Source organism: Mucilaginibacter sp. P5_A6 (assembly GCF_056400585.1).
Map to the genome: position 1 here is coordinate 1 of NZ_JBFUKZ010000018.1, position 115,343 is coordinate 115,343.

Sequence of the window (115,343 nt, forward strand, 5' to 3'; positions counted from 1 at the left end):
AAGTAAAATAGTTATCTTTTTAGCTTTAAGGTACTTTATGGCACTGCTAAATTTTAAAATAATTTCTTTTATAGATATTCCTTCAAACTCTTTATTATTATCCATTGTATCTTACCTAATTATATTTCAACTTCAGGATATAAATTACTTATTCAAACTCAATATTCCCAAAATAATAGCCCCTAACGAAGCCAACCCTGTGGTATATCCTAAAATCAACTGACCTGTATTGTTTTTGCTTTCTGCCTTTTTAGGAACATATATTTCGCTTCCGGGCTTTACTGAAGGATGGATATTGAAAAACAAAAACTTCCGTGTGCCTTTTACGGTTCCATTGGCGTATACAACATAAGCTCCCCTTCTTAATGCGTCGGGCCCATATCCACCAGCATTGGATACAAAGCCATTAAACGATTTTGATCCATCGTACACCACCGCACTTGGATAAAGCACCTGGCCGTTTACACGAACGATTTGCTGTTGCTTAGGAATCCTTAAAACGTCACCATCCTCCAACAACAGATCTATTTTTGACCCGGGAGACTTTAATATCCTGGTAAGATCGATACCTACATGATTATTTCGCTGCTGGGTATCTGCTGCAGTGTTGGTAGAATCCTTATAGGCTCTTTTAAGCCTGCTAAACTGAGCGGTGCGTTCAAGAGCAAGTGCTGTAGTATCTGCTTTATYTTTATCAACACCCAATATGGCAATGTTTTCTCTTTTTAACGATCCGCCCTCAACATCTGCTGAGGCAGTAAGGCCGCCGGCACGGGCAACCAGGTCTGATATTTTCTCGTTTTTGTTTTTTATCGTATACGAACCCGGATATAAAACTTCGCCTTCAACTTTTACTGTCTTTTGTTTTTCAAAGCCTGGTAAACTGTATACAGAAACTATATCGAATGGATTGAGCACAAAATTAGCATCATTGGGCTTTAACGGGCCGTCAATGTTAACACTAAAAACCTGGGCAACGGCACTGCTTTTGGAAGAAGGATCTGCATCAGTTTTCCTCCGGGCCACTTCGATGCGCTTTGTACTTGCCCCCTCTGCAAACCCACCGGCCTTTAAAATCAGGTCCTCTACTTTCATGTTTTCAGAAAAAGCAAATTTCCCCGGCTTTCTTATACTACCATTAATGGCAACTGTATATTTATCGCGCAGATCAAATATCGAAGAAATATTTACAATGTCTTCACGTTGCAGCGGTATAGTTACTGCTTTATTAATAACATCCTTTACACTAAACCCTATTATCTCGGTACTGTTATCGGGCTTTAGCCGGGTAATTGTTCCCCTATCTGTAAAGGCATCTTCTTTTAAGCCGGCAGCCTTTTCTATTAGTTGATATAATGTTAAACCGCGTTGTAATTCATAATCTCCGGGTTTAAATACAGCTCCGTTAATGGCAACCCTGTTTTCAAACCTGTTAATAATAGATTCAATTGTGTATTTATCGCCCCTTAAAGGAATGTAATTTTTGTAGTCGGCTTCCAAAACATCCGTTATTTTTCTCTGCTGATCGCTTATTTGTGAAACTTTTATGCGTGCCGTATAGGCACTATCTGTAAAGCCCCCCGCGTAGGTTAATATGTTATCAAGGGTTTCGCCTGGTAAAACCTCAAATAGTGCCGGAATTTTAACCTGCCCGGCAAGCTCAACCCTTGTTCTGAAAGTGGGAACCCGAACTATATCCTGATCCTGAAGTGATATATTGTTCTTTTGATCGCCTTTCACCAGGAAATCGTAAACATCAAGATGCCTTATGATACGGTTGTTCCGGATGACCTCTATTTGCCTTAAGCTTCCGTTTTCGGTTGGGCCGCCTGCGGTATACAACGCATTAAAAACCGTAGCCAGCGATGGCAGCGTGTAGGTGCCCGGTTTTGTAACCTGGCCGATAATAATTACATGGATACTACGAATATTGCCAAGTGTTACCTGAACATTTGTACCGCGGCCTATAGCATAATTATTAGCTGCGAGCTTACTTTTTATTAATGATGTAGCTTGTTCAATTGTTTTGCCGCCTACGTTTAAAATACCTATCCCCGGGATATTGATATTTCCCTCGGGCGAAACATCAAGTTTCCAATTTACCAGTGAATTACCATAAACGCTAACGTTTAGCTGATCATTAGGGCCAACAATATAATTTAACGGTGTGGCAAGTTTAAGGTTGGGCTCGAATGAGCTGTTTTTATTTTTAAAAATATCGGCGCCAAATACTTTTGGCTTTAATCCCTCAAATATATCTTTTCGGGAAAAGGATGTGTCAACACTGTCGGGTTTGTAATTAAGTTGCCTCCCTTGCGTAGCAACACTATCAGCCGCATTTGCCGATGAGCCTGCCGATTTATTGCGCAGTTTTTTTATCCGTAACTGCAATTTCTGCGCCTGGCTGGCCGACATTCCCCGGCTTTGAGCCTGCTGTATTAAATCGGCATCACTTAATCCCGCACTTTGCGCCTGTTGCATCAGTTGTGCTATTTGCTGATCGGAAAGATCATCTACATTAACAGAAGAAATATTTTGAAAATTATTTTGGGCCGAAGATTTTTTAACTGCCCCGCACAAAATAATCAGGGCAATTAAAAGTATACGAAAGTTAAATTTGCTCATATGTTAAATGCTATCAGAGGATAAAATAACGCTCCGATAAATGATATTATTTTTTTGCAAAAGTAAATCAAATAATTATTTATTAACACCAATACAGGTGCTTTTAATTTGTAGGATAAACAATCGTTATTTTAAGATAGTGACAGAGAGGCACAAAAAGTACAGACGTTAGTTAAAATAATAAGTAAGATTAAGCCTTGCATGTAAGTTAAAACTTTCTCCGTTTTTGTATTGGTAGTTTAACGAGTAAACAGGGGTAACTTCGGCTGATAGCAGGTATCTTTTCAACTTTATGTTACTATAAAAAGTGCCCGAAACATCCACCCAATGCAAATTATATGTACCTGTACCAGCAAAGGCACTGTAGTATAGATCATTATTATGCAGTTGTCTTTCAAGTGCAATACCAAATGCATCCAGGTTTTTTAAATAACTAATATCAAATATAAAGCTATTACTTCCCGGCCCGATACCCGCGCCTACATATCTGCCATTATTTGTATAACCATCCCTCGGACTCGAAAGGTGTTCATACCACGTAGGCTCATCCCGTAACAAAAAGGTCGGTGGTCGTTGCAATTGGGTAATTTCGGCTTTTACCTGTATAAATGCTCCTTTGCTCAGGTCAAATAATTTACGCCCCCCAAATGTATACGCAGTTGAATGTTCCGGCTCTTGTAAAAGATCATTAAGATTTCCATACCTGTCATTCCTGGCCCATTCAAAATAAATTTCTGCTTTGTATAATGGTAATAGCTGCCTTATATTAAATGCATATGCAAAATCCTGCCCATCGCCCCCTGTACCGTTTGAAGCATCATTTGCCTTTACAGACGAGCCCGTAATTACCGGGAATATTTTTCGAATGATGTTTTTTTGATGATAGATCGAATCTTTATCAAGATAATCGTAGCTTGTAATGCCTAAATACAAGCCTTTTAACCATTTGGGCTGCCAGTTAACAGTATAGGCCGAAATATAGCGGGTAACCTGGGATTTGGGGCTATACAGATTTTTACCATAAACTAATTTATTTATATCATCAGGCATAAAACCCGATTGCTTTAAGTTACCGCCGATTATTTGCCATTCAAATGAACCAATTATTGTTTTAACAGGTTTTACAGAATTAAATGTCCAGTGCAAAAAGCCAGGTGCAGAGTTACTCATCATGATGGAGTTTTTTATGCCCGGTCCCCACCATAGGTTTTCTGTAGAAACCCCGGCTTCAATACTTTGATAGTTTATAGTGATTTTGGATTGCCCGGGGTACAGGTGCTGTAATGAATTATTTCCAAACCTTTCGGGCGCATCAATACCGTTTATAGTGCCAAAATAGGCGTTCATAAGCGCGGGGGAATTATTATTGGCCTGCACATCAGCAAACGTATCAAATCTTTTATTTTGCGCATACACCAATTCTGGTTTAACCTGTATCCTGAGTATACCTGCCTTTACTAAGAAACCGCCGCTCAGCATACTCTGATAACCTGCGTTTGGATACAATGATGCATTGTTGTAACCAAATGGCCTGTTAAAATTATATTCGTTTAGCCAGCTAAACGGCAGCAACTGTATTCCCGACGGCATACCCATGAAGCTGAATTTTGAGTATACTTTACTTGCAACAAGCTTTTGCAACACCGAGTCGGCACCTTTACTGTCCAATTGAATGTTTAAAGGGCGAATAATAAAGGAAGATGGATTATCGCTTTTGCCAGAAACCTGGTTTCTTCTCGCAATATCTTCGGAATAACTGCCAACAGATATGCTTTGAGAATAACCCTTTATAATAGTAAAAAGAAGTAAGGAAATTATTAAATATGTTTTTTTCACGAATAAGGTTTGGGTATTGAAATCATTACAAATTAAAAATAGTTAAAGTCATTTTTTTCAATCAAAATAACCCGTAAAATATTTTAATTATTCAAAAAAACTAATCAAGTTATTGTTTCTTTAAAATCATATTAGCGCTTTATATCTAAAAGCCATTTGAGTGAATATTTTTTTACTCTAACTAACGGAAAAATAGACAATTTCTTATCATTAAAAAAAAGACAGGTCAATTATTAGATATATAATATTTATTTCATGTAATTTTTACACTAAGGCAACAATAGCTATACGAATGKGCTGTTGATTTCGCTACATTTTTTTTCAAATGGTGCATAATTAGTGCAACTATTGTTCATTTGCCTATCGAAAGAAACGATGCCTTGATATATGTGATCCTGGGAAACTTACTTCAAAGCATTATGTCAACTTAATAATCGGCATTTCAGGAATTATCCTTGATTTCATTCGCCGGCTGCTTCATCAAGATCTAATGTAATAGCATTTAACTGCGGACTTATTCTTAATACCGATCCGTTATTTGGCCTTGTAAAAGCCCCTTTGCCGGCTTTAACCGAATAGTTCATACCCTCAAACCGGCAATCTATGCTTTTATTTTTCACGCCGGTAAATGGTAACTTAATCCCATTTGCAGTAGTCAGATCAAAAAACCAGGTAACAGCTTTAGCGGTTATCAACTTCATTTTAATTTGTTTCTCATTCAAATTCACTTCAAACGTTCCATCAATTGATGTTAAGGGCCAGGTAATGAGCATTGTTGACGGTCCGGTTTTGATGAACTTCGGACCTTTTCCCTGGAGTAATATTTCTTTTCCGTTAACTATTGCTTTTAGTCTTAAACCGGCAATCTGGTCTTTTGTGCTCCATATATATCCGTCTACAACAGGTAATGTAAAAAACGTACATTCATTTGATGTGGCTGCCTGTGTTTCATAAACAGATGGAAATTTCTCATTAAATAAGTGAATGTCACGTATCCTCAGCGCACCTTGCTCCCATAGCATGTTAACCCTGTAAAAACGACTGTTGAACCATACAGTTTTAAGGTCGCTGCCATCAATATCTTTACTAACCGAAAAGGATGTTGAAGGTGTAACCTTGTACTTGTTTTTAAACCACCGGCCCGATGCCTCCAATGTTTCTACCCTTACCTTATGCTCGTCTCTAAGCTTAGCAATTAATGGCATCTGTAGTTCAAAACCCTTCGCCATAGCATCCCAGGTAAAAGAATTTTCCTGGCCGGCCTGGGTATAACCGAACCCCAATGCATCATCGTCGGTAAATGTTTTGAAGAACCAGTTGACCCAGGTCGAATCGCCTCCCCCAAATTTATAAACAGGTTCCAGGGTTATTACGCCCTGCCGTGGGGTGCCTAATCCTGTATCATACTGCCTTACCGGATCGCTGCCAAGCATGCGGAAAATAGGTACCGGGATTTGGTTCTGCTCATGCTGTGCCGGCATATAGGAATTGAGCTTACTTGGGTAATAAGCCTGGTTCCAATAACCGCCCCATAGGGTATAGCCATCGGTTCCATATTGGTCTTTACAATTTGCCGAAGCTACAATATGATATTTTTCATACATGTAATTGAGGCTATGGGCATCTATGAACCATGACGCAACTGACTTAGGATAATATCCGAAGATCTTCTTAAAATCAGTCATATAAACATCAATCAGTTTCTCCCGTTCCCGGGGGGTATAACCTGTAGAAAAGCCAATATTTGCCCTCCAATCCCATGGGTAGCGCCCTCGCCATTTCAGACCGGCTTTTTCAACCAGCGGCTGAGGAATTTCCCACCAGGCACCAATTTCGAAAGTTTTTTTTGGAAGTGCCGACAATAATTTTTGATAACGGGGCTCAAGCAGTGCGTCATACTGCAACAGAAATGTACCCCCAAGCTTGTATTTTTTCATGAGCTCTACCTGTTTAACTACCGTTTGGTATAATACATCCTCGGTAATTTTCGGGTCGCGGGGTTCAAGTAGCCGAATAAAATTGACAATATTAACTATCCTGGGAGATTTATTCCCGGTTTTTAATACTGGTTGTTTATCCAGGTAAAAAGAGCACAAAGTGCTGAAAACACCGAGGGAGCAAAGGATAACTAACCCTGATGTCCGGAATGTACTAATCTTCATAGGTTTAATATTGCATTTATTGTAAGGTATTAACAGTTTCCGGTAAGATCCGAAAAAATTAATATTTGAATTAATACTTTTCTGCTTTTAATTGCACCTCAAGTTCCTGTTTGTAATTACGTCCAATCGGAATTACTGTTCCTCCTGCTAACGTCACCTTAGCTGTATCCATGCTTTGAATCTTGTCTTTGGCAACGATATAGGACTTATGAATACGGATAAACCGCCCCGCCGGAAGCCGTGAGCCAACTGCCTTTAAAGAACCTTTGACCACAATTTTAGCGGCCTTGGTAAAAATCACCGAATAATCTTTTAAGCCTTCTATATGAGTGATCTCCGCAAGGTTGGTTCTGATGTTTTGCGTACCCGATTTTAAAAAAATAATTTCCTCTTCCGCTACAGCAGTCAATCCGTTTTCAATTTGGAATTGCAGATGAGTAATACGCTTGCGCTGCTCATACCAATCCAAACTCAGCTTAAAGGCCGTTGTAAGCAGCAGGTACCAACTGGTGGTAAGCAAAGTAAAAGGGAAAGCATACCAGAAACTACGATAATGTTTGGCCCCGATGACAAAGCCGTATAAATAAATGTCATATAAATTTTGAAGGCTAACATATATGCATGATACTACAATCAACGCAGAAAAGTACATAAAGTAGCGTTTGCTTTTAAAAAGCCTTGGAATAAGTATATACAGATTGAGGTAAGCCAAGGAAATGATGAGGCCAAGTCTCACTACTACACACGCCGTAAAATGGCCAAGGCCAATTTTTCGCAGGAGGTATTGCCGGTCATATAAAAATATAAGCGTTATGATGACCCAAAAAAGAAGGTGTAGTAGTTTTTTTGTGTCGCGCCATTTCATAATGCAATTTCGGTATAAATAGATAAAGCGCGAAACGGGCAGAAGAATAAGTATGTACCTTAAAAAATTAAAATATTAGTTTGATTGGAGGGCATTTGCCTGGTACTGCGCTTACTATTTGAGTTTTAAATATTCCATAAAACCCATCATTCCTGAAGGGTAGACCCCTAACCAAATAATCAATAAACTAAGAACCGATAAGGTTATAATACTCACCATGTAAAAAACCGGGTTTGCTTTTTCTTCTTTGGGTTGAATACTTTTTTGCCCGGCAAACATCGTAGTTATAATCCGGAGATAATAGTACAAACCAATCACACTGCTGATAACCAGGATTAAAGCAGTTATCCAAAACCCTCCCTGGAGCCCTGCTGCCAGTATATAAAATTTCCCAACAAAGCCAACCGTAAGCGGTATTCCTGCTAACGAAAGTAAAGCCGAGCTAAATACACAGGCCAGGACAGGATTTTGCCAAAATAATGCTCTATAGCTTTCTATATTTTCGGCATCCGTTTCTTTATTTGATAAAATGGTCACGATGCCAAAAGCGGTTAGCGTGGTAATAAAATAGGCCATCAAATAAAAGCTAACAGCTTTTATACTCATCACACTGCCAGGGATAAAAGCAACTAATAAATAACCAAGGTGTGCAATAGAGGAATAAGCCAGGATACGTTTCACATTTTTTTGGTGCACTGCAAGCAGGTTGCCCATAATCATAGATGCAATGGCAATACAAATTAGAATAAGCATAACTACCTTGAACCTGAAGCCATCAATCATTATAAAAAAACGGAACAGCACTGCAAACACTCCGCCTTTGGAAGCGGTTGCAATAAAGGCGGTAACAGGTGCAGGTGCTCCCTCATATACATCGGCAGTCCACATATGAAACGGAACCACTGCCAGTTTAAAACCCACTCCTACTAACATCATTCCTAAACCGGTAAGAAATAATGGCGATAATGATGGGGATGAAGCCAGGCTGCGTGCTATCATTGAAAACTCCATGCTTCCGGTCTGAAGGTAAATTAAGGCCATCCCGAAAAGGAGAAAAGCCGAAGAGAATGCCGCCAGCACAAGGTATTTAATTCCCGCTTCTATATTATGATGCCTTACCCGCAAATAGGCAATCAGGGCGTACAAGCCAACAGTGAGAATTTCAAGACCCAGGAATAAAGAAACAAAATGTTTACTGACTGCCAATACACACGCCCCAAGGGTACACAGAAAGAGCAATACATAATATTCTTTCGGACTTTCCTCCTTTTCTTCAAAATAAATATAAGAAAGGATATTGACCACCAAACCCGAAAAAATGATCAGCCCCATAATGAACACCGAAAACCCATCTATAACCAGCAATGGTTCGATATGATACGGAAGCGATTTTTGAATATAAAAAAGAGAAAAAAAGGCGATGGCAAACAAAAGCAGGCTACTTAGCTGAATTACACGGTGACTCAACTTTATTGCGATCAAAAGCATAATCAGCACGGAAGAACCGGCAAGTAATACTAATGGTGTAAGAGCGAAAAAATCGTTACCTGACATAGCGTTCTTCTTATTTTTTGACCAGATATTTATGTGTATTTGATGGCGTTGCCTGAAGGTTTGCCTTTTCCGCACTTTTATTTTCGGTTGGAAAAATATGCTCTAATTTGTCAATCATTGGCTTAACGGTATCCACAACCGGTTGTGGATACAAACCCAGCCATATAATTGATAATGTAAGCGCTGCCATTACCATTATTTCTCTGAATGAAAAATCGCGAACCTGATCCGGTCTTTCAGATGGTCCTAAAAATACTTTCTGTACAATACGCAGGGAATAAATGGCAGAAAAAACGAGGCCGATTGTTGCAATAACAGTAAGCATTACATTGGCTTTAAAAGCGCCTAATAATATCAGGAACTCCGCAATAAAATTCCCTAATCCGGGCAAGCCTAAAGAGGCCATAGCGAACAACATTCCTATAGCCCCCATCTGCGGCATTTGGGTCCAAAGTCCGCCCATATGGTTAATGTCGCGGGTATGCAGGCGCTCTTTCAACATCCCTGCCATAATAAACAATGCCCCTGTACTTATTGCATGTGTAACAAGTTGCATTACTACTCCCTGTAAGGCCAGTTCATTAAAAGCAAAAATACCCAGTATTACAAAGCCCATGTGGCTAACGCTTGTATAAGCCACCAGGCGTTTAAGATCGGTTTGTGCATAAGCCAGGATAGCTCCATAAATAATCCCTATCACACCGAAGAGCATCGCCCATGGTGCTAACTCCCGCGCAGCTTCCGGAAACAAAGGAAGAACAAACCTTAATATGCCGTAAGCTCCTGTTTTCAATAGTAACCCTGCCAGTATTAAGCTTCCGGCTGTAGGGGCCTCGCTGTGCGCATCGGGCAACCAGGTATGGAAGGGTACTACGGGTAATTTCACCACAAAAGCAATCATAAAACCAAGCATCAACCAAAAAGCAATACCAGGCGACATAACGGTTCCCAGTAATTCAAAGTAGTTGAAGGTATAAATGCCCGTATTATTGCCATGAATAAAATATAAGCCAATTATGGCCAGCAACATCAACAAACCGCTGGCCTGGGTGAAAATAAAAAACTTGTAGGCAGCATAAACCCGGTTTTCGCTTCCCCATATGCCAATCAGGAAATACATAGGAATAAGCATCACTTCCCAGAAAAAGTAAAACAGGAACATATCCATCGCCGTGAATACCCCCGAAATTCCTGCCAGGATCCAAAGTAAATTGAAGTAATAAAAACCCAGGCGTTCTTTTACGTCGTTCCAGGAACATAGCACCGCCAAAATTCCTAGAAAAAAAGTCAGCACCAGCATCAACAGACTTAACCCGTCAATGGCCAGGTGAAAGCTTATACCCAACGACGGGATCCAGCTATGCCGGTAGTCAATCATCCAGGTATTGGAAAAATTGGCATTAGCAGTTCGGTAATGATTAATCCAAAAAGATACCAAAACAATAAAACCGGTTAACAATGTACAAAGCGCAACCCAGCGGGGTAGGTTTTTGTTCCATTGCCCCAACAGGAGCGCCAGTAAACCACCTCCCATTAATATGCCGATTACATAAATAAGTATCATAACATTATTTGTATGCTTAATATGATTATTGCACCTGCAACCAACCCCATGATATACCACCTTAATGACCCCGACTGGGTAAATGATAAAAATTGATAAAGGCGGATAGTGACAAACGCGATACCCTGGTAAAGTTTATCAACCACATCATTTTTGTTGATATTGGCAATGAAAACAACAGGTCTCACAAGTAATACATTATATAACTTATCAAAGCCCCAGCCCGAAAACCAGAAAAGGTAAAGATTCATAACAAATCCCGATTGCTTTAACCTTTCAATTCGTTGCGGTTGTTTATAATAAAAAACATATGCCAGGTAAATCCCGCTTAAAGTTGCCAGAAGTGCCAGAACCTGAAATTGCAATTCTGTATTTATACCCGCTTTTAAAACCGTTTCGGGCAATACATGGTGAAGCAGGTTTGAAAAAAGTATAAAATGACCAAAATTATGCGGCAGTTCTATAAAGCCTGCAAAGAGCGAGAAAAAGGCAAGGATGATCAACGGTACTGTCATGAGCTTGCCGGGATGATGACCAACCGCTGTTTTAGCTTCGCCCCAAAAAACAAGAATCATCATCCGGGTGGTATATACGGCGGTAATGAAGGCCCCAAGCAACGCAATAAACCATAGCAAAGGGCTTCCCCCTTCGCTGGCCCAGGCATACCATAGTATCTGATCTTTACTGTAAAATCCGGCGCTTATTAATGGTAATGCTGCCAATGAGGCCGAACCTGCCATGAAGGTCCAGAAAATAACCGGAAGCTTATTTTTAAGTCCGCCCATTTTAAACATATTGTGCTCGTGATGCAAAGCTTCTATTACAGCGCCCGCTGCCAGGAATAAAAGGGCTTTAAAAAAAGCATGGATCATGAAATGGAAAATGGCAGCTGTCCATGCCCCTACACCTAATGCCAGGAACATATACCCTATCTGGCTGATGGTAGAATAAGCCAGTACCCGTTTTATATCATATTGCGTGAGCGCGCTGAAACCAGCGATAAATAAGGTTGCGGCTCCAATCACGGCAACTACCATTTGCGCAATTGGCGACAATTGAAAAATAACATGCATCCTGGCGATAAGATAAACACCTGCTGTCACCATAGTAGCGGCATGGATCAGCGCGCTTACAGGCGATGGCCCTGCCATTGCATCTGGCAGCCAGGTTTGTAATGGCAACTGTGCCGATTTTCCTACACCGCCGGCAAGTAACAACAGGGCCGTGAGGGTGGCTATTGATGCTCCCTGCTGCCATAAAACCGGGGCTTTAGCCAAAACATCGGGAATAGCCAATGTGCCAAACTGGTAAAAAATCACAAAAAGCCCAATGGCCATGGCCGTATCGCCAATCCGGGTGATGATAAAAGCTTTGCGGGCCGCATATCCGTTCACCTCGTTTTCATACCAAAAACCAATCAGTAAGTAACTGCACAAGCCCACGCCCTCCCAACCCAAATACAGCAGTAATAAATTATCGGCCAGCACTAACAGGAGCATGGAGAACACAAACAAGTTCATACAGGCAAAAAAGCGTGAATAATCTTTGTCGCCAGCCATAAAACCTGCTGAATAGATATGTATCAGGGTGCCGATAAACGTGATCACAAAAACAAAAACGAGTGAGAGTGCATCCAAAAAAAGCGTAATCTTAGGATTAAAACCCGCTACCTGCATCCACGTCCATAAGGTTTGAGAATAGTTACCGGTTGCAGGGGGATGGGATAAAAAACTGATGCCGATTATTAGTACTATGATAGCCGAAATGCTTACGCTTCCTGCACCAATTATTGCAACCCAAACACGGGATACATGTTTGCCTGCCAATGCCAGTATCAAAAAACCGGCAAGGGGCAAAACAGGTACAAGCCATAACAGGTTATTCATATTATTTTTTATTTATAAGTGTTTTTCTACGTCCAAACCATTTCCATTTTTTAAATTATCCTTTCATTTCTTTCAATTTGTCAATATCCAGCGATTTATGCTGATGATAGATCTGCAGGATGAGCGCCAACCCAATTGAAACCTCTGCTGCTGCCATAGCCAGTATAAAGATGAACATCACCTGCCCATCCGGCTGTGCCCAGCGTGAGCCTGCAGCTACAAAGGCTAAACCAGCGGCATTAAGCATTACTTCTACCGATAGCAGCATAAAAATGATATTCTTTCGGATAATGACACCGGCAATACCCAACACGAAAAGTAAACCGGCCAGCAACATCACCATTTCTGTAGATACAGTTGATTTCATGATGGATCCTCCTCTTTTAAAAACCGGTGCAAAATCATTTTTTTATGCTGCCCAATATGTGCCGCCCCCACCACGCCTGCCATTAATAACATGGCCGCCAGCTCCACACCAATGAGGTATGGCCTGAATAATGAAACAGCAACAACTTTTGGATCAACAGTTTGCAGATTGTATGGCGCAGCATGGGCTGTCGTAATCAGGTAAAATAATTCAACAAAAAGAATGGCAGATAAAATTGCCGGACCAATCCAAACCCGGGGTTTAAGCCATTCTTTTTCCTGTTTCGCTGTATCCTTGCCCAAGTTTAAAAGCATGATCACAAAAATAAACAGCACCATAATTGCCCCGGCATAAATGATAATTTCAAGCAATGCAGCAAACGGCGCACCCAACAAAAAAAAGATTACCGACATAGATAACAACGAAATGATAAGGTACAGCAGCGCATGTACCGGGTTATGCCTGGTAATGACCATGATTGTAGAAACCACAGTAACAAAAGCAGTTATGTAAAAAACGATGTCCATTTTTAAGGTAATAAACTGTGTATATCAACAGGTGGGTCCTCATTGTCACCTTCACCCTTTCCTTTTATGCCGGCAGACAGTCCGGCTACTTTGTAATAATTATAACCCGGGTATTTCCCTTGGCTATCTATCAATAAATCCTCTTTCTCATAAACCAGGTTTTGCCGGTTGTATTCGGCCATCTCAAAATCAGGAATCAGCTGTATAGCGTATGTGGGGCAAGCCTCTTCACAATAGCCGCAAAAAATACATCTTGAAAAATTGATACGAAAAAACTCCGGATATCTTCTGCCATTCTCATCTTCGGTAGCCTGTAATGAAATGCAATCCACCGGGCAGGCGGCAGCACATAAATAACAGCCCACGCAACGCTCACCCATGTCTGGGTCGCGGGTTAATACAATTCGTCCCCGCCAGCGCGGGTGCAGTACCACCTTTTCTTCAGGATACTGTATGGTTTCTCTTTTTCTGAACATGTGCAGAAAGGTGAGCCCTATAGTTCTTAATATACTGATCATCGTTTCTATTTTTTACATTATCACTGATAAAAGGGTGAGTTTTAATCCGTCGCGTTCCGCCCTTAGTTAATCGCGATACACATTATCATTATGGCATAATCAATCATTTATTCATCATTAATACAATCCCTCCTGTTATTAATAAGTTTAATAAAGCGATGGGTAATAATATCTTCCAACCGTATTCCATCAGCTGATCGTACCTCGGTCTTGGAAGTGAAGCCCTTAGTAAGATAAAAAACAGGATAAAAACAAAGGTTTTAAGTGCAAACCAAACCAAAGGAGGCAAAAATGACGGCCCTAACCATCCGCCAAAAAACAGTGTTACCACCATGGCCGAAATGAGTGTAATACCCAGGTATTCGCCGATAAAGAACATCCCGAATTTCATTCCCGAATATTCTGAGTGAAAACCGGCCACAAGCTCGCTTTCTGCCTCGGGGATATCAAATGGCAGCCGGTGAGTTTCGGCAATACCTGCAATCATGAAAATAACAAATGCCACTGGTTGAGTAACAATATACCAGCATCCTTTTTGGGCAAGTACAATATCTGTAAGCCTGAACGAGCCTGAAAGCATTACCACGCCCATGAGTGAGAGCCCCATAAACACTTCATAACTGATCATTTGCGAGGCTCCGCGTAATGCCCCGAGCAGCGAATACTTGTTGTTGGAGGCCCAGCCTCCCAATACTATGCTGTAAACGCCGAGGGATGACATGGCCAGGAAGAAAAGCAAGCCAATATTCAGGTCGGCAATGAGCATGCCCGGCGCAAAAGGAATGATCACAAAACTAAAGAGTACGGTAGCACCAATAATAGTTGGCGCAATTACAAAAATTGTTTTATCGGCAAACGGAGGGATCCAGTCTTCTTTAAAAAACAGTTTAATGGTATCGGCAACTACGATGAGCAAACCAAACGGACCAGCGCGATTTGGGCCATACCGATCCTGCCAAAGGGCCAGCATTCGCCTTTCCAGCCAAATCAGCCAGGCAGCAATTGTGGTTAACGTGAATAACACAATTACAATCATCAGGGTATATTGAATTATTGTACTCATATCACAGTTTTCGTTAAAATTGCTTTAGTCTGCCATGCAATTCCGCTCAGCCCGGGAATATTGAAAGGCAAGCCTGCCAGGCCATCAGGTAGTACTTCTATTATTTTTGCGGGCAACTCATAATGCTCGTCTTTGATCTGTACCTGTATGATATCACTTTCGCTGATATTTAAATTTGCTGCATCGTGTTTGTTTATGGCGATATAAGGCCGGGGAGAGCGTTCTGCAATACCCGCAGTATAAATACTGAGTTCTTCGGAGCCAAAGATGTGCGACAGGGGTACCAGCAGCCATTCCCCGGGCGAAGGTTTAAAAGCCGGTGGGATATTATTCAGAAATGCATTTTCGGCAACAGGATTTTCAGGGAACAACCTTTTGCCGGGGTCTCCACCCTGCAAAGGCCCTCCAACCTCCGCCTGGTATTTGTTAATGGATTGTACCGAATTCCAGCCTGGTGCCCAGTAAAATGGAATTAAAGGAGCTGGTGGAATTCCTTTAAAGCCCTCCATCGTAAACGATAAGGCCGAATCGGGATCTTCGGGCGGTTTGGGTTCACTTACGTTTATGTTGGCCAGTATAGCAGTACGACCACTGTAACGATGCGGTTCGCGAGGGATTTTCTGCCCGGAAATGCGGAAGTCGGCGGGCGGAGCTACCGTTTCTGCCCCTTTAAATTGAGGCATTAAGCCAACCATTTCGGCCATCAAATCACCTGGTTCGGTTAAATCTTTTAGTCCCACCCCATTTTTAAATTGTCTGAACTCGTCCAGCCACCTCCAGCTTTCGCGGAAATTTTCATTTTTGGGCATAAATACCTGGAAGAAGCATTGCGCCCTTCCTTCGTTATTAACCATGGTCCCATCGGCTTCGGCAAAGGTGCCAACCGGTATCAATACATTAGCCCGGTTAGTTGTATCATTATGCAAATGATCGAGCACAATAACTTGTTTGCAATGGTCAAAAAGATTATCAATATCCTTTTTCGCGCCTCTTCGATACAAATCATTTTCTACAACAATTACGGTATCAACCCCCCCTTTTTCCAAAACTTCGGCGGCCTGTGTTAATGATGGCGCCTGCATCATAGCCAGGCCCATTGAGTTACATTCTGGAACCACAAAGCACAAGCTGGCTTTTTCATCTTTAGTGCCCAGGGCATATGCTATGTTAGCAGCGGCCTTAATAATAGCTTCATTACCCAGGCCTGTTCCGCAAATTATCAATGGCTTTTTGGCTTTTTTCAGGGTATCTGCAATGTGCCGGGCGAGTTTTAACGTATCATCATCCATATTCCCCAGTGCGGGCGCCGTACTATCCAGGCAATTCGCAATGGCATAACCCAAACGGGCAATATCATCGGGCGATATATGCAGGCTATCGGATGCAATGTCGTCCAGCCTGGTCGGAGTAGGATATGCTATAAAAAGCGCCCCTTTGTCTTGCTGGGCAAACTCGCGTAATGCGGCATCGTGCCAGGAAGGTATGTTTATTTGCTGCGCATTTTCAAAAGGTTTTTTACTTATAGCCTGTCGCAATGCAAGTGCCAATAGCGGTGCAGCATTAGTCAAATCTTCTCCTAATATCAAAGTAGCATCGGCAGCTTCAGTTTCTTTTAAAGTGGGCGTATGGATATATCCTGAGTTTACCGTATGGAGGATTGTGCGCATCAGCTGAGCTTCGGTTTCAGAAATACCCTGGTAAAAATTTTCTTTTCCTACCAGTTGCATCAGGGCGAAATTTGTTTCCAATGATGCCCGTGGGGAACCAATACCTATTACCTTGTTGTTTGATAAAACTTCTGTTAAATGGCTGTATAAAGTTTGTTTATCTACGGCGTCTGGAATTTTTCCGCGTATTATAGGTTGCTGAACGCGGTTAATGCTGTTTACAAATTCATACCCAAACCGCCCCCGGTCACAAATAAAATAACCGTTCACCTCACCATTAAAGCGGTTTGTTATTTGCCGCAATTCGCCGTATCGCTCCCCGGCAATAATATTACAGCCCAGGCTGCAATGCTGGCAAATAGAGGGAGCCATGGTCATATCCCATTTCCGGGTATAATGTTCTTTAAGGGTCTTGTCGGTAAAAACACCGGTAGGGCAAACTTCTGCCAGGTTGCCGCTAAACTCGTTTTCGAGGATTCCATCCTGCGCTCTTCCAAAATAAACATGATCATGAGCTGCAAATACATCCAGGTCTTTTCCGCCTGCGTAATCTTTATAAAACCGAACGCAACGGTAACACTGTATGCAGCGGTTCATTTCGTGATTGATAAAGGGGCCTAGGTACTGATTTGTATAAGTACGCTTTTTGTATTGAAACCTACGGTAAGTGTGACCCGTCATTACGGTCATGTCCTGTAAATGGCATGAACCTCCTTCGTCACAAACAGCACAATCATGCGGATGATTGGTCATGAGCCATTCTATAACCTGTGAGCGAAAAGCTTTGGCCGCGGGATCGTTAACAGACAAATACATATTGTCTTTCACCGCTTCCATACATGACATTACTAAGCGGCCATTGGTGTCCTGCTCGTCCTTAAAAAGCTTAACGGCGCACTGGCGGCAGGCTCCTACCGACCCCATGGCGGGATGCCAGCAAAAATAAGGCAGATTAAAACCAAGCGTAAGACAGGTTTCAAGCAAATTTTTGCCAGATTTTACATCATAAACTTTACCATCTATATAAATTGCTGCCATTGTGTTTTACCTCCACGGACATCTTTTTTCGTTTATATGCTTTTCAAAATCTTCGCTGAAATATTTCAAAGCGCTTTGCAGCGGTTCCATTGCTCCGGGTGCCAGGGCACAAAATGTGTTGCCCGGCCCTAAGTATTTGGTATGCATCTTTAATAGTTCCAAATCTTCCAGTCGCCCTTCTCCATTTTCAATGGAAAGCAAAATCTTTTCGGTCCAGGGCAATCCTTCCCTGCAAGGGGTACACCAACCGCAGGATTCCTGTGCAAAAAAATGCTCCAGGTTATGCACAAAACCAACCGGACATGTATGATCGTCCAGAATAATCATTGTGCCTGTCCCCAAACGGCTGCCGGCTGCTGCTACCGATTTGTAATCCATTTTAATATCAAGATGCTCTGCCACCAGGAAATCGGTTGAAGCCCCGCCCGGAAGCGCTCCCCTAAACTTGAAGCCGTTTTGCATTCCACCTGCATGGTCTTCAATAAGCTGTCGCATGGTAGTTCCCATTGGCAATTCCCATAATCCCGGCTTATTTACTTTACCGCTAACGCCATATAATTTGGTTCCGGCATCGGCTCCGGGACTCAGGCTTTTAAACCAATCGGCCCCATTATTTACAATATGCGGAATATTGCAAAGGGTTTCTACATTATTAACAATGGTGGGCTTGCCAAACAAACCGCTTACCTGCGGAAAAGGTGGCTTGGTACGGGGAGTGGCCCGCTTCCCTTCCAGGGCATTCAACAGGGCGGTTTCTTCTCCGCACATGTATCTGCCAACACCGGTATGCAAATGCATTTCGAGATTAAAACCTGTGCCTAAAATATTTTTTCCAAGGTATCCGGCTGCATAAGCTTCGTCGATAGCCTGCCTGATAAGCCGGGCAGCTTTTTTATAGGCCCAACGCAAAAACACGTACGATATATTAGCTTGTATAGCATACGCCGATACAATCATCCCTTCAATTAGTTGATGGGGGTTACCTTCCAGCAGCAGGCGGTCTTTAAAAGTTCCGGGTTCCATCTCGTCGGCATTGGCAACCAGGTATTTGGTTTGCGCATTATCATCCATCGGCACGAAACTCCATTTGATGCCTGTATTGAAACCAGCGCCCCCGCGGCCTTTAAGATCTGAATCCTGCACCATTTTTGTAATTTCCCGTGGGGGCATGGTAATTGCCCTGTGCACAGCCTGGTAACCACCTACGCGCACATAATCCTTAAGATTAAGCGATGGGCGATTGATGTTAATATGCTGTGTGAGGGGTGTTTCCATGTTATTATTTATACTCTTTTAATATGTCATCCAGTTTATCGGTGGTTAAATTATTATACAGATCATCATTAATCATTAATGCCGGGGCATGATCGCAGGTGCCCAGGCAGGGATTTGGTAAAAGGGTAAACCTGGCATCGGCAGTAGTTTCCCCGAATTTGATATGTAGCCGGTTTTTTAGGTGTTCATAAATTTTCTCATAGCCCATTACATAGCAACTGATACTATCGCATAGTAAAATAATATTCCGGCCTACTGGCTTACGGAAAATGAGGTTATAAAATGTTGCTACACTCTCCAGCTCTTCGGCAGACATATCCATGTGGCTTGCAATGGCATACAAACTTTCATCAGAAATCCATCCACGATGCTTTTGCACAATTTTCAACGCCTCTATACAGGCAGCCTTCCGAACGGGAACAAGCGCGATCTCGTGGTCTATCTTCATTATTTCTTCCGTTGATAGCATATCTGTTTATTTTCTCCAACCGGGAATTTTTATCCTATTCTTTTTTTACCCTTAACTTCTGTTTCCTGTATATTTCATCTGTCAATATCAGCCAGCACATAATCCATAGCACCCAAAATGGATAACAAATCGGCAACCGTGTATCCCTTGCTGATATATGGCAGCATTTGCATATGCGGGAACGAGGGCGTTCGGATCCTGACCCTATAGGGCGAAGTATTGCCATCACTGGTGAGGTAATAACTGTTGGCCCCTTTTGTGGCTTCAATACAACTCATGGCTTCGCCGGCGGGAATTACCGGCCCCCAGCTTACATTTAAAAAATGGGTAATAAGGGTTTCAATATCCTGCATAGTATTTTTTTTGAGTGGCGGCGTGGTTAAAGGATGATCGGCTTTGTAGTCGCCTTCGGGCATATTTTTCAGGCATTGGTCAATAATGCGCAGGCTTTGCCACATCTCTTCAACACGCACCCTGGCCCTGTCATAACAATCGCCATTTTGCGCTGTAGGAATATCAAATTCAAAATTTTCATAACCGGAATAAGGCTGTTTTTTTCTGAAATCCCATTCAAATCCGCAAGCCCGTAAACCAGGACCGGTTACCCCCCACTCTATGGCTTCTTCTAAGGTGTAAATGCCAATTCCTACTGTTCTGCCCTTGAAAATACTGTTACGCATCACCATCTGGTGATATTCCTTTAGTTGTTTGGGGAAATAAGCAACAAAATCGCTCACCAGTTTATCCCAGCCTTTTGGTAAATCCTGGGCAACTCCCCCTATTCTGAACCAGTTGGGATGCATCCGGGCTCCACAAATAGCTTCAACAATATCAAATATCTTCTCCCTATCGGTAAACATGTAAAATACGGGCGAAAGCTGCCCTAAATCCTGTGCAAAAGTGCCGTACCATACCAGGTGACTTGCAATGCGGAAAAATTCACACAACATAATGCGCATTACCTTTACCCTTTCGGGTACGGTAATACCCGCCAGTTTTTCCACAGCCAGTAAATAAGCCAGGTTATTCATTACGCCACCCAGGTAGTCCACCCGGTCGGTATAAGGTATATAGGTATGCCATGACTGGCGCTCGCCCATTTTTTCTGCTCCGCGATGGTGAAAACCAATATCCGGAACAGCATCAACAATATCTTCACCATCTAACTGGAGAATAATACGTAAAACCCCATGCGTACCGGGATGCTGAGGGCCAAGATTAAGGAACATAAAATCGGCATCTTCGCTATGTCTTTTTAAACCCCAGTCTTCGGGCCGGAATTGCAGGGCATTTTGTTCACGGTCTTGTTTTTCGTCCCAAAGTTTAAATGGCCCCATTTCGGTGGCCCTTGCAGGATGTTCTTTTCTTAAAGGATGGCCTTCCCAGGTTAAAGGCATCAGGATACGGCTTAAATGGGGATGGCCTTCGAAATTTATGCCAAACATATCGTAAACTTCACGTTCATACCAGTTAGCATTTTTCCATAATGAACTTATTGATGGTACGGATGGATAACTGCCCTGTAAGGCAACCTTGAGGCGGATAAAAACATTCCGTTTAAATGAAAGCAGGTGGTATACAATGGTAAAATCAAATGACGATAATCCATTCTTTTTAGCCCGGCTTCGCTCATCAACAGCACAGAGGTCATACAATAATTCAAAAGGATGTTGGATGGTATGCTTGAGGTAGCTAAGTACCTGTATGATGTTTTCTTTTGCAACCCATAAAGTAGTCACCTCATCAACAGTAAGTTGCTGAGTCAAAACCGACTCCCCAAACCTGGAGGTCAGTTCATCTGCCAAGCCTGAATGATTATCCATGCTTTTTAAACTTTATAGTGTTATATTAAATACTAATACATGTGTAAGTCTGGTTTAAATCTCATCGGGAGAACGGAAATTGATCATTTTTTTACGTTCTTCCCTTTTTTCCTCTTTCATTGATAATTGTTCGGGCTTTATAACTCCCTGGGGGCCAATAGCCCAGCTTAAGGGCCTTTGTTCTTTTCCTACGGAGGCAGCCAACAACATCAATCCCTGCATAAAAGCATCAGGGCGGGGCGGGCATCCGGGTACGTATACATCTACAGGTAAAAACTTATCTACTCCCTGTACAACGCTGTAAATATCATACATACCGCCTGAATTGGCGCATGACCCCATGGAGATGACCCACTTAGGCTCCATCATTTGCTCATGCAAACGTTTAATGATAGGGGCCATTTTCACAAAAACAGTCCCCGCTATAACCATTACATCAGCTTCACGTGGAGTTCCCCTAATTACTTCTGCTCCAAAGCGTGCAACATCATATTTACTGGTTAAACTGGTAGCCATTTCTACAAAACAGCACGAAAGGCCAAAATGAAAAGGCCACATAGAGTTTTTTCGACCCCATGCAAGCAAATCCTGAACTGTGGTAAGCATAACACTTTGCCCAACAGACTCTTCAAAAGAACCTGTTCCTTTTAAGGCATTTACCGGTTCAACCGGGTTACTGAGCCACCATTTCATATTATAGGTTTCTTTAGGTTTAGTTTTTGATAGGCTTTCAGGATTTTCTTTCCGTCGGGACCAAAATCCAATGCTCCAATGCTCCACTCATAAATTAGTACAGCAAACAGCAACCCAATAAAAATGCAAATGCTTAAGTAGCCCGGCCATCCTAATTCTTTAAATGCCAGGGCCCATAAAACAATAAAAACAACTTCGATATCAAAAATGACAAATATCATGGCGACCAGGTAAAACTGGGCTGAAAACCGCAGCCTTGCCGACCCGGTTTCTAAGATGCCCGATTCATAAGGCTGACCGGTGGCCCTATCTGTATGACGTTGTCCCAAAAAATAAGAGAGTGAAATAATAAGGATCATTAAGACTAAAACAAAAGCACCGTAAACTATAAATGGCCAAAACGGTACACTGGATGGGTTTGATGCATTCATAATTAATATTATAAAACAACCTCAATAAACTGCTCTTGTCCTTGAATGGGAATTTCCCTGAATTTTAGCGCGGAGAATTATAAATAATTACACTTCGCCTCTAATGTAATGCTCCATGTTTTCGATAATGAATTTTTGTTCTTCGATGATGTATTTCACTACGTCGCCAATAGAAACAATACCCATTAATTTACCATTATCTATTACCGGCAAATGCCTTATAAATTTATCGGTCATTAACCTCATGCAGTCTTCTATAGTATTAGAAGAGGATACTATAGGCGGATTTTCTGTCATGATTTCCCGTACCGGGATTTCTTTGGAAGCTCTCCCTTTCAGGATTACCTTACGGGCGTAATCTCTTTCGGTGAAGATGCCCACGAATTCCCCTTCTTCCACCACTAAAATAGCGCCGATGTTTTTTTCATACATTAACTCCAGCGCTTCAAAAACAGTAATGTCGGGGCTTACAAAAATTGGAGATTTGCTTTTAGTACACAGAATATTTCTAACACATCCCATAATGAACTCCTTTCTGGTTACAGGTTTGGTAATAATTCGGTAATAACTTGGTAATAATAAAGTTACTTAATTATTTAATAAAAAAGGGAATTAAATTAAATAAAAATACGATGTTGCCGTTTATTTTTTATTTAAATAGATCCTGTTTAAACGCAAAACGGGTGTATAATTGAAGCAAACCGTTACAACAGATCAAACAACTGATCCGCCGAACAAAGGCAATCAAAAACAATGACTCATTTTGTCACTGGTCGCCGTTTTCTCCGCACCAGCCCCCAGGTTAGAACACGAGATCATCAACAAATGGTGCGGTGAACACATCGATTATAAGCTAACTATTTTCCCTTTTCAGTGTTATACTTTAGGATATCAAAATTTGTAAATTAGTAGTGCGGTTATTTTAACTATCAGCGCTATCATCAGTCGTTAAAATTATAATCCGGCAGCTATGAAAAATTTATTGCACATAGCACTCTTCGCGTTTCTTAGCCTGTTATTTTTTATACTCTCATCCTGTAACAGGAAAAACAATGCTCCATCAACTAACGCCATAAAAGAGATCAATCTTAAGCGGGGAGAAATTATTTTATGTGGCACTCCCAACAGGAAATTGGGTAGTGTAGATTTTGAAACCTCCTGTACAGGGCAGGTAAAACAAGACTTTAACCTGGCCATTGCCCTACTCCACTCATTTGAATATGACGAAGCCGAAAAGGCGTTTGCAAAGGTTATTGACGAGGAGCCCAACTGTGCCATGGCCTATTGGGGTGTGGCAATGTGCAATAACCACCCACTTTGGTCGCCACCAGCCGAAGTCGAACTAAGAAAAGGCGCAAAGGCAATTGCCATTGCACAATCCATCAAACAAAAATCAAAAAGAGAATCCGGGTATATTGAAGCCATGGCATCGTTTTATAAAGATTGGGATAAAGCAGATCATTATACGCGAAGTGTCCGTTTTGAAAAAAGCATGGAAAAAATATATCGTAATAATCCGACCGATAAGGAAGCGGCAATATTTTATGCTTTGGCACTTGACGCCGCGGCAAACCCCGCCGACAAATCTTTCAGCAATCAAAAAAAGGCCGGAGCTATTTTAACATCCTTATACCCCGGGGAGCCAAATCATCCGGGAATAATACATTATATTATCCATACTTACGATTATCCCGAACTTGCGCTGTTAGCACTTCCTGCAGCACGAAAATATGCTGCTATCGCCCCATCTTCGGCGCATGCCCAGCACATGCCTTCGCACATTTTCACAAGGCTCGGTATGTGGGCCGAATGCATAAAATCAAATCTTGTTTCAGTTTCCAATGCTAAATGCTATGCAGCAAGTGCCGGCATTCAGGGCACCTGGGATGAAGAACTTCACGGTATGGATTATCTTGTTTATGCTTATTTACAAAAAGGAGAAAATAAACATGCAAAAGAACAATGCGACTATCTTAAAACTATTAGTGTGGTATACCCCGTAAACTTTAAAGATGCCTATGCTTTTGCAGCTATTCCGGCCCGTTATGTGCTCGAAAACAAACTGTGGGAAGATGCAGCCGTCTTAAAAGTACACCCGGTAAACTTTCCATGGCAAAAATTTCCGTGGCAAAGGGCTATTACCAATTTTACCCGGCTTCTTGGTTTTGTGCATACCGGTAAAGCAGACTCAGCTAATAAAGAGTTAAAGAAACTGCATGTTATCTACGATACCTTAAATAAGCAAAATGATGCATATAAAGCTAACCAGGTAAAAATTCAGATTAATACCGCCGAAGCGTGGATACTGTTTAAAGAAGGAAAAAATGCTGAAGCGTTAAAGACTATGATTATGGCTGCCGACATGGAAGATAATACTCAAAAACATCCGGTTACCCCGGGCGAAGTAATTCCAGCCAGGGAATTACTTGGAGATATGCTGCTGCAAATGAACAAACCCGCGAAAGCTTTAGTAGCCTACGAAGCGGATTTGGAACGACACACCAACCGTTTTAACGGTCTCTATGGGGCAGGGTTATCTGCCGAAAAGCTACACGATTTTAAAAAGGCAAATTCTTATTATAAGAAGCTGGTGGCCATTGCTGATGCACCCGGCTCAAACAGACCCGAACTTGAAGCGGCAAGGTCATTTTTAAAAGCACAACATTCTGACTGATGCGCCAGCTATTAAGGCCTTTTTAGAAAACGAGATCATCAACAAATGGTATTTTGGGATATATATGAAGTGATCACTGTAGTTACAAACCACTGGGATAGTAGTCCGAGTCGGAGGCTTCGGACAGCGGGTTTTATGTAAGTAAAACCGATGACATTCCGGACTTTGCTATCCAAAATTTAATTGCAACGCGATATATTCATTAATAAATCACGCGATAATGTTTATCTTCATAGCTGTTATGAAACGTTGCCTTATCACCCTTATCATTTTTTGCTGCTTATTTAACCGGGCTTGGGGGCAGTCGCCAGCCGCAGCTATTGACAGCCTTGTTAAATACCGGGTTATAACGGCCAAAGAGCGGCCGGTGTTGAAAAAGCAAATCGCAAGGTATAAAGGCCAGGCCTCGTACCGCACTGCCATTCTAAGAGGCGTGTATGGCATTATGCTTCAAAGAATTTTTCACATAAAAGAGCATACAGGCAGCGTGTTTGTTTCTTATAGTGAGAATCATACTAATAAAAATCGCCAGGACAGCGTTAACAACGCTTTGCGCCTTTTACTGGATAAGATCAGGAAAGCAGGCTTACTTACCAACAGGGTTTACACGCGCACATTAAAAGATATTGATAGTAGCAGTTATGTAATAGATGTACAAATGGTTGGTACCTTAGCAGAGATGAGTTCGCGGCTGGCGTGGCTGACACCAAACAAGTTGCTGCCGGTTGTAGAGCAGCTGCATAAAAAGGATATCCTTAGCGATTCATCCTTTACCCAGTTGCAGAACGACATCAGGAAAGGCAAAATAGAATACGCAGATCAGTTAAACGATTATTGTAACCTAAGTCGGACTATTGACCTTAAAAAGTACCCTGACGATCCACATCTCTGGCTGGTGCAACTCCATCGCGACATAGCCTCAATTATACCAGAGCTTAATTTTACCAATTTCAGTTACATAACCACCCATGATTCATCTTCATCTACCGAAGGCTTCCCAGAAACTAAATTCAAGGTGAGTTTAACCTGCAACGGGCGTATTTACAAATATACAAGTTCAACGTTCGATTACGGAACCAAGCAACGTGAAGTGCCACCAACCGATATTTTTGCCAAATTTTTTTTCCGCATTTTCAATAAGGTTTTGACTGATCAACAATCGCCGCTGCGGCTGCACGAAGTGATGTTTAGCCGGGGCAGCTCCGCAGGTTCCGGTTTACAATACCTGCCCATTATAGCGTTACGCGCAGATCAGGTCGAAATATTTATGAAAGAGCCGTGTATGACATACATGTTTGTGAGCATGGATAGCTACGATAATACACTTACATCTGGCAAAATTGATAGCACGATAACTGAATGGAAAAAGATTGGTCTTTTTGCCCACCTTTCGGAAGCGGAAATAGAAAAAGCGATTGACGATGCCAGAGCAGACGACTGGTATTCGATGAATAAATTAATATCCGATTTTCCGCATGTGGTTTATCCTCTGCATACGGCGTCGATGGACCCGCATACTCCTTACACCAGCATTTTAAATCACTTTGCGGAGATTACCCGTGGTGCATTTAATCCAGCAAGGATTTCCGAACAAAAAGTAACCGGTGGTTATAAATTACAATATGTATTTAAGGGCAAGACTCATTCTTATAGGTTTCTTACCGCATACGGCTGGGTGGACACCAAGTTTACGTTATTCATGAAACGCCTGGCGCGCGATAATAATTTACCAGGCAATTTTTATCAGCTTAAATATGAAGACATCGTCATTTACCTGACGGATCAACAGCACGTATATGCAGTAAAAAATGGATTGCTGGACTTTGATGCAACATCGCCCTAAAGCCATACCCGTTAAGTCACAAACCTACAACCACCTGCTAAACCAATCCAGTGTCATTTTAAAATGTTCTGGTGTCGAGGTATGGGAAAGCTTCGGTGTTACATCACGGTTAATTTTATTGGTCGCGTTTTGGGATGTGTAGGCCTGCATGGCCGATGCATAGGCAATGTCTGCGCCGGGCAAAGGACAATTCGGGTCATTTTCGGTGCCAACAACCAGTAGCGCACGCGGGGCCATCAGCCGAAGCATGGATGGACAGTCAAATTCGCCGGTAATACCGGGCAGTAATTTATCCCAAACTGCTTTTACGTTGCGTTTATTTAAAACAGTGTCGCCAAGTTCTCTGGCAGCCTGTAAATGCGCCGACTGAATAGTGCCTGCCCGGGCCTGCCATTTATCATTATCTAACGACCATTTAAAACTCTGTACCGAAATATCCAGTACAATCACCTTTATCCGCTTATCTGCCGATGCCGCAAGCCATGTTTCGATACCACCCATGGATATACCGCCCATTCCAATACGCTTTGCATCTACATCCGGCCTGCTCACCAGGTAATCCGTTACCCGCCACAAATCAAAAGCGGTATCAAACAAAAACGGATGGGTTTGGTGGGCTTTGTCCTTATTTTCCCATGCCGCGGTGGCCGCTGCCACATACTCTGTTGAACCATGTGCGCCTCCGGCAATACGTTCACCATGAAAGCGGGCGTCAATTGCCACGCCCATAATCCCACGTTTAGCAAGCTGGTACAATATTTTTTTGTTATCCTCTTTTCGGCCGCCCGTGCCATGTAAAAAAATAACCGCCGGGTATGGCCTGGTTCCCGTAACAGGTTTGTAAATAAGCATAGGCACCCGTTCGTTTTTTTCGCTGTAAACAAAACCATGCTCTACAATAACCGAATCTGTTTTTGTTACCTCAAAAGAGGGATTTAGCGGAACACGCGGCCTTTCCAGCAGCTTTTTAAAATCGGCAGCGACCTTGTCGGCAGGAGGATAATTTATTTGCTGCGCAAATGAACCCAGCGAGCACAGCGATAATACTACAGCGGTACAAAGTACCTTGATCTTAAACAACATAAGGAAACAGATTTATGGGTACAAGGTATAAAACATAGCGCTTAGTTATTGTAACAATCTAAATAGCAGGCATTGCGGATTTTTAGCCCGTGGTGGATATTTTCACCACGGCACTTCCTGTTCAGTTTTCCGTATTCCTTAAATTCACTCAAATATATTCGATTTCATGCGCAATCAAGTGGTTGTCTTGATTGAGGATATAGTAAAATGCCTATGTATACAGGTTTTATATTTTTTTGAACTTTTGTCTATTTTTAGTAGACTGAAGAAGCATAAAGAGCTTAAATTGCGTTAACAGATTTATCAAGCCGATACAAACCAACAGCAAGCTTAACAGATGAAAAATCCCGAGAAAAATACGGAATCATTTATTCAAACAGCTATCCGCACTATTCTTACCACAACTATAATTGCCATCATTTTAAACTGGTTACATGTATTTCCATCCGATGGCAAAAGTAAACTTGCCCTGTTTGAAATGATCTGGTTGGTTGTCTTTCTCATCGTTTTTGGCGGGCATTGGCTGGAATTATTATTCATCAACGGCATAAAATTCTCTTTACCCAAAAACATACCATCGCTGTATTTTATGAGAATTGTTTATTGGTTTTTATGTGCAGTCCCATTATTTTTCATAGCGAATTTGATTGCTAATTTATTTTCGCACAACACGGTGCGGATGGGTCATTGGTGGATGTTTGGCTTTTTTTATATCGGCATTCAACTGTTGATGCATGCTATTATGCAGTTACGTTTAAAAAAGAGTTTTTATAATGGCGTTTACTGAAGGCTTTTATCCTCATAAGCTGCCGCCCAACTAAAACAATCAACCCGGCTTAGGATGCCATGTTCAGGCTAAAGCTAATAACATAGCTACGCAGAGGATTGAGCCATACAGACAAGTAAATTGAGCCGTAAAAGACATCGGCCATTTAATATAAAGCTGATCTTTGTGTTGTTAATACATAAATATCAGCTATGAAAAACATAACAAAAATAAACCTCGGCAAAAATGGCCCACTCGTTTCTAAACTCGGCTTAGGCTGCATGCGCATGTCGTCGGTTTGGGGAGGCCCGGTTAATGACGAAAATGAAAGCATTGCTACCATTCAGTCGGCATTAGATAGTGGTATTAATTTCCTGAACACCGGCGATTTTTACGGCAGCGGCCATAACGAGCTGCTGATAGGCAAAGCCATCAAAGGCCGAAGAGATGACGCGTTCATCAGTGTAAAATTTGGCGCTATTTTTTACAACCGCCAATGGATCGGGTTGGATCTGCGCCCCATTGCCATCAAAAACTTCATCAACTATTCGCTGGTGCGTTTGGGTATAGACACTATCGACCTTTATCAGCCCTGCAGGCTTGATAACAGCGTTCCGGTAGAAGATGTGATAGGCACCGTAGCCGACATGATCACAGAGGGAAAGGTGCGTTACCTCGGCGTTTCTGAAATAACTGCCGATCAGCTGCGCAAGGCCAATAGCGTGCACCCCGTAACCGCATTGGAAATAGGCTATTCATTGGCAGATCGGCAGATAGAAACCGACCTGCTGCCTGTCGCGAAAGAACTGGGCATTGGTGTAGTAGCCTTTGCCAATACTGCCGAAGGCTTGCTTACCGGCGAAATGAAAGCCCCCCTTGCAGCCGATGCTTACCACAACCACTTCTCACGTTTCCAGGGCGACAACCTTGTGAAAAACCTGGAGAAAGTAGAGGTATTGAAGGCAATGGCAAAGGAAAAAGGGGCCACTCCTGCTCAATTGGCAATAGCCTGGGTGAACGCACAGGACAATCATATTATGCCATTGGTAAGCATGAGCCGCAGGTCGCGCCTACCTGAGAACATAAAAGCTATGGAGATTGAATTTACTCCCAATGAGATGAATACCCTTAACACGCAATTTTCGCCTGGCGCTATACTTGGCGGTACATACCTGCAACGATAACGGGGTGGGGCTGTACATAAGCCCCGCCTATTTTATATCTTTACATAGTGACAAATCCAACCGAAATAATACCAGGCGTCATCTTTTATTCCTACCTCTCTACCAGGCAAAAGAATAGAGTGGGCTTTATGTCGCACAATAGCCTGGTATTACAGGTTTCCGGGCAGTTTACCTTGGAAACTTCCGGGCAAAAAATTTCGATGAAACGGGGCGAAATGCTGCTGATCGGCAAAAATCAGCTGGGGCAAATCACCAAGACCCCGCTGCCCGATGAGGATTATGAAACCATTGTGATTTCGCTGCAGGAAGACCTGCTCAGAAAGATAGCGATTGACGAGCAAATAGATATACAGCATAAATACACCGGCCCGCCCAACATTCTTATCCCCGCAAACGATTTTCTGCAAGGCTATTTTCAATCGATAATACCCTATGTACGGAATTCAGCAGAAAAACTGACGGCTGACATGGGCATTTTGAAAGTAAATGAGGGTGTGAAATTACTGCTGCATATCATGCCAGAGCTCAGGAACTTTCTATTCGACTTTTCGGAGCCTTATAAGATCGACCTGGAAAAATTCATGCTCAGCAATTTTCATTTCAACCTCCCTGTTGAAAAATTCGCGCAACTCACCGGGAGAAGCCTCGCTGGGTTTAAGCGCGACTTCCAAAAAACATTCGGCATGGCGCCCCGCCACTGGCTCCAGGAAAAAAGACTGACGGAAGCCCGCCATCTCATTGAAACAAAAAACAAGCGTCCATCTGCTATCTACCTCGACCTGGGCTTTGAAAGCCTCTCCCACTTCTCTCATTCGTTTAAGAAAAAGTTCGGTAAGGCACCTACCGCGTAGTTAGCATTTTAGAGCCGGATGTTAATTTTTAATATAATTGTAGCGTTTAGCAATGTACCTACGTTATATGATATATAGCGGTTATTAATAAACCAACAAACTAAACTTATCATGAAGTTAATTTACAGCTGTACATGTATCATAGCTTGCCTGGTCATAATGAGTTGTCATAAAGATAAAAACACCGGAGATAATACCGTTAAGCAATTAACCGCAGCCGATGCAGGCAGCACGGCGTCGGTTACTATGGGCCAAACCATTTCTTTAACCTTGGGTAATCCCGGCGATGGCGGCTACCAGTTTAACAACCCTCAGTACAAAACTTCGATATTAACATTACAGAGCCATACGCACCAAAATGGCACAAATAATATAGGCGATTTTGGTAAGGATATCTGGACGTTTACCGCAAAGGGAAGCGGCACAACAACGCTCCAGGTTACAGCCCACCGCGGTAGTACCGAAACGATATCAATGTTTTCTAACCAGATCATCGTAAAATAAAAATCCTCAAAACAACAAAGGGTGGTACATGTATGTCATTTACCTCTGGTAGGTGTTTTCATCGCACCAACCCCAGACTTGTAATGTACCAGGGCTTGCTATTGGATGGCAAGTAATATCCTAATCTTATTGTGGTTCGGATTACAGTGGTTGAGAAAGCGTACTTACTGTAATACCAATTTTAACACATTGGAAAGTACCGGATTATGGTCATCTGCTCTCCAGTTGATGTACAGATCAGTTTTAAAAGGAAGCCTGATGAATCGTAATCCCGGACTGTCATGATACATGTAAGAATCTGGCAATATGGCTATCCCAAGCCCTTTCCGAACCAATGCAATGATCGTCGATCCGAATTCTGAATGTAGGTAAACGTCGGGGACGATATCAAAAGACCTGAACATTTGCTGAATGATATCACTATAACTGCTGCCCTCATCTTTTATCGGAAGTATAAATTTTTGTTGAGCAAGGGTCTCTTTAGAAACATCATCTATAGTATGGTAAAAGTGATTTTCCGGAACTACAATTGACAGGTGATCGCTGTAAATTTTTTCCGATCTTATTTCCTGGGCGTTATTAATGTCCCTTGTAATAGCCAAATCTATCTTATAATTGGTGAGAAATTCTTGCTGGTTTTCATATCGCAGCTGCACCAATTCAATTTGCAGTTTAGGAAATGTATTGGAAATACGGGCAATAATATCCGGCATCAGAGAGCCTGAGATTGAATCCGGATGAGCAATTCTTATCGTGCCACTTTCCCCTAAATGCATCTGGCGGGCAAATTGATGAATAAATTCAAGTTCATTCAATTCCACTTCCCACTTTTCCATCAAAAATTTGCCTGCCGGGGTCAGTTTGACATTGCGCTTATTACGCTCGAATAATTGAACTCCTAACTCACGCTCTAATGACTGAATATGCCGACTGAGGGCGGATTGAGTAATGTTCATCTTTCCGGCTGTATTCCAAAAATGAAGTTCCTGTGCTAACGCTAAAAAATATTTGATCTGTTGCAAGTCCATTAATGCAATATATGCATTAATGAATGACAAAATAGCATTTTATCGCATTTAACAACATCGTAAATTTGTGCTATGGAGAACTTAAAGATTGATCACGTAAACCTGAACGACGTAGCACAACTTCAAAAAATAAGCAGGCAAACCTTTACTGAGGCTTTTTCGGCAGTTAATACCGAGGAAAACATGGCAAAATATATTGAAGATGGTTTTTCTATAGATAAACTGGCTACTGAGCTGAGCAATAAATTATCGCAGTTTTATTTTGCAGTGTTGGATGGTGAGGTTATTGGTTATTTAAAGCTAAACGTTGGGCAGGCGCAAACTGATATTAAAGATAACGATGCGTTGGAGATTGAGCGAATATATGTATCGCAGGCATTTCACGGAAAGCAGGTTGGTCAACTGTTATACAATAAGGCTATTCAGATTGCCGAGCAGGCAAGTGCCAATTATGTATGGCTTGGCGTATGGGAAAAAAATATAAGGGCGATTAGTTTCTATAAGAAAAACGGGTTTACAGAGTTTGACAAGCATATTTTCATGTTAGGTATGGATGAACAAATTGATATCATGATGAAAAAGGTTTTAAAAAACGATTGAGAGATGGATAAAAAGAACGTTTTTCTTATGCTATTGATATTAGGAACCGCTTTTTGGGGCATATCATTTTCAGTCACCAAATTGGCTATCGGCCATGCTTCCTCGTCTACCTTTTTATTCTATCGCTTTTTAGCAGCAACAGCGGTTCTGTCGGTCATATTCCCGGGGTATTTAAAGATGATAACCTGGCATTCTGTTAAAACAGGGGTAAGTTTAGCCGCTCCCCTTTGCTTCGGAATTCACTTACAAACGTTGGGTATCAGGCATAGTTCTGCTTCACAATGCTCTTTCGTTGCAGGCATGTGCGTGATTATTATACCGCTGTTAAAAGTGATGTTTTACAAGACTGTTGCACCTGCAAAAATCTGGGTGGCTGCAGCCATTGCTTTAACGGGTTTATCAATTATCTCCATAAATGATAATTTTTCGGTTAGCATTGGCGATTTGTACACAATTGCCGGCGCATTTGGCTTTGCTATTTATCTGATTAAAGTAGAAAAGCATGCCAAATTACAGGATATCGCGTACGTCATCGTCCCTATGTTTGCAGCATGTTCAATAATCACCTTGTGTCTTGCCTTTACAGACAACAGCGTAAACTGGCTGCCCGAAGGCAATTACTTTTGGATAGGCGTAGTTTTTTGTGCACTATTCTCCACAGCTTACATGTATACGATTTCCAATCTCTCCCAACGCTACCTGAGTGCCGAAAGAGTTGCTATTATTTACCTTTTTGAACCGGTGTTTGGTGCAGTCGCCGCATGTTTCATTTTAGGTGAGCATCTTACCTGGCGATTGTTTATGGGTGGGAGCCTGATTTTTGCTGCGACCCTTATTTCGGAACTGAAGTTTAGCCAAAAAACAAAATATTTAAAGCAAATCCAAAATGAGAATTTGTGATTTAACCCCTGGTCAATGTCCAGGCATTCCGCAGACGAATTCCGTTATACTCACAGACCTGGATAAGCAAAATCAATTGATCACTCACCATTATAAGCCCGCTGCAGGGTTTCGATGTCAACTTTCTTCATTGTCATAAAAATTTGCGTAATGCGCGCTATCTGTTCGGGGCTGCCGTTCCTGAGCGCATCTAACATCACGGTGGAGGCCACCTGCCAGGATACACCGTATTTATCCTTCAGCCAGCCGCATTGGCCGGGTTCGCCATCAGCCGAAAGTGCCGACCAATAGTAGTCAATTTCTTCCTGGGTTTCACATGGGATCAATAACGACACCGCGTCGTTAAAACCGAATCCATGCTGATGCGCGCTATCCATAGCGGCCAGCCAGGTTTTATCAACGTAAAAATCAGCGTACATAAGTGTGCCCGCTTTATCCGGCCCCATATCCTCCGGGCGCGGAGCGGTATTACCGCGTTTGCTGTCTTTAAATACCGAGCAGTAAAAGCCGATGGCTTCATCGGCTTTACCGGCCATCGGTTGGGTGAACAGCAGCGACGGAACAATCACGGGCCTTTCCTCGCCCGACGGGTTAGTCAGGATGAGTTGCCAGGATACGCCGTATTTATCGGCTACCCAGCCATAGCGTGCACTAAAAGGATAGCTATCCAGCGGCATCAGTACTTTTCCGTTCTCAATCAGCTTGCTCCAAACCGCGTCGATGTGCTTAGTGGCATCCGGGTCACGCGAGGGGTCGAAGTTGATCATGAAGGAAATGGATGGATTGATCCCAAGCTTGTGCTCTGAACTAATACCCAGGAACGGCTGGCCGGCAACGGTAAATTCAACTACTTCGCATTCGCCGCCACCAGGCATTGGAAAATGATTTACATAATTAACAGCCGAGCCGGGCATTAAGGTTGCATAGAATTCAGCTGCTTGTTTTGCTTCCTGGTCGAACCAGAGGTGTGGTTTGATGGGTAACATAGGTAAATGGTTTTGATGTTATATATTGTTAAAGATCGTAGGCGCTAATTGTTTTGAACAAATTATTAACTACCTCAAAATTAAATGATTTTTCTCTTCCGGATTAGTGCCGTTCACGCCATTTTAGAGGCATATTGCGACAATATTTCACTCGTGATAACCTATTAAGGCCTTTTTAGAAAACCAGATTATTAACAGATGGTGTGGTGAAAATGCCGACCATAAGCTGAATAAATATGCTGGGGCGGTGAGTCATTATAGGGATGCTAAAAAGCAATTTTATCAGCAATTTTATCTACCTTATTTACACCATAAAAATGCAATAAAATGGAGCCGCCAATAAATTGTTACGATTCGATAGAGATAAGTAATTGATGACCGGACCATCGGCTCTACAAATTGTCGCGTATAGCCATGTACAATGTCGCTTAATGACACCCGGTTTACTTTATAGCAATACTATATTTGTATATGAACTTTTTAAATATAACAGGTATGGAAAACAGGCAAATTATCGAGATTATCATTAAAGCTTTTAATGATAACGATGACGAAACAATAATAAAATATATGGCCGATGATGTGGAGTGGCATATCTTAGGTGATGATGTCATATCCGGTAAGGAAAACATCGGCCATTTTTTTTCAAACAACCCGGAAATTAAAGTGATCACCTGCACTCAGGATCATTTTTTGATTGACGGAGACCAGGCATCAGTGAGCGGTGAAGTGCAATGCCAGAACCGTGACGGAAAGGTATTTGATATGTATTATTGCGATATCTACGAACTGTTCAACGGTAAAGTCAAAAAAATGATCACCTATGGGGTGAAAAAACCAACTGGAGCACCGGTTAAATAGGACACCAGTTATTGGATCAGTTTAGCTATCTTTTGCAATGGAATTGTTTCTGCAAATTCCAGTATTTGTGTATCTGTACAATCATCTACTTTAAAAGTAATTAAAGCACTTCCCAAGGGTATCTGTAACTCGTAATCATTTTTGTCATTTGTGCTACCTGTCTGTTTTTCAAGCCTTGCTTTATAACCCTGTACTTTTACAGTTTTGGTCTTACCATCATTCATCATTCCACCTAAAAGAGGTGTATTTAATACCGTATTCGTCATAGCAACCAATGGGGAATTACTGATGATAGAAATATCAGCTTTCCTGCCGCCTTTCTCATAAGAGCGGTGTATAGTAGCTCCAACGTAACCAATATTGGAAGCAACATTATCTTCCTTTGCAATGATTTCCATTGCATCCATTTTAGGTGGCAACAATTTTAGCACTTCCTTACCAATTATCAGGTCAACTTCCTGCATGGCTTGCTGCAGAGCAAAATGTGTTTCTTCCAGTTTGCCTGCACGGTAGGCAGTTTTAGCAGTGGTCATTGCTTTAGTGAAATCCTGTGCAACGCCAGTACTTATAAAGGCGATGACTGCGATTAATGTTATAAAACGCTTCATGAATTTTTTTGTTGAGATTAAAATTATTGTTCCCCAAGCATCTTTTTTATTCCGTCAATATCAAAAGTATTAGCAGCAGTCATCACTTCCTGCTCGTTGGCAAAGTTGATACACTCCCAAACAATCATGGAATTTTGGCCAATGGATACTATCAGTGTATATCCCTTACTGTCTTCGTATTGAATGATTGCTTTGTTGCCTTTGACTCTCACCTGTTTAAAATTTTGTTTAGCGCCATTGGCTTCGATCATACCGACATTTGAAAAATATAAAGCAGCTAAACCTGCATAGATTCCTGCATTTCCAACAGTAATTGTCAACTGTTTATCGGCGTTGTTTTTCCACACCCGGTGAATGTTCAGGTTACTCCAACCCCATTGAGTACTCATTACTATGTCCTGTAGTGTATCTACGTTTAAAGCGACTACCGAAGCGGGTAAAGATTTGAGAATCTGTCGACCCAATTGAATCTCTACACCCATGAGCGCCTGCTGTAACGAATACCGGACATCGCTGTAATTCTTAGCCGCATGGGCCGTTTCAGCTTCTGCCATTTGAGCTTTTACATCAGGGGGGGCAGTATTACTTAATCCGCCACCGCCTTTATTGGAGGGGTTACCGGAAGAGCCGGAGTTACTATTGCCTGATCCGGTTTCAGGAGGAATGCCGGCCTTTTTGTCTACTTCCTTATTTACTGCTTTATTCACCTTGTCTTTGAGCTTCTTTAAGAATCCTTGTGACGAGGCGGTATTAGTAACCATAAGTGCAATAAGGAAACAGAGCAAGTACAAAACCTTTTTCATAAATAAACATTTACATTTGTCAATAAAGAAAAGATAAGTTACATTGATTTAAGACACTTAAAGCTAAGCATTTAAATTGATTCTTGCAATACTAAAAACCAACAGGTTGTAGTTGATTTTGCCAGCACTTTTTAGCCTCTGGTCGGTGTTTTCACCACACCAGCCTAAGCCTGTATTGCATCTAATACTTAATCACAACTGTAACAGCTTTACGTGATAACAATAGCTATTAAGGCCTTTTTCATTAAAATTATTCAGGGATCAGGCAGAATTGGCAGGCATATTTAGCAGCATGTATATAGGCAGGATACCTGCAGGAACAGCCGGGAGAAAAGCGTAAGGAATATTACCAGTTCAAGGAACCGAAATAATTTTTGTTTCGGCCATTAACTGATAAAGATCACCTGGTTTGCTAAAAAATGATCTTCGTCACCTTTCGGCATGAAATTAATTACTTGTTGTGTAATAGCTTATGCTGATATTTGATAAATGGCCATTCGGTCAAAAATCTATATATGGAGAATGCAGCCCTTTTACGTGCGATAATTGACAATGCTATTGATGGTATTATTACCATAGATGCAAGAGGTAACATAGAATCAATCAATCCGGCTGCATGTAAACTTTTCCAGTATTCGCCCGAAGATGTTATTGGCAAAAATGTATCCGTATTAATGCCACCTCCTGATAAGCAGCAGCATGATGAGTATTTAAACCGCTATCAGCGTACCGGGCATGCGCATATTATTGGTATTGGCCGCGAAGTAACCGGTTTAAGGAAAGATGGCGTACAATTCCCGTTCCGTCTTGCTGTAAGCGAGGTAAAATACTCCGGACGACAAATCTATGCCGGATTTATCCATGACCTGAGCCGTGAAAAGGAGGCAGAACATCAACTCAAGGAATATGCCGCACACCTCGAGGACCTTGTTGAAGAAAGAACACAATCGCTCCGGAATACCGTTGAGGCTTTGAGCCAGGCAAAGGAAGAAGTTAGCCTTTCACTTGAAAAAGAAAAAGAACTGGGCCAGTTAAAAAGCCGTTTTGTATCAATGGCCTCGCATGAATTTCGTACGCCGCTAAGTGCCGTGCAGCTTTCTGCATCCCTGATTGACAAATACGCACAGCCTTTTAACAACCCTAATATAACCAAGCATGTTGCCCGCATCAAACAAGCGGTTGGCAACCTTACAGGTATCCTCAACGATTTTTTGTCCCTGGAAAAACTGGAAGCAGGACGGGTGGAGCCAAGTTTCAGTCGTTTTGACCTTGTAAAACTGGCTGAGGAGATTACCGAAGAAATGCAGATGCTGGCCAAACAAAACCAGAACATCATTTATCAGCATACCGGTATAAGCCATATAGCAAATCTGGATGCCAGCCTCCTTAAAAATTGTATCATCAACCTCATCGCCAATGCAATCAAGTATTCGGGGGAAAACACATTTATTGAGTTTAATACCGAAATCAACGAAGCCGGCTATCACATCATCATTAAGGATAATGGCATTGGGATTCCCGAAGCAGACCAGAAACATCTTTTTGAAGCCTTTTTCAGGGCACATAACACGGGTAATATTCCCGGAACAGGCCTGGGTTTAAACATTGTGGCCCGTTATGCCAGGCTGATGAATGGCACCATCGATTTTCAAAGCAATGTGAACCATGGCACCTTATTCACCATTTCATTCCCCAACCAATGAGCAAAAAAGTATTGATCATCGAAGACAACAATGATATCCGTGAAAACATTGCGGAAATTTTACAGCTTGCCGGTTATACTGTATTTGAAACTGATAACGGTAAAACGGGTGTCGACGTAGCCCTGAAAAACATCCCGGATATTATACTTTGCGATATCATGATGCCCGAACTGGATGGCTATGGCGTACTCTTTATGCTGAATAAACATCCGGAAATGGCCGCGGTACCATTTATCTTTTTAACCGCCAAAGCAGAACGGCTCGACCAGCGCAAGGGCATGGAAATGGGTGCCGATGACTACCTTACCAAGCCCTTTGATGATATGGAACTGCTGAACGCCATTGAAACAAGACTAAAAAAACAAGATAGCATACACCAGTTATACAGCAAAAGTCTTGACCGATTACATACGCTGGTGGCCAAAAGCGAAGGGCTGGTTGAATTAAAAAAAATTATCCAGGAGCGTAAAATACGGCAATTTAAAAAAGGGCAGGTAATTTATTACGAGGGAGATAAGGGGTACGGGCTTTACCTGGTGATGAGCGGCAAGATAAAAACCATAAAACAAGTTAGCGACGGCAGGGAGCTCATGACCGGTATCTACGCTGCAGATGATTACCTGGGTATTCACGCCATTCTAAGTAACGAAGCTTATGCGGATACTGCTTCTGCTTTAGAAGACTGCCAGCTTTGCCTGATACCGAGAGACCAGTTGGATGAATTGTTGAACATGTACCCGGAAGTGGCCAGGACATTCATTAAACTATTAGCTAATGATATCCGCGAAAAAGAAGAGCAGCTGCTGCAATTAGCTTACCATTCCGTTCGTAAAAAAATGGCCGAAGCCATCCTGCGAATTTACCGGCAGCAGAATAGTGCAGAAATGAGCTTTAAAATATCGCGGGAAGACCTGGCTGCCCTGGCCGGTATGGCTACCGAAACGGTAAGCCGTACACTTGCCGATTTTAAGGATGAAACGCTGATTGACAAAAAAGGCGGTACTATTACTATCCTCGACCTTGAGCGCCTTATTAAAATGAAGAACTGACGAAGATCACTTTTTTGCCTGATGATAAGCATACCCTAAACGTTGCCTTAACCATAGTTTTGTTTAATAAAACAGAATCGGATGAAAGCGGTAGCTTATAGTATAAAACCATTTGAGAAAGAGTATCTGGCCAAAGCCAACGAAAAGAAGCACGATATCACTCTGATATCCAATGCACTAAGCCAGGATACCGCAATCTATGCGGATGGCAAGGATGCAGTTATCGTATTTACCAATGATGATGTATCGGCAGCGGTTATTGAAAAACTAGCCAAATCGGGCGTAAAATATATTGTCACCCGCTCTACCGGCACCGATCATATCGACAAAGATACCGCTGCACAATTTGACATCAAAATATCCAATGTGCCCTCCTATTCTCCACAGGCAATTGCCGAACACGCGGTTGCTCTGGCTTTCGCGCTAAACCGTCACCTGGTTACGGCAGATCAGCATAGTCACCACTTTGATTTCAGGAACGATGAACTGATCGGCTTTAATTTTGCCGGAAAAACCGTTGGCCTTGTTGGCCTGGGTAATACAGGTAAAGCGGTCGCGAAAATATTTAATGGATTGGGATGTAGAGTAATTGCCTGCGACCCAAACTTTCCCGAAAACCTATCTGATATAGAATGTGTCAGTTTTGACGACTTATTAATCACCGCCGACATTATCTCTTTGCATTTACCGCTTACAGCTGCCACGAAGCACCTGGTTAAAAGGGAAACCATCGACAGGATGAAGAGTGGTGTGATGCTGATCAATACCTCCAGGGGAGCGCTTATCAGAACGACAGATATTATAGCGGGATTAAAAAGCGGGAAAATAGGTTACCTCGGCCTGGATGTTTATGAATTTGAAAAAGGGCTGTTTTTTGAAGATCACGAAGGCGATATGGTCAAAGATCCTTTACTGCACAGCTTACTGGATTATCCCAATGTACTGATAACACCTCACCAGGCCTATTTAACCAAAGAAGCACTGCAGGAAATTGCCGACCAGACCATTAAAAACCTGGACCTGTGGCAGTTGAACAAATGCGTGGGTAAAGCCTGTATTTGCCAAAAAGACTGCCGAGCCATTGATAAAGCACAATTGTAAAAATCATTTACATGCCAGTTCCAGAAAATATCGACCTTGCTATAAAGTACAATGTGGCCTTACCCCGTTATACCAGTTACCCAACTATGCCTTATTGGGATGTTGCCGCTTTTAACAAAACCTATTGGAAACAAACCGTAAGGCGATCTTTTGAGGAAAGCAATGCTAAAGAAGGCATAAGCCTTTACATCCATCTCCCCTTTTGTGAAAGCCTGTGTACATACTGTGGCTGCAATACCCGTATCACCAAAAATCACCGCGTTGAAGAGCCGTACATTAAAGCCCTGCTATTGGAATGGGCTTTGTATAAAAACATTTTTGGTCAAAAGCCCATCATCCGCGAGCTCCATCTTGGCGGCGGCACCCCAACTTTTTTTAGTTCAGAAAACTTAAAAATGCTAATCAGTGCTATTCTACTTCATACAGATGTTCATCCCGATGCAGTATTTAGTTTTGAAGCGCATCCCGCCAACACTACTGTTAATCATTTACAGGTATTATATGATCTTGGATTTCGCCGCCTAAGCCTGGGGATTCAGGATTTCGACCGCAGGGTGCAAGCTATTATCAATCGTCAACAAAGCTTCACACAGGTACAAACAGTTACCAGCCAGGCACGTCGCATTGGTTACATATCTGTTAATTACGATCTTATCTACGGCCTTCCGTTACAAACCTTACATGGTTTAGCCACTACCATACAACAGGTTGCCGAGCTAATGCCCGATAGGATAGCCTTTTACAGCTATGCACATGTACCATGGATAAAACCGGGCCAACGCCTTTTTACAGAAAATGATTTGCCCAATGCCGAAGCCAAAAAAAAATTACAAGAAACAGGGCGTGCCTTATTACACAGTTACGGCTACCTGGAGATAGGCATGGATCATTTCGCTTTAGCGGGCGATCAATTGTTTACTGCTATGAAAAGCGGCCACCTGTACCGCAATTTTATGGGCTACACAGATCAGCACACGCAACTATCGGTTGGGCTTGGGGTATCTGCTATCAGCGACTCAGGATATGCTTTCGCCCAGAATGTAAAAAATGTGGAGGAATACCTGCAACTTGTAAAACAAGGAGAATTACCTGTGTTTAAAGGGCACCTTTTAACGACAGATGACCTGGTGATCCGCAAACACATCCAAAACATCATGTGCAAAGGTGAAACCATATGGAACCATCACCTGGAGCCCTGCGTTTCGCTATTTGCCGGCATAGATCGTTTACAGCCCCTGGCCGATGACGGATTGATTGAACTTAATTCCTGGGGGTTAAAAGTAACGCCCTTAGGTAAAGGTTTTTTAAGAAACATTTGTATGGCGCTCGATACCCGGCTATGGGCTGATAAGCAGGCAACGCAGTTGTTCAGCATGGCTATCTAAAATGAAAAAAGAACTTGTTCAAGTTCTCCTTCCGGTATCGGCGGCAGTTTAGGTTTGGCGGGCCAGTCACCCTGGCAGACATGCAGATCGGTATGGCATACGCCACGTGCGATCACTTTTACCACTATTTAATTTTCGCCGGGCTCTTTTACCGGCATTTCTTCGATATGCAGCGCTTATCCAAATTCATGGATAACCGCTGCTTTCATTGTTTTAGGTAGCATATGTTTTGTTAGGAATATGTTGAATTATAATATAAAAACGGCAAGCATAGCCAGGTGCATAATTACACTGGCTGCAAAGAAAGATAATACGGTTCTGATACCAGAACCGCCCATGCCGGCAATGATATTGGCGAAGAACAAGATCATTGTAACACCTAATACAATAATGGGTGCATCAAAATAATACATCAAAACAGCGGGGATTGGCAAAAAAAGCACACCCTGCATCATCAGGGAAACCAGGAACCACATAGTTTTATTAGGAGCCTGGCTATCTGCTACGGCCAGCCATTTGTTCCATAAATTTGCATTGTTGCTTTGATTAGTTGTTGCTGCCCATGTTGGGGCGTTTAATTTCAAAATTGCCATGATTGATATGTTTTAATAGATCAAAGATGGTTAGGAATGCCATTTTAAACCATGATGGGGATCTATCTGCAAAATGACCTTCATCACTTTTCGCCCTTAAACGGATGGTGCAATTGATGGTAATAACGTTTAACAGCTATCCGGAAAACATCGTATATTAACGTATTAACGTATTAATCAATATTGACACAGGTATAAAGAATGCGTAAAACCTCATCAAACGAAACAGATAGGCTCCACCCAAAGCGCCGCACATAAAAAATAAAATGATTGCCGACCGCAGCTTGATCCGGGATATAAGGGCTGCACGATCATCTGGCTTTTTTTGAAGGAACTGTGCCAGCTCTATCCCCAGATCTGTAAAAGTACCTGTTAGATGTGTTGTTCTGACAACCGACCCGGAAACCATAGATACCAGCGAGTTTTGCAGGCCCATGGCAAAAAGCAAACTACCTGCAAATACTTCTTTAGCCACCAGGCTGTAGTCATAGCGGTAACCCAACAAGGCTACTGTTAATAATATGGCTATCTCGATAAAAATAGGAACAACATATGAAAAACGTTGGTTACGACCAATACGTGCTACAATTAAACCGCAGATAAAAGCACCTGCTAAAAATAAAAACATCCACAAAGCTACTACCCGCGCAGCTTTCCAATCCTGCAAGGCAATCCGTTCGGCAAACAGCGCGGCATGCGCCGTTACATTAGTAGTTAAAACGGCAAAACCTAAAAATCCGGCTGCGTTAACAAACCCCGCTGTAATACCCAGCAAAGAAGCCAGCTTAACATTATGTCTGTAAGTTCGTTTGGTGCCCAGGTGCCGTAACATATGAATATGGATTTATTAGTGACAAACACTGATGCCCGACGGTTGGATCTTCGGACTTAGGTATGGGATATCCAGATTTAACCCACGCAGTATAAACCAAAATCCAAGACAAACCATCAGGTAAGGCATGGTACGGTTAATGCGGCGGCGGATAACCGGCCCTATAAAGCCAGAGCCAATAGTGGCCAGCAGCATAAGCGGAAAGGTGCCCATTCCAAACCAAAACATATATTGCGCAGCTGATACAGGCGATGTTGTGTTAATTGCCCCAACCAAAGCCAGATAAACAAAGCCGCAAGGCAAAAACCCATTCAGTATGCCAACTATTAAATGGCCGGCTTTATGCTTAAGCGCATAATTTAATAATCGGGTAACCGGCGATAATAGTTTAGATATGCCCGGATTTTTTGAAACCCTTATTTTGAATAAACGCGATAGGCCAGCCATAATAATAAACGTGCCGCTTAAAAGGCTTACCACCTGTTGCATGCCGGCAAGCCAAAGTTGCTTTCCTAATAAACCAATCAATAACCCCAAAAAAGAATAAGTAATAACTCGACCAATATTATACAGCAGTTTATCGCTCACTATCAGCCACCATTTGGTTTGGAAGGATGGAATTGCCAGTGCAAGCGGACCACACATGCCTATGCAATGCACACTGCCAAATAAACCGATAAAGAAAGCGATACTGTTGTTGCTCATTTAATATAAATTTCCTGCTGATACAGGTAAKCCTTACGATTACTTTCCCAATTCAATACCAACTGCCACCGGCCAGTAACCATGGATTGCGCGGGAATAACTATTACCCTCCCGGCTGCACTATCTAACTTAAATTCTTTGTCCAACATTTGGTTAGATGGCCTGATAAATTTAACGGTGCCGGATGCAGGCTTAATAAAAGTTATACTAACCGTTTTGCCCGATAATTGAATTAACGGCTGGGCATGATCCTGCAGAACCAGCCGCTCCTTGTTAAAGTCCCTATCGAAATTTAGGCCCTTTTCATAATATTGGTGATCATAACCATCATCGGGCGCCATAAACATATAAACACACATGCTGATGATATACAGCATAAAAAGCACCATTCCTCCAATAATTCCTTTTCCCCAGTTCATAATATTAATCGTTTACGGGCCCTACAAAAGCGGTATTTACCGTTTGCATAACCTTGTGGTTTTGTATCAGCTGTAAGCTAATGGTTGTTTTCGCAGCATGTATCTTTGCGGCCGGAACCAGTATAAAAAAGACAGCTTTGGCTGCTGTACCTCCAATGATAGTACCCGGTGCCTGTATATATTTCACTTTCACAGCAGGATCAACCGGCTGTATGGTTATGAGTTTATTCGCCTTGGTTTTATTAATGATCTCGGCATTGTATATATTGCTGATGTAACCGCCCGGCTGTTCCTGGTAAAGCATTCCGGCGCCGCGCATAACCGTCATATTCAAATCGCTGCGACTAAATATAAAATAGCAAAGCACCGTAATTAATAAGGCGATCATAACCGTGTATGCCTTCATCCTACCGGTAAATGTGAGTTTTACCCGGTTTTGGATCATGTTTTCTGAAAAAAAGCCAACCAGGTTAACCGGCTTTTTTATTTTGATCATTACCTCGTTACATACATCAATACAGGCAGTGCAGTTGATGCATTCCATTTGTGTGCCATTGCGAATATCGATACCTGTTGGGCAAACGGATACGCACAGGCCACAATCCACACAATCGCCTTTGGAAGTGTTAAGTTCCGCATCCCTGGAAAATTTTCCACGGGGCTCACCTCGCAAATTATCATAAGCCACCACTATGGTATTTTGGTCAAGCAATACCCCCTGAAGGCGTCCGTAAGGGCATATCACCGTGCAAACCAACTCGCGCACCTGACTGTATACCAAATAAAAGAGGATAGTAAACACCCAGATACTGAAAAAACCCGACCAATGCAAGCTTACCGGTTCTGTAACGATCTTTAACAAGCCTTCGCTCCCTATCAGATAAGCTAAAAAAGTATTGGCAATCAAAAAGGAAAAAAACAGGAACAACAAATGCTTGCCCGTTTTCTTAAATATTTTCTCCTTACCCCAGGGTCTTGTATCCAATGCTCTGCGTTTTGCGGCATCCCCTTCTATCCAGAACTCTATCTTTCGAAAAACCATCTCCATAAAGATAGTTTGCGGACAGATCCAGCCGCAGAATACACGCCCGAAGACGATGGTAAACAGTACAATACAAACCAGGAAGACCAATGTAGCCAACACAAACAGGAAAATATCCTGCGGCCAAAATACCTGCCCGAGTATCACAAACTGCCGGTCTATAAAATTGAGCAACAGCAAAGGCTGCCCGCTGATTCGTATAAACGGACCAGCAAAAAAAATGACGAGGTAAAAATAGCTTACCCAGCTACGCCATTTATATAAAACACCTTTACGTAGCAGCGGGTACATCCACTTCCGTGCTCCTGTTTCCTTTCCCGCCAGTAATCCGTCCATAATTATTTGATTGAGGCCAGCTGGTTTGTTGCTGTTTCTTTAGTGCCTTGTGGCTCTTTTGCCCCGGCAGGCTTGGTTCCATGCAATGATTTTACGTAGTTGGCCACATCAGCTATTTGTGTTGGCGATAATTGTTTTTCCCAGGTAGGCATCCCTTTTGCCAGTACGCCATATTTGATGATTTTAAACAGATCATTGATCTTGCCGCCATGCAGCCAAAAATCATCTGTAAGGTTTGGTCCCACATTACCTTGCGCGTGTTCGCCGTGGCAGGCCTGGCAATTTTGTGCAAAAATCATCTGTCCCGCTTTTAATATCTCCGGATCATGAACCAGTTTTACCGTATTTTCATCTACCTGGCTGGCAGCCTTGCTCAGGTACAGTTTTTTAGCGATATCTGCTTGCGCCATTTCTGTTTTGTATTCTTCGTATTGCAACTGGCCTGTATGAAAAACATGATAATTAAGCAGGTAACCTGCCGCGAAAATGATGGAAGCATAAAACAGGTACATGAACCATCCGGGGATAGGGTTATCCAATTCCTGGATACCATCATAATCATGCGCTATCAACAATTCCTTTTCCTCTGCCATCGGCCTTAGCGAAAGCAGTTTGCTCCATACCTCTTTTTTGGGTTTTTTCGGCTTTTTAGGGGGATGCATTTCGGCGCTGACCTGTGCGTTTGTATAACCTTCGGCCTTTAAAACAAGCCTGGTGAGTACATTAAATGTGCGTACAAGTACCAGCATGGCAATAACTATCAGCAAAAGCATAGTTACTATAGCGCCATAAGCAATGTAGTTTTTTACATCATCGGGTATCAGGCTATCGCCACCCTTGGCACTTGCGGCTTGTGTTAGCCCCAACAACGGCAGTATAAAAAATAGCTTTACGTATTTCATAGCTCATTATTGGGTTGAGGTTCATTGATCCCATCATGCAATGGCATATCGCTCATGTGCGTTACATGTTCTTTACGCAGCCTCATGAGCATAATGGTTACTACAACAAAAAATAAAAAGAATATACCTAAGGAGAAAAGCAGGTACCCCTGGTTGGCGGTGATGTTTTCTGTAAATTGTTTAAACATGATCTTGTTATTTATTAGCGGTTTTGCTGGCTTTAATATCAACCCCTAAACGCTGCAGGTAAGCAATGATGGCGATGATCTCTTTATTACTTTTTACCTTAATGTGGTCTTTTGCCAGGTTATCAGAGATGCCTTTGGCTTGTTTATCCAGATCCTGGTTAGCCTTATCTTCATATCCTAATGCATACGGAACGCCTAGCGTGCGCATTGCATTTATTTTTGACCGGGTTGTTGTGGTATCCAGTTTCTGCGAGATCAGCCAATCGTAGTTAGGCATGATACTACCCGGCGACATCAGCCTTGGATCCATCAGGTGATTATAGTGCCAGGCGTTACCGTACTTTTCACCTTCCCTTGCCAGATCCGGCCCGGTACGCTTTGATCCCCATAAAAACGGGTGATCGTATACAAATTCACCGGCCTTGCTGTATTCGCCATACCGCTCGGTTTCTGAACGGAATGGCCTTACCGTTTGCGAATGACAATTAACACACCCTTCCCTGATATAAATATCACGCCCCTGTAGCTCCAACGGCGTATATGGCTTTACACTGGCTATTGTTGGGATGTTTGATTTGATGGTAAGTGTTGGCATCAACTCCACAAATGTGCCCACCAGGATCACCAGCAACGCTGCTATCATCATCTGGATAGGTTTACGTTCTAGCGTGCGGTGCCAGCTTTTTTCATTTACCACTGTATTTACAGGGGCTAATGGCATAGCCTGCGCAGCTTCATTGGCCACCAGGCTACCTTGCATCATGGTGCGGGCCAAATTATAGGCCATCACAATAACCCCCAGCAGGTACATGGCTCCGCCTGCAGAACGCATCATGTGCATGGGCAAGATCTGTAGGGTGGATTCCAAAAAGTTAGGATATTTCAGCATCCCTTCTGGCGTAAATTCTTTCAGCATCAGGCTTTGGGCAAAGCCGGCCCAATACATAGGGATAGCATAAAATAATATCCCCAGCGTACCTATCCAGAAATGGAAGGCCGATAGTTTTTTGGAGAACAATTCTGTTTTGTAGATGCGGGGAATAACCCAATACAGGATAGCGAAGGTTAAAAAACCATTCCAGCCTAATGCACCTACGTGTACGTGAGCGATGATCCAGTCGCTAAAGTGAGCGAAGCCGTTTACCTGCTTTAGCGACAACATGGGCCCTTCAAATGTGGCCATACCGTAGGCGGTTAAGCCAACTACCATAAATTTCAATACCACGTCATCACGTACCTTATCCCAGGCACCGCGCAGGGTTAATAGTCCATTGATCATACCGCCCCAGCTTGGCGCGATAAGCATAATGGAAAACGCTATACCTAACGATTGGGCCCAGCCCGGTAACGTGGTGTATAACAAATGGTGCGGGCCAGCCCAGATATAAATAAATATAAGCGCCCAAAAATGCAGGATACTTAACTTGTACGAATAAATAGGCCGGTTAGCCATTTTAGGCAGAAAGTAGTACATCATACCCAGGTAGGGCGTAGTCAGAAAAAAAGCTACGGCATTATGGCCGTACCACCATTGTACCAGCGCGTCCTGCACACCTGCGTAGATATAATAACTTTTCCAGGCAGATACCGGCAACTCCATAGCGTTAACGATATGCAAAACCGCAATGGTAACAAACGTGGCGATGTAGAACCAGATGGCAACATACAGATGCCGTTCGCGGCGTTTAAATATAGTACCAAACATATTTACGCCAAATACCACCCATATGAGCGTAATGGCAATATCAATAGGCCATTCCAGTTCGGCATATTCATGAGAAGTAGTAAAACCTAATGGTAATGTAATTACGGCAGATACTATAATAAGCTGCCATCCCCAGAAATGGAGCTTGCTCAGCCAATCGCTGTACATACGTGCTTTTAAAAGTCGCTGTAATGAATAATAAACACCCATAAAAATGGCATTACCTACAAAGGCGAAGATCACCGCGTTGGTATGCAACGGGCGGATACGGCCATAGGTGGTATATTGGTTACTCATGTTCATGCCAGGGGCATATAACTGTATGGCAATGATAAGACCTACCGTCATTCCAATGATCCCCCAGACCACGGTAGCTATACCAAAATTGCGGACGATCTTATTATCGTAGTAAAATTTTTCGGGCTGCATAGTTGTTTTTATGATATTGTAAAATTAGTTGGAGCTGCTTGGGTTAGGAATGATAAGCATTGCCTGGAAATATGATAGCGGTCACTTTTTTACAGGCGGTTCTTCATCGTCATCCAGCAGGATGCGTATAGATGGTGTATACAGATCATCGTTTTGCCCGCTGCGCTGCGCCCAGAAAAAGGCAACTAAAAATACCAGGGCCAATAACACGCTGCAGCCGATGAGGAAGTAAATAATGCTCATGCCAGTTTCCTTTTCCTGGCTGCGAAATGCGTTGCCAAACTGGTGAAGGTAATGATGGTTACCGTGCTCAGGGGCATCAGTATAGCTGCCGTTAACGGCGATAGGTTACCCGTTACCGCATAACTAAGCCCAATAAGATTATAAGTAAGCGATATCAAAAATGAAAAACGGATAATGTTAACGGTATCTTTAGAAAACCTCAGGAATGAAGGTAATTTATGGAAAGACCGGCCATCCATAATGGCATCGCTGCCCGGCGAAAAGTTGTTCACATCATCGGTTACTGCTATGCCCAGGTCGCTTTGTTTTAAAGCACCGGCATCATTGAGCCCGTCGCCCATCATCATTACCTGCCTGCCCTGCCGCTGCAATGCCTGTACAAAATCAAGCTTGCATTGCGGCGACTGGTTAAAATGCATACTTTGAGGCACTTTGAAAAACCGGGTCAGTTCTGCCCGCTCGTGATCCTGGTCGCCCGAGAGTAAATACGTGGTATAAGCAGGCTGCAATGTCTGAATATTTCCCATTCCATCCCTGTACTGGTGCGTAAATTCAAAAAAGCCCAGCAGCTCATCATCCATCATCAGGTAAACTTTGCTCGCCTGGTCTTCTATTTCCTTGTAACCTAAAACCAGTTTTGAGCTGCCTATGCGTAACCGGTGCCCGTCAATAGTAGCCTGGATACCCAGGTTAGGGATCTCGGCATACCTGCTAATTGCAAGCCTTTGCTGGTTACCCAGGTACTGGCAAATCATCCGGCTTAAGGGATGGCTTGAATTGATGCAAGTGCTGTAAATAAGCAGCTGTTCTTTTGCAGATAAAAGCCCGTCTATTTTAATTTCCTTGCTATCTCCGGTGGTAATAGTGCCGGTTTTATCAAAAACAATAGTGTCTATGGCCGCCATCTGCTCCACCACCGCCACGTTTTTGAGGTAAAAGAAATTACGGTCGAATATGGAAAGTGCAGCAGACATGGTAAATGGCGTACTTAAAGCCAGCGCACATGGGCATGCTACTATCAGCACGGCGGTAAAAGCGGCGAAGCCTCGTCTTGCATCTGTTGGCAGCCAAAATAGCAATGAGCCAAAAGCGATAACCAATAATATAATAGTGAAATACCGGCTTACCTTTTCATTGAAGGTTTGCATGCGGTTATCCTTTTGGCGGGTAAATGCCTCATTGTTCCATAGTTGGGTAAGGTAGCTCTGGTATACCGGTTTAACTACTTCCAGCTCAATGGCTTCGCCGGTTTGCCGCCCTCCGGCGTAAACTACTTCTCCCAATGTTTTCTTTACGGGTATGCTTTCGCCGGTTACAAAACTAAAATCAATCAGGGCCTCTCCTTTTAATAAAATAGCATCGGCAGGGATGATCTCGTTATGGCGAACGAGCATCCGGTGACCGGTTTTTAATTGAGCCAGCGGAATGGGTTTGTCCAGGCTATCCTCAATAACATGAACCGCTACCGGAAAAAATGACCGGTAATCCCGCTCGAAAGAGATGTGGTGGTAGGTTTTCTTCTGTACCAGTTTGCCTACCAGTAAAAAGAAAACCAACCCACAAAGCGTATCCGCGAAACCGGCGCCACTATGGGTGATAACTTCAAAACAGGTACGGATAAATAATACGGCTATACCCAATGCCAGCGGAAAATCAATGCCAAATACTTTTTTCTTCAGATTTTGCCAGGCAGCAATAAAATATCCCCGACCGCTATAAAAAACAACCGGCAGGGTAAACAGAATGTTCAGCCAGCCAAAAAAGTGTTTAAATGTAGTTTCATAATCAGATAAGCCAAAATACTCCGGGAAGCTAAGCAACATCACATTACCAAAACAAAAGCCGGCAACGGCAATCTTCTGTACAAGGTTATCCTTACTCAACCCGTTTTGCTTTTTGATGATATCCTGCAGGCTGATGAGTGGTTCGTACCCTACATCATATAACAGCTCCACCACCTGCTGTAGGCTGATCTTTCGATGATCAAAGCGGATATTCAATTGTTTTTTTAAAAAATCAACCCGGCTGTAATGAATAGCAGGGTTGATGCTGTTTAGCTGTTCCAGCAGCCAAAGACAAGAACTGCAATGGATATGCGGAATAAAAAAGGTAACAATAGTAAGCCGGGCATCAGTATAATCAACCAGTTCACCAACAATATCTGCCGAACTTAAATAATCAAAGCGTTTGTCTGTACGTGCCCTTGTAGCACCAGGATGGTCATTATAACTATAATAATTAGCCATTTTACTGGCCGACAATATCTCGAAAACGGATTTACAGCCATTACAACAGAAGTTTTTTCCCTCCATAATATAAACTGTTGTTAAACAATCGTCGCCACAATGGTAGCAGGCAATTTTCTCCATGATGGTGGGTTGGATCATCTTTTGAATTTTAATGCTCAAAGCTGCAGAATTCCGTATCTGTAAAGAGTGACCATTGATACCTCAAAATGTGACCTTCATCAATTTTACAAGCATGGATACCACATAGCTTTGAAAATTGAAACGACTGATAAAAGTCGTTTCCTCATCTATTGTTATTTATCATGAGCCATACTTTTCATATTCCCGTTTTAGGATTGGGTTATTCTATTGATACCCCGCTTAAAGTAGCCCGCTACGGTATATCATCCGTACTATCCATTGTAGACGATGAACTGATAGAACGCATGCGCGAATATCATTCGTTAGAAAATGAAAGACCTTTTATCCCTATCTTAAAAAAAGTAACAGATAGCCGGGCAAAGCGGATAACAGCCTACCTTAATTTGCTGCACAGCCTGGTTAACGCACAATTCGACTATCTGCGCAGCCAACCATTTGAAACAGGCAGTGATATTTGCCGTTATTTTGAACTATTGCCCGAAGGCTCGCAATTAAAGGCTGGTTACGACCTGATGATGGATTACCCGGAAGGCGAAAATAAAGCGTTGTTTCAACAGATCCTGCGCCGGATGATGACCGCGGGTGCTATTGATGTGAACATCATGTCTAAAGTTGACCGGATGAATTTTAGCGCAGCGGGAGATTATTTGGGGGACGAAAATACAGATGCGCAAACTGCTTTGCGTGGATTTGCCGATAGCAACCTTCGCTCCTCGGTTATTCTATCTGCCGGAATGAATCCTAAATTGTATAGTTACCTGGAAACCTTCAACGCTTTTTTTCCGGATAAAAACGGAGAGCTACAGAAAAAGATCATTTTAAAGGTAAGCGATTTTCGGTCGGCATTGATCCAGGCTAAATTTCTGGCAAAAAAGGGCCTGTGGGTGTCTGAGTTCAGGGTAGAATCGGGATTAAATTGCGGCGGACATGCCTTTGCCACAGAAGGTTACCTGTTGGGACCAATACTGGAAGAGTTTAAACAGAAACGAGCCGACATGATCACCGAATTATTTCAATTATACCAGGCGGCAATATTTCAAAAAGGCATTACATCTCCTACTCCTCCAAAACAAAAGCTAAGCGTGCAGGGAGGTATTGGCACAGCCGAAGAAAACGATTTTTTAATAAAGCGCTACCAGTTGGATGCTACCGGATGGGGCAGCCCATTCCTTTTGGTTCCTGAAGCAACAAATGTAGATGAAGAAACGCTCATGCAGCTATCAGGCGCACAGGAATCAGATTATTACCTGAGCGCCTCGTCACCCTTAGGCATTCTGTTTAATAACTTTAAACAAGCAAGCAGCGAAAACCAAAGATTAGCGCGAATTGAAGCCGGCAGGCCGGGCAGCCCCTGCACCAAAAAATACCTTTGCACCAATACCGAATTTACCGTACAACCCATTTGCACTGCCTCCAGGGAATATCAGCATTTAAAGATCAAACAGTTACAAACGCTGGAGCTGGACACTCAAGACTACCAACAGCAATATGACGCCATAACCGAAAAAATATGCCTTTGTGAGGGCCTCTGTTCATCAGCTTATATCAAATACAATATCAGCAAGCCCAAAGAAAACAAGGCAGTGGCTGTTTGCCCGGGCCCCAACCTCGCTTATTTTAACAGGACCTATTCCCTGGATGAAATGGTGAAACACATTTACGGCAAACTCGATTTGCTGGATCAGGTTAAACGGCCGCACATGTTTGTTAAAGAATTAAACCTGTATATTGATTATTTACAAACCGATGTGCAAAAACACCTGAAAGAGCTGACGGATAAGAAAATAAAACAGTTCGGCAAATTTAAAGATCAACTTATAAGCGGTATAGCATATTACAAACAACTTTTTGGCGAATTACCCGACCAGACATCAGCGCTGATGCAAGCGCTAAATGCAGACCTGGGTATCGCTGAGCATAAGCTTGACGACACGCTCATTTAACCAGGTCTATCAAATACCTTAACATAAAAAATGACACCCTCGTGTGTCATTTTTTATGTTAAGATCGTTCATCACTTTAATTATTCAGTAGTAGGGAACACCGATAAAGACACAGCAATATGACCGGCCATTTTTTCGCAATGACTACTCTTCAGCAGTTTTTTTTCTGGAAAGGACCCATCTTCTCCACCATGGCACGCGTTGCTACTTCAAAAAGAAGCAACAAGCTAATTGATGGCGCTTAAATTCTCAGAAAAACATTCCCGGTACTTTGATCTCCATATTTTGGTCACCATATCGGTCTAAATCCTATCGCCATAAGTTAAAGGTTATAAATCTCTACCTTACCATCATTTATGCTTAAAGGCAACCATAGATAGGCAGACTTTTCCAGGTCTGTTTTATTCCACACATCGCCCATGAAGATAAACTTTCCGGCTTCGCCTGCAACGGGTAATACAAATGCTCCCTGCGAAAAAAAGGTCACTTCTGCATTTAGTCCTTTACATGGATTGCCTTGTTCTATCCATGGCCCCATAATATTATCAGCAACTGCATAAGATGCCGCATTTGGCGACCAGCCCGAACAACCCGAAGTAATTAAATAGTATTTCCCATTATTTTTAAAAATAGCCGGGCTTTCCCGTTTTTTATTCTCAAATATTCTTACATATGTTGTTGTTGGCTTTAAATAATCATCGCTCAGCAGACAAATATGCATAGTATTGTTATCTTCGGATGAGTAAATCAGGTAGGCTTTACCGTCATCATCTTTATACAAAGTCATATCCCTTAGCATTTGGTCGTTTGGTTTTATGCTCCCCAAATATTGGTATGGCCCAACCGGGCTATCACTTATGGCAACACCACCCCTTGAATAGTTGTAGTCGTTCTTATCTATATGCATCCACATCACAAATTTCTTTGTATGTTCATTATAAATCACTTTAGGCCTTTCAATCACGCGGCCGGTATCCAGGTCATTGCCCAGGTCATTCACTACCGGTTTCAAGGCGATGCCCCTATATTTCCAATGTTTCAGATCTGTAGATGAATAGCAGGATATTCCGCCTGCCGGAACCCGGTAATCTTCCCAGTTCTGGCCCGGAACAAGCCAGGTTTTCCCATTTTTTATTTCGCCAAAAAGGTAATAAACACCTTGATAATACATTACACCAGGGCCATGGGCGTTAATAGGTTTCTCATCTGTATCAAATAACACCTTACCATGCACAAGGGTATCTGGCAATGATTTGACCGTGTTTGCAAAGGTTAAACTTTTGCATATTAATAATAACGTGATAAGTGTAATGTATTTCATCTTTCTTAGGTTAATATATTAACAATGTTGTAAATAAGCTAGTAAAGGGCTTAAAAAGTATCTGCATTAAAAACAGCAATACTACGCATTATTGCCATAGAACTGGTAACCGTAAAACGCAAGGCCGTGGCCGAAACTTTAGCAAACTGATCTATCCGCTTATGCCCTATGGTTTGTCCTGCTACAATGATCTTCCACTTATCATCAACTTGTGCTTCAATAGTATATTTCGAAATTTTTTGTCCATCATGCAGATCTTCCATAGTAACCACATGGTCAAATGTTTTTAATCCATTAAATTTCAGGGTTTGCACAGGCGATTTTGAATGAGATGCAGCAATTGGATTACTGAATCTACGCTTAATTTCATTACCCGTTTCCTTTGCCGCCGCAACAAGGTCGTCAGGAATCAACCCGCGTCGATCAGGAGTCAGGTTCACGATCAAGCCAGATCCACGTCCGATGGTTTCATAGTAAGCCTGCATACGCCTCGCGAGCGACTGGGTTTTACGCGGCCCATCCCACATCCAGCCACCAGTACTAAAGCTAACTGTAGTTGGGGCTATTTGCGGCCGGTAGAATTTACCTATCGGGTCACCGATATTGATATGATCCCATCTGTAGGTTTTACTAACCGAATATCTGGTACCATCAACGGTGTTCAGCGCGTTCCAAAGCGGGTAACCAGCTTTACCATTCTCATTACCAACATGTTCTATATCCGGCCCTAAAAAAAGGCATTTAGGTTGAAGCCCATGCGCATATTTGGTCAGCGCTGCATAAAACGCTCTTAATTTACCGCCGCGAGGTACAGAATCAATTGCATCTGAACGGCCAAAATGATCGTCCCAGATAAAAACAAGAGGGCCATAATTAGTCATCAATTCGCGGATTTGCTCTTTCTCTTTCTGCAAGGCCTTTTTATATAGCTCCGAATCATCAAATTTATCTAGCCTTCCTGTTTCTCCGTCTTTATACCCTGGTTGGCCGGCTTCCCAATGTGAATCTATCCAGGGGGCAGTATATAAACCAACCTTCAACCCGTGTTTTCTGCATGCATTTACAAACTCTCTTACGATATCGCCTTTACCGTTTTTGTAAGGACTCGACGCTACACTGTAATTTGTAGTTTGCGTCGGCCACAAACAAAAGCCCTGCTCATGCCTGGCTGTAAGCACCATATAGGTTGCGCCCATTGCTTTAGCGGCCAGCACCCATTGCTCCGGGTTCAGCGCAGTTGGGTTAAATGCTGATGCCGGTGTACTGCCCTGCTGTGCATCCCGAGCGGCATATGTGTCAATACTGTAATGAATAAAAACTCCAAGTTCAAGATCCTGAAATTCAAGTTGCCGGGAAGTAGGCCGCGCCAATACAGGTGACTGTGCCTCCCCCCGCGTGGAAGAAAACAACATTAGTATTAGCAACATGATTGTCATAAATATTCTTGCCATTCTTTTATTTCTTATTTAAAGCATGCTCATTAGTAACATACAAAACCGTTTTAAATCATTTTTTTTAACTAAAGCCCGTTGATGTTGACAGGCGACTGTGCCAAGACAAAAGATGGAATCGCCAGGAGGGCGATTYCATCAAAATCATTCTAAACTTTTTACTTTCTCGCATTCTAACACTAACAATTGGAGTCGGTTAGGAATTTTAGAGGTTGACGGATTATTAATTTCCTAAGTTCGGATTTAACTGTAGGTCACCGGATGGGATAGGCAAATAGTATTGCGGCGTTCCAATTGGAGCATTTTCTGACGGATCTCTGTTAGCAATAACCTGGGTTAACAGCTGCAAACGGGTTATATCAAACCACCTGGTATATTCGCCCGCAAATTCCCACGCCCTTTCACTGATTACCGCTTTTACAAAATCTGTACCTGATAGGCCAATCAAAGGAGTTAAACCAGCACGGGCACGTATGGCGTTAACACTTGCGTAAGCCTGATCATTAACAGCGCCACTCCTGGCCTGTGCTTCGGCATATATCAATAAAACATGTGCATACCGCATCATTTGAACGGTAGCACTTGAGCCGTCGGTACTGCCCTCAACAGGAGCCCTGAACTTCTCATAATAGGGGTGTTTTACCGCATCACTCTGCCAAGGTATAGTTGTACCATCAGATTTTTTAATAACCGTATGGAAAGTGGCACTCTTTCTTGGTCCGGCAGGGAAATCAACAAAAAATTTGATTTCTGCAAAAAAATCATCCCAACCATTTTCTTCGCCAGGCATTGCAGAAGAACCATAAAGTGCATTTGAATTAAACCAGTTACAGGTACCGCAATTATGAATGGCAAAAACCTCTTCTGATGTTGTTGTTCCTAACCGGGTGTTCTGCCATAATGTGTTTATATCGGCTACCAGATCGAAACCGTAGGCAGCTTTATTGTCAATTACCTCTTTGGCTTTAGCAGCAGCCAGCGCGTATTTTGCATTATCGTTAACAGGCCAGCCGCCTTCTGTAAGGTAAACATCTGCAAGCAACGCTGATGCCGCGCCTTTGGAAGCCCTGCCGGCATCCAGCTTTTTATTCTGCATCAGTTTTTCGGCATTCAGCAAATCGCTTTCAATCAGTTTATATACTTCGGCTGGAGCAGATGTTCCGACCTTTAAAACCTCYGGGCTATAAACTTCTGAAGTTATCAGCGGAATTTTTCCCCATAACCTAACAAGCCAATAATAATCAAGCGCGCGAAGATAATAAGCTTCGCCCAGGATTTGATTGATAGCGGCAGCGTCGCCTGCGGTTGATTTATAATTGTTGATAATGTTATTGGAGCCTTGTATTGATTTGTAACATCCGTTCCAAATATTGAGCATCCTGCCGTTAAGATTGGAAACATGGTATTGATCAAATTCTCTTAGGTCGGCCTTGTTGCTGGCCGCGTGAGTAGTAAGGTCATCAGATCCCATTAACACGGCAACAACTGCTGCAGTAGTAAACCCGTTTATCCAGGTGGTTGATAATGGTTTATAAGCGCCTACCAATGCTGCATTTAAACCGGCCACGGTACTTAATGCCTGTGATCCTACTACCTGGCCTCTGGGGTCTTCATTCAGTGCTTTTTTACAGCCCACCACCGATAGGATCATTAATATAATTAAAATCTTTTTCATAATTTATCTTTTCAATAAGTTTAAAACTTCAATACCGCACCTACGTTAAATGTCTTCGAATTTGGATAAGAGCCAAAATCAATGCTTTGGGTAACATCCGAGCCCGAACCCGCGTTAGTTGACTCCGGATCAAATCCTTTATATTTGGTTATGGTAAACAGGTTGGTTGCACCTACAAATAGCTTTAGATCAACATTTTTGATGGTTCCTTTTGGCAGGTGATAAGAAATATTTAAGTTCTTCAGCCTCACAAAATTTCCGTTTTCGAGAAAGCGGCTCGATTCAAAATAATCTTTATTGGTTGAGCTGAATGCCGGTATGTTTGAGCTTTCATTGATACCCGGCTGGTACCTGTTCAAAACCCCTACATTAGTAGCTTGCTTGGCATCTGCATTAGCGGTTATAGAACTGGCATAAGAGTAATCCAGCTTACTAAAGCCCAATAACGACTGAACAAATACGTTTACCGAGAAATCGCCATAAGTAAAGGTATTATTCCAACCCAGCGATTGTTTAGGCGTACCGTTCCCTATAATCTGGAAATCACTACCGTTTATGGCGTTGTCCCCATTTAAATCCTGGTAGTGCGAATCGCCTGGCTTATTGCCATATTTTGCTGCTTCAGCTGTTCCATTGGGTTTCCAGGTTCCCAAATATTTCAGTCCCCAGTATGAGCCCAGCGCATAGCCAGGTTTAATTATAAATTCGGGCTGGGTAGACAGGCCCGCCCCCGCGTTTGGTACGTTTTTGTCTGAAAATACACTGGCTAATGTACCTAAGCTTTTAACCAGATTTTTTTGAAACGTTATATTAAATGAGCTGGACCATGTAAACTTACCCGATTGAACAGGCGTGCCTCCAATGTTAAACTCAAGCCCGCTGTTTTTCATTTTCCCAACATTACTAATAATGTTTCCCCCACCTGCATATGCCGGCAACGGAAGGGATAAAAGCAAATCCCTGGTATTCTTAACATACGCATCAGCTGTAAAATTTAACCTGCTGTTAAACAGCGACAAGTCTAAACCCAGGTCTTCTGCCTGCGTTGTTTCCCATTTCAGGAAAGGGTTGGCTGCGTTACCAAGTACAATCCCCGAAGAAACCGACGTATTGTTAAAACTGTTAGCTGCCGAAAAAGCATCGCTAAGGTAAGTTGAAAGCGTGGCGTATGGATTAATAGCCTGGCTACCGGTTAAGCCCCAGCTGCCCCTGATTTTGAATGTATCAAAAAGATTGAGTTTTTTAATGAATGGTTCTTCAGAAAGTTTCCAGCCTAAGGCAACTGATGGGAAGGTACTTTCCTGGTTGGAGGGCTGAAACTTTGAAGACCCATCCCTCCTGACTGAAACGGTTAGCAAATATTTGTCTTTAAAGGCATAGTTTACCCGGCCCAAATAAGAAATTAAAGCTGACCCTGAATAAGCAGAACCGGCCGACTGTGTAGTGGATAAGGCAAGATTATCATAGCCCAGGTTAGCAAATGTAAGGCTATTGGCATTTGCGCTAAACCCTGTTGAAGTATATTTCTGCTGCTCAAATACCGCGGTCACGTTTAAGCTGTGCACATTGTTGAAAAGGTGCGAATAGTTTAAAGTATTGGTGTTTTGCAAATTGAACAATTCTGTAGATGTGCGGCTGGCGTTTGGAACATTATTGGTAATAGTTGGCCCGGAATAGTTTTTGCCTTGAATATTCTGATAATCTACACCAAAGCTTACGTCCAACGAAAGGTCCTTGAAAAAATGGTAATTTGCACCTCCGTTTAAGGTTACATTGGAGTTGTCGACGATATTTTCTGCGTCATTTGCCAAAGCAACCGGATTATAACGAATAGAGCCCAATGGATCTACAAGGGTATATGTTCCGGCAGCGGTCCTTACAGGTGTAGTTGGCGCCCATGCCAAAGCCTGGTTAACAGAGCCGCCGGTACCTTCATTACCTGTGTTCAGGGTTTCTCTTCGTATGGCCGAGATATTGAGCCGTGTAGTTAGTTTATCCGAAAACTGTGTATTAATGTTGGATCTGAGAGCATACCGCTTAAAGTTTGAATTAATGACAATACCATCCTGGTTAAGATAATCACCGGAAATAAAGTATGATGATTTATTATTACCACCAGAATAGCTTAATTTATATTCCTGCCCGGGCGCATTCCTGAAAACCAAATCCTGCCAATTAGTTCCGCCAGTGGTTTTGAAATTATCTATTTGTGCCGGGGTAAAAAAAGGTGATATACCAAGAGCCGCATTGCGGGCATTTACCGTGGTAGCAAAATCAGCTGCGCTTAGCAGATCCATTTTCTTGATAACCTTTGATGAATAAAAAACAGGTGTAAGGGTTATTTCCTGTTTTTGCGAATTTCCTTTTTTTGTGGTTATCAAAACAACGCCGTTTGCTCCCCTGCTACCGTATATTGCTGTGCTCGACGCGTCTTTCAAAACTTCAATATTAGCGACGTCATCAGGATTTAGGCTATTGAAATCGCCGCCTATAAAACCATCAATAACGTAAAGCGGATTGTTATCCCCAAGTATAGAATTGGACCCCCTCACCCTGATCTTAACATCACCACCGGGCGCGCCGGAATTGCTAACCACCTGCACCCCTGCAACCCTGCCCTGTAAGGCCTGGTCAATACGGGTAACCGGCTGATCCTTAAAATCTTTGGATGACAGGCTGGACAGTGAACCGGTTACATCAGATTTCTTCTGGGTACCATAGCCAACAACTACAACCTCGCTAAGCTTACCCAAAATTTCGTGCAGGGTGATGGCAACAAATGGTTCTTTAGCCTTTGCAGTGAATACATAAGACTGATATCCGATAAATGCAATCTCTATTTTATCCCCCTCGTTCGCCGTTATTGCAAATTCGCCATTGGCATTGGCTCCCGTATGGGTATTAGCGGTTTTATTGGTAACTGTTGCGCCGCTTAATGGCCTGCCCAATGAATCTACAATCTTTCCCGAAACATCTATTTTTATTAAAACACTCGTTTTCGGTTGATTATCTTGCAAAATCTCCTTCCTGGTTATGACAATATTATTTTTGACGAACTTATAAGTTAGAGGTAGGTCCTTTAAACTTGCCTTCACTGCATCTTCTACTGAAGCGTCCTTTAGCTGAACCGTGATTTGTATATTTGGCAAATCCTTGCTGTCATAAAAAAAAGTGTAGCCACTTTGTTGTTCAATAACATGTAAAACCTTTTTAACTGAGGTGTTTTTTTCGTTCAGCGTTATTCTCTGTCCAAATCCTTTTGCACTTACCTGTGCAAGAGCTATGATGAGGATGAACGTGGTTAGTTTCATAATCAATAGCAATTTATGTGGCAGCCATAGGGACGGCACACCACGTTTTAAAGCATTTAATTTCATACTTTTGTAATGTTTTGGGTTAATACGTAAAAAATAGACTCTAATTTGTTTTTATCTTTCCGCTATCCGGCGGATAGAAAGGGTTAACTCAAACTTGCCGGACGGTGGGCCAACACTTTCCGGCTTATTTTTTTAACCCCTGATTAATCATTCGTGTAAAATTGCTTTCATTTTTCTGGTTTAATCGGTTTATTAATTGGTTTATTGGGTAGCAGTATCTTATTAGGCCTTTATGGGGTAACAATAATTTTCTTATCCTCAAGCCTGAAGTTTATTCTTGTGAACTTTAAAATATCAAGTACCTCTGAAGCACTAATGTTTCGATGGATTTTTCCTGTAAATGTTCGGGTTGGAATTTTCCCTTCATATTCAATTTTTACTTCGTATGCTCTCGCCACCTGTCTCATAACTTCTCTCAGGTCGGTCTGATCATAACTAAATAATCCATTTTTCCAGGCAATGGCTTGTTCTACATCTGCACCACTGTTTATTTTAATGTTGTTTGAATCAAATCTAATTTGGGCTTGCTGTCCTGGTGTAAGCAGCGTAGCCTGATCAGCCTTACTTATTTTTATACTTCCTTCCAATAGTGTCGTTCTCATTTGCGCCTCATCAGCGTATGCATTGATATTAAAGTGCGTGCCGAGCACCTGAACGGTTTGTCCTTGGGTAGTCACGGAGAACGGCTTAGCTTTATTATGGGCAACTTCAAAATACACTTCGCCGGTAACTTCCACTTTTCTATCCTTGCCTGTGAACGCAACCGGATAAGTTATAGACGAAGCCGAGTTTAACCATACTTTCGTACCATCAGATAACTGAAGCGAATATTGTCCGCCACCGGTAGTCATTGTATTGTAAATAGGGGAATTATCGTTTGGGTTGTTTTGTTGATTTGCAGAATAAGTAACTATTCCGTTATTGGCTTGACGAATTACCATATTTTTTTGTTGGGCCAACTGACCATTATGTTTTGAGTCAAGTACTATCTGCTGGCCTCCGGAAAGTGTCAGTGTAGCCTTGTTACCTATTGGTGCAATATCATTGTGCTGAATATGTACTATTTGTTGGGGTTTAGGCTGATGCAATAACAGATAGCCCCCAAAAGATAGCGCTAAAGTGATGGATGCAGCTACAGCAATTCGCGGCCAAATATTTATTTTTTTAACCAGCTTTATTTCTGAATCTATAAAATGATCAATATTCAATTTCATTGATGATTTTAACCGGTCCTTTTGCTTTTCATCCAATAAAGCAATCACATCTACATCTGCCATAAAAAAGTTGTAATAGGCATGGAGAAAGTTTTCTTCTTCCTTGGTTGCATTGCCTTCAAGGTAGTTAGTAAGAATTACTAAAAACAGCTCTTTTGTCATCGGTTTATAAATATTGGTATATACATGAGACATTAAGTAAGAAAAATCCCACATGGAAAAAAAATATTTTTTATCCCCTTTTGATGTTTCTGTTTTTTGAGGCTGGAGCGCCAATAAACAGAAAACTCACATCACTTTATAGGTTATCAAACAAAGGAAACTCTTAGCAATTAACGGAGTGAAATAAAAAGAATGGCAATAGATGCCAGTGAACTTCTGAGCAGAGTTAAAGCTCTTGTAAGTTGATTTTGCACAGTTTTTCGGGAAATATTAAGTTGTTGGGCAATTTCAAGGGTCGACAAATCCTCGTGGAAACGCATTTCATATATTAGTTTCTGAGCAGGCGCCATGGATTTAACCAGCAACTCATAGGAGTTGACCAGTTCTTTTTGTAATATTAATGCATCAGCTTCGGAACAGAATGCCCTTGCCTCCAGAACTAAATCAGAAATACAAATAAACCGACTCTCTTTTTTCAGGAACCTGAATATATTATTGCGGACAGCGCTAAACAAATAGGCTTCAAGATTTTCGATGAGATTTGTTTCACGATGGGTCCATAGGTAGATAAACACTTCCTGGGTAATATCTTTTGCGACATCAGCATCGTTTAGTTTTTTAAATGCCTGAGAATATACAGTATCCCAATGTCTGTCATACAGTTCAGTAAACGCCGTTCTGTCGCTTCCTCTTACTAAAACGAGCAATTCCTTATCAGTATATCCATCATATCCGGACATTGGGCTTCTTTAAATTAGGGTTAAATTGGTTTTGAATTAATATTAAAGCTACGCAATTGTAACGAAAATGTTATAATAATTTACACCTTGTAACTATTTATGTATAGCAATCAAAAGTTAACTCATCCTTTTCCCCGCTATGGCAGTTCAAAATAGCGCCAAAACAAAAATGATATTTTACCCCAAAGTTGGTTTTACCAGTTTAATTTAATTAAGGATACACCTTGTCGTGGTAATGAAATATCCATTACCAGGTTTCCATTATTACTTCTCAACCTTAGGGGCTTACCCAGTGTTTGGAGTTGTCCGGCTGTTTCTAATTCAGCTACCTGGGCTGGTGTGGGCGTTTGTGGAGACCCCATTTTTTTCCATAATTCGTAGGAATTACTGTGCTCGTTGTCAATACGGTAATGTGTTACGGTAACTGTTTTTGCCGGTAGATGGTTAATTGATAATTTTATTGGTTCGGGCGATCCCTGTTTATCTTCATCATGGTAGTTCCAGATCATTACAGATGCTGACCTGGGATCATGCGAAGCCAATACACCAATATCGGTTTGCTGCCGGATGCTGGAATCCAAAACTGTTTTCAGCGGATACATATGGTTACTTAAAGCGGTTACCCGTTGCCCCGTCATCTTGCCAAACATCCGGAACACATTGAGCACGGGTTTATCTACACCATTTGTAGCTAAATCACGAAATCCATAAAACCAGGGCTGGTTCTCAAACTCAAACGACCAGGAAACAGCACCCATAAAGTTAATACCAACTAAATCAGCCAGCAGGTATTTACGGGCAAAGGAAGCCGCAGTATAGCTGGAGTACATGGTGCCATTACGGTAAGCGTTGGATGGATTGGTAGCCATACCGCAGGCAGCGCAGCCTTCGGGGTCAGATTCGCCTATAACTATCGGCACATTTTTGGTTTGCGGGTACGATGCCACAATTTTAAATCCTTCGGCAATATCACGCAACTGAGGGGCCATATTCATCCACACGCGGCCATTTGTTATTGCCGGCTGCCCTTTGGCATGAAATGATATCACTTCCAGCGGCGAACCTATTTTGCCGGTGGCATAATTGGTATCGGCTACACAATGTTCAATAAAGGCTTTCAAAAACTTCATCCCGCTTTGGCTCGATCCTCCGGCTATTTCTGGTCCGCCTATTTTGGCGGTTGGTAAGGCTCTTTTAAGGCCATGGGCAGCATAATCATACATCTTAAAAAATTCGGGCATGGTGCCTTTCCAGTAGCCTATATTTGGTTCGTTCCATACTTCCCAGTACCAGCTTTCTACCTCTTTTTTCCCATACCTTTCAACCGAATGTTTTACCCATTGGTATATCAGCTCTTCCCATTTATTATAATCATTGGGTGGGTAGGTCCAGCCGGTATAAACATCATTATAATTGTCTCCAGGTTTCCAATAGTGCCGGTAAGGTTTCGGATGCGTTGACAATGCCTCGGGCATAAAACCAATTTGGGCATATGGTTTAATCCCCAGTTTAATATAAGTGTCAAATATACTATCTACCAGGTGCCAGTTATAAACAGGCTTGCCGTTTGCATCTTCGGTATAAGCATTGGTCGATCCCCATTTCAGGGCCGCGGTACCATCGCCCGTAGTAAGCAGGTTATGTACCCGCAAATGAATGGGTACAGGGCTTAAGGCTGCCAGTTCAGTAAGCAGTTTCCTGCCATCCTTCATATAGGTATAATTAGGTTCATCGTGACCAAACCAGGCCCAAATTGGTTTCATTGGGGCTATAGGCTTCGATAGATCTACTGCTATTTGTGTCGGTTCATTTGAAATATGCTGAGCAACAGCCCGGCTGTATAAAGCCAATATCATTAATAAAACCTTCAAACTGTTGCTCAATAGCTTTTTCATATTTAATTATTGTTTTTTGTTTATTTTATCTTTTGTCCAATCATCTAACTTTATACTTATGGCATGTTCGGTTGCGCAATATTCACCCGTTACCGTTGGAAGCGCTAAACGGGCAAGATCGCAATGGCCCGCGATCTTGCCCGTTTTCAGGAACATCATACTTAGTTAAGCCGACGGCTCAAATTAACTATTTTTTGTTGGTAAGCTACTGGTGTTATTTTATTTAAATGTCGGTCATTATTTAAAATCTGCGCCGGTAGTTGTCAATTTCCACTGTTCCAATTCAGCAGACATTGCAGCCAGTTTTTCCGAAGCCCTGTTATAGGCATCATTCCCCAGAAACAAGTGCATCGGCGGCTCCGGAGTTTCGGCTAATTCGATAAATATTTCCGCTGCGCGATCGGGGYCCCCTGCCTGCTGCCCATTCATAGACAGGTAACGATCCTGCGTGCTTTTTACGGCTTCATAACCTTCTATTTTACTATCGGTTAGGGCAAGTGAGTTTTTGGTTAAAAAGCCTGTGCGGAAGCCTGATGGTTCTGCAACGGTAACCTTTATTCCAAATTCTTTAACATCCAGTGCAATCACTTCGGAAAAAGCAGCCACCGCAGCTTTGGTGGCCGAATAAACAGACCAGCCGGGAGCACCCACAAAACCAGCCACCGAACCGATATTTATAATATAGCCTGATTTTTGACTGCGCATTACCGGCAGAACACTTTTTACCACATTTATGGTTGCAAGTACGTTAACATTAAAAATGTTCCGGATCTCCTGTTCAGCTATTTCTTCCACTGTTCCGGCCATTCCGTAGCCGGCATTGTTAACTACCACATCAATCCGTCCAAATGCAGCCAGCGTTTGCTGTATAGATTCATCAATACAATCCGGGTTATTTAAATCGACAGCCAACGCAAGAAAACGCTCCCTGTCTATCAGCCCAACCGCCTGGCCCAATGTTCGCGCATCCCGGGAAGTTGCTGCAACACGGTAGCCCTGAGCAAGCAGTTTTTTTACAAGGGTTAGCCCCAATCCCTGGGAGGCCCCTGTTACATACCATACTTTTGAATTGTTCATCACATTATGCTTTTAAATGGTCAAAATATGCTTTGGTTTCTTCGATTATGGATTTCATCAGTTCAGCGGCTTTTGTATGTTTCAGCACCGGCGCTATCTGTCCGCCCCAGAACAGAATCATATCCCATTTTTCCTGTTCTATAGCTGCTTTTCTTAAATGCGACATAAACTGTGTTTGCAGCGGGAAGGGAAGAAAACCTTTTTCCTTATGCACCAGGTCTTTTGCAATGCGGCTGGTTATTCCTCTGCCAAGCCTCCCGGTAAATGCCCGAGATAAGGTAGTGTACTTAGCCGCATCTGAAAACAACATTTGCCGGTGAATTGCTGTGGCATTTGATTCGTCAGTCGCCAGGAAAGCGGTGCCAATCTGCACGGCATCGGCGCCAAGCGCCAATGCTGCGGCAACACCTTTTCCATTAGCAATACCACCTGCGGCTATAACCGGGGTTTTTACTTTTTCTTTTATCAGCTGGAGCAATACAAAAGTCCCGTTAGTAGATGATTCTGCCGGTGCCAGGAATGATGGGCGATGCCCTCCCGCTTCAAACCCTGAAGCAATAATGAGGTCAACCCCTGCAGATTCCAGCGCTATGGCTTCATCCAGTGTAGTTGCGGCTCCTACGGTAACAATACCAAGCCTGCGGCATTGTTCAAGAATATCTGCAGATGGAATACCAAACACAAAGCTAAATACCGGTGGCCTCTGGTGCAGGATCACTTCTACCTGGTTTTCAAAACGGGATGTAAACACAGCAGGTTTTTCGGGCAGGGCAATTCCAAGCTCATCAAAATAAGGCTTGAATAACGTTTGGGCCTGTTTAAACTGCTCGTCTGAAACCGTACCATCCACAGCATCTGTATCCGAAACCCACAAATTAATATTGTAAGCCTTGTTGGTTGCCGCTTTGATCTGCTTATCTACTTCGATTATCTCCTGCGGGCTTAGTGTATAAGCCCCGTAACCCCCAAGTCCGCCGGCGTTAGATACTGTTGATACCAGATCAACAGATGACAGGTTGCCGCCGAACGGCCCTTGCAGGATAGGATATTGAATGCCCAGTATTTGGGATGCTTTTGTTTGGTACCACATAACATTAAAATTTATTCCGCCACGTCTGCAATCATTTTATTAACAATCAACCAGCGGTTATCTATTTTGTGAAATGACAGGAACTCATCATAATTAAACTCGTACATTTTAACATGTACCGTGGCAACAGCTATAGAGTTGACCACGTTGATAGCAATGATTGTTCCCTTAAAAGGTTTGCCCGAATCTTTCGGGCTTTGACGGTGAGCAACACCATCAAGATACTGATCGAGCGTTTTGGCATAAGGCTGCCCCTTAACATCCCCGAACAATAAAGTACCGGGATTGTAAATCTGTTTCAGTGTACTAATATCGCCTTCGTAGATACCTTTGAAGTAATAATTTTCGAGCACCTGGGTGATGGCTAATGAATCTTGCTGATTAGTTTCCATTTTCTTTGAATTTTGCGCTTTTAATACCAGCAAAGTGCATGACAAAAAAGCGGTCAATAAAAGCGTTTTCATATTAATTCAAGTTGTGCCCGGCTCCTATACCACCATCTACGTTGATAATAGCGCCGGTAATAAAGTTACTCTTGGCAACGGTATAAACCATTTCTGCGATGTCTTCTACTTCGCCAATGCGGTTTAGCAAATGTAAACCTGCAGCTTGATTGGCGTTATCACCATGCATTGGGGTACGGATGGTGCCGGGCGCAATCGTATTCACCCTGATGTTATCTTTACCAAACTCAGCTGCCAGTTGTATGGTAAGCGCATGTATAGCACCCTTTGATGCCATTTGTGCAGTAATGGGCACTCCGCCCAGGCCGTGATTGACTAAAGGCGTGCCGATATTGATCACTACACCATCATGCTGTTTCAGCATCTGAGGGATAATGGCCTGGGTGGTGAAGTAAGTTCCCTTCAGGTTTGTATTCAGAAAGCGGTCGAGATAAGCTTCGTCTACTTCAAGAAATGGTTTGGTTTCAAATATTCCTGCGTTGTTTACCAGTACATCTGCCGAGCCAAATTTTTCTATGGCGGTTGCTAAAAGTTGCTTGCCTGTGCTTTTGTCAGCAACATTACCTGTTACCATAGCCAGGTTTTCGCCCCCACCCAGTTCCTGGTAAGTTTGTTCTAATTTTTCGGCAGTTGACGAATTGATCACTACATTGTCGCCGTTTGCTAAAAAATGGCGGGCTATTTCTTTACCGATGCCAGATGAGGCACCGGTAACTATTATTGTTTGCTTCTTCATTATATTATTTTCTATCAGCAGTTATACCTTTTTCTCTCAGCACAGATACCTGTTCCCCTGCATGGCCCCAATTGTCCAGGTCAACTTCCTGGATTACCACAAAGGTTAATTGCGGGTCTTTATTCAATACATCACTCAACAGGTCGGTAACCCCTTTTATCAGTTGCTGTTTTTGTTCTCTTGTAACTCCTTCACGGGTTACTTCAATTTTTACGTATGGCATGGCTTTAATTTTTATGCTAAAACTGCTTATCAGGCAGCTTTAGCGGTTACACTTACATTCAGTTCAAAATCATTATAAATCAGCGTATCGCCCAGATCCTTAAAGAAATTACCCGAGCGGAATTTTATTCCATATTTAGTACGGTCAATTACCAGCTTTCCGGTAGTAGCCACCAAGTCGCCATTTACATTGATCGCTGCATCAAAACCAACAGGATGTGTAATGCCTTTGATGGTCAGATTGCCTTCAACGTGGTTGCCTGAAACTGAAGTAATTTGCAAAGTTGCTTCCGGATATTTTTCAATAGAGAAAAAATCATCAGAGGCCAGGTGACCGGCGAATTGTGCATTGGTTGCAGGGTCGGTTACATCCAGTATTTTGATAGAGGTGGTATCGATAATGAATTTACCGCCGGTAAGTTTACCTGCATTCAAAATAAGTTCACCTTCTTTAACGGCGATGGTACCATTGTGTGCTCCGGTTACCTTTCTGCCCACCCAGTCGATATTGCTTTGGGTGCTTACGATTTCAAATTTTTGAGTTTCCATTTTATTTATGTTTTTAATTACACAACAAAGTACGGCAGGAAATTTCAGGTGGCTGCGTGACCTACATCACATTTGAAATGAGTTAATATTTATGTGATGTACATCACTTTTCAGGTATTGTAAAGCCGGCTAAGGGTTTCTCTTGAAACACCTAAGTATGCAGCAATCAGGTTTTTAGGCACAATATTATACAGTTCGGGATACAGTTTCAAAAGCTCTTCGTATCTGTATTTCACATTATTATTCATGAACGACAGCAGCCTTTTTTGAGCCGCAACGTATCCTTTATTGGTCCTCCACCTAAAAAAATGCTCAACATCGTGAAGTTCCTTACATAACTTTTCCCTATCTCCATTGCTAAGGCAAAGTATTTCGGCATTGGTAATGCAGTCTACGTTGATGGTAGCTTTGGTATTATTATATAATGCATTGTAATCTGATGCCCACCAGTTGGGCATGGCAAACTGCAGAATGAACATTTTAAGATCATCGTTGATAAAGAAGGATTTTAAACAGCCGGAGATCACGAAGTATTCACAATCTACCTTATCGCCCTCGGTAATAATCGCCTGTCCTTTTTGAAAGCTCAGTTTTTTAAAATGCGAAAAGAAATAATCAAACTGCACATCAGTTAACATGGCTATTTTAGCTACATGAGCTTTTAAGATTTCTTTGGCTTCCATTGGATGGTTTCAACTAATATCACCAACAATTTTGAAATTAAAAAATTCTTATAAGAAAAACGTTGAATATCAACGCTGTCCCACTCAATCCTCAGCTGCAATCGTGGAAATTCATTCTATTTGATTGGGTTGATGAGCGTGTGGCACCGGCTTTAACAATCGGTCATTTTACTTAACATTATTTAACATATCATTCATTTGGTGTTTTGAATTAGCTTTCGTTAATTTATAAACGTAATGTTAATATTGTTATCCCCAACAAAAATTTATAAGCTATCGCTTATAAGCTTGTCTATTTTCTTTTTACCAGCAGTGGTCTCCGCGCAAAATCTTTTCCTGGAAAAGGTAGATTTATGTAGTAGTGAAAATTATTGCATGGATTGCGGCAGCCCGAAAGCTACCTGTTCTCAGTTTACGCTTGATCAGATATCCGACAAAATAAATCGTAAATACGTATTTAAAGATGCTAATGGGTCGGTAACGTTCCAGGTTTTAGTTGAACCCTCGGGGTTTAGCTGTGTGCTTAGCCACACCGATATTACCAATAGCCCATTAACCGCCGATTTGATCCGGCTCCTGAACGGAAGTATCTGGAAACCAGCTATTGAAAACGGCAAACGTGTATCTGCATCTGTGAATGTGATTTTTCATATCGCGAATGGCAGAATATCAAGCCAGATGCAAAGAATGGACCTGGCTCAATTAGCGCCGCCCGGCAATCCTGTTGTTTATAACAAAAACGTTCTTTATACTAATCCATCATTAAAAAATTATGAATTCACCGTGTGGACTAAGTATAATTCACCGCTACCGGATAATGTCAGCCAGGCTGCTGCTATAGACAAAGCCGATGTTTTATGGTATGCTACTGCCAGGGGATTTACCCGGTTTGATGGTACAAACTTTAATCCGGTTAATGAATATAACTCGCCATTTACTTCCGAAACGGCCGTGCAGGATATGACTATTGACAAAGACAATAACAAGTGGGTTTATATTAACAATGGGATATATAAATGTACCGATGCGGGCTGGCAGGTATATGATTTTAAAAAGTTTATAAAATCGGGGGTTACTCATATCCTAAATAGTCGTAACGGCGAGCTTCTTTTTACCACTAAAGATGGCATGGTGGTGGTAAGAAAGGATAAGGTAGTAGTATTAAATAAAAAAACGATACCGCTGCTCCCCTCAAGCAATGTATATTACGCTTATGTTGATAACCAGAAACGTTTATGGATAGGTACATCAAAAGGCAACATCATGATTGACAGGAACCTGCTGCCAACCACATTTAATACATCTGATACACCTTTAAAAAACGCCTGCATTTCTGGCGCGGCCGAAGATGAAAACGGCAATCTTTACTTTTCGCTGATTAGCTACAATAAAGCCGGTGGCGATGATGACAAAGAGGGAATAGCGGTGCTAAAAGCTGACGGCACCTGGCTTCATTTAAACGATAAAAATTCCGGAATTCCCTCCAACCATGTCAACACTATATTGTATGATAAGTTTGAACGCGTTTTGTGGATCGGTACAGATCAATCGGGCCTGGTAAGGTTTAATTTGAACGGTGGCTGGGAAAACTATCACAACAACAACTCCCCTGCGCCCGGTCATACAATTTATCAATTGGTTCAGGATTCAAAAGGTGTTATTTATGCCACCACGGCTAACGGCTTGCTCATGATCAGGAGAAAATAAAGCGTTTGGTCTGAGTTTTTCGCTATGGGGATGTATCCATATACCAACCTATAGCTTCTATTTTCATGTTTTTTTTATTTTTTTTGTTTAACTGTTGTTTTAACAATTAAAATATCTATATATTAGCTTTGCATTGGAGCCCATTCTATGCAGATATAACCAATTATATAGTATTTCATGGAAATTTTGGACGACAATCAAATTGTTGAGCAATTAAAACAGGGTAACCAGGAGGCCTTCAAATTACTCTTCAAAAAATACTACAAGCTGCTCAACGTATCAGCTTTTTATATTTTGCGGGATGAAATGGAGGCCGAAGATACCGTGCAAAATCTGTTTCTCGATTTTTGGGAGAGGCAATTATATAAAAACATCAACTCCTCATTAAACGCTTATTTAAAAACAGCCATCCGTAACAGGTGTTTGAAAAGGGTTGAAAAGGGAACGCAAATCCAAAAGAAATTAGTTGACTATCAATACACACTTACAGAAATAGAAGAGGCAGAACAAGTACCTGCACAGGAAATTTATACAGAAAAAGTTTTGGCAAACCTTTCTATACAGCGATTGCAAGCCTTTACATTAGTTCATTACCAAAACAAAAAATATAAAGAAGCCGCCTTTGAAATGGGTATTAGTATCAATTCATTAAAAACGCATTTAAAGCTGGCAGTTAAAACCTTAAAAGAAGGATTAAAAAGTGCTGAATAGTTCACCCTTTTATTCATAATCCGGTCTTATAGATAATGGCATATAATAATACATATATACAGGAATTAATAATAGACAAAATTGCAGGTGCGATAAGTGAGGAGGATGATAATTTACTTCAGCATGCAATAAAAGAGGACCCACACGTACAACAGATGTGGGATGAGATGCAGCATGCCTTAACCTCGGATAAAGCTAAAACATTTTTTAACAGTATTGACGAACACAAAGCATGGGATAAAATTGAGGGCGAACTTGGATATGTAAAACCAAATAATGTTAAACAATTGGGTTTTAAGCGATGGCTGTCTGTAGCAGCCTTACTATGTATTACGCTGTCAGCCATATATTACTGGGCGGCAAATCCTGTTTCTAATATAGTGGCGGTTAAAAAACATAAAAAGCCAGCCATTGAGTTACAAATGGCAAACGGGCAGCATATTGACCTTTCTGATACCAGTAAACAGGTTATCAATACACCATTTGCCCGGTTAAAAAAAGGAGCGAATGGCTTAAGTTACAAGCTTGATGATGCAAAAACACAGGATTGGAGCACACTGTTGGTACCCCCGGAATTAGATTATAAGATTGTTTTATCTGATGGGACGCAGGTTTGGCTAAATTCTGCTTCGAGCATGCGTTTTCCTTTTTCGTTTTCAGGCAATACCAGGGAAGTATATTTAAAAGGAGAGGCCTTTTTTAAGGTGGCAAAAAATGCCGCTCACCCCTTTATTGTTCATACCAACCAAACAGACGTGCAGGTACTTGGCACCGAATTTAACGTGAACACCTATAACTCCAACATCACCACAACCTCGCTGGTTGAGGGTTCAGTATCTACGAGTGGTCATTATAAAGAAAAAACATTGTTAAAACCAGGCTACCAGGCTGTTTACGCGCCAGGCATAGGCTTTTTAAAGCAGCCCTTTGATGCCGGCACTGAATTGGCCTGGATGCATGGCATGTATTATTTCCATAATAAAAAATTAAGCGATATCAGCGAAGTGCTGCTACGCTGGTTTGATTTAAAGGTTGTTTTTGATAACCCGGCCAGGGCAGAAGAATCATTTAGCGGTGCCATTGCTAAAAACAAATCTGTACAGGTTTTTATCCAAAATCTTAAGTCCTCTGCCGATGTGGAAGCAACCATTACAGATGGGGTTTTACATATAAAATAGTGCACCTTTTAAAATAAAAGATGAAGCAATTTTAAAACCGGGTATTAACTGAAAGTAAATTTCAAATTTTTAATCTATTTATTTACGCGGTTATGTTTAACCAAAAAGACCGGTTTTCAATTGAAAACCGGTCTTTTTGGTTATGAAATCTGATGAAAGCACCTTTATTTTATAATTAGTTGTCAAAATAACAATAAAAAAATTCTTTCCGTTCACCCGTTTTGCTCAGAAGCGGTCTTTAGTCAAAACCAAATTATAAACCAATAAACTATGGAGAAAATTTTATTTTACCGACGGCTGCTACTGTCTGTTTTTATTTTTTTATGGGTCGCCCAGTCTTCTTACGCGCAAGCGCAAAGCCCGGGGCTGGTAACACTCAAAAAGGCTAACATTACATTGGCCGAGGTATTTCAGTCAATAAAACAGCAAACAGACTTTACTGTTTTTTACAGTAACAGCATTTTAAACGACAAAGAACTTGTTACTGTTAATTTTCAAAATACCAGTTTACAAGATGTTTTTACGTTCCTTTTAAAAGGCAAAAAACTACGCTATGTATTGCGCGACCAGCTTATTGTAATTGAGAAAGTTGCGGCCGAAAAACCAGCCCCGGTAACTCCCAAAAAGGAGCAGGCACAAACGCCATTGTCCAAAACGGTACAAGGAACAGTTATCGACGAGAAGGGCCTTACCCTGCCTGGTGTAAGTGTTAAAGTAAAAGGTACAGGTATAGGTACTCAATCGGATGTCAACGGTAAATATTTAATTAACCTGAAGGGAACCGATAAAACCATCATCACGTTTTCATTTGTAGGATCTAAAACCCAGGAATTTGATTTAAACAACTACCAGCCATCAAATGGAACTTATGTGTTAGATGTAACCATTGGTACCGATAAAACCGCACTCGAGGAGGTTGCCGTTGTGGCATATGGTACCCAGAAAAAGTCAAGCCTGGTAAGTTCCATCACCTCCATAAGCCCCAAACAGCTTAAAGGCCCTTCAAGTAACCTTACCACCATGCTTGCCGGTGTGGTACCGGGAATGATATCATACCAGCGCAGCGGCGAACCAGGCGCTGATAATGCCCAGTTTTTTATACGCGGTGTTGGTACCTTTGGCGCCGGTAAAGTTGACCCGCTGATTTTAATTGATGGTATTGAATCCTCAACTACAGATCTGGCCCGGTTACAACCTGATGATATTGCCGGTTTTTCGGTGTTAAAAGATGCCACCGCTTCATCACTATACGGTGCGCGCGGTGCAAACGGCGTAATACTGGTAACTACTAAACGTGGCGATATAGGCGCGGTTAAATTTAATATGCGCGGCGAAAATTCGACATCGTCCAACATCAAAAATATCGATCTGGCTGATAATATTACTTATATGACCCTGGCTAACGAGGCGGTGCTTACACGTAACCCATTGGGAGCCCTACCCTATTCGCAAAACAAAATAGATCATACAGCCAATGGCGATGACCCGCTGTTATATCCCAGCAATAACTGGATTAAACAGCTGATAAAAACCAAAACCAGCAACCAAAGGTTCAACATGAATGCCAATGGGGGGTCAGAAAAAGCGAGGTACTATTTAGCCATGACCTATAATATTGACAATGGTAACCTGGCCGAAAATAGCCTCAATAATTTCAGCAACAACATTAAGCTGCAATCATACTCTATTTTATCAAATACCACCTTAAACCTAACTAAAACTACAGAAGTTGTAGTTAGTTTAAAAGGACAATTTGATAGCTATCATGGTCCTATAAACGGCGGAGGGTTTACCTTTTTAAATGCCTTATGGAGCAACCCGGTAGCCTTTCCGGCTATTTACCCAAGCAATTTATTACCTTATGTAAACCACCCTTTGTTTGGTAATGCCATTATTCCCAGTGGCGGCCTGTATATCAATCCTTATGCGCAATCACTTTCAGGCTTCCAAAGCTCAAATACCAGTACTTTAACCGCCCAGTTAAATTTAAACCAAAAGTTTGATTTTATTACCCAGGGCTTATCGGCAAGGGTAATGGCATACACAACCCGCTATTCGTATTTCGCGGTAGCACGCCAGTATAGCCCTTATTATTATCAATCGAATATACTGAATGGGCAATTTAACGGCTTAACGTTACTTAACGATGGGTCGTCGGGAAGTATAGGCGCCACACCAACCGAGTATTTAACCTACAGCCCCGGAGGAAGTGTATCCAACGCCACTACTTATATTGAAACTGCTTTAAACTACAACCGTACATTTGCCCAGAAGCATGCCATCAGCGGTTTGTTAATTGGTACTATGCGTAATTATCTTACCGCTAATGCGCCTACGTTACAATTATCGCTACCATCCCGCAACCAGGGTGTATCGGGCAGGTTTACTTATGGTTATGATAACCGCTACCTGTTTGAATTTAACTTTGGCTACAATGGTTCCGAGCGTTTTGCAAGTAACCACCGTTTCGGATTTTTCCCATCAGTGGGCGCCGGCTGGGTGGTATCAAACGAAAAGTTTTTCGAACCACTCCTTTCAACTATCGATAACCTTAAATTCAGGTTCACCTACGGTTTAGTGGGTAACGACCAGATTGGATCGGCAAACGACAGATTTTTTTACCTGTCGGATGTTAACTTAAACAACGGGAGCTACGGTCAGTTTGGCACTAATTATACCTATAGCAGGCCCGGTGTGGCTACCTATCGTTATGAAAACCAAAATATTACCTGGGAGCAATCAAGGCAAACCAATATAGGTATGGATTTAACCATTGCAAAAAACTTTAATTTAACCTTAGATGCCTACGAAAACAAACGGGATAACATTTTAATGGTAAGGAGCACCATCCCTACTTCTATGGGCCTACAGGCAAATATATCATCAAACGCAGGCAAATCATCCAGCAAGGGTGTTGATGTTGCCATGGATTATAAGAAAAATTTCACCAATTCTTTCTGGATCCAGTCGCGTGGAACGCTTACCTACGCTAAAAGTAAGCTGTTAAAAAACGAAGAGCCTGTATATAACGATAATTTGAAATACCTGAGCAAGATAGGTAATTCGTTAAGCCAGATTTACGGCCTTGTTGCCGAGCGCTTATTTATTGATGATGTGGATGCAGCCAACTCACCGGTACAAAGCTTTGGCGATTATAAAGCCGGAGATATTAAATACCGCGATATGAACGGGGATGGCAAAATATCCAGCTCGGATGTGGTGCCGATTGGGCACCCGCTTGTGCCCGAAATTATTTATGGCTTTGGTTTTTCCGTTGGTTATAAAAACTTTGACCTCAGCGCGTTTTTCCAGGGATCGGCCAGGTCGTCATTTATCATCAATTCCGGAGATATTTCGCCTTTTTATCTAATCAGCGGTCTGCAGCCAAACAAGCTCACTTCGGGTAACCAAAGCGGCCTGTTAGGTTCAATAGCTGATGACCATTGGTCGGAAGATAACCGGAACCCTTATGCCTTTTGGCCACGTTTAAGCACTAATATACAAGGCAACAATACCCAAACCTCTACATGGTGGTTACGTAACGGCTCGTTTTTACGTTTAAAATCGGCCGAGATTGGGTACAATTTCACTAAAAACCAGCTTAAAAGCGTCCACTTAAATAGTGCCCGTATTTACGTAAACGGCTTAAACCTATTAACGCTAAGCAGCTTTAAGATGTGGGACCCCGAAATGGGCACATCGGGCCTGGGATATCCAATTCAAAAGGTATTTAATTTAGGCTTAAGGGTAGAATTTTAAAAGCTTTCAAATCAATTATATGAAAAGTAATTTTATACAAAAAATTAAGCATACAGCACTAAGTCACGCACCTAATGGGCGCATCGCCTTGCTATTGGTGGCTTTTATAGTGATTTTGCCGGTATCATCCTGCAAAAAATCATTCCTGGATGTAGTTCCTGATAACGTATCAACAATAGCCAATGCTTTTGTTTCAAAAACCGAGGCAGAAAAGTATTTGTTTACCTGCTACTCCTATTTGCCTACGGAAACCGATCCTACTTATAACGTTGGACTTACGGCAGGTGATGAGGTTTGGGTAGAAGACCCGGCAAATCACATCYGGTCAACAAACGTATTACAGTTACCAAGGGGTTTCCAAAACTCATCAGACCCTATAGCCAATTATATGAACGGTACCAGGGATGCAGCGGGAAACTACAGGGCTATACGCGATTGTAATGTTTTTATCGAAAATGTGAGCGACCTGACAAAGGTGCGCGATTTGGATGTTGATACCCGCGAGCGCTGGATTGCCGAAGCCCAGTTTTTAAAGGCTTTTTATCATTTCCAGTTGTTCAGGGCTTATGGGCCAATTCCTGTTATCGATAAAAACTTACCTATTGACGCGTCTATCGACGAGGTGAGGGTAAAACGCCGCCCGGTTGACGAAGTAGTGAACTACATAGCCGGTTTATATGACCTGGCAGCAGCCAAATTGCCTTTAACAATCAGGAATGAAGGCAGCGAACTTGGCCGCGTTACCAAAGCTGCCGCTTTAAGCATGAAAGCAAAATTACTGGTAACTGCTGCAAGTCCACTGTTTAATGGCAATCCGGATTATAATTCATTCAAAAACAAAGACGGCGAGCAATTATTTAATTCAACCTTTAGTGCCGAAAAATGGCGGCGTGCGGCTGACGCCTGTAAAGCAGCCATCGATTTCTGCGAGGCGCAAAATATACAATTGTATACATTCCCTGTGCCAACCACACCGCTTAGCCAAACTACCATGACGCAAATGAGCATCAGGAATGCGATGAGCGAAAAATGGAATGATGAGTTGATATGGGGCTTAACAGCAAATAATAATATCAACTACAATTCATTCTTCCAATCGATGTGTGCAGGCCAGTATGATTTTAATAATGCTGATGCCGCAAAATCGGCGAACCGTCCTTTGCTGGGACCTACCATAAAAATGGCCAAAATGTTTTATACTAAAAACGGCGTGCCTATTAATGAAGATAAAACGCTTGATTTTAGCAACATATCGCAATTGCGGGTTGGCAATCACAATGAACGTTTTAACATCAAAGAAGGAGAAACTACTGCCCGGCTTAATTTTGACAGGGAGCCACGTTATTATGCCGACCTGGGATTTGATCGTGGTGTATGGTATATGGCCAACAGCCCGACCAAAACCGACGAAGATACCTGGTGGTTGAAAGCGCGTGGTGCCGAAGTAGGCCAATCATCGCCAATACCAATTGCCGGCTTTTATATGAAAAAAGCGCTTAACTGGCATTACGAGTGGGCAACGGTTACCTATATCAATTACCCTTGGCCCGAAATGCGCCTTTCTGATTTGTATTTACTTTATGCCGAAGCATTAAATGAAGTACAGGGACCGGTAGCCGATGTATATACCTATGTAAACCGTATAAGGGCGAGAGCTGGTTTGCCTACCGTGCAGGATTCATGGTCAAACTTCAGCATCAACCCAACCAAATACACTACTAAAGACGGAATGCGATCAATCATTCAGCGCGAACGCGCCCTTGAGCTTTGTTTTGAAGGGCACCGCTTTTGGGATCTTTTGCGCTGGAAGACCGCAGGTGTTGAGCTTAACGGAAACGTAACAGGATGGTCGATAAGTGAAAATTCGCCTGAACTGTATTACCGTGAAAGGTCCATATATTCAAGGCATTTTGTAATCCCGCGTGATTATTTATGGCCAATACAGGAAAATGATTTACTGGTTAACCAAAACCTGGTTCAAAACCCTAACTGGTAAATGTATAGCAACAATATGTTTAATACTAAAAACATTAAAATGGAAACAATGAAATTTCGAGCTGCCTTATATATCGGATTATTAGCAATAATAGCAACCGGCTGCAAGCAGGAAACACTCAATAAGCCTACCGCAACCAATAACAACGCCCCCGGAGTTGTTAGCAACGTGCAGGTACAAAACCAAAACGGCGAAGCCAGTTTAACATACACGCTGCCTGGCGATGCCGATCTTTTTTACGTAAAAGCTGTTTATGAAACCTCGCCAGGCAAAACGCGCGAAGTAATTGCATCGCACTACACCAATACCTTAACAGTGGATGGTTTTGGCGATACCCTGGCACATGTGGTGAAACTATATGCGGTAAACTCGAGCGAAAAGGCATCGGCACCGGTTTCCGTTACCGTAAACCCATTAACCCCTCCCTATATACTTGCTTTCAGATCACTTAAAATCACCGCTACTTTCGGTGGTTTTAATGTGGCCTGCGATAACCCAAGTAAAGACAACCTGGCCATTGTACCGCTGGTTGATACGGCCAATAACAATTTATTTGTGCAGCCAAAAGGGATGGATAACATTTACAGTAACAGTATTTTAATTAAGGCCGCCGTGAGAGGGCAGCCTGCCGTTGAAAGAAAATACGCATTTTTTGTGAGAGACAGATTTTTAAACCGGTCCGACACTTTATTTTTAAAACTTACTCCTTTTTATGAGGAACAGTTTTCAAAACTCGACTGGTCGAGTTATACCCTGCCAGGTGATGCGATACCGCTTTATAATTACACAATTCCAAGCAAAATTTATGATGGAAACTTTACCGGCGGCTGGCCAAATTGTGTGTTTACCGAAGAGAAAGCAGGCAGCCCGCAAATGATAACCCTTGATTTGGGTAAACCGCGTGTATTCAGCCGTTTTATACTTAATCCTTTTATCGAGATTGGTAACGTATACTACGTAAGAGGAAATTTAAGGGACTTCGAGATCTGGGGATCAAACACGCCAAATGTGAGCGGTGCGCTGGATGCTTCGTGGACAAAATTAGTAACCTGTAACGTTGTAAAACCATCAGGGTCTCCATCTGGTACAGAAACTGCTGCCGATTACAAATATGCACACGATGGCTGGGGCTTTGATTTTCCGGCTGGGCTAAGCTCATACCGGTATATCAGGATCAGAAGCTTACGCAACTGGACAGGATCGTACTTTATGAGTATCAGCGAGTTTACCTTATTTGGAAAGTAGTAAATGTGTACAAGCACTTTTTCAATTAAATTTTGATTATGAAACATTATAAAATAACATCATACTTCCTTTTAGTGTTAACAGCGTTTGTCATGAGCGCCTGCACTAAAATGGATGATTATAAAAAGAAATACGAGCCGAACGGACCAATTATATACCCGGGCAAACTCGATTCGGTACAGATATTTTCGGGCAGGAACCGGGTGCTTTTAACCGGTCTTTTTACATCCGACCCTAAAATTGTAAAATATCGGGTATATTGGAACAGTAAACAGGATTCAATAGAAATACCGGTAACCCGCACATCGGGTGTTGATACAGCTAAACTGCTTATACCCAGTTTACCTGAAGGTATAATGACCTTCGAGATCCGCACTTATGATAATGAAGGGCATATATCTATCCCTGTTACTTTAGCAGGTAATGTATATGGCCCCCTGTACCAAAGTTCGCTCATCAATCGTGGCATAGCCAAAGCCGAACTACAAACAGATGGATCTGCCCTGATTAACTGGGCCGATGTAAATGCCGATGATGGGTTAATTTCGATGCGAATTAAATATACCGATGCCATCAATAAACAGCACGACACCTTAATTACATCTGAGCCAACCGATTTAAGTACCTCTCTGCCCAAATTTAAAGCGGGTAGCGCTATCAGCTACCGTACAACTTTCAAACCAACTAAAACGGCTATTGATACTTTTTATACAGACTATCAAACCCATACTGTAAAAGCCGAAGTAACCAGCATTTATTTATCAAACGTAACAAGCCCTTTTCAAAGAGCGACTTATGATGGAAGATGGGGAACGCTTGCAGCGCCATGGATTACAAATGCGGCCGCTAAAAATAAGGATAATGGCGTGAACGGTGGCTATAGCTCCGACGCGGGCGGGGTTATTAATTGGGAAACCTGGAATAATAGCCCCGTTGTAAATGGGATAATCTATCAACCTACATCTTCCCCGTTACCTGCAGGAGAGTATACCGTTTCATTTGATGCCTATTCAGAAGTTCAATTAAATTCTTCTGTTTATTGTATCGCTGCAGCGGGCGGGAACGGCCTCCCGGTACTTGCAGACCTCTCTACGGCATTAGGATCTGTTGCTATGTACAATGGAGCTACCGTGGGTAAAACGAATCCAACTTCCAGGGAAGTAAGAAGCTTTACGTTTACACTTACCACGCCGCAGGTGGTATCAATTGGATTTTTAGGAAACGTGGTTGGAAATGGCAATCCCGGCAACTATTTCCAGGTGTTTAGCATCAAACTATATAAGAACTAACCCCCGATTTTCAATAAAAGTAAGGCCGTCTCATAAGTAACTATGGGGCGGCCTTTTTTTATTAAAAGCTATTTATTCCTTTTTTTGATTAAACGCATTGAAGTTTACTAACTGATTGGTTTTCGATAACTTTTTTAAGCATAATATCCGCAGTTTGCAAGGCGCCTTCAACCCCCTGTGCATCAGCGTAAGCTTCGCCGCATAACACTCAATATTCATATTGCAAAACCCATAAAGGTTAACATCCAATGCAAAGAGAGTAATTACAACAACTGCTACGAAAGCGGTCCGCTTCTTTCCCAATCTATTAAATTAAATAAAGTTTCTCATACCGAAAACTTTTATCTTATTTATAGGTTATATAGCATATTAATTTAAAACATTTAGTGGTATTTCACTAAAAACAAATCTTAAAAACTATGAATTATTCTACATTAAAGAAAACAGTCGTATTGTCATTTGCTTCTTTGATGGTTATAGGTATGGCTAATGCTCAAACCGATTCCACCAAAACAGCAACTACTTCGTCTGAAACCACTACTCCAAAAGTATTTGGTGGTCTTGGTCAGTACAAAACATTTAGCATTGGTGCCAATGTTGGTGTTACTTCAGCAATGATCCCGTTTGGAACTGATGCAACATCTCATTTTAAACCTGCCCTTGGCTACGGTGTCTCTCTTAGGCAACAACTTTCACATCCATTTGGGTTACAATTAGATTTCCATGGCGGTAAAGTAAAGGGAGATAACAATGGCGATCCGGGCCATGGCTTTAATGGAAGCAGCTTTGAAACAACTTTTTAYTCTGGAACCTTAAGCGGAATATGGCAATTTGGAAGCATTAGCTTCYTACACCGTAAAAACGCAATTAACTTTTACACTTCTGCAGGTGCCGGCTTAGCATTTTACCACCCAACCTGGGTTGACAATGCTGGTACAGCTCTGGCTWACACTAATACTGATGGTTCTAAACATTATGTAAAAGAATTAATYGTTCCGRTTGGTGTTGGTGCTAAAGTTAAATTATCTGATGCACTTGCCCTTAAYATTGGCTATACYGCCAACTTTATTGATGGCTACAACTTTAGCGGTTTCMAWACTACCAGGRGYGGACAAGCCTATAAAGAYCATTWYGCTTATGCTTATGGTGGTTTAGAGTATACTTTCGGTTCAAAATCTAAACCGAACATTGATTGGGTTAACCCAATTGCTATAATGTATGATGAATTGTACGATGCTGCTTTACGCCAGGAAGTAGAAGCTTTAAAAGGCCGTGTTACCAATGTGGAAACTGCTGTTAACGACCTGAAAAAAGATTCAGACGGTGAYGGTGTGGCTGATCAGTTTGACAAATGCCCGGGTACTGCTGCAGGTAGCGTGGTTGATGGTTCTGGTTGCGTTATTGTATTCCCTAAAGATACTGTTGCTGCTGCTGCCCCTGTGGGTACTGCTTACTCAAACATCCAGTTTGAATTTGACAGCTCAGTATTACGCACTTCATCTTACCCWGTATTAGATGCTACTTCTGCCGACTTAAGGGCTGCTGGTAAAGGTGTTGAAGTTGATGGTTTYGCTTCATCTGAAGGTACTGCTGCTCACAACTTACAATTATCAAAAGATCGCGCTAACTCTGTAAAAACTTACCTGGTTAACTCTGGTGTTGATGCTAAAAAAGTGAAAGTAAAAGGCTTTGGTGAAACCAAMCCTATTGCTGATAACTCAACCGAAGAAGGACGTGTATTAAACCGTCGCGTTCAGTTCAAACAAAAATAATTTTYAATAAAACATTATTTGYGAAGGCTCCGGATAACCCGGAGCCTTTTTTGTTTTTACACAATTTAGGATTTTGTAGGGATGAACACACAGAAAACGGACAGTAGGACTTACAGAGCTGCCCTGTACAGTTAGGGATTATTAATGTTGTGTTTATTTTTATAGGTATTAATGAGCTCCCTGCGGTCGGTTATCTTCGTGCCTATTATAAGTTACTGATTGTCAGTACGTATTTTTTTTACACATGAACCTCTTACCCGTCATACGAGGAACGAAGCAATCCCCGATTTACAGAGTAGCTTTGCAAATCCGATCTGTATTTTGAGGATTGCTTCGTCGTACCTCCTCGCAATGACGTGATTTTAATTTGTTGATTATCAGTCTATATTTTAACTAACCTACGATATGAATTGTGAAATTTAGCGAAATTGAAATGATGTTTCAGCATAGTGACGAGCCGACTCACCCCGACAACGCTGCGCTTGTCACCCCTCTCTCCGCTTCGCGCATAGAGGGGATTTGAAAAATAAATAAAAATGTTTTAAACCCTCTTTCCAACGAAGTTGAAGAGAGGGTCGGCCAGCGAAGCCTAGCCGGGGTGAGTCGTTGCCAGCATGCAAAGCCGATTGCTTGGTTTAAACCCAGCACGTCATCCCTTTTTTTCCAGGATTATCCTGGTACCTCCTCGCAATGACGATCACGAGGTGATTGTGGTATCCATACACGTCATTACTGTTTTTTCCAAAATTTATCTGGTGAGTTTCTCGCTATGACACATGAATATGCGCTTAAGCGGGCGGCACGGCTTCAGTGTTTTTTAAAAATGATTTCCATTGGGGCAGACAGGTTTTTTCTCTGATCAATTTTGTTTTAATAAGGAAAAATGAGTACCGGAACGATAAGGTTTGCAGGGAGTTTATCTGTTATATTGTTACCTATTATTTCTACAAAATGATAGCGGTGATTAACCATAACCAGCAGATCATTATGCAGGCCGTTTTTTAAAACATCCACGGCAATAGATATGTTTCTTTCCCTGATATTGTTAAAATACAATTGGTCGTAGTTAACATTCTTAGCTATCTCTGTACTAAAAACATCAAGAGCGTATTTTTCTTCCATATGAGGCAGGCCCTTTGCCGATATATGAGCAATGGAAAGGTTTGCACTTATAACCTTTGCCATTTCGGCCAGGTACCTTACAATGTGTAACCGGCAATAGCGCAGATCAGCAATGTAAACAATCCTTTCAATATCCTTTATTTGCCAGTTAGCAGGTATCAGCATCAACGGGCAAAGCATTTTGTTCAATAAATAATTTACGTTTATTTTAAAGATTGAGGAGGGACTATCATCGCCCATACCTTTAACCATCAGCCATATTTGTTCTTTGTTAACAAGGTGCGCAAGTTCTGTTTCATTGATATTTGAAATATCAATTTCTTTTACCTCTGGCTTAAAAGTGTTCTCATCATCATGAGGCACCAACAAATGGGGTATTACTTCTTCAACAGGCAATGAGCTATCGGGGTAATCAAACCGGTTTCCTGCTAATACATTTTCAAAAACTTTTTTATTTACTTCACAGGTATTAGCTATAATGACATTCGCATAATTTTTTTCGGCCATTAATTTTGCAAATGCTATAGCATGGCATGCTTCTGCAGAATGATCATTTATTACAAGGATTGTTTTCATAGTTGAAGAGAATAAAGGTTATAGATATTAGCTGTAAAGTTTAAGAATTACTTACAGCTAACTAATGACCTTAGTCACGTAACAACCTGCTCTTCATCACCATTCAGGCTTAGCAAACAATATAATTAAACTTTATATAGCACTTCGTAATACTCCGCAGCCATTCTTGCTGATTCAAATGCCGGCACAACATCCTTGGCACCTTCTTTTATGATTTTTAACCATTTTTTTTGATCATTATAGTACAGTGGTAAAACCTGTTTTTCTAAAATTTCAAGAAGGTTATGGTTTTCTACCGTGTTTTTCTCGTCGTATGGAAGCTCATCTGCTGCAGGTTGTATAATAAAACAGTTTTTCTTATCCCTGGCAAATTCCGGCACCCAGCCATCAGGTAATGAAACATTGATTACACCATTCATAGCAGCTGTCATTCCACTCGTGCCAGATGCCTCCCTGTACATTTGGGGGTTATTTAGCCATACATCCGCACCTTTTTTGAGTTGCGCAGATAAGTCGAGCTCATGGCCGGTTAACACAGCACAATTAGGGAAGTGCTTTGTTTTTAATATAATTTGATTAAATAAGTTAACGGAGCCGTCATCTCCCGGATATGGCTTGCCAGCCCAGATGATCTGTACGGGCATTTTTTTGTTATTAACAAGTTTCAGAAATCTGTCCCAATCGTACATAATCAAATCGGCCCTTTTATAGGTTGCAAATCTCCTTGCCCAAACAATGGTTAGTACATTTTCATCAAATATTTTCCCGCATTGATCTGCAACTATTTTAAAAAGGGCGCCCTTCAATTCTTTTTTTCTTTCGGCAATAACCAGGTCATCACCCTTAGTAATGGCTGTGTTTAATTCCTTATCTACCCAGTAATTTTTATTTTGCGCATTTGTTATGGAAGTAATTTCGCAAATGCCGGGATTACTGCCCCACATTTGCCTGGCTACTTCACCATGTAGCTTTGAAACCCCATTGGCTTTACCTGCAAATTTTAAAGCCGCCAGAGTATAATTAAATCCTCCGCCGTTTAAACTTAATAATGACTTAGCCTCATGCTGGTCCATCTGGTAAAAAAACGACATATCATTTAGCAGTCCATAATTGTGTTCTTCATTCCCGGCCATTTCTGGTGTGTGGGTAGTAAACCTTACCCTTTTCTTTACTTCGCTAAGCTTATTGAACTTCTTGTACAGATAAAACCCGAGGGGTATAGAATGCCCTTCGTTCATGTGGTAAACACCGGGTACTATTTTTAAAGCATCTAATAACATTGCCCCACCAATGCCTAAAACTATACTTTGGGCTATCCGCGTAGTTTCATTTGCATCGTATAAGCGGTGTGTAATTGAGCGCGATACTTCATCATTTTCGGCAATATCGGTACTTAGCAAAAACAGCGGCGCTGTACCAAAGGTTTCGGGCTTTAATAAATATGCCTTAACATAAACAGGTGCGCTGTGAATATAAACCGTTAAAACAATCCCGGTATCCTGCAAAAATGAGTATTCCTTTTTAATAAAGTCCGGTTTCATTAGCGCACTGGTACCTCTTACCTGGTCGTAATAACCGTATGTCCAAAGCATGCCAATACCCAGTAAATTTTGTTTTAACTCGTACGCACTGCGTAAATGCGAGCCAGCCAGGAAACCCAAACCACCGCTGTAAATTTTTAAAGATTGGTCAACGGCAAACTCCATTGAAAAATAAGCCACACCCGCTTTATAGTTTTTGTTTGGCACGTAGCCAAAGATTTCCTTTTTATTAATCATTATTGAAATTTACCCAAATAACCCGGAATAACCTTATATAGTTTTATTTATATAATATTTTAATGCTATATGATTATACGCCATTAGTTGCCTATAAGTTCACTTTCGTTTACCGCAGTCCATTTCCAGTTTTTTATTTCTGGCATATCATCCAGGTATTGACAGATATATTCATGGTGCTCTTTAAGTTTTGCATCGCACCAGGCAATAAACGCATCGGCCTGCTGGTGCAGTTGGGGTACACGCTTAACTGCCTCCATAGCTAAATGATAGCGGCTCATTTGGTTTAACACTACCATATCAAACGGCGTGGTTGTTGTACCCTCTTCCATATACCCTCTTACATGAAATCTCGCCGGATCTGGCCGGCCATGCACCAGGTCATGAATGATGCGTACATAGCCATGAAAAGCAAAAATAACAGGTGCGTTATCTGTAAATAGTGCGCTAAACACTTCCTCACTCATTCCGTGGGCATGATATGCAGCAGGTGATAAGGCCATCAGATCAACCACATTAACCAGCCGGGTTTTAAGATCGGGAAAATATTGTTTAAGTATCCAGGCGGCGGCCACAGCTTCAAGCGTGGGTACATCTCCGGCACATCCCAATATTACATCAGGCATTTCGTTGTTACAATTACCGGCCCATTTCCACTCAGAAGCGCCCATAGCACAATGCTTTACTGCTTCATCCATGGTGAGCCATTGCAATTCGGGCTGTTTACCTGCTATTACTACGTTTACATAATCCTTACTCCGCAGGCAATGATCCATCACCGATAAAAGTGTATTAGCATCTGGTGGTAAATAAATCCTGGCAACCGTGCTTTTTTTATTAATAACAGTATCAATAAAACCCGGCCCCTGGTGGCTATAACCATTATTATCCTGCCGCCATACATGTGAAGTTAGCAGGTAATTTAAGGAGGCTACGGGTTTGCGCCACGGTAATTCATGGGCAGTTTTCACCCATTTGGCATGCTGGTTTACCATAGAGTCAACTATGGTTACAAACGCTTCATAACAAGGAAAAAGCCCATGCCTGCCGGTTAAAAGATAACCTTCAAGCCATCCTTCACAAAGATGCTCGCTTAAAACCTCCATAACACGCCCATCTGGTGCAAGCTTCTCATCCGTAGCAAATATCTCTTTCATAAAGCAACGATTAGTTACTTCAAACACAGCCTCCAAACGGTTTGAGGTTGTTTCATCAGGACAAAAAAGGCGAAAATTTCTGTTCTCCTGGTTAAGCTCAAAAACATCGCGGAGATATTTCCCTAAGTTGCGGGTACTTTCGGCTTCAACTATGCCCGGAGTGGTAACACGCAGCTCATAATCCTTAAAATCGGGCAGCTTTAATTCTTTTAGCAACAGGCCGCCATTTGCAAATGGTATTGCACTCATGCGTTTATTACCTGTTGGTGCAAGTTCTGCAAGTTCTGGAATAAGCTTGCCGTTCTTGTCAAATAATTTTTCGGGGTTATAACTTCGCATCCACTCTTCAATCACTTTTAATTTTGCAGGATCTTCCTTTGACCCGGTTAACGGAACCTGGTGCGAGCGGAATGTATTTTCAATCGGCACGCCATTCCATTCTTTTGGCCCGGTCCAGCCTTTTGGTGTTCTTAAAATAATCATTGGCCAGCAAACCGGCGTTATAAAGCCATCCACCCGCGCTGCATACTGAATCCTCCTAATTATTTCATAAACACGATCCAATGTTTCTGCCATTTGCCGGTGTACAGCCATAGGGTCATCCCCCTCAACAAAAAACACCTCGTATCCATATCCTGTGAACAATGCCCGCAGTGCATCGTCATCCATTCGCGCCAACACGGTTGGCCCCGAAATTTTGTACCCATTCAGGTGTAAAACAGGTAAAACGGCTCCGTCTCTTGCCGGATTTAAAAAAGCAACAGATTTCCAGCTACCTTCCAACGGACCTGTCTCGGCCTCCCCGTCGCCCACAACACAGGCAGCTATCAGGTCGGGGTTATCAAACACAGCGCCAAAAGCATGCACAAGTGAATATCCCAGCTCGCCGCCTTCATGAATGGAACCGGGTGTATGTGCACTTACATGGCTGGGGATACCACCTGGCGTAGAGAATTGCCTGAATAATTGCAGCATTCCTTCTTCATTTTGCCCTACCCGCGGATATATTTCCGAATATGTGCCCTCGAGGTAGGTATGTGCAATTATGGCCGGCGCTCCATGACCCGGGCCGCATATGTATAAGATATCTGCGTCCGTTTCTTTTATAAGCCGGTTAAGGTGTACGTATACCAGGTTTAATCCTGGTGATGTGCCCCAGTGACCGAGTAATCTTGGTTTAATATGCGCGGGCTTTAACGGCTCTTTTAACATTGCATTATCCTGCAAATAAATTTGCCCGGCAGATAAATAGTTAATAGCCTGCCAGTAAGAATTCATTTTTTCCAAATCGTAGTTCACTATCAGTTGCATAATTCTTTTGTTTTAATGTTATCAATAATGGTTTGTGTATGTTTAGCAATCACCCATTCCTCATCTGTTGCTATAGCTTTTACCTTAACCCGGCTTTGTTCGGTTGATATAACTTCCTGCGGGTTATAATTAAATTTTTGATCGATTGATATCCCCAGAAAATCAAGTTCACTACAGATCCGCTCCCTTATTATTGCTGAATTTTCACCTATCCCCCCTGTAAATATCAGTACATCGAGCCCCCCCATTGCCGCGGCCAGTGCCCCAATGCATTTTCGGGCGTTGTAACAAAACACCGCAAGAGCCTCCCGGGCCCTGGTATCTGTTGCTTCATTTTTTAACAACTCCTGCACATCACTGGTGCCGGCAATGGCTTTTAAACCCGATTGTTTACTTAACAGATCATCTATTTCATCGGGTGTTAGTTTTTCTTGTTTAAGCAAAAACAATATTACCCCGGGGTCAAGATCACCAGAACGGGTTCCCATTACCAGCCCACCCATGGGACTGAGCCCCATTGTGGTATCGATGCCAACCCTGTTTCTTACAGCTACCATACTTGCACCATTACCCAAATGCGCTATTACAATTTTTCCGTTTGGAGCTGATGTTGCTTTTTGCGCCATCATTATATATTCATATGATAAACCGTGAAAGCCATATCGAATAAGCCCTTTATCTGCGAATTTTGATGGCAGCGGATAGTATTTTGAACAGAAAGGCATATCCTGGTGAAATGCGGTATCAAAACAAGCCACTTGGGGTATACCCGGGAATGCGGCTTGAAATAATTGAATCATCTTTATTTCATTAGGCAGATGATTGGGCGCCAAATAAATAAACTCATTTAGCGAGTGTAATAATTCGTCTGTTATAATTTCAGGGGTGCGATGATTGGGACCACCTTGTACAAGGCGATGCCCTATAGCTATGATATCATACTGTTGCTGATTATTTTTAAACCAGCTGATTAGTTCTGTAGCGGCATTAAATTGATCTTCAAAATTCTCAACCAATTTAAATACTGGCTTATCATCACTGTTTCTTATTACAAGCTGACCAGTTTGGGTACCAATATGATCTACGGAGCCGTATAATGCCAATTTATTTGAGCCGGATATATATAGCTTAAACTTTAAGCTGGATGAGCCGCCGTTAATGGATAGTATGTATGAATTTGCTTTTTCGAACATTTGATTAATGAGAAAAGAACAATTAGTTAGATGGCAGTTTTAATTACCGGTAAAGCTATATGATTACGTACCGCTAAAAAATGATGCACTGCTATGGTAAACAATGACGGTGGTCACCTTATGCGAGTGTTAATTTGATTGGTATTTTTTTCCTTAATAACCTAAAAAGCCCCGTTGCGCGGAGCTTTTTAGGTTATTATTAACTATATATATCATTAATTTTGTGAGTGAAATACAAGTAGTGGAATTTCTATCCGGCTTGCCATTTTTTGTGTAGCGCTTCCGTTTAACAAACCATGTAAAAAACTATGCGAGTGATGCACCATCGCCAAAATATCAATGTGGCCAAATTCACACAACCAGTTTAAGCCATCGGTAGCCCTGGCGCCCTCGCAAATGCGGTAATATATATGAGGATAATTGCTTTTGTTTGATAACTCATTCAGGAATGGCTCTATAAGTTCTTTAAAACCACCTGCTGGCTCTTTATCTTTAACTACATGAGTAATCAGTATTTCGGCATCCAGCATCCTGGCAACCGGTATCAGTTCATACACAAATTTCAAATCTTCTTCAGGATGTTTAAAATCCGTAGCAAAAGCAATTTTCTTTATAGGTTTGATAGCAACCTTTGGAGGAATTAGCAGCAGGGGTTTTGAAACGTAATCAATAGCTCCTTTGGCATGATTTCCTAAAAGAACTTTACTCAGGCCGCTGCCATGAGTTCCCATAACTATTATATCAACATCCTTATTTTCAAACCCTTTTAGTATGGTGTTAAAATCGCCCATTTCGTTAACACAGGTAATTTTAGGTTTAACCTCATCCCTTAAATCCTCACCCTCTAACCTGGCGGCCAATTTCTTAAGCTCCTGTATGCTATCATCCATTATATGCTCATAATCGTCCATTGGCCAAATTACCATGCCGGCTTCGGGCATGGCGGCCGGAACCATGAAGGCATTACACAATATCATTTTAGCTTTAAGATGTTTTGCCAGGTTATAAGCGTATTCAGCAGCATGCGTTGCATTGTCTGAAAAATCGGTTGGGACAAGTATTGTTTTCATCGTTATTGTCAATTGATTTTATAACATAAAATTCTGAAATAACCATTCATTAATTAATGACGATGGTCATTTGAATTAATGATATTTAACAATAAACAGACTTCTGATTTACCCCTCCAATAACTAAAAAGATCCGGAACATCTGATATACTTATAAACCAGATAATGAGGGATTTGTTTAATTTTTGTTTAATTATTTAGCTTGAAAATGCTGATCAATACGATGCTGTCCCCTAAATTCAGACCGGAGTAATTTTTGCTTAAAGCAGGAGGGGCCAGATAGATATTATCCTGTCTTTCCGGCTATTTCGGTAATTGCTTTTACCAGTTTGTCCAAATCGGCAATTGTGGTATACACATGCGGGGTTATGCGCACACAGCTAACGTTTTCAAACACGATGGATACCGTATGGATCTTATACTGGTTAAACAGCGCTGCCTCCAGTTGTGCAGGGGTTATGTCATCAACAGATACGCCGCATATGGCACATGCATATTCGGGTTTCAGCGAAGTGTGCAGTTTTACTTTGGGCAGGTGCTGCACTTTGGCCGCCCAGTAGTTTTTAAGGTATCGGATCCGTTCCTCCTTACGTTTGCTGCCAATAGCCAGCTGAAAATTTACGGCCTCGCCAATCCCCTGCTCTATCGGGAAGCTACGTGTACCCAGGTTTTCAAATTTACGAATATCGGGGCCCTGGGGATTGTCGTCGCACAACAGGGGCAATACTTTAGCAATTTTGTCTTTTTTAATCCACATCATCCCGCTGCCTATAGGTGCCGAGAGAAATTTATGCAAACTGGTACCAAAGTAATCACAATTAAGATCGGGGATCTTAAAATCCAATAGGCCGAAAGAGTGCGCTCCATCAACAATAACCTCGATGCCGCGGGCATGGGCCATATCGCATATTTTGCGAACCGGCATAATCTGCCCCACATAATTAATGATGTGCGTAACGTGTATCAGTTTTGTTTTGGGGGTGATAGCATCCTGGTAGGCTTTTACAATTTGCGCCTCATCCTCAATCGGGAAATCAAAGGTTAGTTGTTTGTATATAATCCCTTCGCGCAATGCCCGCTGACGATACGCCTGCACCATATGCGGATAATCCAGTTTGGCGCCTATCACCTCGTCGCCGCTTTTTAGGGGCAGCCCGTATATAATGGTATTAAGCGATTCGGTAGCATTGCGGTTAACGGCAATCTCATCGGGCAGGGCGCCGGCAAGCAGGGCCAGTTTCTCGCGCAGAGGTTCGCGGCCCTGGTCAAGTATGCGCCACATATAGTATGAAGGGCCTTCGTTAGTTAGCTGGTTATACCGCTCCACGGCCTGCTGCACCACCAACGGCGAAGGCGAAACGCCCCCGTTATTAAGATTTATGATATTGGTGCTTACCGAATACGACCGCTGGATAACGCCCCAGAAATCCTCATCCTGCGCCACCTGTTGCGGTGTTAAATGGGTAATTTTATTTTCGGCAGATCTCCATTCATGAGCATGCGCCTGGCTAAACAGGCTGGATGCCGAAAAAGCGCCGGTAAGCACAGCCGCCTGCCTGATAAAACTGCGTCGGTTATTGGTCATGAACGAATTTAGCGTATTGACCGCATACAAACAAGCACCGTATAAAGTTTAGCAGAAGTAAACAGGTTATAAAAAAACAGCCTGGGGCGTTTGATAGCCAGGCTGTTCAAATTATTTATAAAGTGTAGGCTTTACAGCTCCCTTACCCAAATATTCCGGTAGCTTATCGGCTCGCTTTTGTCGCCATGGGCCTGTAATTTAATAGGTTCGGCGCCATGTTTACGGTATTCGGGCTGGCCAATATATGGGGTATCGCCTTTTAAGGCCGTGTTGTTTTGAACAAGCACCCCATTATGCAAAACCGTTGCCCGCGCTGCCGATTTTAAAGTTCCGTCTTCGTTAAAGCGCGGCGCTGTCCATATCACGTCATAATACTGCCATTCGCCGGGTTTGCGGCAGGCATTTGCCAATGGCGGCGATTGTTTGTACAAACTGCCTACCTGGCCGTTAACATACGTTTTGTTATTATAGTTATCAAGCACCTGCAGCTCGTATCCACCGGCGCCCCATGGTAACGCAGCCAGGAAAATACCGCTGTTGCCCCGCCCCTGTCCGCTGCCTGTAATATTTGATGGGATGCGATATTCGATGTGCAGCTGAAAATCCGTAAACTTTCTTTTGGTTTGAATATCGCCTGCGGTTTTATCAACCGTAATTATTTTGCCGGCAACCTTCCATTTATGTGCCGATGTGGAATCATTAGTGGCAACCCATTCATCCAGGTTTTTGCCATCAAATAAAACGATGGCATCGGACGGTGCCCCGCCCACGTTTTTGGCCGGAGTTACCACAGCCGGTACCGGCGACCAATATTCGGTATCTTCCGGTTTCCCGGTTTGCTGCGCATGAGCTGTTATTGCCGAACCGGCCAATAACACTGCGAACATTACAAGTTGTTTCATTTTTAGGATATATTTATAATTAGCGTAAATAAAAAACAATGTATGGCAAAGGATCAAGGGTCAGGATGAAGTCTGGTAAAAAGGTTTTTTTCCAGACCAAAGGCCCGCGCCAATAATTTTAATGACCGTGATGGACTTTCATCGTTTTTCTCAATTTTTCTTGATTTTTCTCAATTTTTATATGTTGATTGTCGATTTATTTCTCATAATTCTCATTATTTGGCAAGCGATTTTATCCAAAGCGCTATCTTCCTGGCTTCCTCTTTAGGCACCTGTGGCATCGGCGGCATCGGGGTCGAATAATCCGGCCAATGCTCGGGCTTAGGGTTACTGATCAGCTGCACCAGCTCATTTACACTGTATTTTCTTTTTGCTACATCCGAGTAAGCCGGGCCAACCTGGCGTTTACTGGCACTATGGCATGACAGGCAGGTGTTTTTCAGTAACAGTGGTTTCACTTCATCATAAGTTGGCACCGCACTGGCCGCAGTTAAAAGTTTTCCTTTCTTTGACGCTGAAAGTGAGGCTGTTTTTATCGCTTTAGATGAATTGATAGTGCTCACTTCGCTCATTGACAGTTTTTGCCCTTCGGGAATATTGTTGAGGGTGTAGTATGCTGTTGGGTGAATGAGGTTAAAATAGTTCTCCTTATCGCGGATCCCGTCAAGAGTAATGGTATGGATATAATATTTGCGCAGGTTATTCACTATAAGCCTTGCCCTTAAGCCATCCGCTGATACTTTAACGCCTACTATAGGGCATTTTTGGGTATTTACCGGGGGACTGCCATACACACCGTGATATTTATAAATATAACTTTCTACTGAGTAGGAAGCTAAATCGCCGGCAACCTTCTTATCCACCGGTTTGGTAAATTCAATTTCAAAACCATCCGGCATAGCGCGAATAGCCCTCATTTCAAAGGGGACCTTATTGTTCCATACCAAACGTTGTAAACCCATGGTAGCCTCTCCTGCAGATCCCCAGCCGCGGTTAGTTTCGCCTGCTGCCAGCGAACCATCTGGTAACCAGGCAAGTCTCACAATACCCGATTGAAAACCGCTCCTGAAAGCCCATGCCGCACCCTGGTATTCGCCGTTAACTTTCTCTAAAAAGATCCTGTCAATCATACTTTGTCCCTGGTCGCATACCAGCAACTGGCCTGCAAACGGCCCGAAAGCGTCTTCGGGTATTTTCACAATTTCGGAGTTGGAAATTCCCAATATGCCATGGGGCAACCAAACAGCGGGTAGAGTTAATTCAGGAATCTCCTTTTTTACCTCAAATTCGGTCCTGAATTTTTCGTTAACAATATTTTGTGGCTTAAACGGTTGACCGTCTTTATCAAATTCAATTCTTGGATTGTTTTTGGCAAAGAATTGTTCCGGCGTAAGTTTTAATGGTGAGTTTGGCAAATTAGCCCATACCAAACTTGATGGATGCCCCATAAAAGCCCCCTTCTTAACCTGCATAATACTGCCCGAGCCAACCCAATCACCCTGGTTATCACTGTACCACAATTCCCCGTCAATCATGCTGATGCCGCAAGGTGAGCGAAAACCGGCAGCCCATGGTGTAACCGTGCCATCTTCCTTAATATTGAGGGCCCAGCCTCTCCACGGTACAAAACTTTTGGGGTGCCACCAATCAGGCGGGAAACCAAGGTTCAGGGTAACAAAGAAAGACCCGTCGGGCGCTATCTTAGGTCCAAAGCTGTATTCATGATAATTACCAGATAAAGGCCAGGCATAAATGGTTTCAAAAACATCGGCCTTGCCATCCATATTGGTATCAACCAGTTTGGTAAGCTCACCACGTTGTACCACATACAAAGCGCCATTTTTCCAGGCAGCGCCCAAAACCTCATGCAGTCCCGACGCGAATTTGCGGAAGAAAGGATGCTGGCTGGTTGGATTCTCCACCATAAAAATATCGCCGCGACGGGTGGTTACAGCAAGTGTTCCATTGGGTAAAGTGCACAAACCACCAACTTCCAATATAGTGCCCTCGGGTGCGGGCACTTTCATAATCTTAAAATAATCATCCTCTTTAGCCGATTCGGCCTGAGCGTAAGTATTTGGGGTATAATTTAAAAGAGCGGCAATTATAAGTGCAGTAAATAATGTGGCCCTGTTTATCATTTGTTTTAGTGTATAATTCATAACGAAGGCTACTTAAAAGATAATAGAATAGGTTAATTTTTGCTTAATCGGGATGATAAGTTCCTGCTTGCCTCCCGCGCTTCGAAGTATCGGTTTGGCATCCCCGGCATCATCAATACGGATATAGTAAGATTTATCGTCAACTATATATAGTCCGTTACCAAGCTCTTCAATATTATCGCCTGTAGCAAGGTGAGCAAATAAACCGTCAACAGGTTTTTGCAAAACTATGTCGCGACGAATGCCTTGCCCACCGGCAATAACCCTGCTGGCATCATTCACCACAGAGCCGTAAATAACGTACATGAAAGTTGGCTGATCATCCGCATTTAAAATGTATCCTTTAGGCCGATAACCTGTTCCTGCTGTATCGGGTGCCCACGGTGCCTGTGTGTTAGCCAGTTTTTCAATTACCGGCACCGGTTTGCCAAGGTATTGAAAAGATCCGGCAGGGCGCGATGAGCCGTCGCCGCGGTCATGCCACATGGGGGTGGCATCCAAAAATCCGCCGCGCCATATTTCAACTATCATTCCCTTATCCAGGTCGTAGGTATAGTGCACCTGCTCGGTACTGCCCACATTTACGCCATGTGTAACCCGTATGCCGCCCGGCAGATCAGAAAAACTGCGCAAAATTGTATTTGATGTAGCGTTGATCAATATCGGATCAATGGGATCATTTGAACTAACATTGGCATCGCTCAATAAATACTCGCGGATGCCCGGACCAGCTACAGTAAGCCCTAAAGCCGGCTTAGCCCAGTCAACATTTTTTGAATAAAAGAGCTCGAAATTATGGTTACCGGGTTGCAATTGAATTTTGCCGGCGCCCTTGCTTTCAGCCGTTGGTACAGCATCAGCGCCATTAATGCGTAAAGAACCCTTGCCGCCCGGTACACTTAACTTAAATGCATATTCGCCCGCTTCGGTAATCTTAATGGTACCTGTATAGCGGATCAAAAAGTCGTTGGTTAACCTACCCTGGTTTGATGACAAAATTGTCGAGCCACCTTCGGCTTCGGGCTTTAATTTTTTGTAATCAGCATCGGTAAGCAAACCGCCTTTGTATACCTGGTATCTTAAGTTTGACAATACCGGGTGATGTTTATCAAACCCGGTTATGCTAATGTTCCTGAAAGCTACCGCGCCATGATCGCCCTGGATGCGTAAAGGGCCGGCAATAGTTTCTTTATTATCTATAGCGCCACGGGTTGGCCCGGCAAGCTCTACATTATCCTGTATTAAAACACCATTTAACCAAACATAAAGTATTTTGGCATTTGATGTCTTTTGCCCGTTTGCATCAAACTGCGGCGCCTGGAACGAGATCTTCATATGTTGCCACAAGCCAGGTGCCCTGCTTGCATTTTGCCTTGGAGCGTGGCCATCGTATCCTTGTTGTCCATCGGGTTTATTATCGTCCCAGCGTTCATAAATGCCGCCATTATCGCCCGATTTAGGGTTAACTACCCCCCAGCTATCCAGCAACTGAATTTCATAACGCCCCTGGAGATAGATCCCGGAGTTTGATCCTTTGGCCATCAGGTAATCAAGCTCGAGATCCATATCGCCATAATTAGTTTTGGTGAACAAATCTTTTGCTCCGTTTTTACCAGGCAGGTTTACCAGGATGCCTGCGCCATCCTTAACAGACAATACTTCGTCTTGTAAAAGATCGGCCTGCACATTGGTTGCAAGTTTCCAGTTTGATGAGGGATCCTGAAAAAAAGACAGGTCATTAAGCGGTACTTTGCTTTGTGCCGTAAGCTTTTGAAAACTCAGCACGCAAACAAGTAACACCAAAAACCTTTTACCGCTAACGTTTACAGGAGGGTACTTAATAGAATACATTTGATTTAAATTATAATATGGGTTTATGTGGCTTAAAGTACAAAGGCTTTAAAGGAGGGCAATTTAGTAATTTACGCAATCGATTACGAAATTTATTTTAACAATTTTAAATGCAAAATTAATGTGGCTATTAACCAAAAAAAGGCGCTCCCATTTTGCGGAAGCGCCTTAAGAAAAACATAAGAGGGTTTCAATCCCTATGATTAGATTATGGAGAAACGCGCTGTTTAATGCGCTTCAAAAGTTAAATCCGGTTTACTTATTCCAGGTAGATTTTAACCCGGTAATACTAAGGCCCTTAACTTTCAATTCGGTGGTATTTATAGCAAGGTTAGTGAAGTCCCCGTCAGGGAAATAAACAGCCGTCATGGTAGTTAATCCCCCATCAGCAAAAAGTTCAACAGATGCTTTATCAACCACAATGGTGATATCTGAATTTTTAGCGGCTGTAAACCTCGGCGCTGTAAACCGGCCGGCAAAATCCTTTTGAAAATCAATCTTTCCTGATTTTGTACGATCGATAAAGTACTGATCTTTTGCTTCATCATAACCAATCAGCAGCTCTTGTTCTTTTTTGTTTGATAGCTTTATGGTATAACCTTTTAATTGCGCAAGGCTCATCTTTAATACATACTGGCTTTTAAAGCCTATGGTCTTTGATGACAAGTCAAGCGTTTTATTAACCTGTACATTTTTTAAAGCCACCGTTGTTGTATTGATCTTAGCCAGTTCGGGCACGGGTGCCGATGCTATCACGATACCCTGGTTACTTTGCTTTAAATGCAGGTCGCGCGGGATTGTCATGGCATTGCGCCATTTTTCGGTTGGTACCTGGTTAGCATATTCCCAGTTGCTCATCCAGCCTAAAAATATTTTACGGCTGCCGGTATTACTCCATGTTATCCCTGCATATTCATCCGGGCCATAATCCAGCCAACGGGTTTTGGTGTCTATTGGTGTAAACTTGCTACCGTTATAACTGCCTATAAAATACTGCGTGGCCGATCCTCCGTTTGGCCCTCCCGGATTAATATTTACTATCAATACCCAATATGTTTTACCATTCAATTTTAAAGGGAACAGGTCGGGGCATTCCCATACCCCGCCGTGCGCTCCCTCTCTTAAACCAAACTCACTCTCCTTTTTCCACTTCTTTAGGTCGGTTGCCGAATAAAAAGTAATGTGATCTTTAGTAGCCAAAGTCATCACCCATTTTTTTTCTTTGGCATACCACATCACTTTAGGGTCTCTAAAATCCTTGATACCTGGATTTTTCAATACCGGGTTGCCGCTGTATTTTGTCCAGGTGTTCCCTTCATCCAGGCTGTATGCAATACTTTGGTTCTGAAAAACGTCTGTTCCTGCTTTTTCTCCCTTCGGATCGTGGTGGGTAAAGATGGCTACCATCGGAATCTTGCCCTTTTTACCAAAGCCCGAAGTGTTGTTAGAATCAACCACGGCGCTGCCAGAGAATATATAGCCCAAACTGTCCGGATATAAAGCTATCGGCAGTTCTTTCCAGTGCACCAGGTCTTTACTTACCGCGTGCCCCCAATGCATTGGGCCCCAAATAATATCCTTAGGGTAATACTGAAAAAACAGGTGATAGGTGTGGTTAAAGTACACCATGCCGTTGGGATCATTTACCCAATGTGCTTTTGGCGAAAAATGTAACTGCGGGCGGTATGCCTCCGTGTAAGGTTTTTTTGAAATATCCTGAGCTTTACAAACACAAGCTACGGTAATAAAGGCAATCAGCATTAATATGCCATATTTAGTTTTCATAATTTAAGCTTTTAATAGGTTATATTATTGGGCAGGTGTATTCAAAAACCTTAAAAGAAATATTTCATAAATTTAGTTTTAAAAAAACAGGATCCCGGCCTAATTTATAAGGCCAGGTACCCGTTATTTTATTAACAATCTTAATATCCCGGGTTTTGTTTATATAAACCGTTGGTAAATGTAATTTCGGATTGTGGTATAGGCAGGTACTCATCCCGACCTGCTGTAAATTTAGCGGTAGCTAAAAATGTTCTCCTGCCTTTTTCAATATTGATATAGTCGTTTAAGGTTTTTTCGGCAATGCCCCATCGCACTAAATCAAAGAAACGCGCGCCTTCTGTAGCAAACTCAAGGCGTCTTTCCCATTGCAGCGCTTTGCGGGCATAATCCTGCGTCCAGTTGGCAATGCTATAGGGTTTAACGTTATAATTGGACGGAAAGCTACCATCCAGTTTTTTAAGCCTTCCTGTACTTGCAGCGGCGCGGTTGCGTATCTGGTTAATGAGTGGCAAAGCGCTTGCCTGCTGCCCCAGTTCAATATAGGCTTCGGCCTGCATTAATAAAACATCATCATACCTGATGATATCATAATTTTTTGCCGACCCCATAAACGGACCAAGCTTAAAGTATGATGAGCTTGTAGCCAGTTGCTGGTTGCGCATGGTATGGAAATTTCCATAAACACCAGGATCACGTACCCAGCTGTTGCTGAATAGCTTTGTGTTATCATATTTGTATGGGTGGCCATCTATCCCAACAGTATGATCTAACCTTGGATCAACGGTTACTTTTGTTAAATCGGCTATGCTGTTGTTAAATGAATCAAAGTTGGGCAAGCCATTTACATCAGTAGTATGGGCGTTCACCAGATTCTGACTTGCAGCATGAAAGCCGCAGCAACCGTATTGTGGTGCGCCATGCGGATAATTTAAACCATCCTCAAAATTCATACGGCCGGCAGTAGTTCCGTCATTAATGGTAAACTGTATCGCGAATACCGATTCAGGTCCGTTTTCAGTTTCTGGTAAAAAATCGTCAGCAATATCACTGCTCAATGAGTATTTACCCGATGCTATAACAGCTTGTGTAAGATCAACCACCTCCTGCAACCTTGTTTTATTGATATTGGTTACATGATGCTTATCATCCTGCTCATAAGCCTGGTATAACCTCAGTTTTGCTAAATAAGCCTGGGCGTTTAGTTTATTGGCCCTTGCCAGCTGGGGCTGAGTCACCGGCAGATTATCAATAGCGTATTGAAAATCGGCGGCAATTTTATTCCATGCATCCTCATTTGGTAACGTGTTTGAAACTTTCAGGATATCATCCGAAGAGGCGTTTTCGTCAAAAATGGGAATGTTTTTATAAAGCAGCTTCATGGTAAAATAGCTGTGCGCACGCAAAAACCTCAATTCGGCCAAACGTGTCTTTTTGTTAGGATAATCAGCATCCGAAAGCGAAGTAACGGCTCTTAACGCCACATTTGCCCTTGAAATAGATTTAAACAAATTTTTCCAGGTGCGCGAAACAAAGGCATCCATGGATGGGGTTACCAGGTTGTAATGCTCCAAAGCATCAACTTCACCAACATCGCCGGTACCACCGCCGCCTTTGTAGGCATCATCTGAGCGAACGCTGCCGTACGCCCAGTCGCTGTATATAGGGCCTATCATATCGCCGTTGCCAATAGCGGCATAGGCCGCGGTTACCAATCCCTCTACAGCCGTAGGCGAAGTAAGGTCTGAGGTGGATAATGCTCCTTTTGGAGTATAGTCCAGTGCTTTTTTACAGGAACTAAGAATGATTAGCCCCGATAAAATTGTTGTTATAAATATTTTCGTTTTCATATCGAATATTTTAAAATGATGCATTAATACCAAAACTGAAGACCTTAGGGATCGGAACCTGGTCAAGGCTCAATCTTTCCGGATCCGGACTTAAATACTGTTTACTCTTAAATGTAAACACGTTCTCAGCCATAGCAAATAGCCGTAGCCTGGAAAAAACCGCTTTCGGTACAATGCTATACCCGATCTGAATATTTCTCACTTTGAAATAAGATGTATTTACAATGAAATAATCGGAAGTTCTGCCTTCGTTGTTGTTGTCTTTAAGCGTTAGGGCTGGTACATTCGTGTTGGTATGTTGCGGTGTCCAACCGTTAAATACCCCTGGGCCCACATTTTCCCGGCTATGCATCAGGTTATTATAAAAGGTATAAATATCAAACCCTTTTCTCCCTGCAACACCCGATCCAAATATGGATAAATCAAACTTTTTATAAGTCAGATCAATTCTTGCACCGTACTCTAAAGCGGGCAATGTAGTCCCTATCCAGGTTCGATCATCGGCATCAATTTTATTGTCATGATTGATATCCACATAACGAACTCTTCCTGGCCCGGCACCTATTTGAGCCGGCGCTGCATCCACTTCAGCCTGGGATTGGAAAAGGCCTGCGGTTTTGTAGCCAAAAATGTCAAATTGAGAATGACCAATGATCGTGTTACCTATATTACCAGCATAAGCAGGTCGAACATTTTCAGGCAAAACGGTGATCTTATCCCTGAAGTGCGAAAAGTTTAGGGTTACATTGTAATTAAAATCGCCCGATTGCTGCCCATGATAAGTCACTAAAAACTCCCAGCCTTTATTGGTTTTTGAAGCACCGTTAACTGTTTTGCTTTGACCTTCGCCCAAGGCCGATGCAACCGGGGGAGTAATCAATATATCAGATGTTTTTCGTGAGAAATAATCAAATGAACCAGATATTTTATCATTAAACAGGGCAAAATCTAACCCGCCATTAATTTCATCTGTAGTTTCCCATTTAAGTGCAGGGTTTGCCGCTTGTGTTTGAACAAATCCAGAAGGTAAAGCTCCGGTATTAGCTCCTGACAAGGAATATGCGGTGCCAACATTCATATATTGTTCCCAAAAGCCAGGCGTCAGTTCGTTCTGGGAAGTGCCATATCGCGAGTAGTAAAGCAAGTAGCGCGACAGATCGCCGATTTCCTGGTTACCAACACGGCCCACACCAAGTCTTGCTTTTAATTCAGAGAAAATGCCGTTATTCTTCATAAAACCTTCCTTATCAATTCTCCATCCCAAAGAAGCTGACGGGAAAATACCATATTGATTATTCGCACCAAACCTGGAAGAGCCATCCCGGCGAATAGTAGCGGATGCTAAATATTTGCCGTCGTAATTATAATCCAGGCGGCCGAATTCAGAAAGCAACTTGTTTCCCAGCGAAGTGCCGGTAACGATTGTTTTTCCTATTCCTGCGTCCAATGTGAAATAATCCTCGGTCTGAACGGTGTAACCTTCTTTTTTGGTAGTTTGAAAATCAGTAAATGTTTTAACGTATTCTGTACCAACTAAAAATTTGAAGTGATTTTTTGCATTCAAATCGAGGTTATACCTGATTGTATTTGACAGCGTAGTGCTTAAGTAATGATTTTGATCAAAAAATAAACTGTTTGTAGTGTTGCTTAAAGCACCTTCAGTAAAAGTTGGTGTAATTACCTTGCTTAAATAGTTGGCATTATCAGCACCATAATTAGATTTAATAAATAAATTCTTAATTGGCTGAATTTCCAGGAAAACGTTTCCAAATGTGCTTAAACGATTGGCGTTATTCCATTTCGCCAGGTCCTGCATGTGCAGGGGGTTGTTCCTGTCAGAGTATCCCGCGCCCGATTCACCGGCGTAAGTAACACCATCTTTTTGGTATACAGGAATAGTAGGTGCCAGTGTCGCGGCCAAAGACGGGGTCGAAGCACCGCCAATGTCCTTAGTTGTAAGCGTTTCATTGGAATTGGTAATTTTTAAATTAACACCAAAACTTACTTTGCTGTCAAAGGCACGGGTTACAGCATTGACGCTACCCGTAGTGCGCCCGTATTTGGTAAACCTTACCAGGCCGGTATTTTTTATGTTTCCGAAATTAATTTGCAGCGACGAATTTTTGTTACCTACCGAAGCGGTGAAATCATTGTTGTAAACAAATGCGGTTTTGTATAATACGCTTTGCCAATCGGTATCGCCTACGGGGGTATTGGTATCGCCACCTACAAATGGTTTGGCGGTAACACTATTTAAAACCGGGTTGCTATAGTTATTGTTCCAGTCAAAATTATAAATTTCTCCATAGCCTTCGGTAGGGTTTTGCCCGTCATTTACCGAGGCCTGCCATAAGGCCTTGCCCCTGTCGGCGGCGTTCAGCATTTTAAACCGCAGTGATTTTTCGGATTGGATAGAGGTACTGTTATTAAACTGGAACTGAACTTTTCCATCGGTATTGCCACCGTTTTTGGTAGTAACAATGATAACGCCGTTTGAAGCCCTTGCGCCGTAAATCGACTCGGCCGATGCGTCTTTCAATACCTGTACCGATGCGATGTTTGAAGGTGATAAATTTTGAAACACCTCGGGCCTGGTGGTGGGTATACCATCAATAACATATAAAGGGTTGTTATTGCCCAACGTATTTGCACCCCTGATCAGGATCCTGCTGGTTGAGCCATTAGCCGATCCATCTTTTTCGATGTACAAACCGGCAACCCTGCCCTGCAAAGCCTGCATGGTATTGCCCGAGCTGTTGTTTTTTACGGGTGCCAAATCAACAACTGCAACAGCGCCCGTAAGGTCTTTCTTTCTTTCGGATGTATAACCGGTTACCACTACCTCATTAAGGGTGTTTGCGGCATCTTTAAATACAACATTAAGCACTTTGGTATCGGCTGCAATCGTTATAACTACCGGCTTAACGCCAACATATGAAAACCTTATAGATTGCCCGGTTGCTGCAGAGATACTGAACTTTCCGCTGGCATCTGATAATGTTGATTTTTGGGTTTCAACAACCACTATGGTAACACCATCCATTGGTTTTGATGTGTTATCCAATACAGTCCCGGTAATGATACGGGATTGCGCATGTCCCTTGCTTATGAGCAGTATAAGAAAGGAACAAATAAGTAATAATTTTCTCATTGATTTTTATTTAAGTTTATTGGTTGGGGTTAAAACATTTTGTTTATAAAGTCCTGGTATTCTTTTATTTTATAATCCGGGCAACCTCCTTTCTTTGTCGCAATAAATGCTCCCATCGCTATTGCATTTTTCAATAAGGTTTGCGGCTGTTCGCCATGATAATGGTTGGCTATAAAGGCGGCTAAAAACGAATCGCCGCTGCCAATGGTATCTATAACTTTTACCTCTCGGCCGGCTACATGGTAAGCGTTATCGCCCTTATAATATGATGCGCCAAACTCGCCCTTGGTAACAATGATCTCGGGGATGTTAAAATGATCCTGGATAAACTTGATCTGTTCCGATTCTTTCCAGAATGATCCACGGAATAAGCCCTGTACCATTTCCAGTTCGGCCTGGTTAAATTTTACAATGTCGGCCTTATGAAGCAAGTCATCCAACAAATCGCGGCTAATGAACGGCGGCCTCAGGTTAATATCAAACACTTTAATGGCTTCACTTTCCAACAGCTCAAACAAGGTATTGCGCGATACGCTGTTCCTTGATGCAAGGCTGCCATACACCAGGTAGGTTGATGGCTTCAGTTGACTAAGGATGTGCTCACTATCGTTAATAAAATCCCAGGCCACCGGGAAAACTATCTCATACGATACTTCATTGCCATTATTCATTTTGGCAATTACCTGGCTGGTGGGGTGTTCGGTATCCGTTTGCAGCAAATGTTTAGGTATTCCCCAGCCGTCAAGCAGGCTTTCCAGCTTTTGGCCGTCAATGTCATTACCTATTTTGCTTACCAGGCTGGCCGGTACACCTAATTTATTCAGATGGTACGATACGTTTAGCAAAGCGCCGCCGGGTTGCGGGCCATCGGGCAGCACATCCCAAAGGATTTCGCCATAGCAAATGGCCGGGGTTAATATTTCTGTTTGCAGGTTCATCATGATTTAATTATTAATGCATTACCATGTTAGTTTCAATCTGTTCCAGTGAGCGTCCTTTAGTTTCGGGCATAAACTTCCATACGAAAACGAGCTGGCAGATCATCATCGTCCCAAAGAATGAAAATGTAACTGCACCACCCAACGACTCGGCCAGGTAAGGAAAGCAAAAGGCAATTATCGCGGCCATAACCCAATGTGTTGAACTCCCCAATGTTTGCCCTTTTGCACGCACCTGGTTTGGGAAAATTTCGGAGATAAACACCCAGATAACCGCCCCCTGCGAAAAGGCGAAGAAGGCAATGAACACCATCATATAAATGGGTATGGCAAAACCGTTAAAATGTCCGGTGTAAAAGGTAAACGCTACCAGGAATAACGATGCTATAAGGCCGAAAGAACCTACAAGCATTAATGTACGGCGACCTACTTTATCAATAATATTGATGCCTAACAGGGTGAATATAAAGTTGATTAACCCGATGCCAACTGTAGATAGCAGTGAAGAATGAGCGCCAAGCCCGGCCATTTCAAATATGCGGGGCGCGTAATATATAATGGCGTTGATGCCCGATACCTGGTTAAAAAAGGCGAAAAGCACGGCCAATATCACCGGAGTTTTATACTGGCCAGAAAAAAGACTGGTGTTTGAAGAACCCGCATTTAAATTGGAGTTTTTAATAGATGCCAGTTCCTGATCGCAATTAAGCGGATTTATGATCCTTAGGATCTCAAGCGCCCTGCCGGTTTCCCCTTTTTTAAGAATAAGCCAACGCGGGCTTTCGGGTATAAAATAGATGAGCGCCAGGAAAAGTAACGACGGGAATGCCTGTACACCTAACATCCAGCGCCATGAGGCTTCGCCGCCCTGGCTGATAAGGTAGTTTGACAGGTACGAGACGAGGATACCCAATACTACGTTGAACTGGAATAAACCCACCAGCCTTCCCCGACGGTCGGCAGGCGATACTTCTGATATATAAATGGGAGCGGTAACGGATGATATACCTACACCCAGGCCACCCAATAACCTGAAAATTAAAAATACGTGCCAGTTGTCGGCAAGCGCTGTACCTATTGATGATAATAAATAAGCAGCGGCTACAAAGTATAAAGTATTCTTCCGTCCAAACATATCTGATGGCCTTGCTCCTAAAAGGGAACCTATCACGGTACCTATAAGCGCGATAGAAATAGTAAGCCCATGCTCCACTACAGACAGATGCCAGAATTGCTGGATAGATTTTTCGGCGCCCGATATTACTGCGGTATCAAACCCGAAAAGGAAGCCACCAAGGGCTACGACCATGGACCAAGCCAGGACGGAATGTTTTCTCATAATAATTATAAAAGGTGTTAATTGGATTTACGATTGCAAAGTAGGGCCATTTGCAAAGCAGCAGTTATTGATTTTATACCAAAACAGTACAAAAATTTAAACAGGTTTAAATACTTGATTTTCAGGTAAATAAAATAAAGTATCATTTTTATTTCAGCAACATGTTTGTTTTTGTTACCTGCTTATTTCAGTTTTGATACATCCGCTGCACTCCCTGCAGGCTTCCCTGTTTGTTTTGTAGAAACATTTTTCGATACATTTGTGTAGAAGCATCCAAAAAGGGATAGCATCGGCCAATACAACCGTACTTAAACGTTAAATTATTATACGAAACTGATTGAAGTTAATGGCTTTGAATTATAACCTGCGCAGCATATTCCTGTTACCCGTATTTATATTAACGGTATTTGCCGGCTGTAAAAAAGCCGACAAAACATCACAATATACAATAGGCTTTTCGCAATGCGTAGGCTCTGATTTGTGGCGGCGCAATATGCTGGATGAAATGAAAATGGAACTTTCATTACACCCGGATGCCCGATTTATTTATGCCGATGCTGATAACAGCAGTAAAAAACAAATTGAACAGGTAAAGAAAATGCTGGATGAAGGCATCGACCTGCTGATCATTTCTCCCAACGAAGCACAGCCGCTTAAAGGCATAGTTGAACAAATCTATAATAAAGGTATCCCTGTTATAGTTATCGACCGCAAAACATCCTCAGACCTGTATACAGCTTATGTAGGTGCCGATAATTACCAGGTTGGTAAAATGGCCGGCGAGTACATAGGAGCTAACCTTAAAGGTGAAGGCAACATTGTAGAGGTGATGGGACTTCCGGGTTCGTCCCCGGCAATTGAAAGGCATAGGGGGTTTAGTGATGCACTATCAAAGTTTAATAACATTCACATTAAAGCACAGGTATACGGCGACTGGCTGAAAGATCATGCCCAAAAGCAGCTAAACCTGGTACAAGCGGATTTAAAAACAGCCGATGCCCTGTTTGCCCATAACGATGTAATGGCCGTAGGATCGAGGGATGTGCTAAATAGCCTGCACTTAGATCATCATGTTAAAGTTTTGGGGGTTGACGCAATGCCCGGGAACGGAGGTGGTCTGCAAATGGTGGCATCCAAAATTATTGATGCCAGTTTGGTATACCCAACCGGTGGTAAAGAAGCTATCACAACAGCTTTCCGCATCCTGAACAAAGAATCATTTGCTAAGGAGAACATTTTGCAGTCGCTGGTTATTGATTCGACCAATGTACAACTCATGAAGCTGCAATGGAACAAAATCAACAGCCAGCAAAAAGATATTGAGCGGCAGCAATCCTTACTGGAAGAGCAGCGCCAGATTTATAACAGTCAACAGTTAGTTTTAAATATCACCGTGATAACACTGGTGCTGGCTGTTGTATTCGGGGGGCTTGCTTTTTACTGGCTGATGGAAAACCGTAAGATTAACAGAAGCCTCGAAGCCAAAAACAACGAGATCCTGTCGCAGCGTAACCAGTTGATCGAAATGTCGGCACGCGCAGAAGCTGCAACCGAAGCCAAGCTTAATTTCTTCACCAATATTTCGCATGAGTTCCGTACGCCATTAACGCTCATTCTCTCCCCTGTTGAAGACATGATGAAGAACGAAAAGCTGAACATCGTTGCCGGTAAAAACTTAAAACTGATTTATAAAAACGTATTCAGATTGATGCGACTGGTTAACCAGCTAATAGATTACCGTAAAATTGAATATGATAAGCAGCAGATTAATGCATCACCCAGCAACCTGGTGGAGTTTGTTAAAGATATACTGGATAGCTTTCAACATAATGCCCAAAAACGTAACATCAGCCTAAATTTAATATCGGCAGAAAAAAATATAACCACCTGGTTTGATGCGAATATGCTGGATAAGGTTTTCTTTAATTTATTATCAAATTCGCTTAAATTCACTAAAGATAATGGCAGGATCCAGGTAATGCTTACTCAAAATTCCGAAAATGTGGAAATAGCCATACAGGATAATGGCATAGGTATGGAGCCCGAAGAAATGGAACATGTTTTCGACCAGTTTTACCAGGCTGATAACGGTAACTACCGCGGCTCCGGCCTGGGATTATCTTTATCCAGGGAAATCGTTTCCCTTCATCATGGCAGCATTAAGTTAAGTAGTAAAAAATGGCAGGGCACAACTTTTACGATAACCCTTCCCCTCGGTAACCTGTACAACTATACCACCGATAACAATAGCCCTGCAATAAATGCAGTGGCCATTGAAGAGCGCGCCCGCATCTATACCACCGACCTGGAGCAAGGCGAAATAAAAACCGATTCAGATGCACTTACTCATCCCAAGGAACAATCCATCCTCATTATAGAAGACAATGCCGACCTGCTAAACTACCTCACCGATAAACTGGCGGCTGATTATGAAATTTTCACCGCTAATAACGGCACACAAGGATTGTCCGAAGCATTTGAAAAAGTTCCTGATTTGATCATATCAGATGTGGTATTGCCGGGCATGTCGGGCAAGGTGATAACCGAAAACCTAAAAACCGATATCCGTACATCGCATATACCTGTTATACTGCTAACCGCGCAGGCCGGGGTTGAACAACAAATAGACGGCATCCGCAGTATGGCAGATTGCTATATGGTAAAGCCTTTTAACTACGACCAATTACTGGCAACCGTAAAAAACCTCATCAAAAACAGGGTAATACTAAAAGAGCATTTCACCAGCGATGTTAGTCATGGCAAAATGCCGGTATCAAAAACCATCGACAAAAAATTCCTGAATGATTTTGCAGGCATTGTTGAGCAAAACCTGGCCAACGAAAGCTTTAACGTTGATGATATTTGCAAAACCATAGGCATATCGCGCGTGCAGCTTTACCGTAAAGTAAAGGCCCTGCTTGGCTGTAGTATTACCGACTATATTTTAAACCGCAGGCTAAAGAAAGCTAAATACCTGCTGGTTCATGAGGCGTACTCTATATCCGAGATCACCTATATGGTTGGTTTTGCCAGTCCTAATTACTTTGCAACTGTATTTAAGGCAAAATATGATTGTACACCAAGCGAGTTTAAGCGCAGACAGCACTCGTAAGGATTATATTATTGTTCCATAGTAAAGTATTGCTTAGAGGCCGTTTAAAAATAAAAAAAAACTCGTCATTACTGTTTTTTTCAATTTTCTAAGTGGCATTAAACTATGGGCTTTTGATTTATAACTTTTGTGGTTCTTAAATTGACGCTAAAATTTGCCGGATTTGTGAGAAAGGCGGATGATAAGTTTCCAATTAATCCGGCTCTATATATCCCGATATAAATTGATTTTTCTTCAAAAAAGTGTATTTATAGTGAAGACAGGAACACTATATAGAAATTAACCAACAAAGAAAAAAGAAGTAAATCACTTTGCGTCTTAGCACCTTTGCGCGCGATAAATTCAGATATCGAACTACAGTCCGCTAGCTCAATTTTAATCATAAGTTAATATTTGGATTTATAATGTTGATTATCAGTCGCATAAGCGTTCCGGTCTTTGTTGATTTTTAAAAAGCTTAAGTTGTTGATAATCAGCCACAATGCGTTCCAAAGCGTTCGGGGTGTTCCACTGCACTCAAATGGAACACTTAATAAATCAAATTTAAACAGCTTCTGAGTAAATTGTTAAATTTAATTTTGAAAGCTTACATATAAATCACATCTTTAAATAACCCTTTGAAGTTAAAACCGGCTTGAAAAAGTTTATTGCCTTAATGTTACTAAACATTCACCTGCTAAATATTGGCGGGCAACTGGCATTACACCAATATCGGGTATATAAAACAGCTAAATTTTTTACCGAACAAACCCGCAAGGGCCTTTATAATGTTAAGGACCTTACCGAAATAGCTATACCCATTAACTTACCCAACATCCACGATTGGAAAGATTTTGAAAACATAGCCGGGCAGATCAGCTTTGGTAACACCAACTATAACTACGTAAAAATGAAAATAACCCGGAATGCCATCCACCTGATGTGTATTCCCAATTATGAAACCACGCAGCCGCTTGAAAAAAACATACTGAATGCAAAAGGTGTTAAAGATATCCCGGTACCTCAAAAAGATCATGTTCCGTATGGTAAAATAATTGTACAGGAAAATATCAGTTTCTCTTTTGTACAGTTTGAGTTTTATTGCCCGATAAAAAATTTGCAGAAAAACGTTGTACAACCCGTACAGCCTTTAGTTCATTACCACCAGGATATCCCCGAGCAACCGCCTAAGGCTTCCTGCTAATACCCCTACCCTGTTTAATTCATTTTCCGGATTTGCTTTACAGCACTGTTGATTTTTTTATCAGGATTTGCCCGCGCGTTTAATAACCCTCTCTCTTTTACATTGAGGTTAGGACATAAAACACGTTAGTAATATCCCTATAAAAAGGCTTATTGTGCTTAAGCCGTCTTCCGGCCCATTTTCAAATCTTCAAATTACCAAATTTTCAAATTAACATCATGCCCTACATACCTCTTGAATCTCATTTACCGGGAATTACCGGCCTGCTTGAGTATAGCAAAGAAACTGCTGAACCCATCCGCGATCTGACACAGATTTTACTACGTGGCCCTTCAACCTTATCAGAAGGCGACCGTGAACTGATTGCAACCGTTGTATCCCATGGTAACCATTGTAAATTTTGCACCACAGCCCATACCGCCGCAGCCGACCTCTATGCGGGCGAAAGCGAAACTGCCCAAAAAGTAAAGGAAAACATCGAGACAGCCCCCGTTACCGAAAAAATGAAGGCGCTGCTTACCATTGCCAGGCTAACCGGCCAAAGCGGTAAAAATGTAACCACGCAGCATGTGGAAAGGGCTAAAGCTGCCGGAGCAACGGATATCGAAATCCATGATACTGTGCTGATAGCGGCCTTGTTTTGCCTGTATAACCGCTATGTTGATGGGCTGGCTACTGCCCTGCCTGTTGATGCCGGATACTACAATGTATTGGCCGATCGCCTGGTTAACCACGGCTATACCCGCCTGCCGCAAGGCTATGATCATCTTAAAAAATAACCCCTGCCTAATTAATTAAAAAACCAGATCACAATGAAAAAACTTTTATTCACCATATTACTGCTCTCGTCCATCAACCTGTTTGCACAGGAAACAAAAATAACGGGTACCCTAACCGATGCCGCAACCAGCTCGCCTGTTGTTGGCGCCAGCATCAGCGTTAAAGGCAAATTAACCGGTACCATCACCGATTCAAAAGGTAACTATAGCCTTAACCTCAACAAAATTAAACCACCCTTTACGCTGGTAATATCGGCCGTGGGGTATGAGCCAATAGAAAGCAACGTTACTTCTGTCGGCGAGGTCAGCCTCAAATTACAACAAAAATCCATCGTGTTGAACGAAGTGGTATCATCTGCCACGCGTATTAACCAAAGTATTTTGCAGTCGCCGGTTAGTATCGAAAAAATGAGTTTGAAAGCCATTAAGGAAAATCCTTCTTTCACTTTTTATGATGGATTGCAAAGCTTAAAAGGTATGGAAGCGGTAACCAGCAGTTTAACCTACAAACAGGTAAACACCCGTGGCTTTAACAGCACCGGTAACGGTAGGTTTTTACAACTGGTTGATGGGGTTGATAACCAAACCCCGGGCCTTAACTTTTCGGTAGGTAACCTTTTTGGGGCATCGGATATTGATATCGAAAGCGCGGAGGTAATTCCCGGTGCTGCATCTGCATTATATGGGCCGGTTGCATTTAATGGTTTGCTATCATTAAAAACCAAAGATCCTTTTAAATACCAGGGTTTAACCGTACAGGTTAAAACCGGCCTTAACCATTTTGGCGAATCGGCTGTAAAACCACAGGGTTTATATGATTTTGCAGCGCGCTATGCCAAAGCATTCAACGATAAATTTGCCTTTAAAATTAACGCTTCCTATTTAACCGGCCGCGATTGGTATGCCGACAATTACACCGATGTAAGCGCATCAACACCGGTTGCGCAGCGCGGTCCAAACAACCCAGGCCGCGATGCCCTGAATATTTATGGTGATGAAGTATCACGCACACTACCCGGCATAGGCCTTGTTTCGAGGACAGGTTATGAGGAAAAAGACCTGATGAACTACAATGTATATAGCCTTAAACTAAATGGCGCTTTACATTATCGCATCAACAATAACCTGGAGGCTATTTACCAGTACAACTTTGGTAAAGGCACCGCAAGTTATACCGGCAGCAGCCGTTTCGATCTTAATAATTTTGTGTTGCAGACCCACAGGGTGGAGTTAAAAGGCAGCAACTTCTTCATCCGCGGCTATTCCGTTGCCGAAAACTCTCACGATTCCTACAATACCCGCTCCCTGGCGCAATTCATCAACCGCGATTGGGTTAAGGATTTAAACGGCAATACAGTAACCCCGGATAAAGCCGACGACACCTGGTTTACCCGCTATGCCGCGGCCTACAACGGAAGTGTAAACGGCGTAACAGCCCAAAACAATACTGCAGCAAGGACTTTTGCCGACCAGGGCCGCTTTTTACCCGGAACCACGGCGTTTAACGCTGCCAAGGATGTATCTATTCATAATTATGGCTTAAGCGGTGCAGGGGTGTTTAGCGCCAGCAAATTTTATCATGCTGATGGCCAGTATGATTTTACCAGTGCCATAAAAATATTTGAATTGCTTGCCGGCGGCAGCTTTCGCGATTACAGAATGTTTACCAATGGCAGTTTGTTTGATGATAAAACCAACAAGGTAACCATACAGGAGTACGGCGCGTTTATGCAGGCCGCAAAAAAACTATTTGATGACAACCTGAAGCTTACCGCCTCTATACGTTATGACAAGAACGAGAACTTTAAGGGTAGCTTTACACCACGTTTTTCGGCAGTGTACACGGTTGATAAAACCCATAACTTCAGGGCATCATACCAAACCGGGTTCAGGAACCCTACGCCCGTTGATCAGTTCATTCACCTTAATGTAGGCCCCATCACCATATTGGGTGGCGCGCCTAACAACAGCAAGGGGTTAAACATTTACGAAAACTCATTCACTGCTTCATCTGTAAGTGCATTTGGTGCTGCGTTTGGGGCAGCTATGCAAAGCGGCACACCTTTTCCGCAAGCGGTTCAAAACAATAAAGGGTTGCTTAAAAAATCAAATGTAGCCTACATTAAACCCGAGCAGCAAAAAGCATTTGAGCTGGGTTATAAAGCCTTAA

Annotated in this window: 88 protein-coding genes (1 of these 88 running past the window's edge); 26 read left to right on the forward strand and 62 right to left on the reverse strand. The window is 42.3% G+C overall.

Annotated features, from left to right (window positions below):
* Positions 1 to 144 precede the first annotated feature (144 nt).
* The 18 genes from AC1DO4_RS18075 to AC1DO4_RS18160 all read right to left on the reverse strand — a co-directional run bounded on the left by AC1DO4_RS18075 (position 145) and on the right by AC1DO4_RS18160 (position 22,885).
* The gene (locus AC1DO4_RS18075) at positions 145 to 2,625 is read right to left on the reverse strand and encodes an SLBB domain-containing protein (protein ID WP_477418316.1); all 2,481 of its coding nucleotides are present in this window, start codon (positions 2,623 to 2,625) and stop codon (positions 145 to 147) included.
* 168 nt (positions 2,626 to 2,793) lie between these two features.
* Positions 2,794 to 4,461 (reverse strand): capsule assembly Wzi family protein, encoded by a 1,668-nt coding sequence (locus AC1DO4_RS18080; protein WP_477418318.1) that lies wholly within the window; start codon positions 4,459 to 4,461, stop codon positions 2,794 to 2,796.
* A gap of 461 nt (positions 4,462 to 4,922) precedes the next feature.
* A complete protein-coding gene (locus tag AC1DO4_RS18085; protein ID WP_477418320.1) occupies positions 4,923 to 6,623 on the reverse strand; it encodes a hypothetical protein in 1,701 nt (566 codons plus the stop codon).
* A 70-nt stretch (positions 6,624 to 6,693) separates the two neighbouring features.
* Complete coding sequence (locus tag AC1DO4_RS18090; RefSeq protein ID WP_477418322.1) at positions 6,694 to 7,143, reverse strand: LytR/AlgR family response regulator transcription factor; 450 nt, start codon at positions 7,141 to 7,143, stop codon at positions 6,694 to 6,696.
* Positions 7,144 to 7,602: 459 nt separating this feature from the next.
* The gene (locus AC1DO4_RS18095) at positions 7,603 to 9,042 is read right to left on the reverse strand and encodes an NADH-quinone oxidoreductase subunit N (protein ID WP_477418324.1); all 1,440 of its coding nucleotides are present in this window, start codon (positions 9,040 to 9,042) and stop codon (positions 7,603 to 7,605) included.
* A 10-nt stretch (positions 9,043 to 9,052) separates the two neighbouring features.
* A complete protein-coding gene (gene nuoM / locus AC1DO4_RS18100; RefSeq protein ID WP_477418326.1) occupies positions 9,053 to 10,606 on the reverse strand; it encodes an NADH-quinone oxidoreductase subunit M in 1,554 nt (517 codons plus the stop codon).
* Positions 10,603 to 12,492, reverse strand: a complete 1,890-nt coding sequence (gene nuoL, locus AC1DO4_RS18105) for an NADH-quinone oxidoreductase subunit L (RefSeq protein ID WP_477418328.1) — start codon at positions 12,490 to 12,492, stop codon at positions 10,603 to 10,605. Before nuoL ends, nuoM begins: the two co-directional genes overlap by 4 nt.
* Positions 12,493 to 12,547: 55 nt before the next feature.
* Positions 12,548 to 12,859 carry an NADH-quinone oxidoreductase subunit NuoK gene (nuoK, locus tag AC1DO4_RS18110; protein WP_477418330.1) on the reverse strand — a complete coding sequence of 104 codons (312 nt, stop codon included), beginning with the start codon at positions 12,857 to 12,859 and terminating at the stop codon, positions 12,548 to 12,550.
* The gene (gene nuoJ, locus AC1DO4_RS18115) at positions 12,856 to 13,386 is read right to left on the reverse strand and encodes an NADH-quinone oxidoreductase subunit J (RefSeq protein ID WP_477418332.1); all 531 of its coding nucleotides are present in this window, start codon (positions 13,384 to 13,386) and stop codon (positions 12,856 to 12,858) included. The genes nuoK and nuoJ overlap by 4 nt, the downstream gene beginning before the upstream one ends.
* A 2-nt stretch (positions 13,387 to 13,388) precedes the next feature.
* Positions 13,389 to 13,904 (reverse strand): NADH-quinone oxidoreductase subunit NuoI, encoded by a 516-nt coding sequence (gene nuoI / locus AC1DO4_RS18120; RefSeq protein WP_477418334.1) that lies wholly within the window; start codon positions 13,902 to 13,904, stop codon positions 13,389 to 13,391.
* 103 nt (positions 13,905 to 14,007) lie between these two features.
* Positions 14,008 to 14,967 carry an NADH-quinone oxidoreductase subunit NuoH gene (gene nuoH / locus AC1DO4_RS18125; protein WP_477418336.1) on the reverse strand — a complete coding sequence of 320 codons (960 nt, stop codon included), beginning with the start codon at positions 14,965 to 14,967 and terminating at the stop codon, positions 14,008 to 14,010.
* Positions 14,964 to 17,672, reverse strand: a complete 2,709-nt coding sequence (gene nuoG / locus AC1DO4_RS18130; RefSeq protein ID WP_477418338.1) for an NADH-quinone oxidoreductase subunit NuoG — start codon at positions 17,670 to 17,672, stop codon at positions 14,964 to 14,966. The genes nuoH and nuoG overlap by 4 nt, the downstream gene beginning before the upstream one ends.
* 6 nt (positions 17,673 to 17,678) lie before the next feature.
* Complete coding sequence (gene nuoF, locus AC1DO4_RS18135) at positions 17,679 to 18,947, reverse strand: NADH-quinone oxidoreductase subunit NuoF (protein ID WP_477418340.1); 1,269 nt, start codon at positions 18,945 to 18,947, stop codon at positions 17,679 to 17,681.
* 4 nt (positions 18,948 to 18,951) lie between these two features.
* Complete coding sequence (gene nuoE, locus AC1DO4_RS18140; RefSeq protein WP_477418342.1) at positions 18,952 to 19,416, reverse strand: NADH-quinone oxidoreductase subunit NuoE; 465 nt, start codon at positions 19,414 to 19,416, stop codon at positions 18,952 to 18,954.
* A gap of 74 nt (positions 19,417 to 19,490) precedes the next feature.
* Positions 19,491 to 21,239, reverse strand: a complete 1,749-nt coding sequence (gene nuoC / locus AC1DO4_RS18145) for an NADH-quinone oxidoreductase subunit C/D (RefSeq protein ID WP_477418344.1) — start codon at positions 21,237 to 21,239, stop codon at positions 19,491 to 19,493.
* A 54-nt stretch (positions 21,240 to 21,293) separates the two neighbouring features.
* Positions 21,294 to 21,932 (reverse strand): NADH-quinone oxidoreductase subunit NuoB, encoded by a 639-nt coding sequence (gene nuoB / locus AC1DO4_RS18150; RefSeq protein WP_477401902.1) that lies wholly within the window; start codon positions 21,930 to 21,932, stop codon positions 21,294 to 21,296.
* Entirely contained in the window at positions 21,929 to 22,363 is a 435-nt protein-coding gene (locus tag AC1DO4_RS18155) for an NADH-quinone oxidoreductase subunit A (RefSeq protein WP_477418346.1), read from the reverse strand. Before AC1DO4_RS18155 ends, nuoB begins: the two co-directional genes overlap by 4 nt.
* Before the next feature lie 87 nt (positions 22,364 to 22,450).
* Positions 22,451 to 22,885, reverse strand: a complete 435-nt coding sequence (locus tag AC1DO4_RS18160) for a CBS domain-containing protein (RefSeq protein WP_477418348.1) — start codon at positions 22,883 to 22,885, stop codon at positions 22,451 to 22,453.
* 448 nt (positions 22,886 to 23,333) lie between these two features.
* Between AC1DO4_RS18160 and AC1DO4_RS18165 the strand changes: the two genes are divergently transcribed.
* The gene (locus AC1DO4_RS18165; RefSeq protein WP_477418350.1) at positions 23,334 to 25,037 is read left to right on the forward strand and encodes a tetratricopeptide repeat protein; all 1,704 of its coding nucleotides are present in this window, start codon (positions 23,334 to 23,336) and stop codon (positions 25,035 to 25,037) included.
* A 241-nt stretch (positions 25,038 to 25,278) separates the two neighbouring features.
* On the forward strand, positions 25,279 to 26,880 hold the full coding sequence (locus tag AC1DO4_RS18170) for a hypothetical protein (protein ID WP_477418352.1): 1,602 nt from the start codon (positions 25,279 to 25,281) through the stop codon (positions 26,878 to 26,880).
* A gap of 24 nt (positions 26,881 to 26,904) precedes the next feature.
* Here AC1DO4_RS18170 and AC1DO4_RS18175 read toward each other — a convergent pair whose 3' ends face one another.
* The gene (locus AC1DO4_RS18175; protein ID WP_477418354.1) at positions 26,905 to 27,963 is read right to left on the reverse strand and encodes an acetylxylan esterase; all 1,059 of its coding nucleotides are present in this window, start codon (positions 27,961 to 27,963) and stop codon (positions 26,905 to 26,907) included.
* Positions 27,964 to 28,300: 337 nt separating this feature from the next.
* Here AC1DO4_RS18175 and AC1DO4_RS18180 point away from each other — a divergent pair, with 337 nt between their 5' ends.
* The 4 genes from AC1DO4_RS18180 (at position 28,301) to AC1DO4_RS18195 (ending at position 31,268) form a co-directional block, all read left to right on the forward strand.
* Positions 28,301 to 28,750, forward strand: a complete 450-nt coding sequence (locus AC1DO4_RS18180) for a hypothetical protein (RefSeq protein ID WP_477418356.1) — start codon at positions 28,301 to 28,303, stop codon at positions 28,748 to 28,750.
* A 191-nt stretch (positions 28,751 to 28,941) separates the two neighbouring features.
* Positions 28,942 to 29,913 (forward strand): aldo/keto reductase, encoded by a 972-nt coding sequence (locus AC1DO4_RS18185; RefSeq protein ID WP_477418358.1) that lies wholly within the window; start codon positions 28,942 to 28,944, stop codon positions 29,911 to 29,913.
* A gap of 128 nt (positions 29,914 to 30,041) precedes the next feature.
* Positions 30,042 to 30,764 carry a helix-turn-helix domain-containing protein gene (locus tag AC1DO4_RS18190; RefSeq protein ID WP_477418360.1) on the forward strand — a complete coding sequence of 241 codons (723 nt, stop codon included), beginning with the start codon at positions 30,042 to 30,044 and terminating at the stop codon, positions 30,762 to 30,764.
* A 159-nt stretch (positions 30,765 to 30,923) separates the two neighbouring features.
* Positions 30,924 to 31,268, forward strand: a complete 345-nt coding sequence (locus tag AC1DO4_RS18195) for a protease inhibitor I42 family protein (protein WP_477418362.1) — start codon at positions 30,924 to 30,926, stop codon at positions 31,266 to 31,268.
* Positions 31,269 to 31,432: 164 nt separating this feature from the next.
* On the opposite strand, the gene AC1DO4_RS18200 is transcribed toward AC1DO4_RS18195, so the two are convergent.
* Entirely contained in the window at positions 31,433 to 32,296 is an 864-nt protein-coding gene (locus AC1DO4_RS18200) for a LysR family transcriptional regulator (RefSeq protein WP_477418364.1), read from the reverse strand.
* Positions 32,297 to 32,368: 72 nt separating this feature from the next.
* Here AC1DO4_RS18200 and AC1DO4_RS18205 point away from each other — a divergent pair, with 72 nt between their 5' ends.
* Both AC1DO4_RS18205 and AC1DO4_RS18210 read left to right on the forward strand, forming a co-directional pair.
* Positions 32,369 to 32,896 (forward strand): GNAT family N-acetyltransferase, encoded by a 528-nt coding sequence (locus AC1DO4_RS18205; protein WP_477418366.1) that lies wholly within the window; start codon positions 32,369 to 32,371, stop codon positions 32,894 to 32,896.
* Between the two features lie 3 nt (positions 32,897 to 32,899).
* Entirely contained in the window at positions 32,900 to 33,796 is an 897-nt protein-coding gene (locus AC1DO4_RS18210) for a DMT family transporter (RefSeq protein ID WP_477418368.1), read from the forward strand.
* An 80-nt stretch (positions 33,797 to 33,876) separates the two neighbouring features.
* Here the strand turns inward: AC1DO4_RS18210 and AC1DO4_RS18215 are convergent, their stop codons facing one another.
* Positions 33,877 to 34,782: a VOC family protein gene (locus tag AC1DO4_RS18215; protein ID WP_477418370.1), complete on the reverse strand. Its 906-nt coding sequence runs from the start codon at positions 34,780 to 34,782 to the stop codon at positions 33,877 to 33,879.
* A 471-nt stretch (positions 34,783 to 35,253) separates the two neighbouring features.
* Here AC1DO4_RS18215 and AC1DO4_RS18220 point away from each other — a divergent pair, with 471 nt between their 5' ends.
* Positions 35,254 to 35,643 carry a nuclear transport factor 2 family protein gene (locus tag AC1DO4_RS18220; RefSeq protein WP_477418372.1) on the forward strand — a complete coding sequence of 130 codons (390 nt, stop codon included), beginning with the start codon at positions 35,254 to 35,256 and terminating at the stop codon, positions 35,641 to 35,643.
* A gap of 8 nt (positions 35,644 to 35,651) precedes the next feature.
* Here AC1DO4_RS18220 and AC1DO4_RS18225 read toward each other — a convergent pair whose 3' ends face one another.
* Together AC1DO4_RS18225 and AC1DO4_RS18230 are read right to left on the reverse strand one after the other, a co-directional pair.
* Positions 35,652 to 36,251 (reverse strand): hypothetical protein, encoded by a 600-nt coding sequence (locus AC1DO4_RS18225; protein ID WP_477418374.1) that lies wholly within the window; start codon positions 36,249 to 36,251, stop codon positions 35,652 to 35,654.
* 23 nt (positions 36,252 to 36,274) lie between these two features.
* Complete coding sequence (locus tag AC1DO4_RS18230) at positions 36,275 to 37,054, reverse strand: hypothetical protein (RefSeq protein WP_477418376.1); 780 nt, start codon at positions 37,052 to 37,054, stop codon at positions 36,275 to 36,277.
* A 515-nt stretch (positions 37,055 to 37,569) separates the two neighbouring features.
* Here AC1DO4_RS18230 and AC1DO4_RS18235 point away from each other — a divergent pair.
* From AC1DO4_RS18235 to hemN, 4 genes are all read left to right on the forward strand, one after another.
* On the forward strand, positions 37,570 to 38,757 hold the full coding sequence (locus tag AC1DO4_RS18235; RefSeq protein WP_477418378.1) for a PAS domain-containing sensor histidine kinase: 1,188 nt from the start codon (positions 37,570 to 37,572) through the stop codon (positions 38,755 to 38,757).
* On the forward strand, positions 38,754 to 39,806 hold the full coding sequence (locus AC1DO4_RS18240; RefSeq protein ID WP_477418380.1) for a response regulator: 1,053 nt from the start codon (positions 38,754 to 38,756) through the stop codon (positions 39,804 to 39,806). The genes AC1DO4_RS18235 and AC1DO4_RS18240 overlap by 4 nt, the downstream gene beginning before the upstream one ends.
* Before the next feature lie 81 nt (positions 39,807 to 39,887).
* On the forward strand, positions 39,888 to 40,907 hold the full coding sequence (locus tag AC1DO4_RS18245) for a 2-hydroxyacid dehydrogenase (RefSeq protein WP_477418382.1): 1,020 nt from the start codon (positions 39,888 to 39,890) through the stop codon (positions 40,905 to 40,907).
* Positions 40,908 to 40,918: 11 nt separating this feature from the next.
* Positions 40,919 to 42,292, forward strand: a complete 1,374-nt coding sequence (gene hemN, locus AC1DO4_RS18250; RefSeq protein WP_477418384.1) for an oxygen-independent coproporphyrinogen III oxidase — start codon at positions 40,919 to 40,921, stop codon at positions 42,290 to 42,292.
* 248 nt (positions 42,293 to 42,540) lie between these two features.
* On the opposite strand, the gene AC1DO4_RS18255 is transcribed toward hemN, so the two are convergent.
* The 10 genes from AC1DO4_RS18255 to AC1DO4_RS18300 form a co-directional block, all read right to left on the reverse strand.
* Positions 42,541 to 42,885 carry a hypothetical protein gene (locus tag AC1DO4_RS18255; RefSeq protein ID WP_477418386.1) on the reverse strand — a complete coding sequence of 115 codons (345 nt, stop codon included), beginning with the start codon at positions 42,883 to 42,885 and terminating at the stop codon, positions 42,541 to 42,543.
* A 157-nt stretch (positions 42,886 to 43,042) separates the two neighbouring features.
* Entirely contained in the window at positions 43,043 to 43,717 is a 675-nt protein-coding gene (locus AC1DO4_RS18260; protein ID WP_477418388.1) for a YoaK family protein, read from the reverse strand.
* A gap of 15 nt (positions 43,718 to 43,732) precedes the next feature.
* Positions 43,733 to 44,422, reverse strand: a complete 690-nt coding sequence (locus tag AC1DO4_RS18265) for a sulfite exporter TauE/SafE family protein (RefSeq protein WP_477418390.1) — start codon at positions 44,420 to 44,422, stop codon at positions 43,733 to 43,735.
* Positions 44,419 to 44,841: a FixH family protein gene (locus AC1DO4_RS18270; RefSeq protein ID WP_477418392.1), complete on the reverse strand. Its 423-nt coding sequence runs from the start codon at positions 44,839 to 44,841 to the stop codon at positions 44,419 to 44,421. The genes AC1DO4_RS18265 and AC1DO4_RS18270 overlap by 4 nt, the downstream gene beginning before the upstream one ends.
* A 4-nt stretch (positions 44,842 to 44,845) precedes the next feature.
* Entirely contained in the window at positions 44,846 to 46,219 is a 1,374-nt protein-coding gene (gene ccoG / locus AC1DO4_RS18275) for a cytochrome c oxidase accessory protein CcoG (RefSeq protein ID WP_477418394.1), read from the reverse strand.
* Between the two features lie 2 nt (positions 46,220 to 46,221).
* Complete coding sequence (locus AC1DO4_RS18280) at positions 46,222 to 47,121, reverse strand: cbb3-type cytochrome c oxidase N-terminal domain-containing protein (protein WP_477418396.1); 900 nt, start codon at positions 47,119 to 47,121, stop codon at positions 46,222 to 46,224.
* Complete coding sequence (locus AC1DO4_RS18285; RefSeq protein ID WP_477418399.1) at positions 47,118 to 47,309, reverse strand: hypothetical protein; 192 nt, start codon at positions 47,307 to 47,309, stop codon at positions 47,118 to 47,120. Before AC1DO4_RS18285 ends, AC1DO4_RS18280 begins: the two co-directional genes overlap by 4 nt.
* A gap of 7 nt (positions 47,310 to 47,316) precedes the next feature.
* Positions 47,317 to 49,443: a cytochrome-c oxidase, cbb3-type subunit I gene (ccoN, locus tag AC1DO4_RS18290; RefSeq protein ID WP_477418401.1), complete on the reverse strand. Its 2,127-nt coding sequence runs from the start codon at positions 49,441 to 49,443 to the stop codon at positions 47,317 to 47,319.
* A gap of 81 nt (positions 49,444 to 49,524) precedes the next feature.
* The gene (ccoS, locus tag AC1DO4_RS18295) at positions 49,525 to 49,686 is read right to left on the reverse strand and encodes a cbb3-type cytochrome oxidase assembly protein CcoS (RefSeq protein WP_477418403.1); all 162 of its coding nucleotides are present in this window, start codon (positions 49,684 to 49,686) and stop codon (positions 49,525 to 49,527) included.
* Positions 49,683 to 52,073 carry a heavy metal translocating P-type ATPase gene (locus AC1DO4_RS18300; protein ID WP_477418405.1) on the reverse strand — a complete coding sequence of 797 codons (2,391 nt, stop codon included), beginning with the start codon at positions 52,071 to 52,073 and terminating at the stop codon, positions 49,683 to 49,685. The genes ccoS and AC1DO4_RS18300 overlap by 4 nt, the downstream gene beginning before the upstream one ends.
* Before the next feature lie 164 nt (positions 52,074 to 52,237).
* On the opposite strand from AC1DO4_RS18300, the gene AC1DO4_RS18305 reads away from it, so the two are divergent.
* Entirely contained in the window at positions 52,238 to 54,019 is a 1,782-nt protein-coding gene (locus AC1DO4_RS18305; protein WP_477418407.1) for a hypothetical protein, read from the forward strand.
* A gap of 322 nt (positions 54,020 to 54,341) precedes the next feature.
* Here the strand turns inward: AC1DO4_RS18305 and AC1DO4_RS18310 are convergent, their stop codons facing one another.
* From AC1DO4_RS18310 to AC1DO4_RS18380, 15 genes are all read right to left on the reverse strand, one after another.
* Positions 54,342 to 55,340, reverse strand: a complete 999-nt coding sequence (locus tag AC1DO4_RS18310; protein ID WP_477418409.1) for a glycoside hydrolase family 43 protein — start codon at positions 55,338 to 55,340, stop codon at positions 54,342 to 54,344.
* A 50-nt stretch (positions 55,341 to 55,390) separates the two neighbouring features.
* Positions 55,391 to 56,791 (reverse strand): alpha-L-fucosidase, encoded by a 1,401-nt coding sequence (locus AC1DO4_RS18315; RefSeq protein WP_477418411.1) that lies wholly within the window; start codon positions 56,789 to 56,791, stop codon positions 55,391 to 55,393.
* A 223-nt stretch (positions 56,792 to 57,014) separates the two neighbouring features.
* Complete coding sequence (locus AC1DO4_RS18320) at positions 57,015 to 58,466, reverse strand: RagB/SusD family nutrient uptake outer membrane protein (RefSeq protein WP_477418413.1); 1,452 nt, start codon at positions 58,464 to 58,466, stop codon at positions 57,015 to 57,017.
* A 20-nt stretch (positions 58,467 to 58,486) separates the two neighbouring features.
* The gene (locus AC1DO4_RS18325) at positions 58,487 to 61,843 is read right to left on the reverse strand and encodes a TonB-dependent receptor (protein ID WP_477418415.1); all 3,357 of its coding nucleotides are present in this window, start codon (positions 61,841 to 61,843) and stop codon (positions 58,487 to 58,489) included.
* Positions 61,844 to 62,073: 230 nt separating this feature from the next.
* Positions 62,074 to 63,219 carry a FecR family protein gene (locus AC1DO4_RS18330; protein WP_477418417.1) on the reverse strand — a complete coding sequence of 382 codons (1,146 nt, stop codon included), beginning with the start codon at positions 63,217 to 63,219 and terminating at the stop codon, positions 62,074 to 62,076.
* Between the two features lie 170 nt (positions 63,220 to 63,389).
* Complete coding sequence (locus AC1DO4_RS18335) at positions 63,390 to 63,959, reverse strand: RNA polymerase sigma factor (protein WP_477418419.1); 570 nt, start codon at positions 63,957 to 63,959, stop codon at positions 63,390 to 63,392.
* Between the two features lie 194 nt (positions 63,960 to 64,153).
* A complete protein-coding gene (locus AC1DO4_RS18340; protein WP_477418421.1) occupies positions 64,154 to 65,854 on the reverse strand; it encodes a GH39 family glycosyl hydrolase in 1,701 nt (566 codons plus the stop codon).
* 6 nt (positions 65,855 to 65,860) lie between these two features.
* Complete coding sequence (locus AC1DO4_RS18345; protein ID WP_477418423.1) at positions 65,861 to 66,013, reverse strand: hypothetical protein; 153 nt, start codon at positions 66,011 to 66,013, stop codon at positions 65,861 to 65,863.
* A gap of 78 nt (positions 66,014 to 66,091) precedes the next feature.
* Positions 66,092 to 66,931 (reverse strand): SDR family oxidoreductase, encoded by an 840-nt coding sequence (locus AC1DO4_RS18350; RefSeq protein ID WP_477418425.1) that lies wholly within the window; start codon positions 66,929 to 66,931, stop codon positions 66,092 to 66,094.
* 4 nt (positions 66,932 to 66,935) lie between these two features.
* Entirely contained in the window at positions 66,936 to 68,021 is a 1,086-nt protein-coding gene (locus AC1DO4_RS18355) for an NAD(P)H-dependent flavin oxidoreductase (RefSeq protein WP_477418427.1), read from the reverse strand.
* Between the two features lie 11 nt (positions 68,022 to 68,032).
* Positions 68,033 to 68,485, reverse strand: a complete 453-nt coding sequence (locus AC1DO4_RS18360; protein ID WP_477418429.1) for a nuclear transport factor 2 family protein — start codon at positions 68,483 to 68,485, stop codon at positions 68,033 to 68,035.
* 1 nt (position 68,486) lies between these two features.
* Positions 68,487 to 69,221 (reverse strand): SDR family NAD(P)-dependent oxidoreductase, encoded by a 735-nt coding sequence (locus AC1DO4_RS18365; protein WP_477418431.1) that lies wholly within the window; start codon positions 69,219 to 69,221, stop codon positions 68,487 to 68,489.
* Between the two features lie 4 nt (positions 69,222 to 69,225).
* Complete coding sequence (locus AC1DO4_RS18370; protein WP_477408230.1) at positions 69,226 to 69,444, reverse strand: tautomerase family protein; 219 nt, start codon at positions 69,442 to 69,444, stop codon at positions 69,226 to 69,228.
* Between the two features lie 29 nt (positions 69,445 to 69,473).
* Positions 69,474 to 69,992 (reverse strand): YceI family protein, encoded by a 519-nt coding sequence (locus AC1DO4_RS18375; RefSeq protein WP_477418433.1) that lies wholly within the window; start codon positions 69,990 to 69,992, stop codon positions 69,474 to 69,476.
* A 110-nt stretch (positions 69,993 to 70,102) separates the two neighbouring features.
* Complete coding sequence (locus AC1DO4_RS18380) at positions 70,103 to 70,675, reverse strand: Crp/Fnr family transcriptional regulator (RefSeq protein ID WP_477418435.1); 573 nt, start codon at positions 70,673 to 70,675, stop codon at positions 70,103 to 70,105.
* A gap of 237 nt (positions 70,676 to 70,912) precedes the next feature.
* Between AC1DO4_RS18380 and AC1DO4_RS18385 the strand changes: the two genes are divergently transcribed.
* The 8 genes from AC1DO4_RS18385 (at position 70,913) to AC1DO4_RS18420 (ending at position 84,332) form a co-directional block, all read left to right on the forward strand.
* Positions 70,913 to 72,382: a ligand-binding sensor domain-containing protein gene (locus AC1DO4_RS18385; RefSeq protein WP_477418437.1), complete on the forward strand. Its 1,470-nt coding sequence runs from the start codon at positions 70,913 to 70,915 to the stop codon at positions 72,380 to 72,382.
* Between the two features lie 177 nt (positions 72,383 to 72,559).
* Positions 72,560 to 73,093, forward strand: a complete 534-nt coding sequence (locus AC1DO4_RS18390; RefSeq protein WP_477418439.1) for a sigma-70 family RNA polymerase sigma factor — start codon at positions 72,560 to 72,562, stop codon at positions 73,091 to 73,093.
* A gap of 35 nt (positions 73,094 to 73,128) precedes the next feature.
* Positions 73,129 to 74,271, forward strand: coding sequence for a FecR family protein (locus tag AC1DO4_RS18395; protein ID WP_477418441.1), 1,143 nt, complete (start codon positions 73,129 to 73,131; stop codon positions 74,269 to 74,271).
* A gap of 270 nt (positions 74,272 to 74,541) precedes the next feature.
* Entirely contained in the window at positions 74,542 to 78,030 is a 3,489-nt protein-coding gene (locus AC1DO4_RS18400; protein ID WP_477418443.1) for a TonB-dependent receptor, read from the forward strand.
* A 19-nt stretch (positions 78,031 to 78,049) separates the two neighbouring features.
* The gene (locus AC1DO4_RS18405) at positions 78,050 to 80,026 is read left to right on the forward strand and encodes a RagB/SusD family nutrient uptake outer membrane protein (protein WP_477418445.1); all 1,977 of its coding nucleotides are present in this window, start codon (positions 78,050 to 78,052) and stop codon (positions 80,024 to 80,026) included.
* Positions 80,027 to 80,074: 48 nt separating this feature from the next.
* Positions 80,075 to 81,271 carry a DUF5000 domain-containing lipoprotein gene (locus AC1DO4_RS18410; RefSeq protein ID WP_477418447.1) on the forward strand — a complete coding sequence of 399 codons (1,197 nt, stop codon included), beginning with the start codon at positions 80,075 to 80,077 and terminating at the stop codon, positions 81,269 to 81,271.
* Between the two features lie 38 nt (positions 81,272 to 81,309).
* Complete coding sequence (locus AC1DO4_RS18415; RefSeq protein WP_477418449.1) at positions 81,310 to 82,560, forward strand: DUF4998 domain-containing protein; 1,251 nt, start codon at positions 81,310 to 81,312, stop codon at positions 82,558 to 82,560.
* Positions 82,561 to 82,979: 419 nt separating this feature from the next.
* Positions 82,980 to 84,332, forward strand: a complete 1,353-nt coding sequence (locus AC1DO4_RS18420; RefSeq protein WP_477418451.1) for an OmpA family protein — start codon at positions 82,980 to 82,982, stop codon at positions 84,330 to 84,332.
* 870 nt (positions 84,333 to 85,202) lie between these two features.
* Here AC1DO4_RS18420 and AC1DO4_RS18425 read toward each other — a convergent pair.
* From AC1DO4_RS18425 to AC1DO4_RS18490, 14 genes are all read right to left on the reverse strand, one after another.
* Positions 85,203 to 86,030: a hypothetical protein gene (locus tag AC1DO4_RS18425; protein ID WP_477418453.1), complete on the reverse strand. Its 828-nt coding sequence runs from the start codon at positions 86,028 to 86,030 to the stop codon at positions 85,203 to 85,205.
* Positions 86,031 to 86,155: 125 nt separating this feature from the next.
* Positions 86,156 to 87,808, reverse strand: a complete 1,653-nt coding sequence (gene glgP / locus AC1DO4_RS18430) for an alpha-glucan family phosphorylase (protein ID WP_477418455.1) — start codon at positions 87,806 to 87,808, stop codon at positions 86,156 to 86,158.
* Positions 87,809 to 87,891: 83 nt separating this feature from the next.
* Positions 87,892 to 90,276: a phosphoketolase family protein gene (locus AC1DO4_RS18435; RefSeq protein ID WP_477418457.1), complete on the reverse strand. Its 2,385-nt coding sequence runs from the start codon at positions 90,274 to 90,276 to the stop codon at positions 87,892 to 87,894.
* The gene (locus AC1DO4_RS18440) at positions 90,267 to 91,469 is read right to left on the reverse strand and encodes an acetate/propionate family kinase (protein WP_477418459.1); all 1,203 of its coding nucleotides are present in this window, start codon (positions 91,467 to 91,469) and stop codon (positions 90,267 to 90,269) included. The genes AC1DO4_RS18435 and AC1DO4_RS18440 overlap by 10 nt, the downstream gene beginning before the upstream one ends.
* Before the next feature lie 215 nt (positions 91,470 to 91,684).
* Positions 91,685 to 92,539 carry a universal stress protein gene (locus tag AC1DO4_RS18445; protein ID WP_477418461.1) on the reverse strand — a complete coding sequence of 285 codons (855 nt, stop codon included), beginning with the start codon at positions 92,537 to 92,539 and terminating at the stop codon, positions 91,685 to 91,687.
* Positions 92,540 to 92,825: 286 nt separating this feature from the next.
* Complete coding sequence (locus AC1DO4_RS18450; protein ID WP_477418463.1) at positions 92,826 to 94,124, reverse strand: aminotransferase class V-fold PLP-dependent enzyme; 1,299 nt, start codon at positions 94,122 to 94,124, stop codon at positions 92,826 to 92,828.
* Positions 94,125 to 94,255: 131 nt separating this feature from the next.
* On the reverse strand, positions 94,256 to 95,026 hold the full coding sequence (locus tag AC1DO4_RS18455) for a 3-keto-disaccharide hydrolase (RefSeq protein ID WP_477418465.1): 771 nt from the start codon (positions 95,024 to 95,026) through the stop codon (positions 94,256 to 94,258).
* Between the two features lie 215 nt (positions 95,027 to 95,241).
* Complete coding sequence (locus tag AC1DO4_RS18460) at positions 95,242 to 97,188, reverse strand: c-type cytochrome (RefSeq protein WP_477418467.1); 1,947 nt, start codon at positions 97,186 to 97,188, stop codon at positions 95,242 to 95,244.
* 12 nt (positions 97,189 to 97,200) lie between these two features.
* Complete coding sequence (locus tag AC1DO4_RS18465; RefSeq protein ID WP_477418469.1) at positions 97,201 to 99,039, reverse strand: 3-keto-alpha-glucoside-1,2-lyase-like domain-containing protein; 1,839 nt, start codon at positions 99,037 to 99,039, stop codon at positions 97,201 to 97,203.
* Between the two features lie 255 nt (positions 99,040 to 99,294).
* Positions 99,295 to 100,824, reverse strand: a complete 1,530-nt coding sequence (locus tag AC1DO4_RS18470) for a glycoside hydrolase family 32 protein (RefSeq protein ID WP_477418471.1) — start codon at positions 100,822 to 100,824, stop codon at positions 99,295 to 99,297.
* Positions 100,825 to 100,964: 140 nt separating this feature from the next.
* Positions 100,965 to 102,671 (reverse strand): RagB/SusD family nutrient uptake outer membrane protein, encoded by a 1,707-nt coding sequence (locus AC1DO4_RS18475; RefSeq protein ID WP_477418473.1) that lies wholly within the window; start codon positions 102,669 to 102,671, stop codon positions 100,965 to 100,967.
* 10 nt (positions 102,672 to 102,681) lie between these two features.
* Positions 102,682 to 105,822: a SusC/RagA family TonB-linked outer membrane protein gene (locus tag AC1DO4_RS18480; RefSeq protein WP_477418475.1), complete on the reverse strand. Its 3,141-nt coding sequence runs from the start codon at positions 105,820 to 105,822 to the stop codon at positions 102,682 to 102,684.
* Positions 105,823 to 105,851: 29 nt separating this feature from the next.
* Positions 105,852 to 106,763 (reverse strand): carbohydrate kinase family protein, encoded by a 912-nt coding sequence (locus AC1DO4_RS18485; protein ID WP_477418477.1) that lies wholly within the window; start codon positions 106,761 to 106,763, stop codon positions 105,852 to 105,854.
* Between the two features lie 10 nt (positions 106,764 to 106,773).
* On the reverse strand, positions 106,774 to 108,099 hold the full coding sequence (locus AC1DO4_RS18490) for a sugar porter family MFS transporter (RefSeq protein WP_477418479.1): 1,326 nt from the start codon (positions 108,097 to 108,099) through the stop codon (positions 106,774 to 106,776).
* A gap of 346 nt (positions 108,100 to 108,445) precedes the next feature.
* On the opposite strand from AC1DO4_RS18490, the gene AC1DO4_RS18495 reads away from it, so the two are divergent.
* From AC1DO4_RS18495 to AC1DO4_RS18510, 4 genes are all read left to right on the forward strand, one after another.
* Positions 108,446 to 111,211 carry a substrate-binding domain-containing protein gene (locus tag AC1DO4_RS18495; protein WP_477418481.1) on the forward strand — a complete coding sequence of 922 codons (2,766 nt, stop codon included), beginning with the start codon at positions 108,446 to 108,448 and terminating at the stop codon, positions 111,209 to 111,211.
* 655 nt (positions 111,212 to 111,866) lie between these two features.
* Positions 111,867 to 112,394, forward strand: a complete 528-nt coding sequence (locus AC1DO4_RS18500) for a hypothetical protein (RefSeq protein ID WP_477418483.1) — start codon at positions 111,867 to 111,869, stop codon at positions 112,392 to 112,394.
* A gap of 218 nt (positions 112,395 to 112,612) precedes the next feature.
* The gene (locus tag AC1DO4_RS18505; RefSeq protein ID WP_477418485.1) at positions 112,613 to 113,173 is read left to right on the forward strand and encodes a carboxymuconolactone decarboxylase family protein; all 561 of its coding nucleotides are present in this window, start codon (positions 112,613 to 112,615) and stop codon (positions 113,171 to 113,173) included.
* 33 nt (positions 113,174 to 113,206) lie between these two features.
* Positions 113,207 to 115,343, forward strand: partial view of a TonB-dependent receptor gene (locus AC1DO4_RS18510; RefSeq protein WP_477418487.1) — the 5' portion only. It continues 629 nt past the right edge of the window; 2,137 of the gene's 2,766 nt are visible here — the first part of the coding sequence; its start codon is at positions 113,207 to 113,209; the stop codon falls past the right edge of the window.

What these genes read in the sequence shown, in the direction of transcription:
- AC1DO4_RS18480 (WP_477418475.1), bottom strand. Translation starts at nt 105,822, where the DNA reads ATGAGAAAATTATTACTTATTTGTTCCTTTCTTATACTGCTCATAAGC.
- AC1DO4_RS18310 (WP_477418409.1), bottom strand. Translation starts at nt 55,340, where the DNA reads ATGAAATACATTACACTTATCACGTTATTATTAATATGCAAAAGTTTA.
- AC1DO4_RS18455 (WP_477418465.1), bottom strand. Translation starts at nt 95,026, where the DNA reads ATGAAACAACTTGTAATGTTCGCAGTGTTATTGGCCGGTTCGGCAATA.
- AC1DO4_RS18165 (WP_477418350.1), top strand. Translation starts at nt 23,334, where the DNA reads ATGAAAAATTTATTGCACATAGCACTCTTCGCGTTTCTTAGCCTGTTA.
- AC1DO4_RS18470 (WP_477418471.1), bottom strand. Translation starts at nt 100,824, where the DNA reads ATGAAAACTAAATATGGCATATTAATGCTGATTGCCTTTATTACCGTA.
- nuoG (WP_477418338.1), bottom strand. Translation starts at nt 17,672, where the DNA reads ATGGCAGCAATTTATATAGATGGTAAAGTTTATGATGTAAAATCTGGC.
- AC1DO4_RS18385 (WP_477418437.1), top strand. Translation starts at nt 70,913, where the DNA reads ATGTTAATATTGTTATCCCCAACAAAAATTTATAAGCTATCGCTTATA.
- nuoE (WP_477418342.1), bottom strand. Translation starts at nt 19,416, where the DNA reads ATGCTATCAACGGAAGAAATAATGAAGATAGACCACGAGATCGCGCTT.
- AC1DO4_RS18175 (WP_477418354.1), bottom strand. Translation starts at nt 27,963, where the DNA reads ATGTTGTTTAAGATCAAGGTACTTTGTACCGCTGTAGTATTATCGCTG.
- AC1DO4_RS18330 (WP_477418417.1), bottom strand. Translation starts at nt 63,219, where the DNA reads ATGACAAAAGAGCTGTTTTTAGTAATTCTTACTAACTACCTTGAAGGC.
- AC1DO4_RS18220 (WP_477418372.1), top strand. Translation starts at nt 35,254, where the DNA reads ATGAACTTTTTAAATATAACAGGTATGGAAAACAGGCAAATTATCGAG.
- AC1DO4_RS18235 (WP_477418378.1), top strand. Translation starts at nt 37,570, where the DNA reads ATGGAGAATGCAGCCCTTTTACGTGCGATAATTGACAATGCTATTGAT.
- AC1DO4_RS18285 (WP_477418399.1), bottom strand. Translation starts at nt 47,309, where the DNA reads ATGTTTAAACAATTTACAGAAAACATCACCGCCAACCAGGGGTACCTG.
- ccoG (WP_477418394.1), bottom strand. Translation starts at nt 46,219, where the DNA reads ATGGACGGATTACTGGCGGGAAAGGAAACAGGAGCACGGAAGTGGATG.
- nuoJ (WP_477418332.1), bottom strand. Translation starts at nt 13,386, where the DNA reads ATGGACATCGTTTTTTACATAACTGCTTTTGTTACTGTGGTTTCTACA.
- nuoK (WP_477418330.1), bottom strand. Translation starts at nt 12,859, where the DNA reads ATGAAATCAACTGTATCTACAGAAATGGTGATGTTGCTGGCCGGTTTA.
- glgP (WP_477418455.1), bottom strand. Translation starts at nt 87,808, where the DNA reads ATGATTAATAAAAAGGAAATCTTTGGCTACGTGCCAAACAAAAACTAT.
- AC1DO4_RS18325 (WP_477418415.1), bottom strand. Translation starts at nt 61,843, where the DNA reads ATGAAATTAAATGCTTTAAAACGTGGTGTGCCGTCCCTATGGCTGCCA.
- AC1DO4_RS18190 (WP_477418360.1), top strand. Translation starts at nt 30,042, where the DNA reads ATGTCGCACAATAGCCTGGTATTACAGGTTTCCGGGCAGTTTACCTTG.
- AC1DO4_RS18365 (WP_477418431.1), bottom strand. Translation starts at nt 69,221, where the DNA reads ATGAAGAAGCAAACAATAATAGTTACCGGTGCCTCATCTGGCATCGGT.
- AC1DO4_RS18315 (WP_477418411.1), bottom strand. Translation starts at nt 56,791, where the DNA reads ATGGCAAGAATATTTATGACAATCATGTTGCTAATACTAATGTTGTTT.
- AC1DO4_RS18475 (WP_477418473.1), bottom strand. Translation starts at nt 102,671, where the DNA reads ATGAAAACGAAAATATTTATAACAACAATTTTATCGGGGCTAATCATT.
- AC1DO4_RS18410 (WP_477418447.1), top strand. Translation starts at nt 80,075, where the DNA reads ATGAAATTTCGAGCTGCCTTATATATCGGATTATTAGCAATAATAGCA.
- nuoB (WP_477401902.1), bottom strand. Translation starts at nt 21,932, where the DNA reads ATGAAATGGTGGCTCAGTAACCCGGTTGAACCGGTAAATGCCTTAAAA.
- AC1DO4_RS18255 (WP_477418386.1), bottom strand. Translation starts at nt 42,885, where the DNA reads ATGGCAATTTTGAAATTAAACGCCCCAACATGGGCAGCAACAACTAAT.
- AC1DO4_RS18375 (WP_477418433.1), bottom strand. Translation starts at nt 69,992, where the DNA reads ATGGAAACTCAAAAATTTGAAATCGTAAGCACCCAAAGCAATATCGAC.
- AC1DO4_RS18465 (WP_477418469.1), bottom strand. Translation starts at nt 99,039, where the DNA reads ATGTATTCTATTAAGTACCCTCCTGTAAACGTTAGCGGTAAAAGGTTT.
- AC1DO4_RS18435 (WP_477418457.1), bottom strand. Translation starts at nt 90,276, where the DNA reads ATGCAACTGATAGTGAACTACGATTTGGAAAAAATGAATTCTTACTGG.
- nuoI (WP_477418334.1), bottom strand. Translation starts at nt 13,904, where the DNA reads ATGATCAGTATATTAAGAACTATAGGGCTCACCTTTCTGCACATGTTC.
- AC1DO4_RS18300 (WP_477418405.1), bottom strand. Translation starts at nt 52,073, where the DNA reads ATGATCCAACCCACCATCATGGAGAAAATTGCCTGCTACCATTGTGGC.
- AC1DO4_RS18265 (WP_477418390.1), bottom strand. Translation starts at nt 44,422, where the DNA reads ATGAGCAACAACAGTATCGCTTTCTTTATCGGTTTATTTGGCAGTGTG.
- AC1DO4_RS18225 (WP_477418374.1), bottom strand. Translation starts at nt 36,251, where the DNA reads ATGAAGCGTTTTATAACATTAATCGCAGTCATCGCCTTTATAAGTACT.
- AC1DO4_RS18240 (WP_477418380.1), top strand. Translation starts at nt 38,754, where the DNA reads ATGAGCAAAAAAGTATTGATCATCGAAGACAACAATGATATCCGTGAA.
- nuoC (WP_477418344.1), bottom strand. Translation starts at nt 21,239, where the DNA reads ATGGATAATCATTCAGGCTTGGCAGATGAACTGACCTCCAGGTTTGGG.
- ccoS (WP_477418403.1), bottom strand. Translation starts at nt 49,686, where the DNA reads ATGAGCATTATTTACTTCCTCATCGGCTGCAGCGTGTTATTGGCCCTG.
- AC1DO4_RS18170 (WP_477418352.1), top strand. Translation starts at nt 25,279, where the DNA reads ATGAAACGTTGCCTTATCACCCTTATCATTTTTTGCTGCTTATTTAAC.
- nuoM (WP_477418326.1), bottom strand. Translation starts at nt 10,606, where the DNA reads ATGATACTTATTTATGTAATCGGCATATTAATGGGAGGTGGTTTACTG.
- AC1DO4_RS18440 (WP_477418459.1), bottom strand. Translation starts at nt 91,469, where the DNA reads ATGTTCGAAAAAGCAAATTCATACATACTATCCATTAACGGCGGCTCA.
- AC1DO4_RS18500 (WP_477418483.1), top strand. Translation starts at nt 111,867, where the DNA reads ATGTTACTAAACATTCACCTGCTAAATATTGGCGGGCAACTGGCATTA.
- AC1DO4_RS18200 (WP_477418364.1), bottom strand. Translation starts at nt 32,296, where the DNA reads ATGGACTTGCAACAGATCAAATATTTTTTAGCGTTAGCACAGGAACTT.
- AC1DO4_RS18415 (WP_477418449.1), top strand. Translation starts at nt 81,310, where the DNA reads ATGAAACATTATAAAATAACATCATACTTCCTTTTAGTGTTAACAGCG.
- AC1DO4_RS18160 (WP_477418348.1), bottom strand. Translation starts at nt 22,885, where the DNA reads ATGGGATGTGTTAGAAATATTCTGTGTACTAAAAGCAAATCTCCAATT.
- AC1DO4_RS18370 (WP_477408230.1), bottom strand. Translation starts at nt 69,444, where the DNA reads ATGCCATACGTAAAAATTGAAGTAACCCGTGAAGGAGTTACAAGAGAA.
- AC1DO4_RS18390 (WP_477418439.1), top strand. Translation starts at nt 72,560, where the DNA reads ATGGAAATTTTGGACGACAATCAAATTGTTGAGCAATTAAAACAGGGT.
- AC1DO4_RS18195 (WP_477418362.1), top strand. Translation starts at nt 30,924, where the DNA reads ATGAGTTGTCATAAAGATAAAAACACCGGAGATAATACCGTTAAGCAA.
- AC1DO4_RS18230 (WP_477418376.1), bottom strand. Translation starts at nt 37,054, where the DNA reads ATGAAAAAGGTTTTGTACTTGCTCTGTTTCCTTATTGCACTTATGGTT.
- AC1DO4_RS18245 (WP_477418382.1), top strand. Translation starts at nt 39,888, where the DNA reads ATGAAAGCGGTAGCTTATAGTATAAAACCATTTGAGAAAGAGTATCTG.
- AC1DO4_RS18205 (WP_477418366.1), top strand. Translation starts at nt 32,369, where the DNA reads ATGGAGAACTTAAAGATTGATCACGTAAACCTGAACGACGTAGCACAA.
- AC1DO4_RS18155 (WP_477418346.1), bottom strand. Translation starts at nt 22,363, where the DNA reads ATGAATGCATCAAACCCATCCAGTGTACCGTTTTGGCCATTTATAGTT.
- AC1DO4_RS18445 (WP_477418461.1), bottom strand. Translation starts at nt 92,539, where the DNA reads ATGAAAACAATACTTGTCCCAACCGATTTTTCAGACAATGCAACGCAT.
- AC1DO4_RS18450 (WP_477418463.1), bottom strand. Translation starts at nt 94,124, where the DNA reads ATGACCAATAACCGACGCAGTTTTATCAGGCAGGCGGCTGTGCTTACC.
- AC1DO4_RS18185 (WP_477418358.1), top strand. Translation starts at nt 28,942, where the DNA reads ATGAAAAACATAACAAAAATAAACCTCGGCAAAAATGGCCCACTCGTT.
- AC1DO4_RS18425 (WP_477418453.1), bottom strand. Translation starts at nt 86,030, where the DNA reads ATGAAAACAATCCTTGTAATAAATGATCATTCTGCAGAAGCATGCCAT.
- AC1DO4_RS18485 (WP_477418477.1), bottom strand. Translation starts at nt 106,763, where the DNA reads ATGATGAACCTGCAAACAGAAATATTAACCCCGGCCATTTGCTATGGC.
- nuoF (WP_477418340.1), bottom strand. Translation starts at nt 18,947, where the DNA reads ATGGAAACACCCCTCACACAGCATATTAACATCAATCGCCCATCGCTT.
- AC1DO4_RS18260 (WP_477418388.1), bottom strand. Translation starts at nt 43,717, where the DNA reads ATGTTACGGCACCTGGGCACCAAACGAACTTACAGACATAATGTTAAG.
- AC1DO4_RS18280 (WP_477418396.1), bottom strand. Translation starts at nt 47,121, where the DNA reads ATGAAATACGTAAAGCTATTTTTTATACTGCCGTTGTTGGGGCTAACA.
- nuoH (WP_477418336.1), bottom strand. Translation starts at nt 14,967, where the DNA reads ATGAGTACAATAATTCAATATACCCTGATGATTGTAATTGTGTTATTC.
- AC1DO4_RS18505 (WP_477418485.1), top strand. Translation starts at nt 112,613, where the DNA reads ATGCCCTACATACCTCTTGAATCTCATTTACCGGGAATTACCGGCCTG.
- AC1DO4_RS18490 (WP_477418479.1), bottom strand. Translation starts at nt 108,099, where the DNA reads ATGAGAAAACATTCCGTCCTGGCTTGGTCCATGGTCGTAGCCCTTGGT.
- AC1DO4_RS18355 (WP_477418427.1), bottom strand. Translation starts at nt 68,021, where the DNA reads ATGTGGTACCAAACAAAAGCATCCCAAATACTGGGCATTCAATATCCT.
- AC1DO4_RS18380 (WP_477418435.1), bottom strand. Translation starts at nt 70,675, where the DNA reads ATGGAAGCCAAAGAAATCTTAAAAGCTCATGTAGCTAAAATAGCCATG.
- AC1DO4_RS18215 (WP_477418370.1), bottom strand. Translation starts at nt 34,782, where the DNA reads ATGTTACCCATCAAACCACACCTCTGGTTCGACCAGGAAGCAAAACAA.
- AC1DO4_RS18395 (WP_477418441.1), top strand. Translation starts at nt 73,129, where the DNA reads ATGGCATATAATAATACATATATACAGGAATTAATAATAGACAAAATT.
- AC1DO4_RS18400 (WP_477418443.1), top strand. Translation starts at nt 74,542, where the DNA reads ATGGAGAAAATTTTATTTTACCGACGGCTGCTACTGTCTGTTTTTATT.
- AC1DO4_RS18340 (WP_477418421.1), bottom strand. Translation starts at nt 65,854, where the DNA reads ATGAAAAAGCTATTGAGCAACAGTTTGAAGGTTTTATTAATGATATTG.
- AC1DO4_RS18460 (WP_477418467.1), bottom strand. Translation starts at nt 97,188, where the DNA reads ATGAATTATACACTAAAACAAATGATAAACAGGGCCACATTATTTACT.
- AC1DO4_RS18180 (WP_477418356.1), top strand. Translation starts at nt 28,301, where the DNA reads ATGAAAAATCCCGAGAAAAATACGGAATCATTTATTCAAACAGCTATC.
- AC1DO4_RS18210 (WP_477418368.1), top strand. Translation starts at nt 32,900, where the DNA reads ATGGATAAAAAGAACGTTTTTCTTATGCTATTGATATTAGGAACCGCT.
- AC1DO4_RS18360 (WP_477418429.1), bottom strand. Translation starts at nt 68,485, where the DNA reads ATGAAAACGCTTTTATTGACCGCTTTTTTGTCATGCACTTTGCTGGTA.
- ccoN (WP_477418401.1), bottom strand. Translation starts at nt 49,443, where the DNA reads ATGCAGCCCGAAAAATTTTACTACGATAATAAGATCGTCCGCAATTTT.
- AC1DO4_RS18085 (WP_477418320.1), bottom strand. Translation starts at nt 6,623, where the DNA reads ATGAAGATTAGTACATTCCGGACATCAGGGTTAGTTATCCTTTGCTCC.
- AC1DO4_RS18495 (WP_477418481.1), top strand. Translation starts at nt 108,446, where the DNA reads ATGGCTTTGAATTATAACCTGCGCAGCATATTCCTGTTACCCGTATTT.
- nuoL (WP_477418328.1), bottom strand. Translation starts at nt 12,492, where the DNA reads ATGAATAACCTGTTATGGCTTGTACCTGTTTTGCCCCTTGCCGGTTTT.
- AC1DO4_RS18095 (WP_477418324.1), bottom strand. Translation starts at nt 9,042, where the DNA reads ATGTCAGGTAACGATTTTTTCGCTCTTACACCATTAGTATTACTTGCC.
- AC1DO4_RS18335 (WP_477418419.1), bottom strand. Translation starts at nt 63,959, where the DNA reads ATGTCCGGATATGATGGATATACTGATAAGGAATTGCTCGTTTTAGTA.
- hemN (WP_477418384.1), top strand. Translation starts at nt 40,919, where the DNA reads ATGCCAGTTCCAGAAAATATCGACCTTGCTATAAAGTACAATGTGGCC.
- AC1DO4_RS18345 (WP_477418423.1), bottom strand. Translation starts at nt 66,013, where the DNA reads ATGATGTTCCTGAAAACGGGCAAGATCGCGGGCCATTGCGATCTTGCC.
- AC1DO4_RS18305 (WP_477418407.1), top strand. Translation starts at nt 52,238, where the DNA reads ATGAGCCATACTTTTCATATTCCCGTTTTAGGATTGGGTTATTCTATT.